Genomic DNA, 115343 nt, shown 5'->3' on the forward strand with positions numbered 1-115343 from the left:
CCGTTTTCTGCGATGGCGAGGCCTTCGGCATCGGTTGCCTTTTTGCCCAATCTGCGACCGTTTTCATCTGTCAGCGGCCGAAAACTCTGAACCTCCACAGTCTCAAGGACACCGCTACGATCTCGCCTCAACAAAGCTTCTAGGAGATGACCGCGATCAGTGATCACCGTCATGCGTGTGCCTTGTCCGGTGACCTCTATCCCAGACCATCCTCCAAACCAAGGTGCCTCAATCTGCCATCGCAGAACTCCGTCAGGACGCAACGACGGTTGAGCCGACGCGAGACCACACAGGCAGATAAATGCCAGCGCGAGGTGGATCAATTTGCGTCAAGCACCGCTTTACACTGTGCGGGAAGGTCGGCAAGCACGAGTTCGCGGCGCGGTTGCGGGTCCTCCGCCGGTTTTTTTTGCGGTTTGGGCGCTACTTTTGGCGGGTTAATAATATTGGCTTGCCACTGGCGCGCATCATCACAGCCGTCGCCCGCTGGTGGCGGCGTCTGGTCTACACATCCTTGCGCCCCTCGGGGGCAGGCGAGGCGAATATGAAAATGGTAATGATGCCCATACCATGGACGAATTTTGTTCAGATAGCTCCGGTTGCCCCGCTCATCATCGCACATTTGGACCTTTGCACCAGGAAAGACAAAGATCCGCGAAACACGTGGATCCTGTGCGGCAGCCTTAATGATTTCGTGATGCGACCGTGTCCACGCGCTGTTGACATAGGCCCCGCTGGCACGGCGTGTAGAGATAGATGATATATTCTCGCGCTGGCTGCGGGTCAGGCTGAGGGAATTTGGTGGCAACATCCAGATATCGGCATCCAGACCGATCTGATGGCTGCGGTGCCCTGTGAGCATCGGGCCGCCACGGGGCTGACTCATATCACCGACATACAAACCATTCCAGCCGGGCTGCTGGGCCGCGAACTGGCTCAACTTGGTGACCATATCAACCAGCTCGGGGTGGCCATAATTGCGGCCGCGCGCCAAGCGCATTGCTTGCCACGTAGGGCCACTTTCTGCCAGTTCTACACCGCCTGCCAGACATCCTTTTGCATAGCTGCCGTAAGCGGCTGAGGATTGTGCCGTGGGCATCGATTTGGTCCCGAACAGCTTCTTGGCTTCGACATTTGCTAGCGGGCCGGCAAGTTCGCCAATGGTAGGCAGATCTGCTTTTTGCGCTTTTGAACCACTGATATCACGGGCACCGCCACAGCTGGCCACCAGCACACCCAACGCGGCAATCGTCAGAAGCTTTTTAACATTCATTTGGAGAAATCCCCTTTTGGTTTCACCCAGATTAGCAGAACCAGCCCTATGATGAACAGCCCCACCACGGGGGTAATCCCCAATCGCTGGCTACCTGTTATCTGGCTGGTCAGAGCGATCAGCGCAGGGGCGAGAAACGAAGTTGCTTTGCCAGACAGGGCATAAAGGCCGAAGGCTTCCGTCATACGCTCAGGGTTGGCCTGCCGCGTCATCATATTTCGCGACGACGCCTGAAGCGCTCCACCCGCTGCACCAATCACGGCGCCGGCGATAAAGAAGGTGATGTCAGGCATGCTAGAACCTTCGGACAGCGGAATTCCAAGGATCGAAGTGGGCGTAATCATGACGATCAACAGCGCCACCAGCGCAAGCGCAATCACACAAAATACGATGACGGGCATCGGGCCTGTTCTGCGGTCGACACGCCCTGCGATCCAGCAAAAGAAGGCCCCCGAGATCAGCGTGAGGATACCGAAAATACCCACTTGGGTTATCGACCATCCCAGCACACCCACGGCATAGACGCCGCCAAACCCGTACATCCCGTTGAGCGCATCGCGGTAAAACATCGAGGAGCCGAGATAGGCCATCAGGGAGGGATGATGTGGCAGATTTTTAAGCGTAGCTAGCAAATCATTAATGCTTTTTCCGATTAAAACACGCGGCACGCCTGGCTTTGGCACATCACGGATATAGAGAAAAAACGGGATCATAAATACAGCATACCAGACCGCAGCAAGCGGCCCGACAATGCGGGTGTCTGCCTTGGTTGTAGGGTCTAGGCCAAATAGCGGCCTCAGCCCGACCAGCGTCTTTCCGCTGTCAGTTGCCTGAAAGAGGATCAGCATGATCATGAGCGCGACCAGACCGCCGACATAGCCGAAGGCCCAGCCGGAGCCTGAAATGCGCCCCAACTCTGCGGGATCACTATCAAGCTCGGGAAGGTACGAGTTTGTAAAGATCGTCGCAAACTCCATTCCGATCAGGCCGATGCCAAAAAAGAGCAAGGCCCAAAGGATCGAAAAGTCCTGCGGTGCGGTCCACCATAAAGCGGCTGAACCTATGAAATACATCAGTGAAAACAGCCAGATCCATGGAAGTTTTCGCCCCGAATTATCCGCGATGGCACCAAGGATTGGCGCAAGCAGTGCGATGAATATTCCTGCAGCGGCCAGCCCCCAACCCCAATAGGCCTGTGCCTGCGCCCGCGCCGCCCCTTCCGCCATGCCCTCTGCAATCAGATTGGCCGATAGAGTGCTGGCGAAATACGGCCCGAACGTAAAGGTGAGGAGGAGGGTATTATAGGGTTGGCTGGCCCAATCGAAGAAATACCAGCCCCATATCCGCTTGCGTTGTGAAACCACTGACATAAAAACCCGCTCCCCGTTTCTGCGATCATAGAACAGGCTGTATGCGATGGCGCAAGAATTGGTTTTGTCAGTCCTGCATCGGGGGCCATGGGCGTGACGCCTCGGCCAGCGTCCAGTTCATGATCCAGTCTGGCATTGCAGGTGAAGGGATATCCTGCCCCAGTGCCGCCAGAACACGCAGCGGCGCAACAATGCCGTTTTTGTCGGTCACGGCAGCGCGGTACAGGACGTGGCTTGCGCATTCTCCATTCCGCTTCCACATGGATTGCTCGATATATATGAATTTTTGATCCCAGCAGACCGCTCTACTTCTGGTCTGGAAGCGTTCAAATGCCCGAATGCGGCGGCGAAAACGAACATGCGATCCCGCCATTGTCAGACCCCACCTTTCTCGCCGGAGAACGTCGATCAACCCCGCGCGCTGCGCCATTGCGATGCGGCCCAGATCATACAAGGTGAGGGCACGGCCATTGTTCAGCTCCAGAAATGCGTCCAGATCATGCGGCCAGCAGATATGCTGCGAAGCATGCTCTTCGGTTAGCGATTTCAACTTGGGCATGCGGCGGGCAAGATAGACATCTTTGGCCATACGAAGAAACGGGAACATTTATGGGACTCCTTTCCTACTGCACATGACCTATCGGCGGCGTGCGTCAACCATGAACCTCGCGGCACTCTTGTCCTTTTTGCGGATCGCGCTTAACTGCAGTTCTATATCTATTGAAAAAGGACTGCTGCCAGTGACCTCGATTTTTATGATCCTGATGCTTTTGCTAAACATTTTGTGGTTCTTCATCATCGCGCATGTCGTGATGTCGTGGCTGATCAATTTTCAGGTACTTAATACGCGCCAGCCACTGGTTGCGCAAATCTGGTACGGTATTAACCGCCTGTTAGAGCCGATTTACGGGCCTATCCGCCGCGTTCTACCAAATATGGGTGGACTTGATCTGGCGCCGCTTGCGGTTTTGATCGCTGTTGCGGTTGCGCGCATTGTGTTGACCAATAACGCAGCACTTTTTTACTGAGATCCATGACGTCACAGGGCTTAATAGGGGTCGTCAGGCCCTTGCTCCCGTGCAAGTGATATGTGACTCTGCAACGGCTGTATTTCCCAAAAACTAGGTCACCCTTATGTCCGGCGCCGCACCGCTGCTAAAAGATGTATTCGGATTTGACGGGTTCCGCCCCGGACAAGAAGAGATTGTGGAGGCGGTGACTGCCGGAGAAAACGTGCTTGCCATCATGCCAACGGGCGGGGGCAAATCCCTTTGCTTCCAGCTTCCAGCTTTGATGCGTGAAGGGGTCACGGTTGTAATCTCGCCATTGATTGCCTTGATGCGCGATCAGGTCCGCGCCTTGCAAGAACTCGGAGTGGGCGCAGGCGCGCTGACTTCAGGTAATACTCCCGAGGAGACAGATGCGGTCTGGGAAGGGCTTGAGGCGGGCACGCTCAAGCTGTTGTATATGGCTCCCGAACGCCTTGCTGCGGGGTCGGTCATAGGCATGCTAAAGCGTGTGGGCGTGCGGATGATCGCGGTGGACGAGGCACATTGTGTAAGCCAGTGGGGCCATGATTTTCGCCCCGATTACCTTCGTATCGGAGAGCTGAAACGGGCTCTTAACGTGCCCCTTGCCGCATTCACAGCCACAGCAGATGCTGAAACGCAGGCAGAGATTGTCCAAAAGCTTTTTGAGGGGGTGCCGCCACGCGCCTTTTTACGAGGATTTGACCGCCCTAATATTCATCTTGCCTTCGCTGCTAAGGACTCCCCGCGCACTCAGATTCTCGAGTTTGCTGCTGCGCGTCGTGGACAATCTGGGATCGTTTATTGCGGCACGCGGGCTAAAACCGAAGGGATCGCGCGCGCTCTCAACGATGCAGGGCAAACTGCCATTCACTATCACGGCGGGATGGAAGCGGAGGACCGCAGGATCGCCGAGCGCAGATTTCAGCAAGAAGACGGGCTGATCGTCGCCGCCACGGTGGCCTTCGGTATGGGCATCGACAAGCCCGACATCCGCTGGGTCGCCCACGCCGATCTGCCAAAAAGCATCGAAAGTTATTATCAGGAGATCGGTCGCTCGGGGCGGGACGGCGCACCCGCCGAGACGCTGACCCTTTTTGGCCCTGAGGATATCCGCCTGCGCCGTACCCAGATTGATGAAGGGCTGGCGCCGCCTGAACGACGCAGTGCCGATCATGGCCGCCTCAACGCGCTTCTCGGCTTGGCCGAAGCTCTCGATTGTCGTCGCAAAACACTGTTGGGGTATTTCGACGAAGGGGACGTGACCTGTGGAAACTGCGATCTTTGTGACAGTCCTGTAGATACCTTCGACGGAACAACAGCGGTGCGCAAGGCGCTCTCAGCCATGCTACGCACCGAGGAGTGGTTCGGAGCGGGACATCTGATCGACATTCTGCTCGGCAACGAGACGGCCAAGGTCAAACAGCGCGGGCACCAGTCTCTCCCGACTTATGGCGTTGGCACCGAATACTCCAAACCCGAATGGCAAGCGGTGTTCCGCCAGATGATGGGCCGCGATCTGGTGCGTCCCGATCCTGCGCGCCACGGTGCACTGCGTATGACTGATGCGGCCCTGCCTATCCTGCGCGACGAGCAGTCTATCACCCTGCGTCGCGACAGCATCAAAGCGGCGGGTAGTGCGCGCAGGCCCGCTGTCAAAGCGATGGTTAACGATGAGGACGCGCCGTTGCTTAGTGCACTCAAGGCAAAACGGCGCGGGCTGGCCGAAACTGCAAAAGTACCAGCCTACATTATTTTTACCGACCGAACCCTGATCGAGATGGCCGAGACGCGGCCAAAGAACCTCGACCAGATGGCGGGGATCAGCGGGATTGGCGCAAAAAAACTTGAGAGCTATGGCCGCGCTTTCCTTGAGGTGATCAATGGTGAGGCCGAGATGATGCATCCTCAACGGCGCAAGTTGGCAGGGCGGGGTGCGGGCGATCTTTATGACCAACTTCTTGAGGTGCAGGCGGATCTGTCGCGTGGTGCGCTGGGCACAGAAAAGCCGCTGAGTTGTTCAGCATCCCTGCTGGCGAAGGTAGCGCAGCTGCACAATCCCGATGCGGGCGCGATCGAGCGCATTTTAGGTGACAAACGCGCGGAGCGTTTTGGTGCCGCATTTCTGGACGTGCTACGTAGCGCGGACTAGATGGTTCATTGGACATAAAAGGAGCGGATATGCTTGTTGTGATTTCACCGGCCAAGAAATTGGATTGGAGCGAGCGGGATGCGGTTACCACTACTCCCGATTTTCTCGATCATGCGGCACAGCTTGTGGCCGCAGCGCGCAAGTTGAACGTGGAAGAATTGAAATCGCTTATGTCGCTGAGTGATGCCCTTGCAACGCTCAACCGTGACCGCTTTACTAATTTCGCCGAGACACCCGACGCAGATCTGACCCGTCCTGCCGCACTGGCTTTTGCCGGAGACACGTATCAGGGCCTTGAGGCATCTAGTCTGGACACAGAAGAGATGAATTTTGCGCAGGATCACTTGCGCATCCTGTCGGGTCTGTATGGTATTTTACGCCCGCTGGACGCGATCCAGCCCTACCGCCTTGAAATGGGTAGCAGGCTTAAAACCGAAAGGGGCAAGAACCTTTATGACTACTGGGGTAGCGAGATATCGCAGGCGATCAATGCACAAGCACAGGCCACCGGAAGTGACATTCTGGTCAATTGCGCCAGTCAGGAATATTTCGGGGCAGTTGACCGCAAAGCGCTCAATTTGCAGGTAATCACACCGCAGTTCATGGAAGATAAGGGCGACGGGAAGGGCCCGAAAATCGTGAGCTTTTACGCCAAAAAGGCACGCGGTGCGATGGCGCGATTTGTCATGCAGAACCGGATAAAAGTGGCGAAAGGTATTCTGGATTTCGACGCCGGCGGTTATGCTTATACCGCTGCGCTGTCAAAGCCGGATGCGCCTGTGTTTTTGCGCCCCTATCCCGAATCCTGAGCATTTTCCTTTTGGGGAAGGCCTGCCAGTGCTTCGGTTGGAAATACTGGTTCGGTGTCCGAGGGCTGCGCAAGTTTTACATGATCCTCGATCAGGGCGCGGCGCAGGGGTTTGGTAAGGTAATGATCCAGACCCGCCTCGAGGATTGATTTGTCATCGTCCAGCAATGCGTGCGCTGTCATCGCAACCACAGGAATATGCCGACCTGTACGGGATTCGATCTCGCGGATATGTCGGGTCGCCTGCTTGCCATCCATACGCGGCATAGAGATGTCCATAAACACAAGGTCAGGTTTGAAGCTTTGGTATTTTTCCAGCGCTTCCTCACCATTCGCGGCAAATTCGAGCGTGATGTTGAGAAATTTAACCATTTTGCTGAATACCAGTTGATTGGTGCGGTTATCCTCAGCGGCCAGCACGCGCATCTTCCGCAGTTTCGCGGGTGGCATTGTCAAAGGTAAATCCGAACCTTCCGGGGGTGTAATCGTTTCCAGCATGGTGAACAGGGCACGCCGTGGCAGCGGCTTTTGCAACATTCCCACAAAGGGCGTAGCAAGCGGATCGTGTTTGAGCGCGGCGAGATTTGAGCTCAATAGAAGTATCGGGATCAAGCGCTTGCGCTTCGAAACCTCCTCCGCAAGGGCAAGCGCATTTATGTGGGGTAGTTTGTGGTCAGTTATAATCAGATCGATTGACTCATCAAGTTGGGCCAAAGCGGCTGCGGTATTTGCCACTCCGATGGTTTTTAGCTGTAGCTGTGAAAGTTGCCGTTCAAGAATGATGCGGTTGGCCGGTACGTCGTCGATTACCATCACCCGCCGTATCTCCTTGGCTATTGTGGGATAGGCTTTATCAATCGGTCCGTTCGCCACCATTTTAATCTTGAAGCCAAAGCACGACCCGATACCCTCTTCGGAGGTGACCCAAATTTCGCCGTTCATCAATTCAACCAGTCGCTTGGTAATAGCCAAGCCCAGGCCTGTCCCGTCAAACTGTCGATTGCGCTCGTTCTCGACCTGATTAAATTCCCCAAAAATATGTTTGGTCATATGGGCAGGGATACCGATGCCAGTATCCTCGACGGTAAGATGAAGTGTTACCGAACCGCTTTTTTCATTTGCGATGCCGGTGACACGGATAAGGACGTGGCCCTGTGTTGTGAATTTGACAGCGTTGCCAATCAGGTTGGTCAGTACCTGCCGGACACGACCTGCATCGCCTAACAAATCCGTGGGAAGAAAAAGGTCGTAATCAAGCAGCAATTCGACCCCTTTTTCACGCGCCATCGGCTGTAAGAGCATGATCACTTCCTGACAGGCGCGTTCGAGATCAAATGGGGCGCTGTGCAGCTCAAGGCGGTTCGCCTCGATTTTCGAGTAATCAAGGACATCATTGATGATGATAAGCAGTGCCTCGCCGGAGTTTTTGATGGTCTGTACATACAGCCGCTGTTCTTCAGTCAGCAATGTATCATCAAGCAGTTCGGCCATGCCGACGACCCCGTTCATGGGCGTCCGGATCTCATGGCTCATGTTGGCTAGGAAGGCCGATTTCGCCCGGTTCGCAGCTTCTGCAAGCTTGCGCGCCGCATCCAATTCCCGCTCGTACCGGACACTTTCAGTAATATCGAGCCCCAGCGATACGACATCACCCCCCGGCCCGCGTTGGTCGATCATTTTGATATATGTGCCGTTCCAGAGCTGTATGATCTCTGGCTCGGGGTGGCGCATCTGGAAGCGGGTCAGCATCCGCTGGCGCCATGCCGTGGGCTCCACCCCGTTCAGATTTACGATACCCTCATCGGTGAGCGCCTGTAGGATCGTTACAAAATTGACGCCCGTCTGAATTACCTCGAGACCTTCAAAGACCGCGAGATATGACTGATTTGCCATAATGAGGCGATTTTCACCGTCAAAAAACGCAAACCCGTCCTTGATGGTTTCAATGGAGTGCCACAGCCGCCGCTCGACCACGGCAATTTTCTCGTGGGCGGCGGTTAGGTCCGATTTGACCTTCCGGTTCTCCTCGCCCATGCTTTCCATCATGGCGCGGGTATCGACGATTTCGTCGCTTAGTTCGCGGGCATTTCGCCCTAATTTACGATTGGCAGCAAAAAGCTCTGCTTTTTTGAGTTCCAGCATTCTTTCTGCCGCTAAGCGACCACGCCGCTCTTCGGTGAGTTTTTGCTGTAGGCTCATCCATTCCTCACAGATCGCGGGGTGAAGACTCCTTGTGCAATAGTATCTGTAAACATGGTCTTAAAACTATCGTCCTTGCTTGTGAGTGGAGCTGCGTGTCACCATCGTGCCATTGAACAAATGGGGATTCTGTAATGCGTATTTGGGTCACAGCCGCCGCTGCCGCACTAGGCCTGTTGGGGGGCATTTCAAATGTTGCAGCACAGCAGGCAATGCCGGAACAGCGCTATATTTACACGCAGGACGCCGATTTCTACGGGGCTGATCTGGGGCCGCTCTTCGAAACAACACAATCTGCCTGCGCACGTGCATGCAGCGCACAAACAGAGTGTACGGCGTTCACCTTCAATACCCGCTCAAACGCGTGTTTTCCCAAGTCGGCAGTCACCGAAGAACAATTTTTTCAGGGTGCCCTGTCAGCGCGCAAAATTATGCAGTCGCCGGATAAGACGGCACTTGCCGCGCAGCGCTTGCGCGAGATCGAATTTTTGAGCGCACCTGATCTCGATGCTGCCATCGCGCTGGTTCAAACCAACGCCGATCGCCACCCGCTATCCGCTGCGCTGCCGGAGGATATGATCAATGCTATGAATGTAGCAATCGAACAGGGAGATGTCGCGACTGCCGCGCTCTGGGCGGGGCATGCCGTGGCGTTGACGGACCGAGGCGATTTGTGGGCCCGTCTTTCAGAACTGGGGTTGATGCCCCGTAAGGGGACGCCACGCGATTTGGCGCGCCGGTTGGAAGAGGAGGCTGTCGCCACCGCGACAAATGCTTATCTGCGCGCGACGACCCCGGATGAGCAGGTCACCGCACTCGACTTACTTGCCCGAGCTTATGAGGCAAATAATCGGGGCCGCGATATGATTGCGCCCTTGCGCCTTGCCGCTACGGTTGAACCAGAGGCTGGTTTTGAGTCCGCTATGGAAGCTGCGATCGGCAAATACGGGTTCCGCATTACGGATACACGCGTAGACAATAACACAGCCCGCCCGCGCATTTGCGCCGAGTTCTCGGAAAAGCTGGTGGCAGGTGGAATTGATTACGCCCCTTTTGTCCGGCTGGAGGACCCCAAACTGGTTGTCGAAGCAGACGGTCAGACGCTGTGTATCGACGGCGTCCGCTTTGGCAGCCGCACAACGGCAACCTTCCGTGCAGGATTGCCCGCAGCCAGTGGCGAGGTTCTGCATAAGGACGTGACCATCACTCAATATGTCCGTGACCGCGATCCTTCTGTACGCTTTTCCGGCCGCGCTTACGTACTGCCGCGCGGGTCCGATGCTGCGCTGCCAATCGAGACTGTGAACACAGACGCCGTCACCCTCAAGCTGCGCCGCGTGAGCGACCGCAATCTGCTGCGCACCATTCAGGACAGCTACTTCGGCAAGCCGCTCAGCCAGTACGAGGAGGAAAGGTTCGCCGATAACATTGCGCAGGATATCTGGGAGGGGAACGGCGTAGTACAAAATAGCCTGAACGATGCGATGACAACCCGATTGCCGCTGGCAGAGGCGCTGGCGGGGCAGCCTGCAGGAATTTACGCGCTCACTGCGGGGATTAAGGGTGCTGATCCATACGAAACGCCCTCAGCGACGCAGTGGTTCATCCTCACTGATATGGGGCTGAGTACAATCTCGGGCACCGACGGTCTGCATGCCACCGTGCTGGGGCTTGGTGATGCGGCGCCGCGCAGCGATGTGACACTCACGCTGATCTCGCGTGCCAATGCGGTATTGGGGGAGGTTGCGACCGATGCCCATGGTCGCGCCCATTTACCGAATGGTTTGACGCGCGGCAGCGGTGCGTCCGCGCCCGCGTTGCTGATGGCGCGGGGCAGTGATGGCGATACGGCGTTTCTATCACTGACCGATCCCGAGTTTGATTTGTCAGATCGGGGTGTCGAAGGACGCCCGTCTGCGCCCCTCGTTGATACTTTTCTGACAACAAATCGCGGCGCTTACCGCGTTGGTGAAACAATATTTGTGACCGTCCTTACCCGTGACGGTCAGGGCCGCGCGCTGGAAGGTGTGCCGCTGGTGGCTGTGCTAAAGCGGCCTGATGGCGCAGAATATAGCCGCACCCTCACGAGTGGTGCTATGGCCGGAGGGCATGTTTTTGCACTGCCGCTCGGCATGCAGGTGCCACGGGGCGCATGGCGGCTCGATTTGGTGGCTGACCCTGCTGACGGGCCGCTGGCTTCGCAGACTGTGCTTGTCGAAGATTTTTTGCCTGACCGTATCGAATTTGACATTGCTCTGCCTGAAACGCCTGTTGCGTTGGGGGACCGTCCAGCGCTCTCCATTGCGGCGCGCTATTTGTTCGGTGCGCCTGCGGCCGGACTGGAGGCGGAAGGCGAGATCCGTTTGCGGACTACCCGCACGTTAGAGGAATATAAGGGATATGTATTTGGCCGCCATGATGCGCGGTTCGATACGCGCACGACCTATTTCGAGCCCACCGGAACTGATGCGCAGGGTAATGCCGTCTTGAACGTCGTCATGCCACAGATCGACGAAGCGCCAAGCCAGCCGTTCGAGCTGGCGGTTGTGGTACGGATCGCCGAAGGATCGGGCCGTCCGGTTGAGCGGCGACTAACCCGCGCGTTAAAGTCGCAAGGGCCGATGATCGGAATAAAGCCGAACTTTATCGACGTCCTCGCCGAGGGAAGTGATGCAGAGTTTGACCTAATTACCACCAGCGGCGAGATGCCTGTGCGCTGGACCTTCAACCGGATTGATACACAGTACCAATGGTACCAGCAGGGCGGCAACTGGGCGTGGGAGCCGGTTACGCGACGCATCCGTATCGGCACGGGGGAGCTAACGCTCGCGGAGGGGCCTACCGGCATCGCTCAACCGACCGCGTGGGGAGAATATGAACTGGTGGTCGAGCAACTCGAAGCGCCATTTGCCGTGACCTCGGCCACGCTCTCGTCAGGCTGGTATGGCGGTGGCGATGCGTCAGCCACGCCCGATTTTCTGGCGGTCTCCTTGAACGACGAAAGCTTTGACGTCGGCGATGAGGCGGAGCTGCGGCTGGTGGCGCCGACAGCTGGTATTGCCTTGATTTCGGTTCTGTCCAACCGCGTGATCGACCAGATGAGTCTCGCCGTCGAAAAGGGCGAAAATCTAATCCCGATGACTGTGACGCAGGACTGGGGCAACAGCGCCTATGTCACCGCTTCGCTTGTTCGTCCAATGGATTTGACCGCAGGCCTGAACCCTGCGCGCAGTATTGGCCTTGCACATGCGGCCGTGCGGCCTGAGGGCAAGCAGCTTACCGTCAGCTTGAACGCGCCTGGACAGGTCGACGGACAGGCAGGGATGATGGCCGTTCCGCTGAAGGTCGAAGGCATAAAGGCGGGCGAAAAGGCTTATGTTACACTCGCGGCTGTCGACCTAGGCATCCTTAACCTCACCGATTTCCAAGTGCCCGATCCCACGGATCACTACTTTGGCCAACGGCGTCTGGGTGTGGGGTTGCGCGATATGTACGGTCGGCTGATAGACGGATTGAGCGGGGCAATGGGAGCTGTTCGCTCCGGCGGTGACGCAGCGGCATCGGCACAGTTGCAATCGCCCCCGCCGACCGAAGCGTTGATGGCGTTTTTCAGCGGTCCGGTCACAGTAGATGCAAGCGGGCACACGGTCATCGAGGTAGCCCGCCCTGCCTTCAACGGCACCGTGCGCCTTATGGCTGTCGCGTGGTCGGAGTCGGGTATTGGCAATGCGACGCAGGATGTGATCGCTCGCGATCCGGTTGTGATCACGGCCAGCCTCCCACGTTTGCTTGCACCTGACGACAGCAGCCGCTTGCTGCTCGAAATGATCCCCACTGGCGATCAATCGGGCGATATGAAATTGGAGATTTTTGCTGACGCAGGGGTGGCATTGGGACCTGTACCCGCTCAGGTTAACCTAACAAGTGGGAATACGCTGCGTCTGCCGCTGGAGATTATTGCACGTGAAATCGGGGATCATGATATTATCGTTCAACTTACGATGCCGAATGGTGAGGCACTGCGCCGTGTTCTGCACATGCCGGTTCGTATCAATGATCCGGAGGTCGCAACGACCCGCCAGTTCTCGCTTGGCCCTGATGAGACATTCACCTTCGACACGGCAGTTCTGACAGGTCTGCGTGCAGGAACCGCGAGTGCCTCGCTGAGTGTGGGCGCGCTGGCGCGATTTGACGTGCCGGGATTGCTGCGCCTGCTAGATCGTTACCCCTATGGCTGCACGGAGCAGGTGACCTCCGGCGCACTGCCGCTTCTTTATTTGAGCGATCTAGCGCAGGATGCCGGTTTGGGCACTCCGCCCGAAATCGATGCGAAGATTGCTAATAGCATTTCAAAGGTTCTTGCGCGGCAGTCAGCGAATGGTGCTTTTGGAATGTGGCGCGCAGATACGGGCGCTTTTTGGCTGGATGCCTATGTCACTGATTTTCTGTGGCGTGCGGATGCACAGGGCCATGCTGTACCTGCGCGTGCCATGGCTTTGGCGCTGGACAATCTGCGCAACCGGATCAATTTCGCGCCGGATTTTGACAAGGGAGGCGAAGATATCGCCTATGCCATGTTGGTACTTGCCCGCGCCGGTGCGGCCCAGATGGGTGATTTGCGATATTATGCGGATACCAAAGCTGGTGCATTCGCCACACCGATGGCCGCGGCACAACTCGGGGCTGCACTTGCGGCTTATGGCGATCCGGCGCGCGCCGATGTGATGTTTGCACGCGCCGGCGCCCTCATGCTGCGTCCTGCGGATCAGACTGTTTGGCGTGATGATTTCGGCAGTGATCTGCGAGACCGCGCTGCTGTTGTCACGCTTGCTGCCGAGGCGGGAAGCACCGCGCTCAGTCTCGCCGACATCACGCGATCGCTACAGCCCCAAGGGCGGGGTTTGTCAACACAGGAGGCGGCTCAGGTTGTGTTGGCTGCCCATGCGTTAGGAGTCGCGCAAACCGACACTGGTATCGAGGTAAATGGTCAACCGGCGACGGGAAACGTGGTGCGGCGCATCAGTGACCGCGATCCGGTCGTGACCACCCTGCGCAACACCTCACGCGACAACATCGACCTGACGCTTACAACATTCGGGGTGCCAGAGATCTCGCCCGACGCTGGGGGCTATGGCTACGCGCTCACGCGGCAGTATTTCACGATGGAGGGAGTTGAGGTTACCGGTCCTTTTGCTTCTGGCACGCGACTGGTCGCGGTTCTGAACGTCCAACCCTTCGAGCAATTCGGCGCACGCTTGATGATCGACGATCCGCTTCCGGGTGGTTTCGAGATCGACAATCCAAGCCTGCTTCGCAGTGGCGCGGTACAAGCGCTCGACTGGCTAAGGGTGGTGGAACCGCAAAACGTCGAATTCCGCGCTGACAGATTTCTGGCGGCGGTCGATCATGACGGGTCAGAAGCCTTCCAGCTCGCTTATGTCGTGCGGGCAGTATCGCCGGGGGAGTACCATCATCCTGCCGCGTTGGTCACTGATATGTACCGTCCTGAATATCGCGGTAATACCGCTGCTGGCCGCTTGACCGTCACCCCGTGAGGAGGGGCGCACTCTGTCTGGTGGCGCTTGTTGTATCGCTTGGCCTTGCTGCTCATTGCCGCGACAGGATTGATCGTTGGATCGCGCAGACAGTACTACCGCCGGTCTTGTCAGACGTGAGCGTGGAGGTGCGCGGGATGGATGGCACCCTACTGCGCGCCTTTGCGGTGGAGAATGGTCGCATGCGTCTGGCGCTTCGACTGGAGGAGGTCGATCCGAAGTTCGTTGAAATGCTCATTGCCTATGAAGACCGCCGGTTTTTCCGTCATCACGGCGTCGATTATCGCGCCATGCTGCGGGCCGGCGTACAGGCGCTCTGGTACGGTGAGGTCGTCTCGGGGGCGTCTACAATAACCATGCAGGTTGCCCGTCTACTGGAAAACTCCGGCACCGGCAGCAGCGCGGGAAAGCTTCGGCAAATAAGGGTTGCATTGGCGCTGGAGCGGCACCTGTCGAAGGCGGAAATTCTGACGCTCTACCTACATCACGCGCCTTATGGCGGTGCGGTAGAAGGGTTACGCGCTGCCAGCTTTGCATGGTTCGGCAAAGAGCCTGTGCGCCTGACCGAGGCCGAGGCTGCGCTTCTGGTGGCTCTGCCGCAATCGCCAGAGAAGCGCAGGCCTGACCGGCATCCACAAGCCGCACTTGAAGCCCGCGCACGGGTGCTTGCACGCTTGCAATTCGCCCCTGAGGCGCGCCAGCCTGAAGTGCCGCGCCAGATGCACGCCTTTCCGCAGGACGCGCCCCATCTAGCCGCCCGTTTGCACCGTCAGTCAGCAGCGACACGTCGTCATGATACAACGATCGACCCGCATATGCAGCGACAGATGCAAGCGCTGGCACTGCGGGCTGTCGCAGGGCAGGCAAAGGGCGTTTCTGCTGCGATCATGGTCGCAGACCACAGCACAGGTGCAATTATTGCGCATGTTGGCTCCCCTGCATTCAGCGGTGACAATGGCGCGCTCGGGTTCGTGGATATGACGGACGCCTTGCGCTCCCCGGGGTCGACGCTCAAACCGCTGGTTTACGGTCTGGCGTTCGACGAGGGGCTGGCCCATCCCGATACGTTGATCAATGATGCGCCTGTGGCCTTTGGCAGTTATGCACCTCAGAATTTCGATGGGCAGTTTCGTGGCATGCTGACGGTACGCGACGCCCTCACGTTGTCACTGAATATTCCACCAGTTCTGCTTACGCATGAATTGGGTGCAGCGCGGTTGATGTCGGGTCTAAGGCGCGCAGGAACGCGGCCCGAGTTGCCTGCGGGGCAAGCAGGCCTTGCTGTGGCTCTCGGCGGTGTGGGTATGCGGCTGACGGATCTGGTGCAGCTTTATGCAGGGATAGCCCAAGGAGGGCGGGCCGTCCCGCTGCGCGTAGAGCGGGAGCATGCTGCGAAGACAGGTCGCTTTTTATCGCCTGTCGGGGCTTGGCAGGTATCGCATATTCTGGCTGGGATCGCGCCGCCGTCCGGCTTCTCTGCCGCCACGGGACAAGTCGCTTATAAAACCGGAACGTCATACGGGCACCGCGATGCTTGGGCGATCGGTTTTGACGGACAACATGTGGTTGGTGTCTGGCTGGGGCGTCCTGATGGCACGCCCGTGCCGGGGGCATTTGGCGGTGATCTGGCGGCGCCTGTCCTGTTTGAGGCGTTCGGCCGCATCGGGAGTATTCGCATGCCGCTGCCGCTGCCTCCCGCAGACACACTTATCCTTGGTACCGCGCATTTGCCCGCTCCTTTGCGTGTTTTTCAAAGCCGTGAAGCGGTGTTCTCCGACATCCCCAACCGCCCCGTTGTGATTTTTCCACCCGATGGCACCGTCCTGCGGCGCAGCGGTTTTGGCGTCCCGCTCAAACTGCGGGCGGGCGTGCTGCCGCTGACGGTACTGGTGGACGGCCTGCCCACAGTGACAAACTTGCGGGTTCGTGATGTAGTGCTACCATTGTCGGCGGCTGGTTTCACAAGAATTTCGGTTGTTGATGCGCAGGGACGCAGCGACAGTGTGGAAATCCGGCTGGACTAATCCGCGCACCAGTGCGAGTGATCGGCCATGTCCCTTGCCCTGTCCGTCCTTCCCCTTTTACTGATTTTGGTCGCGGGTTATGCGCTGGCAAAATCTGACATTATTCCGCGCACACAATGGGACGCAATCGAGACGCTGTCTTTTCGTGGACTGATCCCAGCCACTCTGATTTTAGCGATTGCGCAATCGGATCTCTCGCTGGAGCGTTTTGGTGGATTCGGCCTTGCGCTTGTGGGTACACTTGCAGTGATCACAGGGCTTGCCTTGTCGTTGCGCCTGTTGCCGAATGCAAGGCTGGGCAATCCGGCTTTTACCTCCTTGTTTCAAGGCAGTATCCGTTGGAACGCCTTTGTCGCACTTGCTGCAGCTGAGCAGTTCCTGTCGGGTGGTCTGGCCCTGATGGCAGTTGCCATTGCCGTGTTGATCCCACTCATCAATGTGACCTGTATCGTCGTATTGGCCGCTTTTGGCCCTTCCAAAGCCAGCGTTTCCAAGGTGCTGAGCACTTTGTCGCGTAATCCGCTTGTGCAGGCCTGTGTCATTGGCCTCACCCTAAATCTAGGGGGGATATCGTTGCCCGTGCCATTGGCCGAAGCGTTTGACATGATCGGGCGTGGCGCATTGGGGGTCGGTCTACTGGCGGTCGGTGCCGGAATCAGCTTACGGCGGCTGACCCGTCTGGACTGGCGTGTGTGTCTTGGCGCGTTTATGCGACCGGTCGTTGCCTCATGCGTTTTTGTAGCAATGGGGCTGCTATTAGGTCTGTCAGGTGTGCAGATATTTGCAGGCGTGCTGGTGTTCGCCGCGCCTGCCGCGTCTAACGGATATATTGTAGCCAAGCAGATGGGTGGCGATGCGAACCTCTATGCCGACATTATGACGTGGCAGGTGGTTTTGTCGCTTTTGGTCCTTCCGATGTGGGCGCATATCTTGCTCTAAGGGATGGATCAGCGCCGCCCTTCGCGCAGCCAGGCCGCAGTGATCAAACCGGCACTTAGCAAAAGAACAAGCCATGCAGGCAAGATTGGCGTCTGGCGTACGTCACGCGTCTCGTAGGCATCGCGCGGCGTCAACCCGATCCAGCCGCGACCTGCCGCAGGTCTGCCCACACGCACATTGCGCACATTCGGCAACCCCTCTTCGAGCCGTGAAACACCACCGCGCAGGGCAGCGACAACAGGCTCAAGCACTGATGGATCTGCAATCGTCTCTACAAATTCGCGTGGCGCTGCGGGGCCAAGGCCGATCACGCTAAGCTGGTCACCGTTTTCAAGACGGTAGAGACCAATCTCGGGTCCGGAAAAAATTGCTTCGAACCGGCCCGGCGCAGCAGGTGAAAGGGGCATCTCGGTTACGGCTCCATCCGGCCCGGTGATCGAGAGGGGGGGCACATCCTCACTCAGGGTACGCCGCTCGATCCGCATCGTCTGGCCGATGGCCGTCGCGGTCAGGGCCTCTTCCTCTAACTCGGGCTCGCCCATCATCCAGTGCGCAAGACGGCGCAGTAGTTCCAATTGCGGGCCGCCGCCCTCATAGCCACGGTTCCACAACCACGCGTGGTCCGAGGCAAGCAGCGCCACACGACCTTCCTCTACACGGTCAAGGATAAGCAATGGCTTATCCTCAACACCTGTCATCACCACATCGCCCGAGGTTGCATCAACTTCGATCTGGCGCAGCCAACGGCCCCACTCACCGTTCTGCGGTAGACCTGCTGTGACGGGATGCCGGTTGCCCAGATCACTGACCACCGGCAGATATGGCTCTTCCATCACCCGCGCGGTTGGAGTGGCCGGTAAAACAGCACCCAAAGGTGAACGAAACAGGCTATCTGCGCTGGCGAAGTCAGGCCCGGCAGAAACCAGCACTGCCCCCCCTTTGCGTACGTAATTCGCTATATTCTCGAAGTAGAGGGAGGGTAGGATGCCTCGCCGTTTGTAGCGGTCAAAAATGATCAGATCAAAGTCTTCTATCTTTTCCATGAACAGTTCGCGCGTGGGAAAGGCAATCAGGGACAATTCGTTCACCGGCACGCCGTCTTGTTTTTCCGGCGGGCGCAGAATGGTGAAATGCACCAGATCGACGGAGCTGTCGGATTTAAGCAGGTTGCGCCACGTGCGCCCGCCCGCATGTGGTTCTCCGCTAACCAACAGAACGCGCAAGCGGTCACGCACACCGTTTATCTGGATTATCGCCGAGTTATTGCGGTCTGTCAGTTCGCCGTCAGCCTGAGGCAACGAAAAGCGGATCACGTTGCGCCCGCCATGAGGCAGGGTTACCGGCAGTTCGAGATCTTCTCCGATTGGCACACGAAACCGCTGTGGATCTTCTGCGTCGATGGAAATATCCAGCTCGGTAACGCCATCTGTGGTGGGAGCTGCGCCCAAATCATCAACCCGCAGAGTAAGGACAACGGGTTCCCCGATAATGGCAAAGGCAGGCGCGCCGATCACGCTTAAACGGCGGTCCCAATCTGTGGCCTCGCCGCTGAGTAAAACATGAAAGGGCGCGGGAAGGTCGATCGGCAAATCGGCATCATGCACACGGCCATCGGTGACGGCGACGATACCAGCAACACGCGCACGCGGCTCCTCTGCGAGGGCCTCGGTCAAGGCGCTCATCATCTCGGTTCCGGCATCGCCTTCGCCATCGCGAATGGCAATGCGGCGTAATTCGGTATTCGGGCGCGCCTCGATCTGGGCTGCGAGGCTATCTGCGGCGTCGGACGTCTGCGCGGTGCGATCCCCCAGACGCTGGCTGGCGCTTTCATCTTCCAGCATGAGGACGATATCAATCAGTGGTGCGCGGTCTTCCTGCTGTACCGATGGCCCCGAAAGTGCCGCAAGCACGACCAGTCCCGCCATGGCGCGCAAGGGCCAGCCATGCAGGCCACGCACCATCGCCAAGAGAACGCCCAAAAACGCAATGACACACACCATCACCAACAATGCCCACGGGATTAACGGGTCGAATACAATCGTCGTTGTCATTGGCCCAACCGATCCAGAAGCGCAGGCACATGGACCTGATCCGATTTATAATTTCCCGTCAGCACATGCATAACCAGATTGATCCCAAAGCGGTAGGCGATCTCGCGCTGACGGTCACCGCTGAATCCGCGTCCGACAGGTAGCAAAGGTCCGCCGCCGGAATTCACAGCCCATGCCGAAGCCCAGTCATTGCCACCGATTACCACGGGCGTCACACCGTCGTTTAAGTCACGAAAGGGCATTCCCTCTACCTGCTCGACATTCGGGTCAGAAGCCTCGACCCAGACGTCGCGGCTATTGTGACGGCCTGGAAAATCCTGAAGCAAATAGAAAGTGCGCGTGATCACGTGATCTTCAGGAAGCGGCTCTAACGCAGGGATATCAAGCGATGCTGCCAGTTCCTGAAGCTTGCGGCCGTTCGGGCTTGAGGCTCCGAAACTCGCAGTGTCGGCGTCGCGCGTATCAAACAGGATCATCCCGCCAGAGCGCAGATAGTTATTAAGCTTTACATATGCATCGGCGGACGGCATCGGCTGCTGCGCGGTGATCGGCCAGTAGAGTATTGGAAAAAACGCAAGCTCGTCTGTCTCGAGGTTCACGCGCATCGGGGCTGATGGCTCGACCGAGGTGCGGAAAAACAATGTATCGCTTAGACCGGTTAGACCCGCGAGCGCAATCTCGTCGACGCGGGCATCGCCGGTGATGATGTGGCCAAGTGTGAGTTCCGATACGGCAGCAAGGGCAAATTCGTCTGCGGTAATCTGGGGGCTGGAATTCTGGGCATCGACAGGGGCCCCTGTGATCAACAGCGCGCCAAGAACTGCAGCCGCTGCATTGCTCCTGCCTAGCAAGCGGCCAGACAACGACAAGGACACGACAACGTCGGCTAAAAGCAGCAGGATCGCAAAGCTTAGCAGCAAACCGGCAACAGGCTGTTCAGGTGTCACGGCCAATCCGCGTACCGATACATCGGATGGCCAAGTAGCAGGGGAAAGCGTGCTGTCGGGGGTAAGAACATTGCGCGCCAGTGTCCGGTCGCCAGACGCATAAAGACCGGGCGGCAAAAGCGGGCCTGTCGGCTCCTCCACCAGCGCGGGACCGTCTACACCGGGCAGGGTACCAGCGTCCGACAAAGTCCCGAACCCGTCGAGGATGCGGCGCGGTATCCATGTGGTACCTTCAAGTGCGGCAGTAGTAGCACTCGCAGCAGAGGAAGATACTGCCAGCCGCTCCATCATTCCGACGAACAATCCCGACAGGGGCAGGGTGGACCACTCCGCCGTTGCAGTAACGTGGAACAGGACAATCTGCCCTTGTCCCACATTTTTGCGGGTTACCAGAGGGGTGCCATCGCTCAATGCTGCAATAACACGTTCCGACAACGTCGGGTCGGGCTGCGCCATGACCTGCGCACTGACGGTAACGTCAGCGGGGACATCCAGACCAAAAAAGGGTGAGCCATTAGCGAAGGGCGACAACGCTTTCGGCTCTCCCCAACTCATCGCGCCACCAACACTGCGACCACCCGCACGCAGGCGCACAGGCATCAAGGGGTCTTCGTCGATCCGGCTGATATCGCTTGCCGCAATACGCGGCCCAGCAAAACGGACCAGCATGCCGCCATTCTCAATCCACTCGGTCAGGGGCGCTGCCTCTGCCTCGCCCAGGGTCGCAATATCGGCGAGCACGATTACGTCGGGATTGGCGGGCAAGACGTCGCTCAGCGAGCCGTCGAGCAAATCGGCAGTAGGGGCCAGGGCCTGTTCAATATAGTGCAATGGCGACAGCAGTTCCAAACCTTCGCGACTTTCACGGGCAGAAATCAGCGCAACCTCACGACGGCGCAGGCCGTCATCACTTAGCGTGCTGGCACCGGCGGAACGTTGGCCTGCAATGTCAAACCGTGTGATACGCGCGCGCAATTCCGAAGGCAGCACGATAGCTGTCTGTGCCTCTGTCTCGTCGGATGCGAATGTTGCCGTCGCCGTAGCAAGTATGCGCCCGTTACCTGCCGGATCGCGTCCCTGTGCCTGAATAACGACCTCGCGCTCTTCTCCTGCGATCGCACGCAGAACACGTAATTGCACCGCTCCATCCTCGTAGGCAGGCGGCAGGATTGCCAGCACATTCGCGGCAGTTTGGTACGCTTCGACCGTTCCGCGCTGTTGCAGCATTTCAATCAGCGCGTCGCGCCCTGCATACTCTATTGTATCGCTGAACCATACCGTGTCGAAATCGCCCACTCCAGCGAGGGCTTGTTCCGCGCGGCTCAGCATGTCCATGCTTGGCTGCCAAGGCGCGGGGGACAGACCTGCGAGACGGGTGCGCCACACGTCTGCTGATTGAAATACAGGCGCTTCTGGCCGAGTCAGGGTTAAAAATCCGACAGTCCGGCCAAGACGGCTGGCGCGGGTCAGCTGTGCCTCGATTGCTTCTTGTTGCTGTGGCCAACGTGTCGCTCCGGCCCAAGAGCCATCCAAGACGAACAGCAAAGGTCCATCGCCTTCGGCCTGCTCTGCTTCGGGATTTAGCACCGGACCGGCTAGGCCGATGATGATTGATGCTACCGCAAGCATGCGCAGCAGCAGTAACCACCAAGGCGTGCGGTCCGAAACCGTCTCGGCGTCTTTCAGGCCCAGCAGAAGAGCCACGCCCGGAAAACGTCGCTTGATCGGGGCAGGAGGTACTGCACGTAGTAAAAGCCACAAAACCGGCAATGCCCCCAGCGCCAGCAAAAGCCACGGGGCCGTGAACCCAATAGCACCAAAAACCATCATGCCGCCGCCCCCCGCGCATCCAGCGCCCCATAAAGCCATAGCAAACCGGCTTGTGCCGTGCTGTCTGTGTGATGGATGCCATAGCGCCATCCTGTCAGTGAGCAGAGTGATTGTAGTTCGGCTTTGCGCTCCGCAAGTCGTGCAAGATAGCGGTCGCGCAGATCATTTGCCTTCAAGGTTTCGTGGCTCATGGTGCCACCCATTGACTGAAAAATAGTGCGGCCAGTAAAGGGAAACGCTTCTTCTGATGGGTCCAGCACGTGACAAATCACCCCACGCACGCCGCGATCAGCGGCTTTGGTCAGGGCTGTGCGTACACCCGCAATGTCGCCCATAAAATCGGATATAAATACAGCACGGGCATGCGGGATCATGGCGCGGTGCTCTGGCGGGGCATATTCGGTTTGGTCATCGCGACACAGCAGTTGGGCAAGCGCCATGATCTGTGGACGCCCCGCACGTGGTGGCAGCTCTGTACCTGTCAGGCCCACACGCTCTCCCCCGCGGTTCAGCAGGACAGCAACAGCCAGTCCCAATATCCGCGCTCGCTCGATCTTTTGCGGAACGGTATCGGACGATGTGAAGCGCATCGAGGCCCCTTGATCGACCCAGAGCATTACAGATTGCGCAATCTGCCACTCGCGCTCACGCACAAACTCGGTATCTCCCATGGCAGAGCGTCGGTAATCGATTGCGCGGCGGCTATCACCCACTTGCGCCGGCCGGTATTGCCAGAAATCGTCCCCCGCGCCTGCGCGCCGTCTGCCATGCTCGCCCAGCAGGACAGCACCAGCCAGATGCTCCGCCCGCGCCAGAAGCGCGGGAAATGCTGCGGCCTCACTTTCGGACGTTGCGCGCAGGGCGAGGGGATCACTCATGCAACGGCAACTTTGGGTGTCGCAAGTGCAGCGGCAGTTTCGTCAATCAATGCGGTTAGGCTGTCGCCGCGCGCACGTGCCGCAAAGTTGAGTGCCATGCGATGGGTTAACACAGGGCGTGCCATATCAATCACATCCTCGGCAGAGGGTGCCAGCCGCCCCTGCAAAAGCGCACGAGCCCGAACTGCCAGCATCAGCGCCTGCGCGGCACGCGGGCCCGGGCCCCATGCAACTGTTTCTTTAACTCGCTTACTTACGCCGTCTTCATCGGGACGAAAGGCGCGTACCAGATCAAGGATCATCTCGACTACGGAATCGCCCACTGGCATCCGCCGTAGCAGTTTTTGCGCAGCCAATAATTCGCCGGAAGTGAACACCTCAATTGATTGCCCTTCTGCCTCACCAGTGGTGGCGATCAGAATGTCACGCTCGGTCGCGCGATCGGGGTATTCGATGTCGATTTGCACAAGAAAACGGTCAAGCTGCGCCTCGGGAAGTGGGTAGGTGCCTTCCTGCTCGATCGGGTTCTGGGTCGCAAGGACATGAAACGGCTTGCCCAGCGGGCGGCTTTGCCCTGCGACGGTCACCGTTTTTTCCTGCATCGCCTGCAAAAGCGCGGATTGTGTGCGCGGGCTGGCGCGGTTGATCTCGTCGGCCATCAAAAGCTGACAAAATACCGGCCCCTCGATAAAGCGGAAACTGCGTGCACCCGTGGCGTCGGTGTCCAGCACTTCGGATCCAAGAATATCGGCGGGCATGAGGTCGGGAGTGAACTGCACGCGTTTTCCATCCATGCCCATCACGGTGCTCAAGGTTTCGACAAGACGGGTCTTGCCCAAACCGGGAAGGCCGACCAAAAGGCCGTGCCCGCCACACAGCAGCGCGGTCAGCGTGAGCTCGACCACGCGGTCCTGCCCGATGAACTGTGCAGTGATGGATTTGCGCGCTTCCCCCAGCTTTTCGCCCAATGCTTCGATCTGTTCGATCATGTCGTTGGTGGCCTGTGTGTCCGCTTGGGTCATGACTTCTCCGCTTTGCAGGTTATATCGGTATCATGTAAGTGTATCTTGATAAGAGGGAATGGCAAAAGCAATGAGCGGACAAAAAACTGTTACCCCGTCAGCAGAAGGCCTCGCAGCCTCTATAAAAGCGTCAAAAACACGCGGTTTACCGCCGGTGGAAAAGTGGAACCCCCCGTTTTGCGGTGACATTGACATGGAGATCCGTCGCGACGGAACGTGGTTCTACGAGGGAACGCCAATCGGAAGGCCCGGTCTCGTCAAATTATTTGCTTCGATTCTGATACGCGAGGGCGAAAAGTATTTTCTTGTGACGCCGGTCGAAAAAGTCGGCATCCGGGTTCTTGATGCACCGTTTATCGCCGTGGACTTTGAGGTATCGGGCGAAGATCGTGACCAACGTCTCACATTTACCACCAATCTTGATGATATTACTGTAGCGGGCGAAGATATGCCGCTTCGATTTGTACGGGATGCGGAAACAGGCGAGCCATCGCCTTATGTGTCTGTACGTCGCAATCTGGAAGCGCTGATTGATCGAAAAAGCTTTTACCGGCTCGTTGATCTTGGGGTGCATCATAAAGGCATGTTCGGCGTCTGGTCGGGCGGTGTGTTTTTCGGAATCATACCATCGGATGAACTGCCAGCAGAGGCGTAACGTTTGTGAGTGATGGATCCGCAACCTTATGAAAGCCGCCGCCAACCTGAGCCACCTTTGGCCCGAACTTCCCTTTCTTGACCGTTTCGATGCAGCTGCGGCGGCAGGATTTACTGGCGTAGAGGTGTTATTTCCCTATGACATTCCGGCAAAGGATACCCAGCGTGCGTTGATGCGCGGGGGATTGCAAATGGTGCTAATCAACGCTCCGCCACCTAACTATACGGGTGGGCAGCGCGGATTTGCTGCGGTGGCAGGGGGTGAGGCGCGGTTTGCCCATGATATGCGTCGGGCAGGTCGCTATGCGCAGGAACTTCGTGTGCCGATGATCCACGTGATGTCCGGTGTGGCGCAAGGTGACGGTGCAAAGGATACTATGATTTCCAACCTCACTGCTGCGACAATGGCAGCGCATGAGGGACTGATGCTAACGTTAGAGCCGCTTTGCCCACAGTCCCAGCCTGATTATTTTTTGAACGACTATGCGCTAGCAGCAGACATAATTGCCTCGGTCGGTGCGCCAAACTTAAGACTACAATTCGACAGCTATCACGCCCAGATGATCCATGGCGATGCTGTGGCTGTATTCGAAAAATATCGCGACCTCATCGTGCATGTGCAGATCGGAGATACACCGGCCCGCGGTGCGCCGGGGACCGGTGATGTGGATTTTCCCGCTCTATTCACTGCGATGCGAGGCGCGGAATATGATGGATGGGTAAGCGGTGAATACACCCCCGGACATGCGACCAAAGATACGTTGCACTGGATGGAAATGCTGTAGGTCAAAGCATTGGGTCAGGAAAGAAAACGGGACCGTCGAGTGGGCGCCATTGGGGATATTTCTGCATACTTGCTGAAAAAGTCGGCCCGTTCAGTAAGTTGGAAAGCCACTCGTGGACATTCGGCCAAGGCTGCGCATCAAACCAAGGCTTGTCGATGAAGGCAAACTGACGGACGAAAGGTACAATCGCAAAATCCGCCAGACTGGGTTTATCAAAAAGCCACAAATCGAGCTTTCGATCAAGATCGCCTAGGAAGGTGCAAGCATTGGCGTGGTGCTGTGTTGTGTCATCATTGGGATAGCGGCTCGTGTATTTAGTGCGGTCCAGCGCATACTTGAACGGTCCGTCTGTCCGGCTGATCCAATCTATAGCGTCGGGCGGCATGTCCAGCCATCCGTGCGGATCGTTTTGCTTCAAGGCCCAGCGCATGATGTCAATGCTCTCGTCAATCACCCCGTTCGCATGCACAAGGCAGGGCACGGTGGCCGAAGGGGAAACGTCCAGAAACGCCTGAGGCTTGTCCCGTAGAACAACCTCCCGCAACTCGACTTTGCATTGCGCTGCATGCAATGCCATCCGCGCCCGCATTGCATATGGACAGCGCCGGAAAGAGTAGAGGATGGGCGTCATGTCTTTAACGCTCTTAATGCGCCTGTGCCCAGTTTGCCCCGGTGCCCGCATCTACGCTTAGTTTCACATCCAGCTTTACCACAGGATCAGAAGCGTTTTCCATAATGTCACGGGCCACCTTGATCAGCGCATCCTCGGCGCCTTTGTCCACTTCGAACAAAAGTTCGTCATGTACCTGCAGCAACATTTTTGCGGGCAGTCCGTCAATCGCGGCGGGCATGCGGATCATGGCCCGGCGGATTACATCGGCAGCGGTGCCCTGAATGGGAGCGTTGATTGCGGCACGGGCTGCAAAACCGGCGCGCGGGCCTTTTGACGCAATTTCGGGCGTGTGGATTTTACGACCAAACAGTGTCTGGACATATCCATGCTCTTTAGCGAACGCTTTTGTGTCATCCATATAGGTCCGGATGCCGGGAAAACGCTCGAAATAACGGTCGATAAAGCCCTGCGCCTCTGCACGTGGAATGCGCAAATTGCGGGCGAGGCCAAAGCCGGAAATTCCGTAAATCACACCAAAATTGATCGCCTTGGCCTGACGGCGAATCTCTGGCGTCATTTCTTCCATTGGCACATTGAACATCTCGCTTGCAGTCATCGCGTGAATATCGAGACCGTCTGCAAACGCTTGCTTCAATGCAGGCAGGTCGGCGATGTGGGCAAGCAGACGCAGTTCGATCTGGCTGTAGTCGAGGGCGACCAGAACCTTGCCTTCTTCCGCTACAAACGCTTCGCGGATGCGGCGTCCTTCCTCGCTCCGGATGGGGATGTTTTGAAGGTTCGGATCAGTTGAGGATAAACGGCCTGTCGAGGCGCCGGTAATCGAATAGGACGTGTGCACACGGCCAGTATCGCGGTTTATATGGGTCTGCAGCGCGTCTGTGTACGTCGATTTCAGCTTTGAAAGTTGGCGCCAGTCGAGTACGCGACCGGGCAGTTCATGCTCTGTTGCCAGATCCTCAAGCACGTCGACACCTGTAGCATAAGCGCCTGTCTTGCCCTTTTTGCCGCCCTCAAGTCCCATTTCGTCGAACAGGATTTCACCCAACTGCTTGGGTGATCCTACATTGAATTTCCGACCCGCCAGTGCATAGATCTCATCTTCCAGCCCTGCCATTTTCTGTGAAAAGGCATTCGACATGCGACTTAGCGTATCACGGTCAACTTTGACGCCGTACCGTTCCATCTGTGCCAAAACAGGGACCAGCGGACGTTCCAACGTTTCGTAAACCCGTGTGGTCTGAACGCGGTGCAGCATTGGTTTGAACATCTGCCACAGTCGCAGTGTAATGTCAGCATCTTCGGCGGCATAGGGTACGGCCTGTTCCAGCGGAACCTTATCAAAAGTTACGGCAGATTTTCCCGAACCCAAAAGCGGCTTTATCGGGATAGGCGTGTGGCCAAGATATCGCTCCGATAGGGTGTCCATACCATGACCGTGGAGGCCCGCGTGCATCGCATAGGACATCAACATCGTGTCATCGAACGGAGCTACTGTGATTCCGAGTTGCGCAAAAATCTTGGCGTCATATTTCATATTTTGCCCGATCTTTAGGATCGCAGGATCCTCCAGCATCGGCGTAAGCAGGGTTAGCGCCTCTTCGACTTTCATCTGCCCCTCGGCCAGGTCATCAGAGCCGAACAGATCGTCAGAGCGGCTCGTTTTGTGAATAAGCGGGATGTAGCACGCTTCGCCCGCCTCGACGCACAGCGATATCCCCACAAGCTCGGCAATCATCTCGTCCAGTCCGGTGGTCTCTGTATCAACCGCAACATATCCACGTGCGTAGATACGCTCTATCCAGCCTTCTAGAGCCGTTTTGTCGCCGACCATGGTATACTTGGCCTCATTAAAGGGCACGACTTTGATCTCGGGTGCGCCCTCAACAGCTGCGGGCGCCGGAATGGCGGGTGCTTCGACTTTGAGCGTGTTTGCGATCCGCTGTGTGAGCGTGCGGAATTCCATTTCAGTCAGAAATTTGAGCAGCTTGTCAGGGTCCGGATCGCGAACCTCGAGATCGTCAAGCGTGAAGTCCAGCGGGGTATTGTCGTCCAGCAGGACCAGCTTCCGCGACAGGCGGATCTGGTCGGCATGGTCGATGAGGGTCTGGCGGCGCTTCGGTTGTTTGATCTCGCCTGCGCGCTCCAGCAGGGTGTCGAGATCGCCGTATTCGTTGATGAGAAGGGCAGCGGTTTTGATGCCAATGCCGGGCGCGCCGGGCACGTTGTCGACGCTGTCGCCAGCCAATGCCTGTACGTCTACGACCCTCTCGGGATAGACGCCGAATTTTGCATGCACGCCATCACGGTCAATAGTATTGTTCTTCATGGCATCGTGCATTTCGACACCGTCGCCGACCAGCTGCATCATATCCTTATCAGAGCTGATGATAGTGCATCGACCGCCCGCTTCGCGGGCCTGCCGTGCCAATGTGGCGATAATGTCATCGGCCTCAAACCCTTCTTTTTCCTCGCAGGCGATGTTGAAGGCAATTGTCGCTTCGCGGGTCAGAGGAATTTGCGGCCTTAGGTCTTCGGGCATTGCCTCGCGATTGGCTTTGTACTGATCGTACATCTCGTTACGGAAGGTGTGGCTGCCTTTGTCAAAGATAACGGCAACATGCGTGACATCCCCGCCAGCGTTCCCTTCGACATAGCGTTGGAGCATATTACAAAAGCCCGACACGGCCCCGATGGGTAGGCCATCGGATTTACGGGTGAGAGGCGGCAGCGCGTGGTAGGCGCGAAAGATAAACGCAGAGCCGTCTATCAGATGAAGGTGGTGCCCTTTGCCAAATGCCATGTGCCTGTGCTCCCTTTGTGCGGTGAGCATCCTTTTGCCACGCGTGCGGCGGGATCAAAAGAGGCGATAGCGCGCAGGCTCAGACTTTGCCTTCGAAATCCTCATGGACAAATTTGCAATCGCAATAGCCGCATTCGACAAATCCCTTGTCGACAGGGATTTGCAGCCAGACGCGGGGGTGGCCCAATGCGCCCTCCGCACCATCACAGGCGACGCGGTATGTCGTAACAATACGGGTTTCAGGTGCGTCGATTGTCATGGCAAGCCCTTCGGATATGGCAAAATTGATTGCGAGTGTTATGGCTAAAGCGGGCGGCACGGGCAAGGGGGTTGCGCCTTGCCTTCCGTGCAGGGACGGTAAATCTACGCGAACTCCGCCCATAGTGTCCTGTATGTGGATAAAGTGGTTCACGTCCTCGAGCGGTATGGCTACAAGGCGCTAAACCGAATGTGAGCCGGAGCCTGTGCCCTATGCCGATCCCGAAACCAGTTGTATTGTGTATTCTTGATGGCTGGGGCATTGGCGCTGTGCGCGAAGGGAATGCACCTCTGTTGGCGCATACCCCGAATATGGACCGCCTTATCGCGCAGGCCCCTGCTGCGACCTTGACGACCTTCGGCCCTGATGTCGGTCTGCCAAGGGGTCAAATGGGCAATTCCGAGGTTGGCCATACCAATATCGGTGCAGGCCGTGTGGTGGCGATGGATCTGGGTCAGATTGATCTGGCCATTGAGGAGGGCAGTTTTGCCGCCCATCCCCCGCTACAGGATTTTATCGATGCGATGCAGGCCTCGGGCGGGGTTGCGCATCTTATGGGATTGGTTTCCGGCGGCGGGGTCCATGGCCACATCTCCCATATGATCGCAGCGGTGAAAGCGATTACAGAAGCGGGTATCCGCGTTGTGATCCATGCACTGACAGACGGACGCGACGTGGCTCCGCAATCCGCACTTGCCGATCTGGCCAATCTCGAGGCGTCCTTGCCCGCAAAGGCGCGTATCGTCACCCTGACAGGGCGGTATTATGCCCTTGACCGCGACAACAGATGGGACCGTGTGGCACTGGCGTTCGGCGCTATTGCGCGTGGTCAGGGTGCGGTTATCGCCAGTGCGCAGGCAGCGGTGCACGCTTCCTATGATGCAGGCATTACCGATGAATTTATCAAGCCCTGCGTGATGGGTGGCTACGCTGGCGCGCAGGACGGTGACGGACTGTTTTGCCTGAATTTTCGTGCCGACCGTGCGCGTGAGATCATGTCTGCACTCGCTGCTCCCGATTTTAACAGTTTTGATCGCGGCGCACCTTTGAATTGGGGCGCTGTGATGGGAATGGCCGCCTACTCTACGGTACATGGCGCTTTTATGACCACAATGTATCACAAACCCGAGATCATCAATACGCTGGGCAGCTGGGTCGCGTCCAAGGGGCTGCGCCAGTTCCGGCTGGCCGAGACCGAGAAATATCCTCACGTAACTTTCTTTCTCAACGGCGGCGCGGAGGTGCCCGAGATTGGCGAGGACAGATTTATGCCGCTGTCGCCCAAAGTGGCGACCTATGACTTGCAGCCGGAAATGTCCTCCGTCCAAGTCACCGATCAGCTGGTAAAGGCCATCGAGGCTCAATACGATTTGATCGTCGTGAATTATGCCAATCCTGACATGGTGGGTCACACGGGTGATCTAGCGGCGGCGATCGCGGCCTGTGAAGCTGTGGATAAGGGCCTTGGGCACGCGCTGGAGGCGGTGGAAAAAGTGGGTGGCGCAATGATCGTGACTGCGGATCATGGCAATTGCGAGATGATGATAGATCCTGCAACTGGCGGGCCCCACACGGCTCACACGCTCAACCCTGTACCAGTCGTACTTGTGGGGGGACCGCAGGGTAGTCGCCTGCGCACCGGCCGTCTGGCCGATCTGGCGCCGACTGTGCTTGCGCTGATGGGCCTTGATCAACCTGAAGAGATGACAGGGGAGAGCCTTCTGACATGATCCTGCGCGCCACCTTCTTTGCTTTGGCATTTGCGACAGCCGCCAGTGCGCAGAGCGATGCATCCGCGGAGGCACGGGCGGCGGTGGTGATGTTGGAAGAGGCCGTTGTTCAGTTAGAAGCGGCAGACGGGGCGCGGGACCGTGTGCAGGCGTTGACCCAGACAATTCAGGCGTTTGAGACAGGTCTGGCCGCGATGCGTACGGGATTGCGGCAGGCAGCGATCCGCGAGGCACAGCTCAGTGCAAAGCTGGAGGCGCGCGATGGCGAGGTGGGCCAGTTGCTCGCTGTCTTGCAGCGGATCGGCACCAATAATCCTACCGCGCTGCTGCACCCTGATGGACCGACGGGCACCGCGCGCGCTGGGCTGCTTTTGGCGGAGCTTACGCCAGCCCTCAACCAGCGCGCCGATCAATTGCGCCGTGATTTGCAAGATGTGCAGACCCTGCGTGCTCTGCAAACCAATGCCGAAGAGCGCCTGCGCACCAGTCTGACAGCCGTGCAGACGGCACGGACCGAGCTAAATCAGGCGATGGCAGAACGTACCGATCTGCCTAAACGCTTTACCGAAGATCCGATATCAACGGCCATCCTCATCGCCTCTACCGAGACTTTGGGCGGATTTGCATCTGGGTTGTCGCAGATTGTGACTGACGAAGATATCAATGTGGCGCTTCCCGTCGGCATTGACGGTCAGATAGGTGATTTGCCCCTTCCCGTGCGCAGTATCGTACTGCGCGCCATGAATGAGGCCGACGCCGCAGGTGTCGTCAGGCCAGGTGTTTTGCTGGCGACGCGTCCGCGTGCCATTGTCACATCGCCAACGGCGGCTACAATAAGGTATCAAGGGCCGCTAATGAATTTTGGCAACGTCATGATCCTAGAGCCGCGTTCTGATACATTGTTTGTGCTTGCTGGACTCGAGACAGTATACGGTGAAATAGGACAGGTTATTGCGGCAGGAACGCCCGTTGGATTGATGGGAGGCGCGGAAGCGGGTGCCGAATTGTCAACAGATGGTGATGGCACTGGTGCAGCTCGCTCAGAAACGCTCTATGTAGAAGTAAGGCAGGATAATGTACCCCAAGATCCCGCATCTTGGTTCAGGATCGACAAGGATGGATGAGTAAATGAAGAAGTTTTTGATGGCCGCGGCCGGCGGTACGGTTGCAGGCATAATCGCCACAACGCAGATCGCCGCACCGCTTCTGGCACAGGAAGCCGCCAAAACCGAGAATGTTTACGAGCAGCTTGACCTGTTTGGCGATATTTTTGAGCGGATTCGCGCGCAATATGTCGAGGAAGTAGATTCCGGCGAACTGATCGAGGCGGCGATTAACGGTATGCTTACCTCGCTTGATCCGCACTCAAGTTATCTTTCTCCGAAAGACGCCGTGAAAATGCGCGAGCAGACCCGCGGCGAGTTCGGCGGACTCGGCATCGAAGTCACGCAAGAAGACGGTTTTGTAAAAGTCGTCTCGCCCATCGATGGAACACCGGCGGATGAGGCAGGGATCGAGGCAGGCGATTTCATTACCCATGTGGACGGCGAAAGCCTGCTTGGGCTGGTACTGGACGAAGCGGTCGAACTAATGCGGGGGCCTGTCGGCTCCGATATTGTGATCACCGTTGTGCGCGAGGGCGAAAGCGAGCCCTTTGACGTGACCATCACCCGCGACACCATCGAGTTGACTGTTGTGCGCTCGCGCACTGAAGGCGACAGCGTCGTTCTGCGCCTGAGTACTTTCAACGACCAGACCTACCCGAAGATGGCCGAGCAATTGGCAGAAAAGGTCGAGGCGGCGGGTGGTATCGACAATATAAACGGTTTTGTCATTGATCTGCGCAACAATCCCGGTGGTCTGCTGACGCAGGCGATCAAAGTTTCTGATGCTTTCCTGAACGAGGGCGAGATCGTGAGCACACGTGGCCGTGAGGCCGCAGACGGTGACCGCTTTAATGCGACAGTGGGCGATCTGGCCGAGGGCAAGCCGATTGTCGTGCTGATCAACGGTGGCTCCGCATCTGCCTCCGAGATCGTTGCAGGTGCCTTGCAGGATCATCGCCGTGCCATCGTGGTTGGCACAAAAAGCTTTGGCAAAGGGTCAGTGCAGACGGTTATGCCGCTACGTTCCGAGGGGGCCATGCGCCTGACGACGGCGCGGTATTACACACCGTCGGGCCGCTCGATCCAGTCATTGGGCGTTTCTCCTGACATCATAGTAGCACAGCCCCGCGCGTCCAGCAGTGAAGAAGAGGAAGAGACAACAGTAGGTCGCTCCCGCTCCGAGGCTGATCTACGTGGCAGTTTGAACAACGACAGCCTGAGCGAGGACGAGATCAAGCAGATTCAGGCTGACCGCGAGAAGGCTGAAAAAGCTGCTGAATTGCGTATCGAGGATTATCAGTTGGCTTATGCTATCGATATCCTAAAAGGCTTGTCGGCACTGGGGCCACGGGACTAATTCAAGCGCACATTATGCGATGGTAAAAGGCCGCCCCCTGAACGGGGCGGCCTTTTGCATGGGAGGTAAAAGTAATATCGAAGCCGGTTTGCTACAAACGCACACGGCATCGCGAATGCATTGATGTATGATCTATGCGCTGCTGAGGTTGTGCCAGACGGAGGTGGTCAAGCCGGCGGAACCATTAGCACCATTAGGACCCTTGTCTTTGAGAAGTCCGGATGATCACGGCAGGGTCTTGTAAGATTATGTTGGTATTGTCCGTCTCAACTGGTCTCGAGGCAGTGTCGGCGGAATGCACGTTTGAGCATATCCAGCTCTGCGCGCAACAAATCAACCTCGACGCGCATATCATCGCCCAATGCTTCGCCCGCCATTAAGGTGATCGAGGCAAGAGTTTCGTTTGTAGCTGCATCTGCCACCACGATGGTCTGCATGCCATCAGAAATCACTTCGCTCGGAATAGGAATGCGGACAGAAAATCCATCACCGGCCTCTGTAGGGCTGACATTCACATCCGGCACTTTTACGCCCTGATGGGTCACGTCAAGCTTTGGATCAGTATCCTTTGCCGCGCCAGTGAGCAGGCCTTCCCAAAGGCCTTGGCGCATTTTTGTTTTGGTCAGCACAAGGTTTGTCATAATAGTCTCCGTCGCCGTCTGCGGCGCTCACTCTTGTTTGCAAGTCTCAGATCTGGGCGCGGGGGCGGCGTGAAAACGTCAGATCGCGCAAGGTCACCTGATTCATCTCAGGGCCCTCGAATATCAGGTCGAGCCACGCGCCTTCGATCCGCCGCTCGTTCAGGGTGGAGTAGGCCAGATCAAATTCGACAACTGTCTGTTCTTGCGTCAGGTCCAACTCGCGCACGATTTGTTCGGTGTTGGGGCCGTTCTTGATGTTGAGGCGGGCAAAAATTTCGATCGGCTTCTCCAGCTCGACGATCACATCCATGCGGATAAGATGGGTACGCTTCATACCCTCAACGCCTTCGGGCGGCAGATCAAGGACGAGCGACAGAAATGATCCGTCAAAGCGAAACACGTCCATACGCAACCCATAAGGCGCAAGATCCTCCTCGCGCAGATTACGCACTTGGCGCAAAGATAGCTCCGACAGCTCGCAGTCGTGAAACAACGTGACCTCGTTGCCCAGCATCGAACGGGTTTGAACACCGGACATGCCAGGATTGGGCAGCGGGCCACGCCACAGTTCGGGCCGCCAAGCCCAATCGGCATTGTGCGGCTTGGGGAACGTCGTCGAGCCTATAAGGGGAAGTGCCAGCCGCTCGTCCGCGATGTGGATCAGCTGGTCAAGATGTGCTTTGAGCTGGCGTGCCCTGATCCGCTGGCGTCGTAAGGATGCCAGATCAGCTCCCCGCGCCAACCGTGCATTTCGCGCCCACTTGGATAGGGTCCTGCTGAAAAACGCTTTGTCAAAGAGGTGTTCGCCGATTTTGGCCATGTCTTTTGCCCTGCTACCTACTGCGTTCTGATCCTGCCCGATGTCGGACCATATCTCCGGAACTGTGCGTGTTGCCTGCACGATGCCACGCATGCGCACCGGCACGCAAGCGTGGTAATCTGTTAGCCTGCTTTGGTCTTGTCCGATGTGCGGCTGATCATTTCTTCCAGCACGGTAGCGCCTTCTTCGGATACGGCGCGCTTGTCGATGGGGCCAAAAAGGCTTGCTGACATTATAAAGTTGCCGACCTGCGCAACAGAGCGCCAGTGATGCGGAGACAAGCCCCCTGCGGGAGCGGGACCAGTTGTTTTGAATATAATGCTAGAATTACTTTGCCGCGTTTCACGGGGCGTTGCGACACCTGCCGCTTTTGCAAGGTCTTGCGCGGTCGGAAGAGGGGTGTCCGCACTGCTGCGCGCGAGACTTACGGAAAGCACACCTGCGGGCGCCCCCTCCCCTCCGGTCGCTGCTCCGAGATTATCACAGCGCGCCATCAGCGCGAAACTCTGGCTGAGGCTGTCAGGGTCGATGCAATAGCCCGCCGGCGGTACCAGAGTTACATTGCCACGCATCATGACTGCTTGGGTAAGGGGTACTGCGGGAAGCGCGGCATCTTCGGGTGGCACAAGGTTAGCTAGTATGGTGCCGCTCGTATTGGAAGCGTCGCAAGCGCTCAGCATTGAAATAATGCCGAGCGCTCCGAGGGGCCTAGAGGTCCATGTAATCATGACGCTCTTTCTTGGCGCCTGGATGCGTGACGGCCCCGAGATAAGTCGGGCCGACCAGTTGTGCGTATTTCCAAAGTGCGCCGGAGGCATAGATCGTCTCTCGTGGGCCGGACCACGCCGCCTTGCGGGCTGCCAACTCTTCGTCCGACAGATCAACAGAGATCGAGCCGGTAATCGCATTGAGGGTAATCATATCGCCGTTTTTGAGCAATGCGATCGGACCACCAAGCGCAGCCTCGGGGCCTACATGGCCCACACAAAACCCGCGTGTCGCGCCTGAAAAACGGCCATCGGTGATCAGTGCTACCTTCTTGCCCATGCCTTGTCCCGACAGTGCTGCCGTCGTTGCAAGCATTTCGCGCATGCCTGGACCGCCGCGCGCGCCCTCGTTACGGATCACGAATACGTCGCCCTCGGAATAGGTGCGGTTCTGCACGGCCTCGAACGCATCCTGTTCGCATTCGAATACCAGCGCGGGGCCGGTGAACACGATATCTTCATCCGACATGCCGGCAATTTTCACGATGGCACCTTCGGGTGCGAGGTTACCTTTAAGGCCCACAACGCCGCCGGTTTTGCTAATCGGATTGGTGATCGCGTGAATCACCTTACCGTCTGCATCGCGGGCAACCTTGTCCAGCTCTTCACCCATGGAATAGCCGGTGACGGTCATGCAGTCTTCATGGATGAGGCCTGCCTTGCGCAATTCGCGCATCACGACAGGCACGCCGCCCGCTTCGTACAGATCCTTCGCCACATAGGCGCCACCCGGTTTCATATCAACGAAATGCGGCGTGTCGCGGAAAATGTCGCAGACGTCCTCGAGGAAGAAATCAATCCCTGCTTCATGGGCCATGGCAGGCAGGTGGAGACCCGCGTTGGTGGAACCGCCTGTGCAGGCCACAATGCGCGCCGCGTTCTCGAATGCCTGCCGCGTGCAGATGTCACGGGCGCGGATGTTCTTCTCAATGAGGTTCATCACGGCCTTACCGGATGCAATCGCATATTCATCGCGGCTCTCGTAGGGGGCAGGCGCGCCGGAGGAATTGGGCAGCGCAAGGCCGATGGCCTCGGCCACACAGGCCATTGTGTTGGCCGTGAATTGACCACCGCACGCGCCGGCAGACGGGCACGCAACCCGTTCAAGCACTTCAAGCGCTGCCTCGGACAATGTGCCGTTCTGCCAGTTGCCGACAGCCTCGAACATGTCCTGAACCGTCAGGTCACGGTCTGCGAAGTTTGCAGGCACGTCGGAGCCTTTTGGCGCGCGACCCGGCAGGATAGACCCGCCGTACATAAACACAGACGGTACGTTGAGGCGGATCATCGCCATCATCATACCCGGCAGGGATTTGTCACAGCCGGCGAGGCCAACAATTGCATCATAGCAGTGGCCGCGCATTGTAAGCTCAACAGTGTCGGCAATCGCTTCACGGGAGGCGAGGGAGGAGCGCATCCCCTCGTGGCCCATGGCGATACCGTCGGTGACGGTGATGGTGGTGAATTCGCGCGGGGTGCCCTGCTCGGCTTTTACGCCGATCTTGACCGATTGCGCCTGACGGTTGAGCGCGATGTTACACGGTGCCGCCTCGTTCCAGCAGGTGGCCACGCCCACCAGCGGCTGATGGATCTCCTCTTCCGTCATGCCCATCGCGTAGTAGTAAGAGCGATGCGGCGCCCGCGCAGGGCCTTCGGTGACATGGCGACTGGGCAGTTTGGATTTGTCGAAACGGGGATTGGTGGACATGAAACGGCGCTCCTGCATAGAATTCTTTTGAAACGGCATAATGGTGCAGAGGGGTTGCTGCAAGCTTTTGCAGTGCGGAGCAGCTGCAATCGCGTTGCAAGTCCTGACGAGGTGACCCGAATTTGGAGCGACATATCGGGGGTGACACCCGGCGCGGCGTGGAAACTCGATGTGGTAAAGCCGGCGCGCAGTTCATTAACATGTGAAAGCCGCGGACACGGGCTATGTTTTCTAAGCGTTGTAATACGGCGGCGCGCAGCATAGTTTGCGCGAACCGCCCTCGAAGAAAGCCCACCCATGGACCGTAGTCTGTTCGCCTTTATCTGGAAATACTCCAAGCGCGAGCAGCTGGTTTTATTAGTGGTGACAATTCTCACCTTCCCGCTTCTTTACGCCACGCTCGAATTGCCAAAGCGGATCATCAACGACGCGATCGGTGCCGAGGGCCCGATGGTAAGCGCCTTTGGCATCGAGCTGAGCCAGATCCAGTTTTTAACCGCACTCTGCCTTGGCTATCTTGGGGCTGTTTTGGTGCATGGCCTGCTGAAGATGCGGTTGAACACGATGAAGGGCGTCACGGCAGAGCGCTTGTTGCGCCGCTTCCGTTTCGGTCTGATTTCGCGGATGATGCGGTTCCCAAAACGGTATTTCCAGAACACCTCGCAGGGGGAACTGGTAAGCATGGTTACCTCCGAAGCCGAACCAATGGGCGGGCTGATGGGAGATTTCATCGCACAGCCCGTTTTTCAGGCAGGCCAGATGATCATTATTGTGGTGTTTCTCTTCCTGCAATCCTTCTGGTTCGGTCTGGCGGGTGTCGCCCTTATCCCGCTTCAAGCGTACGTGATTCCGATTTTGCAGCGCCAGATTAACCTGCTTAACAAGGACCGTATCAAGGAGGTGCGCATGCTGGCGGCCGAGATTGGCGAGACGGCGGCAGGTATTGACGATCTACGAAACAACGGCGGTTGGCGTTTCAGGCTGGCAGGTTTCACCGACCGTTTGGGGCGGCTTTTCGACATCCGCTTCAAGATCTTCCAAAAGAAATTTTTTATGAAGTTCCTCAATAACTTCATCACCCAGTTGACGCCGTTCTTTTTCTATCTGGTGGGTGGCATTCTGGCCATTCGCGGCGAAATCACCGTGGGTGCGCTGGTGGCGGCTCTGGCCGCGTATAAAGACCTCAGCGCACCTTGGAAAGAATTGCTCGATTATTACAACCAGACACAGGATATGGCCCTGCGCTGGGAGATCGTGACAGAGCGGTTTGATCCCGCAGGCATGATCGACGAAAGCCTTTTTGAAGGGACGCCACAAGACATTCCGCATCTTGTCGGGGATATCAAGTTGCAGCACGTATTCGTCCGCAGCTCAGAGGGCAGCGTGGTTCTGGAAGACATTACTCTGGAGATACCGAAAGGTGCGCAAGTCGCGATTAAGACGTCATCGGTCTCCGAGCGGCGCGCATTTTCGGAGCTGCTCACCCGCGAGGTGATGCCGACGCGGGGAACCGTCACCATGGGCGGTCTGGACATTGCCACACTGCATCAAGCGGTGATCGCGGCGCGCATCGGATATGTGCGCGCGCAGCCTTATCTGTTTCACGGCACGATAGGTGACAACCTTCTGATGTCGCTGAGGACCTCGCCCAGCACCGTGTTATGGGACCCCGACAAGCGCGACCGCGCAGGTATCGAGGCGCGTAAGTCTGGAAACAGTCCGGATAGTTTTCACGCCGAATGGATCGATCCGTCGCTCGCTGGCCTGAACTCAATGGAGGATGTCTACGGGTGGTGGTTCGAGTTGAGCCGCATTCTCAATACCGACGAACCGATCATCCGTGGCATGCTGGGCACCCGCATCGATGCAGAAACGCATCAAGAGCTAACCCGCTCTCTCGTTGCGCTGCGGCCAAAGGTCTACGAGACCCTCAAAGAGCGCAATCTCGACCGTGCGGTGTATCGTTTTGATCCTGACAAGTTTAACCCGTCCATTCCATTGGGGGGCAACCTTCTGTTTGCCTCGCCGCGCTATGACATCAGCCAGCAGGGGCTAGCGTCGGAAAAAGCGTTCATCGGAATGATTGCGGAAAACGGTTTGGCAGAGCAGGGCATCGCCATCTCGCAAACCCTCATCGAGACGTTGCACCAGACATTCGGCATGGACGGTACCAACCATCCGCTTTTCACCTCTCTCAACATCGAGGAAGGCCTCTACGAGCAGTTGGTCGATATCGCGACACGCCGGCGCAAACAGGGCGATGGCGCGCTCAGCGAGGCAGAATTTGCCTTGTTGCTCACAGTGCCATTTGCCTTCACGGCAGAACAGATTGGTCCTGCTTTCCCCGAAAGCTTCAAGGATGAAATTCTAAATATCCGCCGCAATCGCGGCTCTGCGCTGCGCGAGCTGTCGCGGGAAATGTTTGTTCCAATGGCGCCCGAGAATTATTTCCCCCGCCTGACCTTGCTGGAGAACCTCATCTATGGCCGCATTTCAGCGATGGCGGGGATGCAGTCAGATCTGGTGGTCGATGCCGTGTCGGATGTGCTGCGCGATCACGACCTGCGTGCGCAGGTTGCAACCCTCGTTTTTGATGTTCCGACAGCCATCGGTGGAAGCAATCTGACCCAGTCCATTCAAGAGCGCGCCGCTTTCACTCGTGCCGCGATCAAGCGGCCCGACATCATTGTCTTTGATCAGGCGTTGGGTGGCAGTGATCTGAGCAGCACGCGTGAACGCCTTCGTGATTTGATGCCCGACACCACGCAAATCTTTCTGGATGACCAGTTCGATGCGCCCGAAACCTATGATATGTTCGTCGAGATCAGCCACGGCCGCATTGATGGCGTGGACAGCACCGACCAGCATGACAGTTCCGATAATATCTCCGATGACCTGCGGCGTAAGCTCAATCTGATCCAGCGGAATTCTTTGTTCTCAACGCTGGCGCCACGTGCGCAACGACTGCTGGCATTCGCTGCGCAGTGGTATGACGCGCCTGCAGGAGCCGCGATTTTTGACACCGGGCAAACTGCGGATGCTGTGTACTTGTGTCTCTCTGGCAAGGCCGAGATACGCATGCTCGACAAACAGGGTGCAGAGCATCATATCTCGACGGTCGAAGCAGGGCGGGTGATCGGAGATCTTGCTGTAATTCTGCGAGAGCCGCGACAGGCCAACCTCAAAGCAGTCGAGGATACCCGATTTTTGCGCATCGGCGCCGATCAGTTCCGATCGGTGATCGAGTCGGATACAAATGTTCTGATGAGCCTGCTAAAAACCGTGGCGGGCCACCTCAATGGTGCTGCAGAAGTTATTCGCGACGCGCAAATTGACATACCCCGAAGTGCTCCCGGAGATAAGAAATGAGCGGTCTGATGCCAGATTACAGGGCGCACCTGCTCCATACCAAAGTGGCTGAACCTCAGGCGAAGCTATGGTGGACCTTGCTGGGTCTGGTTGCAATGGTTGGTGTCTACATACCACTCGCACTTTTCTTTAATCAGGCCATCTCCGAGCTTACCCGCTACCGCCCTGGATTTCAGGGCGAGTTAATGGCGGGGGACACGCCGCTGGCGATGTATGTGCTGCTGGCAAGCTTTGGACTGATCAGCGCCAGTGTCTTTATCGTAGTTAAATTTGTTCATAAGCGCAGTGCGCTGACAGTTTTCGGCCCAATGATCCTCGCAGTGCCACAGTTCTTCTCGGTTTTGCGGGCGATGGTTGTTCTGGGTCTGTTGATCTTAGTGCTGCCGCCCTATGGATTTGGCAGTGATCTGGTGCCTAACCTTGCTTTGGGGCTTTGGGCGCTTCTTCTGCCAATCTCGCTTGTGGCTGTATTCGTCCAGATCAGCGCGGAAGAGATATTCTTTCGCGGCTACCTTCAGCAGCAACTTGGTGCGCGTTTTCGCTCCCCGCTTGTCTGGATGGTTTTGCCTTCTGTCTTGTTCGCTGTAGGCCATTACCAGCCCGCAGAAGCGGGCGAGAACGCTGTTATGATCGTGGTATGGGCAGGTTTGTTCGGCATGTTGATGGCGGATCTGACAGCGCGTTCGGGCAGCATTGGTCCTGCGATTGCGGTCCATTTTGTGAATAACGTGACCGCACTCCTCATCACTGCGCTCCCCGACAGCCTTGGAGGGTTGTCATTGTTTCATACGCCATTCGGGATGACAGACACACAAGCGCTGCGCGAATGGTTGCCTGTTGATTTTGCAATGATGATTGTGAGCTGGCTTGCAGCTCGGCTGGCCCTTCGCCGCTGATTGCAATTCCCGCGCGCGCCCCTTATTTGATGGCAAGGCGTAACGTAAAGAGGTCGCGATATGAACTGGATCAACAACTATGTCCGTCCGCGGATCAATTCGATCTTCTCGCGCCGCGAAACACCCGAGAACCTTTGGACGAAGTGCGAAGAATGCGGCACAATGCTGTTTCACCGTGAGGTCAGCGACAATCTGAACGTCTGCACCAATTGCGGCCACCATATGTACATCACTGCCCGTGAGCGTTTTACGGCGCTGTTTGATGGTGGCATATTCGCCGAGGTGAAGGTGCCCGCGCCTACCGTCGATCCGCTCCAGTTTCGTGATCAAAAGAAATATCCGGAGCGCCTGCGCGCTGCGCAGAAAGCCACCGAAGAAAACGAAGCGATGCTTGTGGTATCGGGCGAAATCGGGCGCACTCCGATCGTGGCCTGTGCACAGGACTTCAGCTTCATGGCCGGCTCCATGGGGATGTACGTTGGCAATGCGATAATTGCCGCCGCCGAAGAGGCCGTCAAACTGAAACGTCCCCTGATCCTGTTTTCTGCTGCTGGTGGCGCACGCATGCAGGAGGGTATTTTGAGCTTGATGCAGATGCCGCGCACGACCGTTGCGGTGCAGATGCTCAAGGAAGCGGACCTGCCGTATATTGTTGTGTTGACCCACCCGACAACTGGTGGTGTCACTGCCAGCTATGCGATGTTGGGCGATGTACATATTGCAGAACCGAACGCCCTGATTTGTTTTGCCGGTCCGCGTGTGATCGAGCAGACGATACGCGAGAAGCTGCCTGAAGGGTTCCAGCGCGCCGAATATCTGCTCGAGCACGGGATGCTGGACCGCGTCACCCCGCGCACCGAGATGCGCAACGAATTGATCACCATCACCCGTATGCTGATGGGTCTGCCACCTGCGGTACGGGGCGATTTGCCGCCACCCGCCGAGATACCCCACGAAATGACAGAGGCCGAGACCGCGGATATGCCTATCCCCGAGGCCCCCAAATAGACTGCATCAGCACGTCCACCCCACCAGTACAAAGCGATCCCGCCATGAGCACTCAAACTTCTGACCTCATCCTCGAGCGGATGATGGCGCTGCACCCCAAGATTATCGACCTGACGCTTGACCGAATGCTCCGACTACTCGAGGCGCTGGGCAATCCGCAGAACAGCCTGCCGCCTGTAATCCATATTGCCGGCACCAATGGCAAAGGCTCGACGCAGGCGATGATCCGTGCGGGGCTGGAGGCAGCAGGGAAGACCGTCCACGCCTACACGTCGCCGCACCTCGCACGGTTTCATGAGCGGATACGGCTGGCAGGAGAACTCATTTCCGAAGAGGCGCTGACGCAGGTGCTGGACGAATGTTATGCAGCCAATGGCTCCAACAGCATTACCTATTTTGAGATTACGACCTGCGCCGCGCTTTTGGCTTTTTCGCGAACTCCTGCGGATTACACGTTGCTGGAAGTTGGTCTGGGAGGGCGGCTCGACGCGACGAACGTTATAGAAAATCCCGTGGTAACGGTGATAACGCCTGTTGATCTGGACCATCAGCAATATCTAGGTGAGACACTTCCCGAAATTGCAGGCGAGAAGGCAGGCATTATCAAACGCCGTGTGCCTTGTATCGTTGGTCCGCAGCAGGAGGCAGGGCTTGCCGTGATCGAAGCAACTGCCGCGCGCCATATGGCCCCGGTGAGTGTTTATGGCCAGCACTGGCATGCAAATGTCGAAGGCGGTCGCATGATCTATCAAGACGAACAGGGATTGCTTGATCTGCCGATGCCCAATTTGCCCGGCTTGCATCAGGTACAGAACGCTGGCGGGGCCATCGCTGTTCTGCGTACCTTGGGGTTCGATGCAACCGCCTGTGAAGGCGCGGTCACGCAGGCCTATTGGCCTGCCCGCATGCAGCGGCTCAAGAAGGGTCCGCTGGTAGATGCCGCGGAAACAGCCGAGCTATGGCTCGACGGCGGTCATAACCCTGCTGCGGGGCACGCGCTGGCTGCTGTGCTGGAACAGATGCCAAAAGTCCCGACTTATCTTATCTGCGGGATGCTCAATACCAAGGACATCAAAGGGTATCTGCGCCCTCTCGCGCAGCATGTAACAGCTTTGCATGCTGTATCCATTCCGGGTGAGGCGGCAACACTGCCCGCCGCGACAACGGCGCAAGCCGCTCAATCTGTTGGGATTACAGCTTTTGAAGCGCCCGATGCCGCAACCGCGCTTCGCGATATTGTAGGGCAGGCACCCCATGGGCGCATCCTTATCTGCGGGTCTCTGTATCTTGCAGGCAACATATTGCGGCACAACGGTTGAACAGCACACAATACAGATGACGCTGATTGACGAAAGGTCATGTGCCGGAATAGGAAGATGGGAATACCGGCGGGTGTAAATCAGTGCACTCAAACGGAAAAACCCGAGGACCGAGCATGCAGCCCAAGTCGACCAAACCGCATCTTATGACGCCTGCGCCTCGACCATCCGCGCTCCGTCAATTGATTGTTTGCGGAATTGCATTGGTGATTATGGGTCTGGGCGCGTGGACCTTGTTAGGCCAGTCGGCTCCCTATCATCCCGAAACTGGCGACAGCGAGGTGTCCCGTCGCGCCTCAGGTTTGACGGGAACGTTCAAAGGCAACTAGGCTTTTGACCAGTCATCGCTTTGCATTTCACGAAGGCGCGACGCGGTGCGCTCGAATTCGAATGTGCCTTCGCCCTCGAGATAAAGCATTTCTGGTTCCGCAGCCGCCGAACAGATCAACTGGACCTGTGCCTCATACAAAGCGTCGATCAGTGTCACAAAACGCTTTGCCTCGTTAAAATTGGTCCTGCCAAGGGACGGAATATCGTCGAGCATCAGCACTTTTACCGCCTCGGCAATCGCGAGATAATCCGCAGCGCCCAAGGGCTGTCCGCAAAGGGCATGAAACCTCGCACGGCCTACGCCATTGCGGAACATCGGCAGTATCACATCGCGGCCCTTCACACGCAGGGTCAGCGGCCCTGCTTCACCTCCGGCCAGATCCTTCCAGACCGCATTCATCGCTTCACGGCTCTCTGCATTGACTGGCGTAAAGTAGGAAGGGCTGCCCGACAGTCGGTCCTGACGGTAATCGGTCGGGCTTGCCAGTTCGTGCACCACCATCTTTTGTTTGATCATCTCAATGAACGGGACAAAAAGATCGCGGTTCAATCCGTGTTTGTACAAGTCGTCGGGAATACGATTTGAGGTGGTGATTACCACAACACCGTCCGCAAACAGCGCTTCGAACAGACGACCAACGATCATGGCATCCGTGATGTCCGTGATTTGCATTTCATCGAACGCCAGAAGGCGGACGGAACTGCTCACTGCTTTGGCAACGGGTGCGATTGCATCATCGACACCGGTTTTGCGGGCCTCATGCATCGCAGCATGAATTTCTTGCATAAAGGCATGAAAATGCACGCGCCGTGCCGGAATGCCGTCGAGGTTGTTAACAAACATATCCATAAGCATGGATTTGCCCCGCCCTACACCGCCCCAAAGGTATAGCCCCTTTGGCGGTTCTGGAGCCTTGCGGAAAAGGCCCTTCTTCACGGGCTGCAAAAGGGCGTCGCGGATGCGGTCAAACTCCGGCATCAGCGCTTCTTGCGCTGCGTCGGGACGCAGTGTGCCTTCGGCAATCATCCGGTCGTATTGTGTGCGCAGATTTGTCATGGCGCTTTTCCTACGCTCAAGCGGCGCGGTTGGAAAGTGTGTGCACACAATCATCCGGTTGACGCGCACATATCTGCCGGCACATTACTTTTTGGATATGCCGGAGCCGGACCATGCAAAAATCACCTCTCTTTTCACCAGTACTTATCGTCGGTTGTGCGATCATTATGGTCAGTTTTGCAATCCGCGCGTCCTTCGGGGTATTCCAGATCCCGATTGCGGAGGAGTATGGTTGGCTGCGCGCCGAATTCTCGCTGGCAATTGCGATACAAAATCTTGCGTGGGGCATCGGTCAGCCCATTTTTGGCGCGATGGCAGAGAAAATCGGCGACCGTAAGGCGATCATCTTTGGCGCAGTTATTTATGCGCTGGGCCTTATCCTGTCCGCAGGGTCCGAGACACCGATCGCCCATCAGACCTATGCGTGGCTTGTGGGATTCGGAATCGCAGGCACAGGATTTGGCGTAATTCTGGCGGTGGTCGGGCGTGCGGCCTCCGATGACAACCGGTCGATGGCGCTGGCTGTGGTTACCGCGGCGGGAAGCGCGGGCCAAATCTTTGGCGCGCCCTTGGCGGAGTACCTTTTAGGTATCATGAGCTGGCAGACGGTGTTTTGTGTCTTTGCTGCTGCGATCTTGTCAATGATCCTAACGCTGCCTTTCATGCGAGCGCCGGTACAGGCCAACCGCAACGAGCTGGGAGAAGCGATGGGCACCATCCTGCTGCGCGCCTTTAAAGACCCCAGTTACACGCTTATCTTCCTCGGATTTTTCTCTTGTGGCTATCAGCTTGCTTTCATCACTGCGCATTTCCCCGCCTTCGTGACAGAGTTGTGTGGGCCCATTCTGGCAGGTAGTGCGCTGCATAACATGGGCATCACTACGACGTCTGCATTGGGTGCTGTTGCCATCTCCCTCATCGGGGCGGCGAACGTGGGGGGCACACTGCTGGCTGGTTGGGCGGGCAAGCGGTACTCGAAAAAATATCTGCTGGCGGGGATCTATACTGCGCGGACTGCTGTTGCTGCAGTATTTATCCTGATGCCGATTACACCGCTAAGCGTGATTATCTTTTCGGTCGCAATGGGGTCTTTGTGGTTGGCGACCGTGCCGCTCACTTCTGGTCTCATCGCGCATATTTACGGGCTGCGCTATATGGGCACCCTTTACGGGATCATCTTCTTTAGCCACCAGTTGGGCAGTTTTGCGGGCGTTTGGTTGGGCGGGCGGATGTATGACGCTTATGGCACCTATACCACTGTGTGGTGGATCGGCGTTGCGGTCGGGGCGTTCAGCGCGATTGTGCATCTGCCGGTGCGGGAAAGGCCTGTCCGCTTTCAGCCGGCTTGATCAGGTGTCATGCCCCCAATCATCGCCTTCGGGCACGGGTAGAAATGCGGTGATGTGTGACAGGATTTGATCGGTATGCGTATAGGGAAGACCATGCCCTGCGTCATCAATCACTTCATGGATGACATCGCGGTTCCACGCGGCAAGGTACCCGATAGCGCTGGAGGGTATAACTGCATCCTCGGCCCCCCAGATCGCCAGCACAGGCAGCCCATTGTGGCGCAGCGCCATGTGCTCGCCCTCCATCGGGCTGCGTAAAATGCCCCGTAGGCTGGACAGGATAGCAGGGACAAAGCCCTTGAACAAAAGCTGAGCCTCTTGACCTTCGGATACTTCGCACGGGACAGAACCCTGCTTTTGCTCTTTGCGTATGCCACGGCGAAGCTGTTGCGGATAGATTGCCAGCATGAGCCACAGACCGGCAATTCCGCGGTCACGGATAAAATTGATCAAGGGGCTGTCTGCCCGAGCCATACCCGCAGGCGCCAGTAGCACCAGCCGCCGTACCCGTTCGGGGCAGGCGGCTGCGAACCCCGCTGCAATGGCTCCGCCCATCGAATATCCAATGAGGTGAAACGGGTGTTCGATTTCCAGATATGCCAGCAGATCAACAAGCTGTTGATTGAAAAAACCCTTGTCATGCAAGGCATCCGGCCTGTCCGAATAGCCGCGCCCGTAAAGGTCATAGGTCAGAACTCGATACCCTTTGGCCGTCAGCCCTTTTGCCAATAGCGCCCAGACAAAACTGGGTGTTGTGAGACCATGCACACAGACGATCAACGGCCCCTCTGCTTTTCCACGAAGGTGAAAGTGGGTAACCCCCTGCGACAGCTCCGCAAACTGGCCGGGTGCAGAGCCACGGCGCCCGTCACTCATAGGCGCTCGGTAATGTTCGATTAAAAACGGGGTAACAGCGATGCTGCCGACCAGAAGAAAGAGCCAGATCACGCGCCCGATTTACGCCATTGGTCGAGAATATAGCGGCTGGTCATCAGGTCCAGATGCGCACCGCCGCCGTTCTTGCAAATCGTAATCTCGTCATCTGAGCGGCGGGTAAACGCATCCAGATCGTAATAGTCTGCAATAACGTGATCGCGGGTAATCGCACCGGCCTCCAACGGAATTTTAATTTCGCCTATATGACCCAAAGTAGTGTCAAAACTGTCAACAAACAGTCGCGCGCGTTGAAGCGCTTCGTCGTCGACCTCCCGCATGTCGGGGCGGTAGGCACCGATCAGGTCAAGGTGCTGACCCGCCTGCAACCACGCGCCTTTGATCAGCGGCGCGGTTGTCATTGTCGCACTTCCAATAATTTCGGCCCCCCGCACGGCGGTTTCCAGATCACTCTCAACGCTGACATCGGGCAAGGTGGCGACAAAGGCTTCTGCACTCGCCCTGGTGCGGCTCCAGACGGTGAATGTCGCGTCAGGGAATGCAGCGGAGTAGGCCGCATGAAGGGAGTGCGCCACAGTACCTGCACCGACCAGCAGGATACGTTTTGCATCCTTGCGGGCCAGACGCCGCGCCGCAAGAAGGCTATCGCCAGCCGTCTTCCATTTAGTCACCAGATGGAAGTCGATGATTGCCTCCAGCGTGCCATCGGTATCCGAATACAGGCTCACACCGCCGTTGATGTTGGGTTTGCCCTGTGCGGTATTGCGCGGAAACACAGTGGCAGATTTTACGGCCATGCCCATACCGTCAATCCACGCGGCGCGGCTGAGAAGCGTATCGGGGTCACGGTAAAGGAATGTATCGCCAATCTCGGCCTTGGGCTTCAAATGACCCTCTGCCAAAGCATCGGTAAGTGCGATCCAGTCGAGCAGTTTTTCACCGTCAACAAAGGGGATGAAAGGGATGTTGGTCATTGCGCCTCTTCCTTGTTGAGTAAGCCTGCTGCGACCAACCTGTCGGCCCAGCCCTGCGGGGTCTCGAATAGATGGGTCTGCCAGCCGCGCATGGACGCCGCTGCGATATTTTCGGGACGGTCATCGGCAAAGAGCAATGCGTCACCGGACAGGCCAGAACCAGCTTCCAGCATCTGGTAAATCTGCGGGTCAGGTTTTACCACGCCCATGTGACCAGAAATAAAATCACGGTCAAACCCGTGCAGAAAATGGTATTTGGTTGCGGCTATTGCGTAAGTTTCAATCCCGAAATTGGTCAGGGAGAAGACAGGCACTCCTTTTCCTTGTAACGCTGCCATTAACCGTACGGAATGTTCAATCACAGGGGAGGCAATTGCGAGCCAGTTGTCGTGCCAGTGGTTGACCTCGTGACTCCACAGAGGGAAGGAGGCCGCGGTTTCCAACAGGACGCTCGTGAAATTTTCTCCACTGTCAACGCGGTCGTTCATGGTGTGCAGATCAACGTCAGTAAACAATGCGCGTCGCTGCACCTCACCGATAAGGCTGTCGAAATACCGCTCCGGTTGCCATTCGATGAGCACATTGCCAATGTCAAAGACCACTGCCTTCGGGGTCATGTTCTACCTTTCAACGCGCTGCGGAATTATTGTTTTATTCCGTCTATTTCAGTCTTGATGCTGCCCTGATTTCACGCTCCAGCGCCTCCAGAAAGCGCGACCTGTCGGCCTTTGTAAAGCCTTTCCCACCGCCCTGCCGGAAGGGATCTGCAGCACGCAAATCGGTCATCAGATCACGGGTGGCCAACACGTTACCGATATTGGCTTGTGTCAACGCCTCTCCGTTGTGTTTGATAACCCGCGCACCGGCTTCCACGCATCTGGCGGCCAGTGGAATATCCCCCGTTACAACGACATCGCCCACACCTGCGCGCTCTGCGATCCACATGTCAGCCACATCGGGCCCGTCCGGGACGATGATATTCTCTACATAAGGGTTCTGGGAGGGGCGTAAGCCGCCGTTGCACACCATATACATCTTGATCTTGTGGCGTGTGATCACACGCTCTGCCTCATCCTTGACGGGGCAGGCATCTGCATCAATGTAGACGGCTGTCATAGGGACCACAGGGCATCAGCATGGAAGGTCACATGATCCTCCATGAATGTAGCGATGAAGAAATAGCTATGGTCATAGCCAGGTTGCATGCGAAATATACCGTTCTGGCGGCGCTTTGCCATTGCGGCGCTCAGCGCTTCGGGCTGCAACAGATCGAGGAACTGGTCCTCGGTGCCTTGATCAATCAGTACTGGTCCATCAAATCCTTTTGCCTGCATCAACAGCGTTGCGTCATGTGCGCTCCACGTACTCTCGTCCGCGCCCAGATAGGCCGTGAGCTGTTTACGGCCCCAATCACTGGCCGTGGGATGCGCAATGGGTGCAAACGCAGAGACAGAAGTGAAGCGGTCAGGGTATGTCATTGCCAGTGTAAGCGCGCCATGCCCTCCCATAGAGTGACCGGTGATGGCCTGACGGGTCATATCGAGTGGGAAATGTTCAGCCAGAAGCGCAGGCAGTTCATCCGCGATATAAGTCCACATTTGAAAATGCGGCTGCCACGGATTTTGAGTCGCGTTTACGTAAAAGCCCGCTCCTTGGCCCAGATCATAGGCTTCGTCATTTGCCACGCCGGCGCCGCGCGGCGATGTATCTGGGAATACCAGCGCGATACCTTGCTCTGCGGCCCAGCTTTGTGCGCCTGCTTTTACCATTGCGTTCTCATGTGTGCAGGTGAGACCGGACAAAAACCACAGCACCGGTACAGGGCCGTCTTTTGCCTCCGCAGGCAAGAACAGCGCGAAGGTCATATCGCAGGCACAGCTGTCTGAGGAATGCGTGATCACATGTTGCGTGCCGCCAAAGCAGGCATTGGACGAGAGGGTTTCCATGAGAGGCTCCTTTTAGAGATTGATTATGGCTACCGAGGGCAGGGCGGCGGGGCAAGGGTCGAGTTTGTCTTTAGCCGCCTGTTAGCCACGCGATCCATAAACTCACTGAAACGATGCTGAGCGTGGTCGAGACAAGGATCGCTGCCGATACGCGCTGGGGTGCGACGCCGTAATGCTGCGCAAGAATATAAACGTTCCCTGCCACCGGTAGGGCCGCAGCCGAGATAATCACCGTGGCCTGATATGGCTCTACCTTGAAGAGGACAAAGCACCCAAAGGCGACAAAGACGGGGTGCAGCGCCAGTTTGCAAAAGCTGAGCCAACCGGCAACCGAGATGCGCTCAGCGGATTTGGAAGCCAACGAAGCGCCGATGGCGAACAGCGCACCGGGGGTTGCAGCAGCTCCTAGCAGGGCCAGAAATTCATTCATGGGGGCGGGAATCGGGATTTGCAGACCTGACCACAAAAGGCCCAGCGTGATCGATACGATCATCGGATTTTTAATTAGTCCAAGGCCAACTGTCCGCAAGATCGCCAGACTCATTCTGCCATCGCGGGATCCGGTAATCAGGATCACAATAAGCGAGGAAAACACAATAAGATCAACGGCTAGCGCCAGCATGACAGGGCCGATCGCCTCCGCGCCCAGAAGCAGGGTCAACATCGGGACACCCAAAAAACCGACATTCCCGATCACCGCGCATTGTGCTTCTATCGCCGTGACTTCGACATTGATGCCGCGAAAATAGCAGACCAGTGTTGCGATGCCATAGACGAAGGCGGTGCCCCACAGATAAGCGGCTACAAGGCGGGCGTCCCAGACCTCTGCCAGTGACAGGTTTGCGGAAAAGTTGAAAAGCATCGCAGAGAGGGCAAAGTAGAATACAAACTTTGTCAGATACGCCGTTGCCTCGGCTGTGAAAAAGCGCGTGCGCCCCGCCCAGTACCCCAGACCGATAAGCGCGAAAAATGGAAGTGTTTTGAGGAAGATCGCCAACATGCGGCCACAGATAGCGGTGTAGGTGAAAATCCGCTAGGAAAAATTGGAGTTGGTCGTTTGCGCTTGGAAGTGAACCGATCAGTTTATAGGTTGTCGCTCTGTCCAAGTGGAGCTGACATGCCAAAACCTATCGCCCAACGAAAGGATTCCATTCACCGCGGCCGCAAGTATGATCAGGTATTGGCGGGTGCGCGAAAGGTGTTCATGACAGAGGGGTTTGAGGGGGCGAGCGTGGATGATATCGCCCGTACGGCCCAAGTTTCCAAGGCGACGCTATATAAATACTTCTCCGATAAGCAGCTGCTTTTCATCGAAGTTGCGAACATCGAGTGCCAGCGTCAAGCAAGTGCTGCGTTGGACACGATTGACCGCACAGCGCCGCCCCGCAAGGTTTTGAGTGATACCGGCAGGCATTTTCTTGGCTTTGTGACGAGTAAGTTCGGGCTGCAGATGTTTCGCGTTTGTGTGGCGGAAACTGACCGCTTTCCTGAATTGGGCCGCCGCTTTTACGAGTCTGGTCCAGCGGTTTTGCGCCGCGAATTGGCCGCCTATTTTGAGCAGGCCTGTGCGCGCAACGAATTGGCGATCGAGGACTATATCATGGCAGCTGACCAGTTCGGCGAGTTGTGCAAGGCAGGGCTGTGGATGGAGTTGCTGTTTGGCGTTATAAAGGAAGCAACACCTGCGGAGATAGACCGTGTAGTGGACAATGCAGTAGATACATTTTTAGCGAGGTATGGCAGATGAGAGTGATGATTTTTGCAGGACTGCTTTTAGCAGGATGTGGCGCAGTGAAAGGTTCAGGCCCTGTCACCGCGCCTGCGACGGCAGCAGGGCCTGACACGTGCAATGCTGCCGCCCATCAGGGGCTGGTCGGGCGTGATGCGGCGTCCGCGCTGGTTCTGCCTGAGCCAAAGCGCCTTGTAGGGCCGAACGATGCCGTCACCACTGATTTCATTCCGACACGCCTGAATGTAGCGCTCGATGCGACGGATAATATCGTGGCGATTACCTGCGGTTAGGTTTTTGGCCGTTTGTCCAGAATTCGGACGGCTTTCCCCTCCGAACGGGGGACCGCGCCGATGTCGCCCACGTCGATCTTCACGCTTATGCCGACGGACTGCTTGACCAGTGCTGAGAGATGCGACGCGGCATCACTGCGGGCGCTGAGCTGCACACCTGCATCTGCGATCTCCGTCAGAATGCGCATCTGGTCCATGCGGTCAGGGCGCGTTAGCTCGATCTGGAAGTGAGGAGAAAGTGCATCGATCTGCATGAGTAGTTCTTCAATCTGGGTTGGAAATACGTTGACGCCGCGCAGGATGATCATGTCATCGCTCCGACCTGTCACCTTTTCCATCCGCCGCATACTGCGGGCCGTACCGCAAAGTAGCCGCGTCAGATCGCGGGTGCGGTAGCGGATGATCGGGAACGCTTCTTTGGTCAAGGAAGTAAACACCAGTTCCCCCTGCTCGCCATCGGCCACCACCTGACCCGTCTCAGGATTGATGATCTCGGGATAGAAATGATCCTCCCAGATGTGTAGGCCGTCTTTACTTTCGACACACTCCATCGAGACACCGGGGCCCATTACTTCGGACAGGCCGTAAATGTCCACGGCATGCATGTCGAACGCCTGCTCGATCTCCAGTCGCATGGCGTTGGTCCAAGGCTCTGCCCCGAAGATGCCGACCTGAAGCGAGCAATCGCGCGGATCAAGGCCTTGGGCGTTGAACTCGTCCAGAATGGACAACGCGTAGGAGGGAGTCACGGTAATGCCCTTCGGCTTGAAATCCTCGATCAGGCGAACCTGTCGCGGAGTCATGCCCCCGGAAATCGGTACGGTAGAAAGGCCCAGCGCATCTGCACCCAGATGGATGCCCATACCGCCGGTAAACAGGCCGTAGCCATAGGCATTGTGCAGCATATCCCCGGGGCACATTCCCGCCGCCCTCAGGGACCGTGCGACTACATTCCCCCAGTTCTCAAGATCATTGGCAGTATAGCCGACAACCGTCGGCTGCCCCGTTGTGCCCGACGAGGCATGGATACGCTTGACCTGGTCTTGTGGGACGGCGAACATTCCGAAAGGATAATTGTCGCGCAAGTCTGTTTTCACAGTGAACGGAAACTTTGCCAGATCGCTTAGATCGTGCAGATCATCAGGATGTACGCCAGCGGAATCAAAGCTGTTCTTGTAGAATGGTACATTGTCATATGCATGGCGCAGCGACCACTTTAGGCGCTTCAGTTGTAGCGCACTGATCTCGTCGCGGCTTGCTATTTCGATGGGGTCCAGTGTGCTGCGGGCGGGTGTCAGGTCTTTCATGCCAGCTCTCCGTCTTCGATAAATAGCTGCCCCTTGATCGTGCGGGACAGGCCGCGCATCGTGGCGACCGTCCGACCGTCCTCGCCGGTGACCATGACATCATAGACGCCCGAACGACCGCTGAGTGCTGTCTGCGATGCTGTCGCGGTGAGCATTTCGCCGTCTTTACCTGGCGAGATGTAAGTGATCTGGTTCTGCTGTGCGAGGGTCAGGCGGTTGTAACTGTTACAGGCAAAAGCAAAAGCGCTGTCTGCGAGCGTGAAAATATAACCACCATGGCAGATCCCATGACCGTTAAGCATCTTATCACTCACCCGCATTGTCAGCGTTGCCGCACCTGGCGCAATTTGAGTGATTTGCATCCCAAGGCTGCGGGAGGCGATATCCGCTGCCAGCATCGCTTCGGCAGCTTTTGTAGCACGCGCCTGTGGAGTCATGGATGCACCTATATGTGTTTCATAATTTTAAATTTATACGTTCATCTGTAACGCAATCAAGCAATTTGATGCTTGGGGCTTGATTTGCGCGGCTGTGGTGGCACATCCTGAAGTATGAATATTCCAACTCTCCCAAAACAGTCCGGCGCTGGGATGGCGCAGCGCCCCGCCGAGCAGGTCGCGTTCCACCGCACCGAGTTGTCGATAATCCTGTCGCTCTACGGCAGAATGGTAGCAGCGGGTGAATGGCGTGACTATGGCATTTCGCTCCTGCGCGAAGTTGCGGTATTTTCGGTATTCCGGCGCACGGCGGAAATGCCGTTATACCGGATCGAAAAACGGCCCAAGCTGCGGACAAAGCAGGGCGAATATGCGGTCCTCGGTCCGAACGGTCAGGTGCTAAAGCGCGGGCACGAACTTAAATCCGTGCTGCGCGTGCTTGAGCGGAAACTGATACGGGTGGTCGAGTAGCCCCCTTTTCCATCCATTCTGGCCAAGATGTAGCTTAATCATCCGCGGCTTGGCAGTCTGCGGTGTGAGGTTATTGCGCCATCACTCTGCGCGATGCGGTCGATCGCCTCTTGAATAGGCTCGAACACGACGGCCATAGCGTGCGCATTGGCATGGATAAGCGTCTCCTCATCCCATACCAGTGCTACATGCCCTTTCCAAAATAGCAAATCATTGCGCTGTGGATGTGATTCGTCCTCGATCAATGTGCCGAGTGCAGCTTCCTGCATATCACTGTCCCCGCTGCAGGGGATGCCGCAGGCCGCACAGGCCGCCTGAACCAAACCCGAACAGTCAATGCCCCACCTGCTGTTTCCGCCCCACAAATACGGCGTTCCCGCGAAGAGCGATGCAATGTCGGCTGGATCATCGGCAAAGTCGTCAATTGCGGTGATATGCTGGAGCGGAACGAAACCGTGCGTGGTCTGGATAAATCCATCTTTCTCGTCGAGTGCTGCGAGCAGACTACCGTGGCTCATCGCGCTGCGGTCGATGGATTTGAACGCCGCATTTTGATACCCGTGGCTTGCCGGTGCGCTGACTTTATGGGTCAGCTTTTGCGGCTTGCTCAAGGAGGCGATGCCGACAAATCCGCAATAACCGTCAGCAGCGGATTGAACATATGCCCAGCCTTCATGCCGCCACAAAACTTTCACTTCGGCACCCAGCAGCAGCTGGCGATCACGTGCCCCGTTCGGTTTCCGCAGCAGGTTCACCACCCCGCGCCCGATCTGGGCGTCTTCGTTCAGGCCGGAAAAGTCGGGATCGGGGGTCAGTCGGGGGTGGGTCATTTTGTCAATATCCTGTCGAGTGCGTCCAGTAACGCGCGGGTGCCTTGGCCCACGCCACCCTTGGCACGCGCAGGCGCGGCAACGGGTTGCCAGCCGTATATGTCGAAGTGTGCGTAGTTGCTACCTGTCACAAAGCGGCGCAAAAAAAGAGCCGCAGTAATGCAGCCTGCGAACCCACCAGAGGGGGCATTGTCCAGATCTGCAATGGCTGGTTCGATCATCGCTTCATAAGGATCATGAAAAGGCAGACGCCAAACCGGATCAGCCACGTTTTCCGCCGATGCCTCAAGCGCCGCAACAAATTGCGGATTGTCGCTGAAGTATGGTGCGAGATCGGGGCCGACGGCAACGCGGGCAGCCCCTGTGAGGGTCGCCATCGAGATGATCTGATCCGGCTTTCCTTCATCAGCGAGTGTCAGGGCATCGGCCAACACCAGACGCCCTTCGGCATCTGTATTGTTAATTTCGACCGTCAGACCTTTACGGGAGGTGAGGATATCTTGTGGTCGGAAGGCATTGCCCGCGACCGAATTTTCGACAGCCGGGATCAGCACGCGCAGCTGGATGCGGGCGCCTGTCGCCATGATCATATGGGCAAGTCCCAGAACAGCGGCGGCACCGCCCATATCTTTTTTCATCAGGCCCATTGATGCTCCGGGTTTAAGGTTGAGCCCGCCGGTGTCGAAACAGACACCTTTGCCCACCAACGTGAGCGTAGGACCAGTATCGCCCCACCTCATATCAATCAGGCGGGGAGCACGGTCTGCCGCACGTCCAACAGCGTGGATCATTGGCAGATTGGCAGCGAGCAGATCGTCGCCGACGGTCACTTCTATCCGCGCGTCGTGCTGCGCCGCAAGGTCGCGCGCCGCTTGTTCCAGATCGGGCGGACCCATATCCGATGCAGGAGTATTGATCAGGGTCCGCGTTAATGCCTCACCGTTTGCAATCGCCTCGATACGCGCCACGTCCACGCCATCAGGCGCAACCAGATATGCCTCCATCGGCGCAATGGTTTTGTAGCGGTCAAAGCGGTAGCTCGCGAGCAACCAGCCAAGCGCTTCGATCTCGAGCTGGTCATCGGAAATACCTCCGGCAATCCGGTAGGTTCCTTTGGGTAATTTTACCGCTGCAGCTGCTAGCGCAAAGCGGCCCCGCTTGCGAGTGGCAGCGTTGCCGTATCCCGCAGCCGCAAGCGCCGGCCATTCGGCGGTGGCGGGTAGGGAGAGCGTTTGGCCGATTGCACCGGTAAACCCGCTGGCCTGCGCCCATGCTGCCGTGGCTTCTGGTAGCGTCTTTATCCACGCCGCCGCGTCCTCCTGCGGAATGACATGAAGGGCGACTGCATCAGACGCGGCGGGGGCAAAACGTAAAGACATGGGGCGCGGGACCTCTCAATGGAATTTCCACCGAACCTATCCGATACAGCCCCCGCCGCAAGCCGCCTCAGATGCTGAGATCTTCCATTGCCCATATCGCAGATAATGACCGCTCACCGGTGCGCAACATGCGCGAAAGGGTGGCGGCGATTGCTACCTCGTCCTCGGCATCGATACAGTCGGTCACGTCCCGCGCGACCTGCGCCAAACGGTGCATCCCTATCTGGTCCGAAATTGCAATAAGCGAGCGCGCGTGCTTGCGAAGCTGTATGCGGTTGCTGGCCCGCCAAAGCGTCTCGCATTGCTCGAGTCGCACAGCAAGTTCCTCCATCGCGCGCGAAATGACATGGCCTGCGCCGGTCTCCCCCAGTTGAGCATAAAGCGTTCCCAACCGCACCTGATCGAGCTGAACAGGCTCCGCCAAGCGGATATTTACAATATAACTCATCTCTCACCCCTATGTGTGCCCCCACGGCTGAAATCCTTATGGCGGGCAGGGGTTTTCAAATGGTTGCTGGTATCGGGTGTTTTCGCTCGAATTCGGTTATAATTCAGTCTAACTGTGGGCGAACAATTTTCAGGAGACCTCGTTCCATGAAAGAGGCGAAGCCCCTACCGAACTACCTGTTGCAGCGATATCATGGCTGGAAAGCCACGACATACGCTGAAAACAGGGCGTGGTATCACAAGCTGGCGACAGACGGCCAACATCCCCGCGCAATGGTTATCTCGTGTTGCGACAGCCGTGTGCACGTTACGGCGATTTTTGGTGCGGATCAGGGAGAGTTTTTTATTCACCGAAATATTGCCAACCTCGTGCCGCCGTTCAAGCCGGATGGCGCGCAGCACGGCACCTCTGCTGCTGTTGAATACGCCGTGCAGGTTCTGCATGTGGCGCATGTGATTGTGTTGGGCCATTCCAATTGTGGTGGCGTTCAGGGCTGCCTGAATATGTGCGCTGGTCACGCACCCGAGCTTGATGCAAAAGACAGCTTTGTCGGGCGATGGATGGATATCTTGCGCCCGAAATACGAGTTGGTAAAAGATATTGACGATCAGTCGGAGCAGTTGCGCCAACTGGAAAAGCACTCGGTCATGATTTCGCTCGAAAATCTGATGACGTTCCCGTGGTTGGCAGAGAAAGTGACCTCGGGTGCGCTCACGTTGCATGGCATGTGGACGGACATCGGCGAGGGCAGTCTGGAGTATTACAGCCCTGCCACAGATCTGTTCGAGCCGGTATAGGGTCAAGCAGTTGACCCTAATATTCTACACCGGAGAATTGAATGTCTGAATTCTTAAGCCTCGCAGGGCAAAACCTGCTCTCGCCGATCATTCTCAGCTTTGTGTTGGGCCTACTGGCTTCACTTGCCCGCTCGGATCTGAACATACCCGAAGCGGTGGCAAAGGGTATGTCGATCTACCTGCTGTTTGCTATCGGCTTCAAAGGCGGTGCGAGTGTTGCGTCTTACGGGCTGGATGCACGCCTTGGATTTACGCTCTTGGCAGGAGTGGTCCTGTCAGCGTTGCTGCCGGTTATTGCTTTTGGCCTGTTGCAGGTGATGACAAAGATGAGCCGACTTGATGCCGCAGCTGTTGCCGCACATTATGGCTCGATCTCGATCGTGACATTTGTTGCTGCGACCTCCGTTCTGGAGGGGCGTGGCATACCTTCCGAAGGTTATATGGTTGCGGTCGCGGCGGCGATGGAAGCCCCTGCCATCCTTTCTGCGCTCTGGCTCATTTCACGTGGCGGTGGTGCGGACTCAAAGGGGATGGACAGCACGCTGATGCGGGAAATCATGCTCAACGGATCAATTGTTCTTCTGGTAGGGGCGTTCGCCATCGGTTGGATCACGGGCGAGCAGGGGCTCAAGGAGATCTCGAGTTTTATTGTAAATCCGTTCAAGGGCGTTTTATGCCTGTTCCTGCTCGATATGGGGCTGGTCGCTGGACGAGGGTTGCGCGGCGGAGGCGGTATCCTGACGCGCGGTGTATTGGCCTTCGGGGTTGTGATGCCGCTTGTGGGCTCGCTCTTTGGTCTCGGTGCCGGTTTGATGCTGGGGCTTAGCTCCGGAGGGGTGGCACTTATGATGGTCCTATCTGCTTCGGCGTCCTATATCGCGGTGCCTGCAGCGATGCGTGTGGCCCTACCCGAAGCGAACCCCTCTTTGTACCTGACATTGTCGCTGGGGGTGACATTTCCCTTTAACCTGACCATTGGCATCCCGCTCTATGTGGGTATTGCCATGGCCTTGACCGGAGGCTGATCCATGCAAACACACAAAGCCAAGCGTGTGGAAATAACCATCGAGAACGTAATGGAATCGCGCCTCACCGACGCGCTACGCAAGGCGGGAGTGACCGGGTATTCCGTGCTACCGGTATTGGGCGGATCGGGGCGTTCGGGCGCGTGGGACCGTGCGGGACAGGTGAGCCGTGCACAGGGCATGGTGCAGGTGGTGTGTATCATCAAGCCCGAGCGCCTTGATGCGTTGCTTGATGCGGCCTTCGCAGTGGTCGAGCGGCATATTGGTGTGGTAAGTATCGTAGATTGCGATGTGCTGCGAGCCGAGCGGTTTTAACCACACGTTAACCATATCCATCGCAGATTTGGGTATGGAATTGGAATCAGTTACCCTCAAACTACCCCGTGATCTGTTGTCAGGCGCACAGCGCGTTGCAACCGCGCGTGATGTCACAATCGGCCATATGGTTCGCCAACTGCTCAAGCGCGAGGTGGATCGACAGCTGTCTAGAACTGGTCCCACCCAAACAGATCAGCGCCTCCTCGCTGCCTTACAGGCGCTTCTCGCTCGCGACATGGCTGAGGCGGGTGGCTGGGATGATCTGGCAGAACGCTTGCGCCCCCATGGCTACGAGATGCGTCCATCGGGGGCGGGTTGCGTGTTGTACAAATCGAGCTGCGACACACGCATCTGTAAAGGCTCCGAGCTTGGCTTTCCCTATGCTGCGCTGGTGGAGCGTTTCGGTGGGCCGATGCCGTCCCATGCAGCGTTTAAAACCGCGCTGGGTGTTATGCCTGCAGGCCGGATCGATCCCACGCGGCGGGCAATGATCGCCACTCATATCGAAAGCGCGAGAAGCTGGCCCGACCTGATCAACCGCCTTGCGTGCAGCGGGCTGGAGCTGCGTGCTGTAGGTCAGGCCCTTGCTGTACACGTTGTCAGCACCGGCCGTCATCTGTGCAACTCGGGGGCGGTTGGCGCGGAATACGAACAGCTCATAGAAAGATTTGGCAAACCGCTTCCCAGCCGACCATCTGGAGATCACCAGCATCCCGATGTGCCACCCCTCGGCGGCAGCGCAGAGGTTATTGCCCCATCCTAGATCAACGAAGGACCATCCCTTCTGGCCAGCGAACTGTCTGGGTAATCGTCACTTCCTGGGTTGCATTGGCTGGCAGCGTGAAGTTCCACTGGGTCAGGCCACGGCGGTCCTCCACATCGGTTTCGCTCGCTCTGGGCTCTGCATTCCACTCAATCTGCAGATCGTCCTGCTCACTATAGGGTACGCCCTCAAGCAGTTCGACATTCCATGATTCAGATCCGAGATTTTCAACAGACAGCCGCACGTCCTGAACCTGTGCATTGTTGCGATTGATAAACCCCCGGTCGCCTTCGCTCTTTTCCAGAACTGCACGGGTGAGGCGCAGATCCTCGATTGGCCCGAACGCTTGCGCAAACGTGCCGCCTGCCGGAACCGGCGCGAAATTGCTTTGCCCCACAAGGGCGCCATCCACAAACACCTGTGCGCTATCAGCCGCGAGAAGCGGCTCCCGCGTGGTATTTGTCGCCTCTGCCATCAGAAATGCAGTTGTGTCGCGCGAGGGGACTGCGCGCGCAAAGACGCGGGCATCAAAGTCCAGCGCATCCAACTCAACCCGCGCTCCTTCGGCATCACGCGCCACGCTGATCGTATTGGGCAGCGTGTAGGTCACACCGGGGCCGTCGAAATTCGGCTGTGGGCGCATTGTTTCGTTGATCATCACGGGCGCCGCTAGGGCGTCTGCGGTCAAACCGCTCTGGTTACGTTGCAGCTTGGCACTCTCCTGCGGGTCCCCGTATTGCAGCAGGGGCGGGTAGATTTCGGAGGGCATCACCTGCCCGCTTGGCGCGAGGGTTGAAAGTGTCAGGATCACATCCTGCCAGTTCTCTCCGGTGCTTTGATAGATCAATGCGGCGCGGCGCAGTGTCATATGCGCGTCGTTGCCACGTGTGAGAAGGATATCATATGTCGGCTGCCATGAAGCCTGTGCAGGATAGCTGATGGAGGCAATCACCGGCCCTGCCTGATCTGCCGCAATAGACAGGGCAAGAAGTGTCTTTGGTTCTTCCGGAGGTGTAAGTGCCACCAGTGCGGTACGGGCATCTTCAAGCGCGCTTTCGAGATCAGGGCGGGCATCAGTAATATCGCGTACGCGTCGCAGAGCGGAAATTTGTGCCGCTGTCGCTTCAAGTGTCTGTCCCTCGATCATCTCGCCCAGACCAGCCAATTCCTCGGGAGTGGAGGGCAGCGTGCCGCTTGATGAAAGTCCTTGTAGGAAGGTCAGCCGCGCTTGGGCTGCTTGCACGGCAAGGCCTGCATCCTGCGCACGGTCGTCCAGATATGTCAGGGCGCGCTCTGCGGTCTCGATCCGGTCTTTTGCCGCGGTCACCTCGGCACTGTCTTTATCTTTCTGTGGGGGCAGCGCATCATTGCGCAGCCGCGTCCCGCTCAATATTGCGCCTTCCAGAGACACGCGCAAACTTCCCGCATTCACCCATTGCGGCAAATCCGGCAGGATCAGTTCATGTGCTCCAACACCCACCTCGACAGTTACATCACGGGTCACCAAGGCAAATCCGCCATAAACGGTGACTGCGGTCGGAGCTGAACTTACAGTAAACGTTTCGGCGAGGACGGGCAGGGGAAGGGCGGCGAGGGCAAGAGTTAGTAGACGCATGATGACAAAGTCCTTTTGTTCAGGATTAAGCATGCAGTGCGGCGCGGCAAAGAAAAAGGGGCGCCATTTCCGGCACCCCCTCAGTGTTTCCAAATGGGCGGAAATCAGCCTTTCTTGAGGACTTCGCGACCCAGCAACTCAGCGATCTGAACAGCGTTAAGGGCCGCACCTTTGCGCAGGTTGTCGGAAACGCACCACAGGTTGATTCCGTTGTCGATCGTGCTGTCCTGGCGAATGCGGCTGATGAAAGTTGCATAGTCACCTACGCATTCAATCGGAGAAACGTAACCGCCGTCTTCACGCTTATCGATAACCATGATGCCGGGGGCCTCACGCAGGATGTCGCGCGCTTCGTTTTCGTCGAGGTGATCCTCGAACTCGATGTTGATGGATTCGGAGTGACCGACGAACACCGGCACACGCACACAGGTGGCAGTAACCTTGATCTTCTGGTCGAGAATTTTCTTCGTCTCGACCATCATCTTCCATTCTTCCTTGGTGTCACCGGAATCCATGAACACGTCGATCTGCGGAATGACGTTGAACGCAATCTGCTTCTGGAACTTCTTCGGCGGCACGTCGGTGACCGGATTATAGATGCTTTTGGTTTGATCCCACAGCTCGTCGGCGCCTTCTTTGCCTGCACCGGACACGGATTGATAGGTGCTGACCACCACACGCTTGATCGTGGCGCGGTCGTGGAGGGGCTTGAGTGCGACAACCATTTGCGCGGTGGAGCAGTTCGGGTTGGCGATGATATTTTTCTTGGAATACATATGGATCGCTTCGGGGTTCACCTCCGGCACGATCAAAGGGATATCTGGATCATAGCGGTATAGCGACGAGTTATCGATCACGACGCAACCCTGCTTTGCTGCGGTCGGAGCATATTTTTTTGTCGCGTCAGACCCTACGGCAAACAATGCCATATCCCAGCCGGTAAAATCGAACGTATCAAGGTCTTTTGTCTTCAGGGTTCTGTCGCCAAAGCTTACTTCCGTGCCCAGCGAGCTGCGGCTAGCAAGCACAGCAAGTTCGTCCACAGGGAACTGGCGCTCGGCCAGAATATTCAGCATTTCGCGGCCCACATTGCCTGTGGCACCTACGATCACGACGCGATAACCCATCTCGGTTACTCCACTATTGATGTTTGATGGTCCGCGCCTGTTATACCGCTTTGCCCATGGGGGAAAGGGGCAGTACGTCAGGCGCTGTCGGGTTTGGTATCTTTGGCGAATACATAAATTATCAGACCGGCAGCGAGCGCTGCTGCAAAGAACGTCAGAATGGTAACAAAGGGCTGCGCGCTCCATGCCGCCGGCGTAGAGGCGGTATAGATCCGGCCTGTCACAAACTGCGCAATCCCGACGCCGCCGATGCTGCACAGATTGAGCATCGTCACCCCCCGACCCACCAGATGGCGCGGCAGGAGGCTTCGGCCATGTGCCATGATCGACGGATACGTCGAGCCGAAAAATCCGATTGCGCACATCAGCGCAATCACCCAAAGCACACTGGTGTCGGCCAGCAGGATCATTCCCACCGTGGCCAGCAGCATGCCGCAGCTACCCCCGAAGATAACCCACTTACGGCTTCCGAACACACGGTCCAGCGGGCTGTAGGCCATCGGACCTATCACCATGGCGATTCCCATGGCAAGTGTTGCCTGACCGATCAGGCGTGGCTCTGCGTTGAATACCTCTGTGAGATAGGGCCCAATCCACAGACCGCGCAGCGCGCCTAATTCGGCATAGCTCACCAACATCAGCGGGAAAATGAGCCACAGCGCACGGATGCGCAGGACCTCGGCAAAGCTGCCCTTTAGGGCGGCAGGCTCTTTTTCGGGATCGCGGACAGCTATCCAGATGCCGGCAGCCGTTAGTGCCGAAAGCGCGCTTAGCCCCCAAAGGGCTGCCCGCCATCCCATTGTCTCGGCAGCGAGAGTGGTTGGGTATGAAGCCACAATATTGCCCAGCGTACCTACTCCAACCATCACGGCAGCCAGAAATGCAAACCGCGCAGGCGGATGATCCAGCGCGAAGATATAGTAAGACGCCATTAGGACAGGCGCGCACCCTATTCCGATTAGAGCCATTGCAACCACAACATGGGCAGGTGTTGTCGCCAAGGCAAACAGCGCCGCACCGCCCGCGCCGCCCAACAACAATAATACCGAAGCCGTCCGGCGGGGACCGATTGTATCAAGGGCCCAACCGATCGGTGGTTGCATCGCTGCGAACGTGATGAACCAAAGGCCGGATGCAAATGCCAGATCCTCTGGCGAAGCGCCCAGATCATCCGCCAGAAACGGACTGAGCACAGCAAGGAAAGCGCGGAAAAACTGGCTCAGCACATAGGCAAAGGCGAGCAGCGCGATGCCGGTATTCATTCCTTTGTCGCCTGCCATTTTTGCGCCAAGGCACGCGCCGCCTGACCCAGCAGGAGTACATCGGCGCCGACGGCTACAAACTGCGCGCCAGCAGCGATCGCATCATCTGTCATCGAATCACGTGTTGAGAGGATGCCAGGTGCTTTGCCTGCTGCCCTGATCCGCGAAATGGCGTCCATAATTGCCGTCTGTACGTCCGCGTGATCGGCATTGCCCATATGACCCATGTCCGCGGCCAGATCGGCAGGGCCGATAAATACACCGTCCACGCCATCTACCGCCAGAATATCATCCAAAGCGGCCAGCCCGCGCCGGTTCTCCACCTGCACCAGCAGGCAAATCTGCGCATTCGCCGTCGTGCCGTAGTCGGAAACTGTGCCGAAACGTGCAGCCCGTGTTAGGGCATATCCGACACCGCGATCTCCATGCGGAGGATAGGTCACATCACGGACAAGCTGACGCGCCTGATCCCCACTCTCCACCATCGGGACGAGCACGGTCTGCGCGCCGGCATCCAACACCTGTTTGAGCATATACGTCTCGCCGACAGGCACACGGACAACCGCATGGGCATTGGTAGCTGCCAGTACCTGCAACTGTGCAAGGATCGAGCGTAGATCATTTGGCCCGTGCTCACCGTCGATCACCAGCCAGTCAAACCCCGCCTGTCCCATAATCTCGGCCGAGAATGTATCGGCCAGACCCAGCCAGCAACCAAATTGCATCTCGCCGGCAGCGAGTGCTCGTTTGAAGGGGTTGAGAGGAGCGGGCATTAAGGTGATCCTTATCCAGAGGCATTATCGCACTCTAGTGTCCGATTGCCTGCAATGACCAGTGCCCTAGAGCACCTTGATCACATCCTTGTCTATGGCGAGCATATAGCCGCGGCGCGCAATATTCTTGACCAGCAACTCGCTCACGATCTGGTTGCCTAGCGTGTCGCGCAGGCGCTTTATGCGGGTGGCCCCCGCCGCCTCGTCGCAGTCGGCGGCATTTCGGCCCGATATCACGCCCTCAATCTCGGACCCTGACATGATATCATCATCCATACGAGCTTCGGCGAGCACCGCCAATGTCTCCATTGCGGCCGGGGTGAGGGAAAAACCGAGGTTGTTGAGATAGACCTTGTTCTCCTCGCGGCTGATAAGCAGTGAGGATACCTGAATGCCTGTCCGCTCGATCTGGGCCATGCGGCGGTTAAATGTGATCAGCAGCATCAGCAAAACAACTGCCGCGACCAGCATTGCTGCGGCAAAAATCAGCAATACACCGATCAGCACACGGTAATTGGTAAGCGTGTCGGAAAAGGCCGTGCCCGACTGTGCGAGGATTTCCAGCAGCTTGATCTCGGAGGCAGAGGTAAGCGTGTCGTTCTCCATGAAAATACGTTCTACACGCGCATTGAATGCGTTGGCGTCAGGCAGGGCCCAAAACATTACGATCGCACCGATTGCCAGCAGCGCGGCAACGACACCGATCCCGATGATTACAAAACGGCCACCATTACGGCGCATTTCAGAAGCGGAGGAAATTCGATCCGGCACTATTTTTCCTTTGCGCAAGCCCCTCGGGCCCAAAGACCGAGACGACATTCAGCAGTTTCCAATTCGCCGCGCCCAGACGTTGCGCCAGCTGGGCGTTTGCGGAGGCTTTCGTACAAGGCCCATGTACTTCGGCCACACCGTAATGCAGCCGGAGCGGATTATCCTGCTTTGCCTTGTAGTCGGCGTAACAGTCGGCGGCGAAGGCGGGGCCGGTCAAACCCAGCATCAGCGCTGCAAAGAGGGAAAGGCGTATATGTTTCATACACCGGACGATGCGCTTTTCCATGCTGATATACAATATCCGCCGCAGCAGCGCACGGCTGCTATCGGATAACATCGTCGCGTTATTGCCTGTCCGGCAAGGTCCGTCCCAAGTTGATCCCATACCGCAGCACGTCACCACAACGCGCCGCCTTTATCTTAAAGGATCTCACTCATGAACTTTGCATTCCCCTCTCGCCTTGTCGGCACGCTTAGCGCGATTGCAATCGCCTTGACGACCCTGACCGCCGTGCCAGCCCATGCCGACAACAAGCGCGCAGTGCGCACTGTCGCGACGATCCTTGGTCTTGCCGTTGTGGGCAAGATCATTCACGACAACAATAAGGACCGATCGGACGGACGCGCTGTCGTTGGCACATCGGGTCACGGAAACGGATATGGCAATGGTCATGGAGGGGTGCGCCGCCCGGGCAATGGTAACGGCCATGTAACCACGCATCCACGCCCGCGGCCACTGCCTGCGCGGATTGATCGTTCCCTTCTGCCGGGCAAATGTTTCTACAGCGTTCCCAGCTATCAAGGTCAGGTGCAAATGTTCGGCCGTCGCTGCCTCGAGCAAAACTACCATTATGCAAACCGCCTGCCGCAAAGCTGCTCTGTGCGGGCGCGCAGCAATCGGGGCACCTATGTCGGCTATGACGCGCGCTGCTTGCGCCGCAGCGGTTACAGTCTGGCGCGGCACTGATTTGAAATTCGATGCGCTGTCTTTGACGGCCGCGTATTGAACCCCGCGCTAAAGAGAATACAGCGCGGGTCAGAAGGGAGGGATGTTCGGGCATCTCTCCCTTTTTGCTTGCGCGCTCCGTGCCCATACGGTTTGCGTGGCGCTATGGAGCCTGATTACTCATTTGAAAGTGCTGCCCGCGCCCGCGGCTTTGCCCGCATCGCAGGTATTGACGAGGTCGGGCGCGGCCCGTTGGCGGGGCCGGTGACGGCGGCAGCGGTTGTTCTTGACCCCTCGCGCATCCCGGAGGGACTCAACGACAGCAAGAAGCTGGGAAAGAAAAAGCGCGAGGCGCTCTATGCCCAGATCATGGAAGTTGCCGATGTCTCAATTGCCCATGCCACGGTTGAGGAAATCGAGGAACACAACATCCTGCGTGCCAGTCATATTGCGATGGTCCGTGCGGTCGAAGGCCTCAGGGCACCACCAGATTATTGCCTGATCGACGGGAACATGGTGCCGCGTGGATTAACGTTTCCCTCCGAGACGATCATCAAGGGCGATGCCCGTTCGGTTTCCATTTCGGCGGCCTCAATTATGGCCAAAATATGTCGAGATTATGTCATGTTGTCCTTGGCGCAACAGCACCCCGGTTATGGTTGGGAAACGAACATGGGTTACGGATCAAAAAGACACATATCTGCACTTCAAGAATTGGGGGTAACCCCACACCATAGACGTTTGTTCAGGCCGGTACACAATATCTTGTGGCAAGAATAATTCGTAAGGGTATGATTCAATAAACAAATTGACCACGAATCCCTCTGTCGTCATCTTGGGTCTCAAGCAACGAGTGCAAAAATGCACCGCGCAATGAGGCAGAGCAATGACAGTAAAAACGAAGGAAGCGCAGGCGCTTCCCCTGAACACGATCCTGGGCGGCGATTGTATCGAGGTGATGAATTCATTGCCCGAAGCGAGTGTCGACCTGATCTTCGCGGATCCCCCCTACAACCTACAGCTGCGCGGTGACTTACACCGCCCCGACAATTCCAAAGTGGATGCGGTCGACGACCATTGGGACCAATTTGACAGCTTTGCGGTGTATGACGCTTTCACCAAAGCATGGCTGAAAGCGGCCCGCCGTTTGCTCAAGCCGAATGGTGCGATCTGGGTTATCGGAAGCTATCATAATATCTTCCGCGTTGGTGCCGCACTGCAGGATCAGGGCTTCTGGATCCTCAACGATGTGGTCTGGCGGAAGTCGAACCCGATGCCTAATTTTCGTGGTAAACGCCTCACGAATGCCCATGAGACAATGATCTGGGCCGGTAAGGACGAAAACAGTAAATACACCTTCAACTATGAGGCGCTCAAAGCGCTGAATGAAGGTATCCAAATGCGTAGCGATTGGGTTTTGCCGATTTGCAACGGTCACGAGCGTCTGAAAAACGAAGATGGCGACAAAGCGCACCCCACCCAGAAACCCGAAAGCTTGCTTCACCGTGTGCTGGTCGGCTCGACCAACCCCGGTGATGTGATCCTCGATCCGTTTTTTGGAACTGGCACTACAGGTGCTGTTGCCAAAATGCTGGGCCGTGATTTCATCGGGATCGAGCGTGAGGAAGAGTACCGCAAGGTTGCAACGAAACGCATTGCTAGCGTTCGTAAGTTCGACAACGAAGCACTACAGACGACAACATCGAAGCGCGCGGAACCTCGTGTTCCCTTCGGCCAATTGGTCGAGCGCGGCATGCTGCGCCCGGGTGAAAACCTGTATTCTATGAACAACCGTCACAAAGCCAAAGTGCGCGCCGATGGCACGCTGATCGGTGCTGACGTAAAAGGCTCCATCCATCAGGTTGGCGCTGCCCTTGAAGGCGCGCCCAGCTGTAATGGATGGACATACTGGTGCTATAAAAAAGAAGGAAAAAGCGTCTCTATTGACGTATTGCGCCAGCAGATCAGAGCGGAAATGCAAGCCTGATCCACCCCCTGAATTCGAACACCGCCAGTGTCACCGCGCCTTTAAAATAGGGGTCGCGAAGATGACACTCACCTTGGCCCCGCCTTTATGGCGGGGCTTTTTTTACAAATTTCATTTTAACGTAGATCGCGATACCCATCGACGCGGTAAGAAATAGCTTGATCAAAGCATTCAGAAGAACGTTCGCGCAAACAAAAGAATTATCGCTCTACACGCCTTAGAAGCATTCAGGCTTGAAAATCTGCGTAACATCTTACCCCTGAGGCTACATAACGTGCTAACTCAGTCGTGCCCGTTTGCGTGACTCGTTGCGCATGGCCTGCTCCACATATCGTACGCCGAATTCGGCCTTGTTGACGACAAAAAGCACCCCGGCTGACGCTGCTTTTTCCCACATGAACGGTGTTGGCCAATCGCTCACCATTATCACCGGAATGCGAGAAAGCTTGGGGTCGAGAGACAGTTCAAGTGCGAACTCCGCCCCGAGACCGTCGGGCATGTTATTATCCAAGAGAATAAGAGAAATTTTCCCCGCCGCCAGCGCCTCTCGGGCAGATTGCAAGGTTGCCGCGACCCGGACCTGCATTTTTCCCTCGGAGCGCCCGATAACGCGGGTCATCATTTCCTGATCAAACTGGCTGTCTTCGACAATCAGACAGGTCGCGTCCTGCGACGATCTGGTGGTTGCGTACTGCTGCATAAGAATCCCCTGAAGGCTAAGATATCTCCAGATATCGCCGCAAGGGATTAAAAAGCGCTTAGCGTGGGTGCGGAGTCTGTGCTTTGTTATAAGCATTCCAGTCGGTCACTTCAGGGTAATACGCTTCGCGCCATTGCCTCACCCGCGGGTTCATCACCCTACGCCAAAGGGGCGGCATCATAGCCAGCATCGTCATCACGGGATAGCCAAAGGGCAATTGCGGCGCCTCGTCGGGCCCGTATGTTTGCAGCACGGGAAAACGGCGATCGGGTTTGTAGTGGTGGTCCGAATGGCGCTGTAGATTTATCAACAGCCAGTTGGAAGCTTTGTGCGCGGCGTTCCAGCTGTGGCGGGGCTGGACATGCTCGTATTTGCCGTCGCCCAGATGTTTGCGTGTCAGGCCATAATGCTCGATATAATTGACCAGCTCCAGCTGCCAGATCGCGACGCCTGCCTGCACAACAAAAAGGCCCACACCTGACCAGCCTCCGAGTGCAAAGGCGATTGCGAAAAAGACGGCCTGCAAGCTCCAATACCGCCAGAATGGATTGCTGCGGTCGGTCCATGGCAACGATTTGCGCGCCAGCATCGCCTTTTCTGCGCCGAATGCACTGAACCAGCACTGGCGCAGCACGCGGGGATAGTAGCGGTGGAACCCTTCGTTATAACGCGCCGTGACGGGATCACGCGGCGTCGCGACATAGCGATGATGCACGAGCATATGTTCGGACCGAAAATGCGAATACAGCACCATCGCCAACAGCAGGTCGGCCAGCCAGCGCTCCATCTTGCTTTTCTGGTGCATCAATTCGTGGGAATAGTTTATGCCGACCGTCCCTGTGATCACCCCCAGCCCGAAAAACACGCCAATTCGTTCTAATGTCTCCAGATGTGCGGCCTTTGGAACGTACCAAAGAAGACTGACCAGCAGCATAAACTGTACGGGTGCCCAGATAATCGTAATCATCTTGTGCCAATAAAGTGCGGCCTCGTCAGTATTCACGTCAGCGTTGTCGGTATTCAGCCCGAGGGCGGCGTCGAGGGCTGAGAACAGGTACCATGTGGCCACTGGTACGATCAGCAAGGTCCAGCCACCATAAAGCGCCGAGATCCACGCCAGCGGAACCAGCCCCAGTGACAGCCAGAACGGCAAGGCACTGCCAAGCTTTGTAAACCGAGATTGAGAAACGGTATTGTTTGTCATGGCTTTAGCCCCACTGTTGTTCACCAACTATAACAGCGAACCGTCTTTTGTCATATGCGGTGTTGCGTCAGTATGCAGAAGGTCGAATGCCTTGCGCATTACCGTGGGAAGATCTGACGGGCGAAAGTCATCACGCGGTTTGAATGTGCCCGCAATAGGCGTCGTATTCTGTGGGAGTTCCGCGGACACAACGCGCAAAATCAGGTGAAAGTGGGTAAAGGTGTGGCGCACATCGCCGGCCATCAGGGTCCAATCCCCCGCTGCTGGCGGGCTGCTGTCGGGATGCGCCAGTGCCACGTCGACCCAATCCGACCCCGGCCAGCCCAGCATGCCCCCCAAAAGCCCCTTTTCCGGCCGCGTTTCCAGAAGCCATGCGCCATCTGTACGCTGCCCCAAGTAAACTGTGCCGTGGCGTACCGGCTTGGCCTTCTTCGGTAGCTTTTTTGGCAATTCGGCCATCGTGCCATTTGCCCGCGCCGTGCAGGCATCTTGCAACGGGCATATACCGCAGGCGGGTGATTTTGGCGTACAGATCGTTGCCCCTAAATCCATTACCGCCTGCGCATAATCACCTGCGCGTAAAGAGGGCGTATGGGTTTGCGCATGGATCATCAACTGTGGCTTGGCATCGGGCAGGGGGGTGTGCAGATCATAAAGGCGCGCCATCACCCGCTCCACATTTCCGTCCAGAACCGCATGGGGCAGATCAAAGGCGATCGAAGATACGGCCGCAGCAGTGTAGGGTCCGATACCCGGCAGCTTGAGCAGGGCGGCATGATCGGCAGGGAAAACTCCGTTATGTTCCGCGACCACGGCCCTTGCACATTTCAGCAGGTTTCGCGCGCGCGCATAATAGCCAAGTCCGGCCCATTCGGCCATTACATCAGCATCCTGCGCCGTTGCAAGATCGCGCACTTCGGGCCAACGCGCGATGAACCGGATGAAGTATTCCTTCACCGTGGCAACAGTAGTCTGCTGCAGCATGATCTCGCTCATCCAGATGGCGTAAGGATCGGGTATCCGGCCCGCACGGCGTGCCTGCGGCGATACACGCCACGGCATTTCACGCGCGTGAACATCGTACCAGTCGAGCAATGTTACACTGATGTTATCTTTCTCACGCACTGTTTATGAACCAACCCCTAATTGACATGGTGGCAGGGCCTCTGCCTTGCGCTATAACGATCAGCAATGACATAGCGCGGCACCGCACAAGGTGCCAGCATCCAGACAAGAAAGCCATTATGCCACCCCGCCGCCAGACCACAAAAGGATTCGCCCGCACAGCAAGTCTGCTCACGGCTAAAATCCGTAAAGCGTCCGAAAGTCGGGGGTTTGCACAATCGCGTCTGCTCACCAACTGGGCAGAGGTTGCAGGCGAGGATGCTGCCGCGATCTCTCGACCTGTCGAAGTTTCGTATGGGCGCGGCGGTATGGGGGCCACGCTCACGCTGCTGACCACGGGGGCCAATGCGCCGGTTCTGGAGATGCAAAAAGAACAGCTGCGCGCGCGGGTCAACGCGGTCTACGGTTATAACGCCATAGCGCGGGTGCGGGTGACGCAAACTGCCGCGACCGGATTTTCTGAAGGGCGCGTTGCGTTCGAACATGCGCCAAAGAAGATTGAGGTCGCGCCCGATCCTGCAATACGTGCGCGCGCCACCCAGACCGCAGCAAACATTGGCGACGAAAGCCTGCGCGATGCCCTTGCACGTCTGGGCGAGAACATATTGAACAAACAAAACCGCTAAGCGCGCACTATGCGCGCTGACTTGTGAACGATCAAAACGTAAGGACATCCGATATGAACCGTAGAAACATCCTCCTTGGTGGCGTTGCCTTTGTTGGTCTCGGCGGCTGGTACCTGACCAGCAACCGCAGCACGACAACCGTTGCTTTCCCTGATGCATCGCTTGCAGATACATCAATGCCCGGAGCGGCAAATGCCCAAACAACAACGGGCGACGTAGATACATCCGCGATTCCCGATATGATTTCAGGCAACCCTGATGCGACAGTCGAAATCATCGAATACGCTTCATTTACCTGCCCGCATTGCGCGACCTTCCACACAGGTGCCTACAAGCAGCTGAAGGCGGATTACATCGATACCGGAAAGATCAAGTTTGTTTACCGCGAGGTCTTCTTTGACCGCTTTGGTTTGTGGGCTTCACTTGTGGCGCGCTGTGGTGGACCCGAGAAATTCTTTGGCATAGCCGACATGATTTACGCTGATCAGGCAGGTTGGACCAGAGCGGGTGAGCCTGCGGCGATCGTTGAGGAACTGCGCAAGATCGGCCGTCTGGCAGGGTTGGACAACGAGACCCTCGAGGCTTGTTTGCAAGACGCCGACCAAGCGCAGGCGATGGTCGCATGGTATCAGCAAAATGCGGAGGCTGATGATATTGACAGCACTCCCAGCTTTTTGATCAACGGCAAAAAATATTCCAACATGTCGTATGATGCTATGAAAGACATCATAGACGAAGCATTGGCAGGCTGATGGCTGCCCCGCTTGCAGGTCTGAAGGTCATTGAGCTGGCCCGTGTTCTAGCTGGCCCATGGGCGGGCCAGACCCTGTCCGATCTGGGTGCGGAGGTTATAAAAATCGAGAGCCCCGAAGGTGATGACACGCGCCAATGGGGCCCTCCTTTTGTGGAGCGTGGCGAAGATCGCTCCTCGTCCTATTTCCATTCGGCGAACCGTGGCAAAGCCTCTGTTGTTGTCGATCTGCGCAGCCCGGAGGGGCAGGCGAAGATGCTGGAGCTTCTGGAAGGCGCTGACATTCTGATCGAGAATTTCAAAACGGGAGGTCTGGCTAAATACGGTCTCGACTATCACAGCCTCAAGGGTCGGTTTCCCGAGCTGATCTACTGCTCGATCACCGGCTTTGGCCAGACCGGTCCCTATGCCCACCGCCCGGGATATGACTTTATCATTCAGGGTATGTCCGGTCTGATGTCCATCACCGGAGAGCCGGACGGCCCGCCGCAAAAGCATGGGATGGCGATCACCGACATCTTCACCGGTATCTATTCAACCACGGCTATCCTTGCCGCAGTCTACCAGCGCGCCAGCACCGGCTTGGGCCAGCACATTGACATGGCGCTGATGGATTGTGCCGTGGCGATTACCGGCAATCAGGCGATGAACTACCTTACCACCGGCACTGCCCCGACACGTCTGGGCAATGCGCACCCGAACCTCACCCCCTACGAAGTATTCGAGACGTCGGATGGGCATATCATCATCGCAACCGGCAATGACGGCCAGTTCCGCCGACTGTGTATGCTGTTGGGTCTGGACGATATGGCCAGCGATCCAGACTACGCGAGCAACGCCCTGCGCGTGGCGAACCGTCCGGCGATGAATTCGCGCATTGCTGCTGCGACACGTATGAAAACTCGCACGGAGTTGTTGCAGGCCTGCGAGGAAAATACTGTTCCCGCAGGGCCGATCAACACGATGGAAGATACGTTCAACGATCCTCAGGTCAAAGCGCGTGGTATGCAGATCGAGCTTGATGGCGTGCCGGGAATAAACTCCCCCTTCAAGTTTTCGGGCGCAGAACTGTCATTACACCGTGCCGCGCCCAAACTGGGCGAAGATGGATAATCACGTCTTTCGGGCCGCCTCGGCAAGCTTCTTGAGGGCAGTGTAAAGCGCATTGCCCTCCTCCAGCTTAAGCCTGACGGGCAGTGTAATCACTTTTGTCCGAAAGGCAGGCGGCAAGCGCACAGCGTCTTTTTCTGTGGTCACCAGTTGCGCACCTTTCGCACGGGCATCCGCTTCAAGCCTTGATAGAAGTGCGCTCGTCAACGGTTGATGATCCTCGAGCGGCTCAGCATGGACGAGCGTAGCTCCAAGGCCGCGTAAAGTGGAAAAAAACTTCTCCGGATGTGCGATACCCGCAAAGGCCAGCAGGGGAGTGTCGGTCCAGTCCATGCCCGTTTGCAAGGGGGCCAGGTGGGCGCGCACGTGCGGCAGACCTGCTGGAACGGCGCTGGTGTCAAACTTATCCTGTGCAGCCATATCGCCGATCGACAGCAGCAGGTCAGCTCGCGCGAGGCCTGTCTGCACCGGCTCACGCAGAGGACCCGCAGGCAGGCACAATCCGTTGCCGAATCCCTTTTGTGCATCCACTACAACGATGCTCAGATCATAGGCCAGCGCAGGATTCTGAAATCCATCATCCAGCACAATCGCCTGCGCTCCTGCCGCCTGCGCAGCTTTGGCTCCCGCGGCGCGGTCCTTGGCAACCCATACTTCGGCAAACGCGGCAAGTAAGAGCGGCTCATCGCCTACTTGGGCGGCGGTATGCTGGGACGGGTTCACTTGAACAGGCCCTTCAAGCGTCCCACCGTACCCTCGGGATACAATATGAGGTTCAAGGTAGAAATCCCGCAGATATTCAGCCACTGCGATCACCGTGGGCGTTTTGCCCGTGCCGCCCGCGTTGATGTTGCCGATACACACAACGGGGATATCCATTTGCATAGGCGTACCATGCGCCAACCGCCGCGCGGTCGCGCGGGCATAAAGGGCGCCGAGCGGTTGAAGCAGCCGCGCCCTAATCCCTGCGCGGGGCCGGTGCCAGAAATCAGGGGCACGCATCAGGACACCCCCTGAAGTGTATCAAGGGTGTCTTGTACCAGATCGGTGATGCGGTCGGTGAGCGCCGCACCTTCGGTCACCACATCCCAACCGGCATGCGCCATCAGCGCCGCCTGATCCGGTGCCACAAGGCGTGAAACGGCCATTCCAAGCGCGGCACTGTCGTTGATAATACGCGCTGCACCGGCGGTTGCGAGGCGTGAATAACTTTGCAAATGGCGGCCTACGCGCGGGCCATAAAGCACTGCAGATCCCAACGCCGCTGCCTCCAGCGGGTCAACGCCGTGCCGTCCTGCCACAAGGGATCCACCCAGAAATGACACAGGTGCCACGCGGTAAAACAGGCCAACATCACGGACGTCATCACTAATCAACACCTGCGTCGTCTCGTCAGGGTAATTGCCGTCATCCCAGCTCAGTACCCTGAATTCTTGCGCACGGGCTTCGGCAAAAGCGTCTTGTGCAGTGAGGTTGCCTGCCGGGCGCAACACCAGCAGCAGACGGTGCGACAGCCGCAGCGCCTGCCGGTGGGCAGCCAGTACGGTTTGCAGCTCTTCTTGCTGGACGCCGTTCGCAAACCAAATGGCGCGGCCCACACAGGTTGAGGCAAGGTCGGCCAGATCGGTCTCGTTGCAAGGCAAAGCCTGACCACCCGCTTGCAGCGCACTCGTAATCTCGATGTCGTCCTTTTCGAGGCCCAATTGCGCCAGACGCCGCGCAGTAGCCGGGGTTCTGACCATCACTGCTGTAAACAGCGGCAACAAATTTCGGGCCACATCAGGCAGCCAGCGGTCGCGACGGCCGTCAAAGCCTGCGGTGTCAGCATCTACTAGGTAGAGAACGCAATTGCGCTGTGATGCCATGAGGATCAGATTTGGCCGCAAACCGCCCCATATCCAGACACAGCAATTCGGGGCCCAATGGTCTAGAAATGCGGCGACACTTTCAGGGTGTTCGTCGCAGACAACGGTTAGGTGCACACCCAAAGGTAGCGTTGCATCGTCCCTGTCGGTGTCACGGGGCAAGGCGGTCATTGATATGAGTACATTCAGGCCCGGCCTGCCAGCTATCTGGCGACTCGCAAGATCCTGCACGGCCAGAAATGCCTCGCCTTCTGCGCAATGTATCCACAGCAGCTCCCCCACTGGACGGAGCTTATCAAAGACCGGCATCCGCGCCTCCCCGCGCCGTACCAACGCACGATAAGCAGTCAGACCAAAGGAGCCGGCCATACTGGTTTAGCCCAGCTCTTCGGTGGAAGAGGCAGGCGTTGCTTCGTCGCGGAGGCGGTGCAGGTGGGCAATGAAATAGCGCATGTGAGCATTATCGACTGTGCGCTGAGCTTCGTTTTTCCATGCGTCATATGCGGCATCATAGTTGGGAAAAATTCCGACAATATGTAGGTCGTCAACATTCTTGAATGTATTTTCGCTGGGCGTTACCAGCTCGCCCCCGAAAACAAGGTGCAGGCGTTGGGTCATGGCGATAGGTCCTTTGACATTACTTTAAATGTGTTTGCACGGCGCAGACCCATGCCGTCAAGCACGCAGGTCTGTTACAGCAGCGCGTCAAGCAGTGCGGCCTGAATGGCCGAACCGCCTGCGACAACACCGTCAAGCCTTGGGTCGGGATTGTTGAACAGCAAGGCTCCACCGCGCTGATTGGTGATTGTGCCACCTGCTTCGGCGACGATGAGGGCCCCTGCGGCAATATCCCATTCCCAGCTGGGCCTGAGGGTGAGCATACCGTCAAATGATCCCTGCGCGACCAGCCCCAGACGGTACGCCAGAGAGGGGCGATACGCGGGTTTGAAGGGCGGACAGGCACCACTACCCCATACCGTGCCCAGAAGTGCAGGTTTGGCCGCAAGGATACACGCCTGTTCAAAACTGGTCACGGGTGAAGCCGCAATTGGTGCGCCATTGAGAAAGGCACCCCCACCCAAAGCAGCTGTATACAGAAGATCGCGCAGCGGCAGGAACACAACAGCAGCGGTCACCTGACCTCTCTCAGCCACCGCAATTGCATGTGCCCAAGTATCGCCACCTTCGGTAAAACTGCGCGTGCCGTCGATAGGATCAACAATGAACACACGGTCATGCATCAGACGCTTTGCACCATCCTCGGTTTCTTCCGATAGCCAGCCGTAGTCCGGGCGCGCCAGCAACAGCTGATGCTTGAGCATGTCATTGACTGCCAGATCGGCCTCGGTCACGGGTCCCGCACCTCCCGGTTTGTCCCACCGCCTGGCCGATTTCCCGACAAAGCTTGTTGCGACACGACCCGCCATGCGTACTACATCAATCAACAGGGGGAGATCAGCTGCCGGCAATGGTCATACCGGGTATGAGAAGGGAGGGGACGACGCGGCTCAGGTGGGTGCGGGCGTCGTTCGCTGGAATCATGGCCAGCAGCATGTCGCGCAGATTGCCCGCAATCGTACACTCGTTAACCGCATAAGTAATTTCGCCGTTTTCGATCCACAGGCCTGCCGCCCCGCGTGAATAATCACCCGTGTTGGGATTGATGGTCGATCCTATCATGGAGGTCACTAAAAGTCCCGTCCCCATATCGCGGATCAGGTCGGCGCGGCTCGCCTCCCCTTGGGTCAGTTCGATATTCCACGGAGAGGGCGAGGGGCCAGAGCTGGTCCCGCGTGCGGCATTGCCAGTAGAGGGCAGACCGAGTTGGCGCCCTGTGCCAAGGTCCAGCGTCCAACCGTTCAAAACGCCGTCTTCGATCATCGCGCGCTTTGCCGTTGGCAAAAACTCGGCATCGAAGGGACGACTGCCACCAATGCGGGTGCGGTGCGGATCCTCGATCAGCGACAGGCCCTTCGGTAGAACCTGTTCACCCATGGCATGGCGCAGAAACGATGCTCCGCGTGTAATCGCACTGCCATTGATCGCGCCCAAAAGGTGCCCGATTAGCGAACCTGAAATGCGCTCGTCAAACAGAACCGGATAACTTCCGGTGGGCGGCTTGCGCGGATTAATACGCTTGAGCGTTCGTTCCGCTGCAGTGCGCCCGATCTCTGCCGCACTGCGCAGGTCACGTTGGAAAATGCGGCTGTCGCCGTCATAGTCCCGTTCCATCGAATTGCCGGTGCCGGCAATCGCAACACAGCTCAGTCCACGATCACTACGGCGATATCCGCCCGAAAAACCGTTTGTTCCAGCCAGATGCACCTCACGCGCGCCATATCCGGCACTGGCGGACTGAACTTGAGAAATACCATCCACCGCCAAAGCTGCGGCTTCGGCTTGGGCGGCATCTTCTTGCAGCGCGGCTGGATCAGGCTCTGGTGTTGAATCGAATAACTCTAGCGCGTCCGCGTCCCATTCAGTGACGATCTGATCGGCATGGGCAAGTCCCGCATAGGGATTTTCGGGTGCTTCGCGAGCCATAGCAACCGCGCGTTCTGCCATCTCCGACAAAGTGCGCCTCGATGTGTCGGAGGCGGATACGATGGCGCTGCGTTGCCCTACAAAGACCCGCAAACCGATATCGGTTCCTTCTTCGCGCTGAGCTTCTTCAAGCGTGCCGCCGCGTACGTCAACAGACAGCGATGTGCCGCGCACAGCCATGGCATCCGCGCTGTCGGCCCCAGCGGTTTTTGCGGCGTCGAGCATCTGCGCAGTCAGCGCATCAAGGGGTTGGGTCATCATACTCTCCTGATCAGGGCATAGAGGTAGCGGCGCAGGCCTATTCCCGCAAGGGCGCACCCAAAAAGAAAGAGCGGCCAGTCAAAGGCCGCCTTTCCTCTGGCACCACAGTACCGCCTTATTTAATGCGTTGCCCGTTGGCGAGAATTTGACCTGTTTCGTCAAACTGGATTCTTGATTTCAGTGTGTCAGGCTCTGCACCGGGCACAGCAAATAGCCCCATCATCATTCGGGCGCCCATGGCTTGGTCAGCCGGTAGAATCCCCATCGCAGTGAGTTTGTCCATTAGGCCGTTCGCACCGGAGATGTCGATATTGATGTCACCCACGGGCTTTGGAAAGCCAGGCAACGTAAGTTTGTCTGTGTTGTCAAAGGTCAGGTCACCCGTTGCCTCAATTTTTGCACCAATGGCATCCGCAGTCAGGCGGTTGATTGTGAGAGCTTCGACTTCGGCAGGCGCAGCACCTGTCGCGGCCATCTGTTGTGCGACCCCTGAAGATAGGCCATCAACCAGTACTCTTGCCTTTCCGCTTAGATCCAGCACTACCGTCGCAGGATCGCGGGGCAATTGACCTGCGGGATCGAATAATGCCCAGATAATATCGGACATCGTGAAATCGGTCATGTTGAAACCGAATTTGAAATCCTGAGGGGTGGCTGCCTTGAGCACAGGGGCGGTTAATTCAAACCCCGCCTCTGCCATTTCGATGAACAGCGGAAAGGGCAATCCAGCCAACTGTCCGCCGACCTGCACTTCCTTTGCAGCGGTACTGTAGCGGATGCCGTTTTGCCCCATGGCCACAGCCAACTCGGAGCGCGCCGAGGCGGTTTTGATCTTCGTATCGCCTTCTTCCGACGTAACCACGACTTCGGTTTGCGTGCCGTTGACCCCGAAAGTGCCGTCAAAGGAAAACCCCGACTCCAGCAATGGCGCGAGATCCTGCGTCTGCGGCATCACATCTGTGGGCAGCACGCTTATCCCTGAAAACGCCAGTGCAGCCAGCGTGCTATTGAGTGCGACTGCCTCCAGACCGTCCGGGTCCTTGAAAAACACATCATATGTCGCACCGCCGATTTGCATGTTCTGGACGTAGGTGCGGCTGTCGCCTGTGGTCACTTCGGTTTTTGAAGTCAGGTCCGTACCGTTTAGCGCGAATCTCGCGCTGTTCTGATCCAACACATCACCGTCAACCGTGAGTGTGGTCAGTGCCAGACCAAAAGCATCGGCAGTGTAGTCGTAAGCAATTGCAGCAGCATCACCGCGGGCCGTCATTTTATGACCTGTTTGGCTGTAGACAATTTCCATGGTTGCGGGAGGCGTCGCTCCTTCGGCAGGAATATCGATTTTTATGGGCATGCTCTCGGGCATTACCACATCGACACTGCCATCGCCGTTTTCGATAAATCGAAGAGTTCCGAGCTGAAGGATAACTGCCGCGTCCCCCGTTTCGCTGCTCCCCTTTACTGTGATGTCGTTAACCGCCAGTGCGCCGTTACCTGCCGCCTCCGTAGCGCTCACGGAATATCCCATTCCTTCGAGATATGCGCGCCAGTCGCCCCAGATTTCTGCGGCGGTTATGTCGGCAAGTGCGGATGTCCCGAAAAGCGATAGACCCAGAGCGGTTGAGGTAAGAAAGATTCGGTCAATAGACATGTCAGGAAATCCTAGGCTACGAAAGCGACGCCAGCGCGTTTTTGATTTAGCTACTAAGGTCCGCCAAAGCAGGCAAAGGGTCAAGGGGTGCCTCGTCGCACGACCATGTTGGTGCAGGCTGGTCCCTCACGCGATGCCGCGTTAGGTTCAGGCCAGAGATCAAAGACATAACCCGTAAATTCAGGGAGATTACCAATGGATATGACCGGAAAAACCGTAATGATCACAGGCGCAAGCCGTGGTATCGGGGCTGAAGCTGCGCGGGTTTTCGCCAACGCAGGGGCCAATGTGGCCCTGCTTGCCCGCTCACAGGATGATATTGCGGCCCTCGCGGGCGAGATCGGGGAGAGGGCCATCGCGATCCCGTGCAACGTGGCGCGCTATGGCGAGATGTCTGCGGCTGTGGCCACGACAGTTCAGGTGTTCGGCGGCCTTGACGTTCTTATTAACAATGCAGGCGTGGTCGATCCTATCAGCCATCTGGGCGACGCCGATCCCGACGCTTGGGGCCAGCTCATCGATATTAATGTGAAGGGGGTCTTCAACGGGATGCATGCGGCGTTGCCTGTAATGAAGGCGGGCGGTGGTGGTTCGATCCTCACGATCAGTTCGGGTGCTGCACACAATGCAATCGAGGCATGGAGCGCCTATTGCGCGTCCAAAGCGGCTGTAAACATGATGGGCCGTTCCTTGCATCTGGAGGAGGGCGCCAACGGCATTCGCGCGATCGGACTGTCACCGGGCACTGTCGCAACCGAAATGCAGCGCAAGATCAAGGCATCAGGCATCAATCCAGTGAGCCAGCTGGACTGGGAGACACATATCCCTGCCGATTGGCCCGCAAAATGCCTGCTGTGGATGTGTAGTGCGGAAGCGGACAAATACTGCGGCGAAGAAATATCCCTGCGGGAAGAAAACATTCGCCGCGCGGTTGGACTGATATGATCGAACTGTCCAAGGCGAGTGGCATCTGGACTGTCACTCTCAACCGGCCCGACAAGGCGAATGCCCTGACCAAGGATATGCTGCTTGAGCTGTGCGACATAATGGAAAGCGCGGGCGAGGCCCGTGCTGTAATCCTGACAGGGCGCGGCACAATTTTTAGTGCCGGTGCCGATCTTGAGGCGGCGCGTGCCGGACTTGCTGTCTCGGACCTTTGGGAGCGGCTCTCGGGCGCTATCGCGATCTTGCCTGGCCTGACGATTGCGGCGCTTAACGGCACGCTGGCGGGGGGGGCGATGGGTATGGCACTGGCCTGCGATATGCGCATCGCAGTGCCGCCTGCCAAATTCTTCTATCCGGTAATGAAGCTTGGCTTTCTACCGCAACCCAGCGATCCTGCCCGCTTGACAGCGTTGATTGGCCCTGCACGAACAAAGATTATTTTGATGGGTGGCCAAAATATTCTGGCTGAAGAGGCGCTTGCATGGGGCCTCATCGACCGTATCGTAGGGGCTGACGTTCTCGCTGAAACGGCTCGGGCACTGTGCGGCGATACGGTCGCGGCACCACTGCATATCGCCCATGGAATCAAGGCGATGTGCCGGTAACGGCAGCCTTTAAATGAGAGGAACGAACGGCACATCGCAAGCTACGAGAAGCAGGAGAGAGCTAAGGACAAATGCGATGCGCATGGTTTTTTCCTGAATTTGGGATGTCGTTTGCAACGGGTAACATAGTTCTACCGCTTGCGCATACCCCCCGGTATTTTCGACAGAAACCCGGGGGGCCGCTTGCGCACCCATGTCGCGAACTTCGCCAGTCTTGGATGCGCACGCAGAGCGTCAACAGTTCTGTAATCGCGCGCCAGTTCAGCCTCAGTCAGACTGGCGTGAATTTCGCGGTGGCAAATATGATGAAGCAGGACCGTTGGCCCGCCCTTTCCACCTTTTAGTTTCGGGATCAAGTGGTGGGCACTTTGGGGGACGCCCTTGGGGATGGGTCTGTCACAGACCGGGCAAACCGGATCGCTGGTAGTAATGTCGAGAGTGCGCGCCACTTGATCCTCCTGCTCCGCTCCTCCATGAGAGTGGGACGCTAGAACGCATAAGCAAGGCCGCTGGTATGAATTTTGACCTGACGCAATATCCCCCCATCGTCCAGCAAATAGCGGGGTATGCCCTTCAGGGCTTTGATCTCGCAAAGAGCTGGCTGCTGAGCCCGGCGGCATGGTCGCAGTTTGCAATTCTTGTAGGTGCCTATCTCTTGGCAGTGTTGATATCACGTCGCCTGCGTCCAGCATTAAAAAACCTGATCGACCCCGCTGGTCTTCAAAATATATTCACCGCGCCGCGCCTGTTCATTCTGCAATTCCTACCGCTGATCCTGCCGCTGCTGGCCTATGCATTAACAGGTATCGGAGAGCAGGTCGTCCGCTCGATGTTCGACAGCGGCGCAGTGATTGCTTTTGGTAAGCGGCTGTTTTTGTTTCTGGCAGTGCGGGCTTTCGTCCGCGATATTCTCAATGACCCGTTTCTCAAGCTGCTTGGACGCTTCATGTTGCTGCCAATCGCGGCGCTTTATGCAGTGGGCCTGCTGGATCTGGTTAGCTTGCAACTGACGGATACGGTAGTCGGTGTTGGCAATATCCGCTTCTCGCTGATGTCGATTGTGCGCGGGCTGATCGCAGGATCATTGCTTTTTTGGCTGGGTCAATGGTCCAACAGCCAAACCTCGGCGCTGATACAGAAACAAGAAATGCGCCCGTCTATCCGTCAGCTTTTGATTAAAACAGTCGAATTTATGATCTTTGGCGTGGCATTTCTGGTTCTGATGAACGTCATGGGCATCAACCTAGGGGCGCTGGCGGTATTGGGCGGTGCCATCGGTGTGGGTCTCGGTTTTGGTCTGCAAAAAATCGCGTCCAACTTTATTTCGGGTGTTATACTGTTGGTCGAAGGACAGGCCACCGTGGGTGACTACGTCGCGCTGGACGGCGGAGAGCAGGGCAAAATCGTCAAGATGACTGCACGCGCAGCCATTCTTGAGACGTTCGATGGCCGCTGGATCATGGTCCCAAACGAAGATTTTATCACGACACGCGTCGTCAACTATTCTGACTCCGGTTCTGCCAACCGGTACGAGGCCGAATTCTCGGTGAGTTATGACACTGACATCAACTTGGTGCCCGATATTATCAGTACTGCCGTATCCAAGCATCCAGAGGTGCTTCAACTGCCTTATCCACCTGACTGCGAATTACGCGGCTTTGGCGATAGCGGTATTAATTTCGCGGTTGAATTCTGGGTGAATGGTCTTGATGACGGGCCGAACAAATACACCTCAGACGTGCTTTTCATCGTTTGGAATGCGCTAAAAGATAATGGCATCGAAATCCCGTTCCCGCAGCGGATCATTGAAATTAAAGGGGGCCTGCCGATGGCTCCGAAGGAAACGACATGAAACATGCAGTGGTGATCGGCAGCGGTCCTGCGGGATTGATGGCCGCCGAAGTAATGGCACAGGCCGGCATTTCCGTGACATTATGCGATGCAAAGCCATCCGTAGGACGCAAATTCCTGATGGCGGGTAAATCCGGTCTGAACCTGACAAAAGAAGAACCCGAAAGTGCGTTTCACGCGGCTTATACGGATACTACTACATGGCTGGCCCCGATGCTGAAGGCCTTTGGCCCTGATGAAGTGCAAACATGGGCGCAGGGCCTCGGGCAGGAGATGTTCACCGGAACAACGGGGCGCGTGTTTCCGAAAACCATGAAAGCCTCACCACTGCTGCGGGCATGGCTGGCCCGATTGAATGATCTCGGTGTGACGATTAACACGCGCTGGCGCTGGACGGGATGGGCGGGCGCATCCCTTGCTTTTGATACGCCACAGGGTGCACAAACCATCACGCCTGATGCCACGATCCTTGCGCTGGGCGGTGCCAGCTGGAAGCGCCTCGGCTCAGACGGGGCGTGGTATCCTGTATTGCTGGAAAAAGGTTTGCGCCTGCGGCCCTTTGCGCCCGCAAATGCAGGCCTTTCGATTAAATGGACTGATTTTATGGACAAACATCTTGGCACTGCGCTCAAGAGTATTGCGTTGAGCAGTGGTCCATACTCCTCACGCGGCGAGGCTGTCTTGTCTCGTCACGGGCTTGAAGGGGGGGGTATTTATTCGGTGTCACGCGGCGTGCGGGAGGGGCATCCGCTGGTGCTGGATCTGATGCCTGACCTCACTGTGCAGGCGATTGCGCAGAAACTATCCAAACCTCGTGGCAAGGCGACGCTGACCAGTCACATCCGCAAATCGCTCAAGCTGGATGCAGCGAAAATTGCACTCTTGCAGGAAATGGCAATGCCGTTGCCGAGCGCGCCTGCGCACCTTGCGTCGGTGATAAAAGCGCTGCCCGTGCGTCATGGCGGATTGCGTCCGATGGACGAGGCGATCTCGACTGCGGGGGGGATTGCGCAAGCTGCTGTTGATGACGCGCTGATGATCAAAGCCTTGCCGAACACCTATGCTGTAGGGGAAATGCTGGACTGGGAAGCGCCGACTGGCGGCTATCTGATCACGGCATGTCTGGCGACAGGGGCGTGGGCGGGCCGCCACGCAGCGGCGCGATTAAATACCTAGATTAACTTGCGTCGCGTGCACGGGTTGCCTTGAATGCATCGCGCTTTCGCAACTCAGAGGCCCAGCTTGCCAGCCGCTCGTCCACGGGGGCAAAACCCGCACCGATCGACCAGTTGAGACAGTGCACCGCTAAAAGGTCGGGCACGGTAATTTTCTCGCCCATCAGGAAAGGTCCTTTGAGGCGCTCCGACAGGACAGACGCCGAGCGGGCAAATTCCGCCTTCAGGCTGTCCTTGATTGCCGGCACGCGCATATCTTCGGGCCAGACAAAGCTGTGCTTGGCCGCGGCCCATAGCACTGCATCGAATTCATCAATGAGCCAGAACAACATCGCATCCTGCTGCGCGCGTTCGATTGTGCCTGCGGGTGCTGTCAGCATGCCGTGCTTGTCCGCAAGGTATTGCATGATCGCGACTGAATCGGTGAGCAAAGCATCACTATCCATCAAGGCAGGTACCTTACCAGTCGGATTGTATTGCTTGGCCTCGTCCGAGCGCGGGCCTGCAGGAATCAACTCATAGGGCTGGCCCAGCTCCTCCAGCATCCAGATAACGCGAAAGGCACGGGTTTTTACGCCACCGATAACTTTATACATGCTCATTTTCTCCTGGTGGGTTAGCTGGCGCCAAACATGGCCAGTCGGATAAACGTCCGCTCGATGATCGCCATAGACGGGGCGGTCTGCCCTGCCGAGCGTAGCTGTAGATCGGTATCGGTCAGGATACCCAGTGCTGTTTCCAGCTTGTTCACGCCCCAGTCCCGCGATTGACGCTGTACGCGGTCACGGTCACGCACACCCCAGATCGGTGCGCCAGGGGTGCAGGCGGTGCGGTGCAGTGTCCGGAAATGGCGCATGGCCATAATGCTTAGGGTCACGGCGTTGACCCCCTGACTTTGCAAGCGGCTCATAAGCGGGCCGATCTGCGCTGATTTCTTCTCGGCAACGATGTTCAGTATATCATCAACAGCCGCTTCAACAGACGCGGGTGCGCAGGCTGCGATGTCCTGCAGACTTACGGGGGTACCCGCCTCGCTCAGCTTATACAGGGACAGCTTTTCAAGGGTCTGACGAAAATCACCCGGATCAAGGCTTCGCGCGAGATCTTCAAGGGATGCCATGGCTGGCCCATCTGCGCGCAGTTTCGCATCGCTCAGCAAGCGCTCGATTTCGCCGCGGTCCGGGGGATCGTCAAATATGCCCCAGGCATAGGCATTGCGGTGCCCCTCGAATGTTTTGAGTAGTTTGGATGTTTTTTTCAGATCGCCCGCAGTTACTACAATTTGGGCATCACCCGGCTGCCAGTCGCTCAATGTTTCGATTATTATTCCCGAGACCAGCTCGTTCGCGCCCTCGATAAAGGCGGCGCGAGGGCCCGGAAAAAATCCGACCGCCTTTATTGCGTCCATCAGCAGCGCGGGTTCGCGACGCAAATCGCCGGCGGGGATGCGGGTCAGGCGCATCTCCTCTTCAGCGGCGGGGCCCAAGAGTGCTTTGAGATATTCCTGACGCTTGAGCGCCACGCGCATTGCATCGCTGCCATAAATCAAGAGGCCCAGTTTGTCTGGGGGCGGTTTTGCAACAATACCTGCCCCGTCGCGGCGGCCAAGTTTCATACAGGCAGATCCGCAGCGAAGAGACGCGCCGTGATCTGGTCGCCCAGAATGACCATCAGCCGTTCAATCGCGTCGCGTTCGGCCGCGAGGGCGGCAACCGTTGTACCGATGGCGGAATACGCGGTGAAGTTTTCCACCTTGCCCGAGGTCACTACGGTACCGGCAATCATATCGCGCAATGCATAATCCACGCGCCCGATCAGGTTGAAGCGGGTGATGTCACCGGCTGGATTGATAGCAAGGCCTTCCTCGCTGGTGTCGATCGTCAGATCCAACGCATAGCGGGCCGCGTTGTCGCTGCGCCCCAGCCGTGTTTCCAGTTGGCGCGTGAGAAGATAGCCCGCCTGTGTCGACGGCTCAGCGACCAATACCTGATTGCGCAATTTGCTTCCCGTCCCGTCGATTCCGTAGACAGGGGTAAATCCGCAAGCCGCAAGGGCGAGCGGCAGGGCAAGCAAGCTGCGGCGGCTATACAACGACATTTACAATCCGCCCCGGTACCACGATCACCTTCTTGGGTGTTCCGCCCTCAAGGATACGGATGACCGCAGGATGGGCAAGTGCCAGCTTCTCAACTTCTTCCTTGGGCATATCGGCGGGTACATCAATTTCGCCGCGCCGCTTGCCGTTAACCTGAATGGGCAAGGTTACCGTGTCGTCCTTGAGCATGGCCTCGTCCGCCACGGGCCAAGGCGCGGTAGCGATCAGTCCTTCTCCGCCCTGAGTCGCCCAAATATCTTCGGCAAGGTGCGGTGTCATGGGCGACATGAGCTGTGCCAGTGTCAGGACTGCCTCGCGCTGTGCCGCCTTGGATGCGTTGGACTTTTGCAATGTGGCGGTAAAGCCGTAGAGCTTGGCAATGGCTGCGTTGAAGCCAAAGCTCTCGACAGCCATGGTGACATCATGTGTTGCCTTGTGCATCTGCTTCAACAGATCTTGATCGTTCTCGCCATCTGCACCGTCTTGCATCGCGGCGATTCTGGCGCTGATGTTCCATACGCGACCGAGATGCTTATAGGCAGCCTCGGCGCCGGATGCTGTCCATTCCACGTCACGCTCTGGGGGGGAATCGCTTAACACGAACCAGCGGGCAGTATCGGCACCGAAGGAGGAGATGATGCTTAGCGGATCAACCACGTTGTTTTTGGATTTGGACATTTTTGCGGACGGGATGATTTTAACCTCTGCGCCGCCCTGTTTGAGAAACGCCTTATCGCCTTTAACCTCCACCTCTTCCGGGTAATGGAAGACCGGACGGTCATCTGCGCCGACAGAAGTATAAATAGCGTGGGTCACCATCCCTTGTGTAAAAAGGGCGTCAAAGGGCTCAATCGCTGTTTTGGGCAAATGGCCGGTAATCTGCATCGCGCGCGCAAAGAAGCGGGCATAGAGCAGATGCAGGATCGCATGCTCAACCCCGCCAATATATTGGTCGACGTTCATCCAGTATTCGGCGTCCTCCATCACGGTCGGCGTATCGGCATGGGGCGCGGTAAAGCGCGCATAGTACCATGACGAATCGACGAAGGTATCCATCGTATCTGTTTCGCGTTGCGCGGATTTTCCGCAGGCAGGGCAGGGCGTTGTGCGCCACTCGGTGTGCCGGTCGAGCGGATTGCCGGGGATATCGAATGTTACATCTTCGGGCAGTTTGACAGGCAGGTTCTCTTTTTTCTCCGGCACCACACCGCAGTCGTCACAATGAACCACGGGGATCGGGCAGCCCCAGTAGCGTTGCCGCGACAGGCCCCAGTCCCGAAGGCGGAATTTTGTCACGCCTTGGCCCACACCCTGCGATTCGCAGAACGCGATGGCGGCGTCGATGGCTTCAAGGCCGGTCTGCCACTGCTCGCCCGCGAAGCCGCGATTGTAGAATACCTTCTCGGTCTTTGGCGGCACATAGGCTTCGCTTAATTCTTCTGCCGCATCTTCGGACGGCAGATAGGTCGAGATGATGGGAAGGTCGTACTTTGTGGCAAATTCAAAATCGCGCGGATCATGTGCGGGACAGCCAAAAATCGCACCGGTGCCATATTCCATCAGAATAAAGTTTGCGATGTAGACCGGCAGTTCCTTACTGGTATCAAAGGGATGGCGCACACGGATGCCGGTATCCATGCCGAGCTTTTCGCCGGTCTCGATCGCTTCTTCCGTAGTCCCGCCCTTGCGACATTCCGCGACAAAATCCGCGACGTCCTTGTTATCGCGCTCGAGCAGCTTGGCAATCGGGTGGTCGGGCGAGATGCCGACAAAGCTTGCGCCGAGGAGCGTGTCGGGGCGAGTCGTGTAGACTTCGATGCGGTCATGTCCGTCCGGTGCATTTATGGTCGAGAAGGCAAATTGAAGTCCGCGCGACTTCCCGATCCAGTTTTCCTGCATCAGCCGCACTTTGGCGGGCCAGTTCTCGAGGGTGTCCAGAGCGCCCAGCAATTCGTCAGAGTAGTCCGAGATTTTGAAGAACCACTGCGTCAGCTCGCGTCGCTCCACAAGTGCGCCCGAGCGCCAGCCGCGCCCCTGTTCGACCTGCTCGTTCGCCAGAACTGTCATATCGACAGGATCCCAGTTCACGACCGCGTTCTTGCGGTAGATTAATCCAGCCTCGATCATGTCGATAAACATAGCCTGTTGATGCTGATAGTAATCAGGGTGGCAGGTCGCAATTTCGCGGGACCAATCAAGCGAGAAGCCGAGCGGCTTCATCTGGCTCTTCATGTCCTCGATATTCTGGTAGGTCCATGTGCCGGGGTGAATGCCCTTTTGCATGGCAGCGTTTTCAGCTGCCAGACCAAACGAATCCCAGCCCATAGGATGCAAAACATTGAAACCCTTGGCCAGCTTATAGCGGGCAATGACATCCCCAAGGGTATAGTTGCGCACATGACCCATATGGATGCGCCCCGATGGGTAGGGGAACATCTCAAGTACGTAATACTTCGGCTTGTCAGCGGATCGCACAGCCTTGAAAATCTCGCTGCTCTCCCAAACGGCTTGCCAGCGGGATTCGATTTCGGACGGGGTATAGCGGGTCATGAGTGGGCCTTTTTACGCAGGAACGCCGGACGTGTGGTACTCACAAGGTCCGGCGCTGCACTTTAGTATAATGAAAGAAGGAGCGGTTAGAGCTTGTTGTCTGCGATGCGCAATTCGCGGGCCCGTGACAGGATCGCGTCCTCGACGGCACGGCTTGTCGCTTTACTCACGGGTCCACCGCGCGATTGTAGCGCCACGTTGAGGGAGCGGGCATCCAGAGCGGGATCATCAATCAACACAGTTGCGCGATATTCGCGGCCACCACCGGGTGGGGTGCCATAGCCTGTCACGATGACACCGGTGAACGGATCGACCGACTGGACCGGCAGAAAACTCAACACTTCGAGCGATGCACTCCACAGGTATTTGTTAACCAGAACAACGCTTTCGTTGTTTCTCTTGTTAAACAGTGACCAGATCGTGTTTTCAGGATTGGTCTCTATGTTCGACGGGTTTGTAGGATTTGTATATTGGTCGGGGCGTTCAGTTGCGGGTGAACCGAAGCTTCCGATACCTCCGCATGCAGTCAGAACACCAAGTGCCACCGCCAGTATCGTCAAGTTCCGAACCTGCATCTTCGCCATATCCGCCACCTTTTCACCTGTTTTGCTATGCAATACCCAAGCGGGGGCATCTGGGCAAGGTCTATGTACTCTGGCAGGCCCAAGGGGTGACCTGCGAGCCCCCGACTATATACCTATACGCGTGCGAGGGCTGTTTTGATGACTGTGGCAAAGCTGCACCAACATTCGCCACATTGTTCTTCGGGTGGTCGGTTTGCTTGCTAAAGCATCAGTGTGGGCGCAAAAGAAGCTCATACCTAGATCGGAATTCACCGGTCAGGTCCTTATAGATTTCCAACCGAGGGAAAACTCATGAAAAAAGTTCTCTTCGCAACAACAGCTCTGGTCGCCACAGCTTCAGTTGCAGCAGCAGACGTTACATTCTCCGGCTACGGTCGTTTTGGTATCGCATACATCTCCGACAACGGCACAGGCGATAGCGACACAAACGTAACAAGCCGCTTCCGCCTGCAGATCGACGCGACAGCAGAATCTGATGCCGGCGTTACAATCGGTGCGCGCGCTCGTATCCAGCAGGATGCAGACGACGCAGTATCTGTTGACTCGCTTGGCGCAGACAGCGATGGCGACGGCGTTGCAAACTTCCGCTCCGACCGTCTCGGCTCCGGCATCAACGGCGTACGTTTCTTCGCACGTTCCGGTGGTCTTGAAGTAGGTGTTGGTAACATCTTCGGCGCACTCGAGTTCATGCCTGGTCAGTACCCGATCGACCTTGGTCTGACCGGTCACAACTATGACTACACAGCATTCAACTTCGGCGGCGACGCATACGACTCCGACGAAGAAGGCGCTGCAGGCTCCAACGGTGTAGAACTGATGTACTCCGTAGGCGACTTCTCGGCACACATCTCGGCATCCGATATTGGTGACCGCGTTGCAGCCTATGTTGCTTACACATACAGCGGCATCACATTCGCACTCGGTGGCCAAGACTCCGATTTCGCAGGCGACACAGAGCTGACAGCAACTGTATCCGGTACATTCGGTATCGCAGATGTTGCTCTGGCATATGCTGACAACGGCACAAAAGGCGATCACATCGTTCTGGCAGGCCGCGTAGCAGTAGGCGCAGCGACAGACATCGAAGCGTACATTGTTGACGCCGACCAGTGGTCCGAAACCGGCTTCGGTATCGACTTTAACCACGACATGGGTGGCGGTACATCCTTGCGCGGCGGTGTGTCCACAGGCGGTTCGCTTGGTGATGAGACACTCGTAGACATGGGTGTTCGTTTCAACTTCTAAGTTGAATGAACTTACCTGAATGATTTGGGGCAGACTTCGGTCTGCCCCTTTTCTTTTGTGCATTGCTGTTATCTTTAGGCGGAACACAGGAGGCCCTTATGCCATTGCATGACATCAAAGATAAAATCGCCAAAGCTGAAAAAAACGCGGGCCGAATTGCCGGTTCAGTAACTCTCATTGCCGTGAGTAAGGTACAGCCCAACGCACGGGTAAAAGCGGTCCTTGATGAAGGGCACCGCGTCTTCGGCGAAAACAAGGTGCAGGAAGCTGCGGCTAAATGGCCCGATTTCCGCACGCAGTACGACGGCATCGCGCTGCACCTGATTGGCCCGTTACAAACAAACAAGACGCGACAGGCGATGGAATTGGCAGATAGTATCCACACGCTCGATCGTCCCAAGCTGGCCAATACCCTCGCACGTCTGGCGCAGGAGATCGGGCGCTGTCCTGAATTATTCATTCAGGTGAACACCGGCGAGGAGGAGCAGAAGGCAGGGGTGATGCCCGCAGATGCCGATTCCTTCATCAAGGAATGCCGCTCGCTCGACCTTCCGGTTCAGGGGCTGATGTGTATTCCCCCTGTGGAGGAAGAGGCGTCCCTGCATTTCGCCCTGCTTGCGAAAATCGCTGAACGCAACGGACTGGACGGCCTGTCGATGGGCATGAGCAGTGATTTCGAAAAAGCGATTGCTCTCGGGGCGACCCACATCCGCGTAGGCTCTGCCATTTTTGGGGAGCGTGTTGCGACCTAAGGAACAATCAGGCGCGTGCGATATCTGATCCGCCGCGCGATCTCATGCAGGTGCGGCCGCGAGAAGGCGATGCACCCCTCTGTAGGATAGCCTGGCCTGCGGTATTGGTGCATAAAGATCGCCGAGCCGCGCCCCCGCACCGCATAAGGCCAGTTCCAACCGGTGAGAATCACCAGATCATAAAGCGGATCAGAACGGCGCAGCCGCTCATGACTGTGAGGATAAGGCGCGCGGACCATCATATTATAGTCCTCATCGGCAGGATCATCAGACCAAAGGTCCGGCGGCCCTATAGGTTTTGCCCAGTCAGCCGGTTTTGCGATGCGGTCAGGGCGGTAAAGCATCCCCACGATGGCATGGGTTCCGCGGGGTGTGGCGCCGTCACCCTCGCGCTTGCGGTCCGATATGCCGCCCTTGCCGATCGTGCAGGGCCACAACCGCCCCTGAAACCGTATCCCTTGCGGGGTCAGCACCATGTCGTCTGGTGTCACAGCAGATGCCCTGACTTGGCAGCTTTCGTGGCCAGATAGGCTGCGTTATGCCGATTCTCACCCACGCTCAGTGGCACACGCTCTGCCACCCGCACACCGCATTGCTCCATCATTTCGACTTTGCGAGGGTTATTTGTCAGCAGGCGCACAGCTGAGAACCCCATCGTTTTGAGAATATCGGCGCCGAGCCTGAAATCCCGCTCATCGTCTTCAAATCCAAGGCGGTGATTCGCTTCGACGGTATCAAAGCCTTGATCCTGCAAGGAGTAGGCCCGCATTTTATTGGCAAGACCGATCCCGCGCCCTTCTTGGTTGAGGTATAGCAAAATGCCATGCCCTTCGCTTCCCATCTGGGCTAATGCAGCACGCAATTGCGGTCCACAATCGCACTTCAGGCTGCCCATGAGGTCACCGGTAAAGCAGGCCGAGTGCAAACGGCACAGCACCGGCGCGCTCCGATCAGGACGCCCGATCTCGATTGCGTAATGCTCCTCGCCGCCGTCTTCAGGACGAAAGATGTGCAAACGTCCCGCTTCGGAGACCTCCATCGGTAGGCGTGCATTTACTACGGAATGAAGTGGGCTGCGGATTTGCAGGTGCGCGGTTGCTGCCGCGCCGTCTATCGCCGTCAGGCCGTGCGTCCGCGTGAATGCGACCGAATCGATCAGGTCGATCACCACTGCGGCCGGCAGCAGCCGCGCCGATTTCACAAGGTTCAGTGCCGTATTGTGCAGGGTGGCATCACCGCCGCGCATCGCGCCCAGCGGCCCCTTCATTGGCGCACGAAGGTCATCGGCGGGGTCGGCGATGCTTTGGACCCACTTCAATGTCGCATCCTTCGGCAGTATAACCCGCGCGAGATCTCCGTCATATGCCCTTGCCTTTAGAGTTTGTGCCCGTCGCGCTGTGATTGCCAGAACGGCATCGCCTTGCAAGGTCATCACATCGGCCAGACGCTCTTCCGTCAATGTTTCTGCCGCGAGCACAAGAATATCTCCTAGCACGACAGGCACGCCCATACGTAAATCAGCCCGTGCACGGGCCAGTGTTTCGGTAACATCGGGGGAAAAGGACATGGCTATTGTTACAACTCATCAGTTCAGTTGAGTAATATCTAGGTCATGATCCCGTGAATTGAAACATTTGACAGTGTTGTGACACGTGCCTGTGACAACGTGGGCAGGCCCCTTGCTGATTGACGCCACGTTCATATGTTTAACTCAACACAACGGAGACCGCACAATGGCACAGCTCAAGAAGATTCTGCTTGTAGATGATGATGAGGACTTGCGCGAAGCGTTGAGCGAACAGCTCATCATGACGGAAGATTTTGATGTTTTCGAAGCTGGTAATGGCGCAGAAGCCCTGAGCCGAGCGAACGAGATGATCTATGATCTGCTCATCCTTGATGTAGGCCTGCCTGATACGGACGGTCGCGAGTTGTGTCGTCTGTTGCGTAAGCAGGGGATCAAGAGCCCTATCATGATGCTCACAGGTCATGATGGTGATGCCGATACGATCCTCGGGCTGGATGCAGGCGCGAATGATTACGTATCGAAACCGTTCAAGTTTCCCGTCCTGCTTGCCCGTATCCGGAGCCAGCTGAGAACCCACCAGCAGTCAGAAGATGCAATCTTCCAGCTGGGCCCCTACACATTCAAGCCCTCAATGAAAATGTTGATTACCGAGGACGACAAGAAAATTCGTCTTACGGAGAAAGAAACCAACATTCTCAAATTCCTGCACCGCTCGGCAGAGGGTGTCGTGGCGCGAGACGTGCTTTTACACGAGGTCTGGGGCTATAACGCGGGCGTCACTACCCACACCCTTGAGACACACATTTACCGTCTGCGCCAGAAGATCGAGCCTGACCCTTCGAATGCGCGCCTGCTGGTAACGGAATCAGGCGGTTATCGATTAATGATTTAACGACGGGAACTTTATTTATCTTTCCGTGTTACACTAATACCAAGCGGGCTTTTTTCATGAGTTTCCCCCTAGGTTGACCCAAACGATGAATGGCTGGGACGAGTGCCATTCTACCTCCCTGTTGGACTTGGCCGGGCCTCTGTGCCCGGTCTTTTTTTGCGCTGATTTTGGTGGTTGCCGGCCATACCCCGCGATAGGGTGCAGCGACGTTTACAGCAGGAGCATGCCTATGTCTTTCACCCTCGCCACATGGAACATCAATTCGGTACGCCTGCGCGAGCCGATTGTGTGCAAGCTGCTGGCAGAGGAGGGGCCAGATGTTTTGTGCCTGCAAGAGTGCAAAAGTCCGGTTGATAAGATCCCGCTGGAGCAGTTTGCTGCCCTTGGTTACACCCACATGGTAGCCGAAGGGCAAAAGGGGTATAACGGAGTGGCGATCCTGTCCAAGCTTCCATTGGAAGCTGCCGGAGCGCACGATTTTGCGCAGCTGGGGCACGCTCGTCATGTCGCGGCAAAGTTGTCAAACGGGGTGACCATCCACAACTTTTATGTGCCCGCCGGGGGGGATGTCGCTGACCGGACGGTAAACGAGAAATTCGGACAAAAAATGGATTACCTTGCTCAAATGCGGGATTTTTTCCATGCTGACGCGCCGCAGAAATCGATCCTTGTAGGTGATCTGAACATCGCGCCGCGCACTGATGATGTCTGGGACCACAAAAAGATGCTCAAGGTGGTCAGCCACACCCCTGTCGAGGTTGAAGCCCTGAGCCAGACACAAGATGCAGGCAAATGGGTCGATATTACGCGTCAGGATATTCCAGATGGCCTGCTCTACAGCTGGTGGAGCTATCGGGCCAAGGATTGGGATCTTGCGGATAAGGGGCGCAGGCTAGACCATATATGGGCCACGCCCGACATCTCGAATGCAGGCCATGGTAGTCGCGTGATCCGTGCCGCACGCGGCTGGGAAAAGCCCTCGGACCACGTACCTGTTTTTGCAACTTTCGATCTTTGAGGGTAGTCCTCTTTCAAACAGCACTGGGGGCCACATATAACTCCCAACCGTTCAGCACAGCATAATAGGACCGATGACATGATGGATCTCAACCTTACCGCCGCAACCCCCGCAGCCGATTTGATAAAAGACACCACCGAAGCCACATTTATGGCTGATGTAATCGAGGCTTCGCAGGAGACGCCGATTATTGTGGATTTCTGGGCGCCTTGGTGTGGCCCATGCAAAACGCTGGGTCCGCAACTTGAGGCGGCTGTCGTCGCTGCCAAAGGCGCCGTGAAAATGGTTAAGCTGAACGTGGACGAAGCACAGGCCATTTCAGGCCAGCTTCAGATTCAGTCCCTTCCTACTGTCTATGCTTTTTGGAAGGGCCAACCGGTCGACGGATTTCAGGGCGCGGTACCGCAGTCCGAGATTGCTGATTTTATCGGAAGGGTGATTAAGGCCGCTGGCGGCGAATCTCCTGCGGACACCCTAAACGACGCTGTGGAAGCGGCAGAGGAGATGTTGGGCATGGGCGAAGCAGAAGACGCGGCACAGACATTTGCGGCGATCCTCGGCGAGGACCCGATGCATGCGGGTGCTTACGGTGGAATGGTACGTGCGCATATCGCCATGGGTGATCTGGATCAGGCCGAAGGCTTACTCAACGGAGCACCGATCGAAATCTCCAAAGCGCCCGCACTGGAGGCTGCATTTGCCCAATTGGAACTTGCGCGGCAGGCCGCTAACGCAGGGCCGGTAGCCGAACTGGCTGCAGCGGTCGAGGCGAACGAAGGCGATCTTCAAGCGCGGTTTGATCTGGCGCAGGCACTTTATGCAACTGGCGATGCAGAAGGCGCGGTCAGCCATTTGTTAGAGCTGTTCAAGCTGGATCGTGAATGGAATGACAGCGCGGCCAAAACCCAACTTTTCACCATCTTTGATGCGTTAAAGGCCAATGATCCGGTCGTTCTGAACGGACGCCGTAAATTGAGCTCGATGATATTTGCCTGAACCACTTGGCGCGCTAGATAAAGCTCATGATAAAAAAAGCAGACCTCCCCGACACGATCCCGATTTTCCCGCTCGGCGGGGTGTTGTTGCTTCCGCGATCACGGTTGCCGTTGCACATATTTGAGCCGCGGTATTTGCAGATGATCGAGGATGCGTTGAAAACGTCAACCCGTCTCATCGGGATGGTTCAGCCAAATATCGTTCCGGGTCGTAGTGGTCCGGGGTTGCATACCATAGGGTGCGGGGGGCGCATCAGCCAGTTTTCCGAGACCGAGGATGGCCGGTATATGGTGACGCTCGCAGGTATATCGCGGTTCCGTGTCGTTAGAGAAGTGGAAGGGTTCACTCCCTATCGCCGGTGCGACGTATCTTGGGACGGTTTCGATCTTGATTTGGAGGCGGAAGAAACCGATGCCGCATTCAAACGCAAACCGTTTCTGGATGCATTGGGCCGGTATTTCGAGGTGCGTGGGCTGTCGGCAGATTGGGAAACGCTCAAAGATGCGGATGACGAACTGCTGATCAATTCGTTGTCGATGATGCTGGATTTTGATGCAGAAGATAAGCAGGCGCTTCTTGAGGCACCCTCGCTCAGCACGCGGCGGGAAACCCTTGTGACGCTGATTGAATACGCTTTGCGCGGCGGTGGTGAAGGCGAGATGATGCAATGAGTGACACAGTCGTAGAATTTGACCGCCGCATGCTTGAGGCGCTGATATGTCCGCGAAGCCATCAGACATTGCGATATGACGCGGATCAACAGGAACTCGTCTCGAAGTCGGCGGGTCTGGCCTATCCTATCCGCAATGGCATTCCCGTAATGCTTATCGACGAAGCACGCGTGCTCGATTAAAGCGGCAGACCGCGCATCAGGCGGGGCAGCTCGCCATTCAGGCCAGCCGCTTCGCGGATAAACGTGCGGCGCAAACCAGGCAACGCACCGATAACGCCCATGCCGATATCACGTGCCATCCTTGCAAAAGCATTATCGTTCGAAAACAGCCGGTTAAAACTGTCCGTGGCAAGGGCAAGTGCGGCATTGTCGAATCTCCGCCATTCCTGATAGCGCGCGAGCGCGACAGCGGCACCAAAATCCTCACCGCGACGGTGGGCATCGACGATGACCTCACAAAGCGCCGCAATATCGCGAAAACCTGCGTTCAAGCCCTGACCGGCAATCGGATGCACGCCGTGGGCACTGTCACCAACCAGAGCAATACGCGGCGCGACCATAGTGTGGGCCAGCGACAGGCTGAGCGGGTAGGTATAGCGCGCGCCGGCCAGTGATATTTCACCAAGGAAATCACCAAAACGGGGACGGAGAACATCCAGATAATCTGCGTCTGCCAACGCATGAATAGCTGCAGCGTTCTGGGCGGTTTCTGACCAGACGATCGAACTGCGATTGGCGGTCAGCGGCAGAATAGCCAGCGGTCCGGGGGGCATAAAAAACTGATGGGCAATCCCGTTGTGCGGAAGTTCATGCGAGACAGCACAAACAAGGGCTGTCTGCCCGTAGGCCCATCCCGTACGCTTGATTCCCGCCCTTTCTGCAGTGCCGGATCCGCGCCCGTCCGCCCCCACGCACAGGCGTGCGCGCAGACGTTTTCCCGACGCGAGCACGAGGGTAATGCCGGTCATATCAGCCTCTTGCGCGATTACCTCTTCGCCACTCATCATTTGCACATCTTTGCTGGCGACCACCGCATCCATCAACGCACTGCGCAGGTGACGGTCTTCGACCATATGCCCCATCGGGCCTTCTTCAATTTCAGCATGGTCGAAGTGCATGAAAAACGGCGACGGGCCTTCTCCTGCGCGCCCGTCTGTTACTTTGATCTCGAGCATGGGTTGGGCGTGGTCTGCAATAGCTTCCCACATGCCTATCGCCTCCAGCATTCGCACCGAGGTAAGTGCCAACGCATAGGAGCGTCCGTCAAACCCAGCGTCGTTGCGTATGGCGAAAGGCAACGCATCAATTATCGTTACACGCAGCCCACTGGCAGCAAGAGCGAGGGCAAGGGCAGGGCCGTTGAGCCCGCCGCCGATAATGGCGATATCTGTATCAAATTTCATGCCACTGAATATGGCGGCTGGCGGGGGATTGTCCATGCGCCCATGCGCCGCTACCGTTGTTTCAAACAGATATTAAGGAGCGCGACATGCAAGATTGGCTCAAGATGACAGCGGCGGACCTTGGCCGCGCGATCAGCGCGGGAGAGATCAATCCCGTCGATCTCTGCGAGGCATATCTTGCAGCAATAGATGCGCACCCGCTGCGGGACCGGATTTATGCCCGCGTGACTCACGCCCGCGCGCGCACCGAGGCCAAGTCCGCGTCCGAGCGTGCCAAATCCGGCCGCCGCCTGTCATTGCTCGATGGCGTGCCGATCAGCTGGAAAGACCTGTATGATACAGCGGGTATTGTGACCGAGGCGGGTACAATGCTGCTGGAAGGGCGGGTGCCGGGCTATGATGCGCTTGTACTGCAAAATGCGACTGCTGCAGGTTTGGTTTGTCTAGGCAAGGTCCATATGAGCGAGCTTGCCTTCTCGGGTTTGGGTTACAACCCGTCCACCGCTACCCCGCCTTGTGTGAATGATGTAGATGCCGTGCCGGGGGGGTCATCGTCCGGCTCCGGAGCTTCTGTCGCATTCGGTCTCGCCGCAGCGAGCATCGGTTCGGATACTGGCGGATCTGTCCGAATCCCTGCAGCATGGAACGATCTGGTCGGGCTTAAAACGACCCATGGCCGCCTCAGTCTTGAGGGGGTTGTGCCGCTGGCCCTTAAATTCGACACGATCGGGCCTTTGTGCCGTTCGGTGGAGGATGCGGCATTGCTCACTGCCGCGCTTGAGGGAAGCAAGCCACCCGATTTGCGCGGTGCATCACTCATAGGCCGCCGCTTTGCGGTTATGCAGACTGTAATGATGGATGGTGTTCGTGATGCGCCCAAGGCTGCTTTTGCACAGGTCGTGGCGAGGCTGGAAGCGGCAGGCGCACAGATTGACACGATTGAAGTGCCCGCAGTGCAGGAGGCGCTAGATATATCTGGGCCTCTAATTACCTCTGAGGCATATGGCCTCTGGGGAGAGGTCATCGAGGCGCATCCCGAAAAAATGTACGATGAAATTCTACAACGGTTTCGTTTAGGGCGTGAGCATTCCGGTCCCGATTACGTCGCCGCTTGGGCCAAATTGGATGCTGCGCGGCATGCCTATGATATGGCGACAGCCGGATACGATGCTATTCTCGCACCGACTGCGCCGATCTTGCCGCCAAATCTCGCGCGTCTGATCGACGATCACAATTATTATGTAAACGAGAACCTGTTAGCCCTGCGCAATACCCGCATCGGAAACCTGTTGGGTTTATGCGCACTGACTTTGCCGACTGGGGTGCCAAGCTGCGGATTCATGCTGATGGCCGCACCTGATTTCGACAATGCTTTGCTGCGTTTGGGCGCAGCGGTAGAGGCGGCGATCGCATAAGGGACCAAAAAGCCACAAGAGCCGCATATAACTTGGAATTTTCCTAGACGTCAGAGGCCTATCTAAGCTACCTTGTAACAAACGGGGCATTAATGATCCCGATCCGAGGCAGTAGTGATGAATTTTCCCGAACGGTTTTCGAACCTTCCCGCTCACGCGTGGCCACGTCTGCGTGCACTTCTTGATGTGCATGAAGGGGGCGGTCCGCTGATCCAGATGACTATAGGCGAGCCGAAACATGCGTTTCCGGCTTGGGTTACTGATGTGATCACGCAGAACGCTGTTGGATTTAACAGCTATCCACCTAATGACGGTTCTCCCGAGCTGCGCAGCGCAATTGCCGCATGGATCATGCGCCGCTACGCTGTGCCGGTAGATCCGGATACGCAGGTGATGGCACTGAATGGAACCCGCGAAGGTCTGTACAACGCCGTAATCGCCCTATGCCCCGAGACGAAGAACGGCAAAAAGCCTGCTATCCTGATGCCGAACCCGTTCTATCAGGTCTATATGATTGGCGCGATTTCTGGGGCGTGTGATCCGGTGATGGTCAACGCAACCGAGGCAACGGGACATTTGCCCGACTTCTACGCAGTAGACGCTGAAACGCTTGACCGGACTGTCGCAGTCTACATTTGTTCGCCCGCCAATCCACAAGGCGCTGTAGCCAGCCGCGACTATTGGGAGGCGCTGATCCATCTTGCTGAGAAGCATGATTTCTTCATCTTTGCAGATGAGTGCTATTCCGAGGTTTATCGCGAGGCGGCACCCGTAGGGGCATTGCAGATCGCGCACGAAATGGGCAGTGATCTCAACCGTGTTGTCATTTTTCATTCGCTGAGCAAACGTTCGAACCTGCCTGGACTGCGCTCGGGGTTTTGTGCTTCGGGCGAGGAGACAATGCGCGAGATCAAGCAGTTGCGCAATTATGCGGGTGCGCCTCTTCCGCTCCCATTGCAGCATGCGGCGGCAGCGGTTTGGAGCGATGAGGCACATGTCATCGAGAGCCGTGCAATGTACGCAGAAAAATTTGAGATTGCCGACCGCATTTTTGGGAATGTAGCTGGCTATGTCAGCCCTGAGGCGGGATTTTTCTTGTGGTTGCCCGTCGAGGACGACGAAGAAGCCGCAGTAAAGCTGTGGCGCGAGACAGGGGTAAAAGTATTGCCCGGAGGCTACCTCGCGCAGGATGTTCCGGGTGTCGAGAACCCTGGCAAGAAATATATAAGAGCGGCGCTCGTCGCTCCAAAAGAAGAGACGGAGCGGGGTCTTATGGCCATACGTGACTGTCTTTATGCGGTATAGAGGGACGGGTTAATGGCATATCAGACACGACAGCGCGAACCGCTACTGGACAGCAATACGGCAGAAGCGATTGAAAAACGCGGCAAGGAATTGTTGGGCATCGGGTTGGTGGTTCTGGGCGTGATGGCTGCCATGATGATCGGCAGTTACACCCCTGATGATCCAAACTGGATGCTGGCGACTGATGCGCCTGCCCAAAACTGGCTTGGGCGGATGGGCGCATCGTTGGCTGCTCCCTTGTTCATGATTGTGGGTTGGGGCGCATGGGGGCTGGCGGTTGTATTGCTGGTCTGGGGTGTACGTTTTGCGCTGCACCGCGGTCAGGAACGGGCGATGGGCCGTTTAATTTTCGCCCCGATTGCTGTAGCTCTTGGTGCTATCTATGCCGCTACTCTGACGCCAGATGCCGAATGGCTGCAAACCCACAGCTTCGGCTTGGGTGGCCTGTTCGGTGATACGATTATGGGTGTGATCCTGACCTTGCTGCCGATCGGATCTACCTTCACGGTCAAGCTCATGTCGCTTGTGATGGGTGTGGGGATCCTTGCCCTTGGCGCCTTTGTCCTGGGTTTCACGAAGTCTGAATTGACGCGGTTTGCACGCTTTTTGCTGGTCGGGACGATCATGGTGTATGCCGCGCTGATGAATGTTTTGGGCCGCAGCGCCACCGGAGCGGTGGCCGCCGCACAAGGATTGCAGGCGAAACAGGCTGTCCGCCGCCAACAGCGCCGCGCAGAGCAAGCCGAAGCAAGTGTCTATGCCGCAGAACATGCCCGCGCAGAGGTGCAAGTGGCTCCTGCGGCTTCCCGCATGCCGCGCCTGATCGCGAGCCGTGCCGCACAAACATCACAAACACCCGAATATGCCGCAGAACCGGAATATGGGGATGAGGATGGCCCGAAAACCAGTTTGCTTGCGCGTATGCCGGGCCTGATCAAACGCCCTGATGCCATGCCCGAGCCGGAGCTGGTAGAGAGGCATCACCAACCCGTATTGGAACAGGCTCCCAGCGAAGAGCGGATAAAGACGAAAATCTCGGACGTGATCAAGAGCCGAGTACGCTCTACCAATGCGGTGCATGTGCCTGCAACATCACCTCTTACCCGTGGACGTGGGCGCGGGCCTGATCCGCTTGTACTCAACACGACCCGGGCAGAACCGCCATTGACAGCGCGTTCCGCACAAGCGCCTGCTGCCGCTCCTTCAGTCGCGCGGCCGGTTTCCGCACCGACACCCGCTCCCATTTCTTCGATACCTGATTATGCCGATGCCTCGCCGAACGAGAACTATGACGCGCTGACGGAGCCGTTTAACGAAGATGATGTGAACATTTTTGTTGATTCACAAATGGTTGAAGAGACATCGCCGCAAGTCGCAGCGCCAAAACCGCTGACATTCACGCCAACGAAAATACCGGTACCGGAGGCAAAGCGCGTTGTAATGCCGATGACGCGCAAGGCAGTACCACAAAGCAAGCAAGCACAAGCCGAAGCGCAGCCTGTTTTGTCATTCGAGGACAGTCACCGTGGGTTCGAGTTGCCACCGCTCAGCCTTTTGGAATCACCCGAAGACAGCCCGCGTCAGCACCTCAGCGATGAGGCGTTGGAAGAGAATGCGCGCATGCTGGAATCCGTACTGGATGATTACGGCGTTAAAGGAGAGATCGTCGCTGTGCGCCCCGGTCCTGTGGTCACCATGTATGAGCTCGAGCCTGCGCCGGGCCTCAAGGCGAGCCGCGTAATCGGCCTTGCTGATGATATTGCACGCTCGATGGCGGCACTCTCGGCACGTGTCTCGACTGTTCCGGGCCGGTCTGTCATCGGGATCGAGTTGCCCAACGAGCACCGCGAGAAAGTTGTGCTGCGCGAAATATTGTCCTCACGTGATTTCGGCGACGGTAACCAGAACCTGCCGCTGGCACTGGGTAAGGATATCGGCGGAGAGCCTGTGGTGGCCAACCTTGCGAAGATGCCACACCTGCTGATTGCGGGGACCACGGGTTCGGGTAAGTCGGTTGCGATCAACACTATGATCCTGTCGCTGCTATACAAGCTTAGCCCCGAAGAATGTCGCATGATCATGATCGATCCCAAGATGCTGGAACTGTCGGTATATGACGGCATCCCGCATCTGCTCTCTCCCGTTGTGACGGATCCTAAAAAGGCTCTTGTGGCGCTTAAGTGGACCGTGGGCGAGATGGAAGACCGCTACCGCAAGATGTCCAAGATGGGCGTGCGCAATATCGAGGGCTATAACGGTCGGGTGAAGGAAGCGCTGGCCAAAGGAGAGATGTTCTCACGCACTGTCCAGACAGGATTTGACGATGACACGGGTGAGCCGATTTTCGAGACCGAAGAGAACACACCTGTCAAGCTGCCCTATATCGTCGTGATTGTTGACGAAATGGCGGACTTGATGATGGTCGCGGGCAAGGAGATCGAGGCCTGCATCCAGCGTCTGGCACAGATGGCGCGGGCCTCTGGTATCCACCTGATCATGGCCACACAACGCCCCTCTGTTGATGTGATCACCGGCACGATCAAAGCGAACTTTCCAACACGGATCTCGTTTCAGGTTACGTCCAAGATCGACAGTCGAACCATTCTGGGCGAAATGGGCGCCGAGCAACTTCTGGGCATGGGTGACATGCTGTATATGGCGGGTGGCTCCAAGGTGATCCGCTGTCACGGTCCATTTGTCAGCGATGAGGAGGTTGAGGAAATCGTCAACCACCTCAAGCAATTCGGCGAACCTGAATATGTCTCGGGCGTTGTCGAAGGGCCGCCAGAGGACACGCAGAGCGATATAGACAGCGTGCTGGGTCTGAACACTGGCGGAAATACCGATAGCGAGGATGCGCTCTACGATACTGCAGTCGCGATTGTAACCAAGGATCGCAAATGCTCGACTTCGTACATTCAACGAAAGCTCGCAATTGGCTATAACAAAGCTGCCCGTCTGGTTGAGCAAATGGAGGATGAAGGACTTGTTTCTCCAGCCAACCATGTGGGCAAACGCGAGATACTTGTGCCGGAGCAGGGCTAACCTCCACCATCGGCACCTTCGGTAAATGGCTCTCTTTCTCAGAAGAGAGCCATTTTTTTGCTTAACGTCTTTGTCGACTGGCACGTCGCCGCCGATCTACGGGGAAATTCGGGAACATCGGCGCAATGCGCGGGGTTGATATCGCATATCAATGGCGCTGTCCCTATGTTGAGGGTAACGCAGACTAACCCAATACAGGATGATCCCATGCGATTTCTGAAAACCGTCACACTGGGCGCAGCATTTGCCCTCGCTGCGAGCGCCGTAATGGCGGATAAGCTGCCGCTCGGCAATATCAGCAGCTATCTTAATGCGATGACCACTGCACAGGGTGCATTCACCCAGATCAACGGGGATGGCACGATTTCTACTGGCACTATCTATATCAAACGGCCTGGTCGTGTGCGGTTCGAGTATAATACACCGGATACGGGCCTTGTGATTGCAGGTTCAAACACGGTTGTTGTCTACGATAAAAAATCAAATCAGGCACCGGAAACCTATCCGCTGTCGCGCACGCCGCTTTCGATTATTCTCGCCCAGAACGTGGACCTTGGACAGGCGCAGATGGTCACCGGCCACACTTATGACGGGACCGCTACGACGGTCACGGCGCAAGATCCCGAAAATCCGCAATTTGGCAATATCCAGATGAAGTTTACTGGCCCCACCCCTGAGTTGCGGCAGTGGATCATCAACGATGGAAATGGCAGCCAGACCACAGTTGTCTTGGGCGAGTTGAAGACAGGCGGCAACCTGGCCAACTCGCTATTTGATGTGGGAAGCCCGGGAACGGTAAACCGCTAAGGCGTCGGGAAGTAAAAGTTCCTTGTCGAAAGCGAAAACGACCCCGCCGAGTGTGCGGGGTCGTTTTGTTTCTGACAGTCCTGATCTAACCCGCCTTAACGCACGCGGCAGGCCGCAATCTGGTTGCGGTACATGTCAGCACGCGCATCGACTTTGCCGGCGACACCGACCAGCCATGGCTTGCCATTATAGCTGGCGTTGCGAAAGCCGTTATGACCCTCGTGATAGGCCAGATACTGGTTACGAGCATCCGACAGTGAAATCCCGTTCCGCTCACGGCTGAGGTTCATATACCAGCCCATGAAGTCGGTCGCGTCTGTGATGTTATCGCGCTTGGCACCATTGCGGCGCTCGGCTGCGCGGTACTCGTCCCATGTTGCATCCAATGCTTGTCCATAGCCGAACGCGCTCGACTGTCGGCCCATCGGGATCACGCCCATCACATAGCGGAACGGGGTGCGCGCATCACCGACAAATTTGCTCTCCTGATGGATCGTGGCCATCTGGACGTGCACAGGGATACCCCATTTGCGCTCTGTCGCTTTGAATGCTCTGTAGTATTCGGGGCGCTGCTGAATGATCGTACAGGCGTTATCGAGATCCCGAGGAGGGGATGTAGGAGAACTGCCACAGCTTGCCAGCAGCAGCACGAAGCACAGTGCGCGAAGGGGTCTATTCATCTGATCTGCTCAATTTAGTTTTTATATATTTGCCACAACTATAGCTGATGGATTTGAGTTTTGCAGCTAAAATCTAAAGTAAAGCGGCTAAAAGAAGCGGCAACGCGCCTACCGACATGAGGGTGGAGACCACCACCAGACCCGCTACAGATTGTGCATCGGCACCATATTTTTCAGCCAACAAATAGGATGTAACAGCTACTGGCGTCGCAACCTGTAAGATCAGAACCCCGAAAGCTGTAGGGTCAAGCGAGAAGGCGAGGCCCGCCACCCATGCAATACCCACACAAAGCATGAGTTTGATTCCCGATAAAACCACCGCGCGACCAATCCCGCCGGGAGTGAGTCGCGCAACTGCTACGCCGAGTGTGATGAGCATCAATGGAATCGCCATTTGCCCGATCAGCTCTAGCGTATTGGTGAGGAACGTCGGTGTTTGCCAGCCTTGCCACAAAAATAAACCGCCCAGCACAGTCGCCCAAACCAGTGGTTCGCGCAGCACTTTCCCAAAGCTACCGGCCCCCGCGACGAGCCAGACCCCGAATGTGAATGCCCAGATCGCCATTATCGCGAATACAATAACGGCGTAGCTTAGGCCTTCTTCGCCAAAGGCAAACAAGGCGAGCGGCAGGCCCAGATTGCCTGTGTTGCCAAAGATCATAGGTGCTACGTAGGTGCGCCGATTTAATCCAGCGACGCGAACCAGTCCCCATGCCACCAGCGTCACCGCCAGATAGGCCACAACAGAGGCAAGCGAGAGCGCAGTCAGAGCGGCGGGGTCAATGTTGGTTTTCATCAACGCAGTGAATATCAGACAAGGAACCGCCAATGTTGTGGCGAGCTGTGTCACAAAGTTAATCCGATACTCGAACCCGAGTTTCACCCATGTGAAGCCAACCCCAGCTAGCAAAAATACCGGTGCCACGATCTCCAACACTGTCAGGGTCAAGTTCACAAACTGTTTCCTTTAATCAAGCTGCTAGTATTGGACAAAATGCACTTGTCTCATGTAGTAACCAAGGGTAGGGAGCGCATTGCAATGATAAGAACCCGCGCCAAATATCATCTGGGACAAGTTGTCCGTCATAAAAAGCACCCGTTTCGCGGGGTGATTTTTGACGTCGATCCCGAATTTGCAAATACTGAAGAATGGTACGAATCGATTCCCGAGGAAAGCCGGCCCATCAAAGGTCAGCCGTTCTACCATCTGCTCGCTGAAAACGACCAAAGCTACTATGTGGCTTATGTTTCAGAGCAAAACTTGGTTGCTGATTACTCGGGTGAACCGGTTGATCATCCAGACATTCCTGACCTTTTTGGTCCGTTCGAGAACGGGACTTACCCGCTTCACTTCCAACTGAACTAAGTAGGGAGGTGCAATCGGCACCCCCCCCCCTAGCATGATTGCGCACTAGTATCCCAGTGCGCAGCCGTCTTTGCGGGCGTCAGAGGCACCTTCCAAGACACCGCTTTCGTGGATCTTGATCGCCTGTGCACCGCCGATTGCTGTCCGTGGAATAGCAACCGTGTGGCCCATCGCGGACAGCTCTGCGCGGATCGCATCAGAATATCCGCGTTCCACATTAAGGGTCCCTTTGTCGGTAAACGCACGGGGCGCATCAATCGCGGCCTGCGGGTCCATTCCAAAATCGGTGATGTTGGAGGCAAAACGCGCATGGCCACAGCACTGGTACGCGCCACCCATAACGCCAAATGGCATTACCACACGACCGCCCTGACGGATCATACCGGGAATGATGGTGTGCATCGGCCGCTTGCCGCCCTTTAGCTCGTTTGGATGACCTTCCTCAAGCGTGAAGCCGGCGCCGCGGTTCTGCATTAACAGACCGAATTTATCCGATGCGATCCCTGAGCCGAATCCATGGAAGATCGAGTAAATCAATGAGACCGACATGCCATCGCCATCAACAACTGTGATATAGATCGTATCCTTGTGCACGGCTTCGGAAATCGCCGTCGCACTTTGCATCGCCTTGGTCGGATCAATGAGTGCCGCCAGCTTTTTCGCGGTGTCCATCTCCAGCATATAATCGGCGCGTGTGGCATAGTCGGCGTCTGCAAGGAAGCGGTTGCGCGCATCATACGCAAGCTTGGTTACCTCTGCCTCAATGTGGATACGTTGTGCGCCCAACGGATCCATGCCGGCCATATCGAACTGGGAAAGCATATTGAGCATGAGCAATGCAGTTGCGCCCTGACCGTTTGGCGGGTGCTCGACCACTTCGAGGTCTTTGTACATGGCTGAAATCGGCGTTGTAGGCGCGCATGACACTGCCGCGAAATCGTCCGCTGTATGAAGACCACCCATAGCATTGAGCGATGCCACCATATCCTCGGCTATCTCGCCGGTGTAAAAGGCGTCGCGTCCGTCTTTAGCAATACGCCGTAGCACTTCGGCCTGACCGGGTGCGCGGAAAATGTCGCCTGCCTTGGGTGCTTTGTCGTTCAGCAAATAGACGTCGCGGGCTTTGCCTTGCAACGTCCCTGCATCATTGCCCCAGTCAAAAGCGACCCGGGGCGCCACAACGACACCCTCTTCGGCATAACGGATCGCTGGTGCCAGCAGTGCGTCGAGGCCAAGCTTCCCAACCGTGTTCGATAGGTGGCAAAAGGCATCAATCGCACCGGGAAGGGTGACTGCGTGTGCTGATGTCAAAGGCACGGTTTTCTCGCCCGTGTCACGCAGATGCGCGGCATCAAGGGCAGCAGGCGCACGGCCAGAGCCATTGAGCGCATGCACCTTGTCACTACCGCCCTCTGACCAAAGTACAAAGCAATCGCCGCCGATACCGGTCATCTGGGGCTCACAAATGCCAAGCAGTACCGCACCGGCGATTGCGGCGTCCATGGCATTGCCACCACGCTCAAGCACATCGATGGCGGCCTTGGCGCCCAAAGGATGTGACGTGGCGCACATGCCACCCGTTGCCAGAACCGGCGACCGGCCGGGGAATTGGAAATCACGCATTGCAAACAGCCTCATTCAATCAATCATTAAGCGGAGCCTAGTGCGTTACTTTGGTCGTGCCAATGCGAATGACGCTAATTTGTGGGGGATGTTAGTGCTCCGGCGCCGCGTACTGGGTGGGGGCAATAAAACGCGACGCCGGAGGAAGCTATATGCAGCTACAAGAAACGTTATGCCGTTCAAGCATGGCAAGAATGTGATGCAGGCGCGGCATGTTTGGGGAGATGTAGTGGCCATTCAGCGCACCGCGTATCTCAGACCCCGACCCGCAACTGCAAGCTAAGATGGTTCGCCCTCCCAATGCGGGAATAGTGGACCTCCGTCGCCAGCGCGTAGATCATGAACCAGCCAAACCCCCCCTCGGGAATATCATTGCGAGGGACATCCAGATCGGGGGCTAATGGAATAGGGGCTGTGCCCATTGGCATCGGCGCCCCGCAGTCAATAAGCGTCAAACGAAGGCCGGTTGCGCTGTGACATCCCTGAATCTCAATTGTGGTCTGTCCATGCATGGCGGCGAGTGCATGCTCGACCACGTTATTAAGCGCTTCCGCAAGGACCAGTTCGACTGTCCCTGTTTCGTCGCTGCTGAGATTTAGTGGCTCAAGGCAGGCCATCGCCTCTGCAAGGCCGTCGCGTACATCACCCTCGGCACCCCCGAGTTTCACGCTAAAGGGAGGGAAGTCAGCCAATAGAGCACCTCCTAACATGTGTCGTCATGCCCGAAGGTCTGCTAGGGCCGCTTCTACAGTTGCAAAGACGCCAAAGACTGAATTCATCCGTGTCAGTCGAAAAACCTTGTCTACCGCAGGCGTAAGCCCAGCGAGAACAAGTTTGCGGTCAGGGGCAAGATTTTTCATCGCGGCAACGATAGCGCCGAGGCCACTTGAGTCGATAAAATGAACATGGTTGAGATCGAGAAGAACGGTATCGGTTCCGCCTTCGGTCGCGTCGCGCATCCGGTCCTTGAACGCCAATGCAACGGCAGCATCAATCCGTGGTTCTTGTACGGTGACAATCTGAAGGCCCGGTTCTGTTGAGCTGGTGAGTTCCATGATATATTCCTGCAAGGATTGCGTGCGACCCCTTGTTAAAGCCAAATAGATAAGAAGGTGTAAGCGCACCAAAAAGAGGAGAAGCGGAAATGCAAAAAGTCGTTATCGCAGGGGCGTCACGCACGCCTATGGGTGGATTTCAGGGCGCGTTTGCCGATATGACGGCAGCCCAGTTGGGTGGCGCCGCGATCCGCGCGGCACTGGAGGGTGCTGGTGCCGTTGTCGTCGAAGAGGTCATAATGGGCTGCGTTTTGCCCGCGGGTCAAGGCCAGGCACCTGCACGCCAGGCAGGATTTGCAGCGGGTCTGGGGGAGGAGGTGCCTGCAACGACACTCAATAAAATGTGCGGCAGCGGCATGAAAGCCGCGATGATAGCCTATGACCAGATCGCGCTTGGGTCTACGGGTGTGATCGTAGCAGGCGGCATGGAAAGTATGACAAACGCGCCATATGTCTTGCCAAAAATGCGCGGTGGTGCACGGCTCGGTCATGCCGCTGTGGTTGACCACATGTTTCTGGACGGACTGGAAGATGCCTATGACAAGGGCCGCCTCATGGGAACATTTGCAGAGGATTGCGCAGAGGAGTTCCAATTTACCCGCGCGGTGCAGGACGAATACGCCCTCACCTCACTGAGCCGTGCGCTGGAGGCTCAAAAAAGCGGTGCTTTTGCAGATGAGATTACTTCCGTGACTGTGAGTTCCCGCAAGGGCACAGTTACAATTGGTAGCGACGAGCAACCGGCCAGTGCACGTCCAGATAAAATACCACTCTTGAAACCGGCCTTCCGCGAAGGCGGTACGGTGACAGCAGCTAACTCGTCCTCGATCTCGGATGGGGCAGCGGCACTTGTCCTTGCGTCCGAAGCAGCGGCTCAGGCACAGGGGCTCACAACTCGCGCTCGTGTTATGGGCCACGCAAGTCACGCACAGGCGCCGGGCCTGTTTACAACCGCTCCGGTGCCCGCAGCGCAAAAGTTGCTTCAACAAATAGGCTGGAAAAAAGAAGATGTAGATCTGTGGGAGGTGAATGAGGCCTTCGCCGTTGTGCCGCTGGCCTTCATGCGCGAAATGGGCATCGACCATGAAAAGGTGAACGTGAATGGCGGCGCTTGTGCACTGGGCCATCCAATTGGCGCGTCGGGGGCACGAATCATCGTTACCCTGCTGAATGCATTGGAAAAGCGCGGGCTGAAGCGCGGGATTGCCGCCATCTGCATCGGCGGAGGCGAGGGCACAGCCATCGCGATCGAGTTGCCCTGACAGCCGCTTTAATCAATTTTCCTAACGCTCACTCCAAAGAAGTACCAAAATCATGACTGCTGATTACACGACCCTCTCTAAAACAATTGCATCGCTAACCGCTGGTGAAGACGATGTTGTATCCCTGATGGCGACCGTGGCCTGTGAGGTGCACCACAGTGATGACCGCTTTGACTGGACCGGTTTCTACCGCGTCACTGCGCCTGAGCTCCTTAAGATCGGACCTTATCAAGGCGGGCACGGATGCCTTGTGATTCCGTTCAGCCGCGGGGTGTGCGGTGCTGCGGCACGGACCGGAGTTGTTCAGCTGGTACCGGATGTCGAAGCTTTTGAGGGGCACATCGCTTGTGCCAGTTCAACGCGGTCAGAGCTGGTTTTGCCGGTTTTCGGCGGGAATGGGCAATTATTGGGGGTTTTCGATATCGACAGCGATCAACCCGACGCCTTCACCCAAGCGGATGCTGACGCGCTGACGGACATCCTTGCCGCCTCTTTCGCTGGCGTGAAATAATCGTATATTTTTTCACGAACTTCTGTCAGGATTTTCCTAGCTGCGTATTCGCCATATGATTCTAGAGCGCGGCAACTCCTGTTTTCCAGAGGTTCAATGCATCACGATTCGCTCCAGACCCCCAAGACGCTCGGCGCTGATCTGCGGGCATTGCGCCGTGCGCGTGGGCTGACTCTGGAAGTGCTGGCGCAGGCAATGGGGCGGTCTGTCGGCTGGCTCAGTCAGGTCGAGCGTGACAAGTCCGAACCTTCTATCACTGATTTGCGGCTTCTTGCGGCGCAATTTGGGGTGCCCGTTTCTATATTGTTTCGACACGCGGCGGCCCCCTCTCACGAGGCGGGGTTCATCGTGCGCAGCAACGCACGTCGACCTATCGGCTTAACAATCGAGGGATTGGTCGAAGAGTTGCTCTCGCCTGATCTCACCGACGATTTCGAGATGGTGCATTCTACATTTGCCCCGCACAGCAGGATCAAGGACGTCGTTCAAAGGCCAACTCAGGAAGTCGGCTATATTCTGTCAGGAACGCTGGAAATCGAGATCAATGGTACACCCCATTCTTTAGTGGCAGGTGATAGTTTTCGTATCCGTGGGGAAGCGTTTCGCTGGGCAAATCGCACATCCGATCCCGTAGTGGCGATCTGGGTTATAGCACCTCCTGTCTATTAGAATGGGATATCGGAATGAGCTTTGAGGCATGGACCATCTTCACTCTGTTCTGGCTGGTGTTTGTCACTACGCCGGGACCGAATGCGGTGAACTGCATAAACAACGGTATGACGCTTGGAATGCGGCGGGCGATGGTCGGGGTATTGGGCATCCTGACACAGGCATCGCTGTTTTTGCTCCTGTCGGCGCTGGGCGTCACCGCACTGATCGCGGCCTCGCCCACAGCGTTCACAGTGGCAAAGCTGCTTGGCGCTGCTTTCCTGATCTATCTGGGTGTGCGCGGTTGGATCACGGCAAGCAAGCCGGTGCCCGTTCAGGGACGGCCAGCAAAATCAGTTTATCTCCGCGCTTTCGCCATCGCCACAATCAATCCCAAAAGTGTGGCGGGATACCTCGCCGCCTTTTCCCAGTTCGTCCAGCCTGATGTGCCAATCGCGGCGCAAATGGGGGCGATCGTGCCCACAGCACTAACCCTGACCGCGCTCAGCTATAGCGGGTTTACTGCGCTGGGTGCAGGCCTAGGTCGTGCGGCATTGGGAGTAGTTTTTAACGTTTGGGTAAGGCGAATTATGGGCGCATGTTTCATTGTCTACGGCGTGCTGCTGGGCAGTGCCGTTGCGCCGGCACGGGGTTAGTTCTGTGGGACAGTGCATATCTGCGAGGGGCCAACTCATTCACGATCAGAGGGTCTTCGCGCATTCCGCGCTCTTTGACGCGAACATCGGCATCGACGGAATCGCTAGTGCCACGCACCTGCATTCGCAGTGGAACATTTTTACCGCCTGCAAAGGCGCTTATTGCGTGATTGCAGGCAGTACCACCCGAAAGGAGAGCCAGACATGAGTGATTTTCCAAATACGGCCCGCGTGGTCATTATCGGTGGCGGGGTCGTCGGCACCTCAACTCTGTACCATCTTGCAAGAGCGGGCTGGAAAGACTGCGTTTTGTTGGAAAAGAACGAGTTGACCGCAGGATCAACGTGGCACGCAGCTGGCAATTGCCCGAACTTCTCAAGCTCGTGGGCAGTGATGAACATGCAGCGCTATGGCTTGGAGATGTACCGTACGCTGGGGAAGGACGTGGATTATCCGATGAACTATCACGTCACGGGCTCGCTTCGCCTTGCGCATAGCAAAGAGCGGATGATGGAGTTTGAGCGCGTCGCCTCGATGGGTGCTTATCAGGGTCTTGAGATGGGAATGCTCACGCCAGCGGAGCTGAAGGAATACAACCCGTTCATGGAAGTGCATGACCTTGAGGGTGGCATGTGGGATCCGCTGGATGGGGACATTGATCCTGCACAGCTGACCCAAGCGTTAGCCAAAGGTGCGCGCGAAGCCGGCGGACGGATCGAGCGCTTCTGCCCTGTTGTAGGCCTTGACCGCCAAGATGACGAGTGGATCGTGAAGACCGAGAAGGGTGAGATCCGCGCGGAGATCATCGTGAACTGTGCGGGATATTATGCGCAGCGCGTGGGTGAAATGTTCAAGCCCTTTGGCGGGCGCACAGTGCCAATGGTGGTGATGTCCCACCAGTATTTCCTCACCGAGCCGATTGCGGAATTGGAGACATGGACAAAGGAGAAGGGCCACAAGATGCCGATGATCCGTGATGTGGATATCTCGTATTACTTGCGGCAGGACAAGCACGGCCTTAACCTTGGCCCATATGAGCGGAACTGTAAGGCCCATTGGGTCACTCCGGATGATCCGATGCCCGAGGATTTTAGCTTCCAGCTTTATCCCGACGATCTGGAGCGGTTAGAATTCTATATCGAGGATGCCATGGCACGGGTACCGATCCTTGGGGCGGCTGGTGTCGGTCGCAATATCAACGGCCCGATTCCATACGCGCCTGATGGTCTGCCCATGATCGGGCCGATGCCAGGGGTCAAAAACGCTTTTGAGGGGCACAGCTTTACTTTTGGAATTGCCCAAGGGGGCGGTGCGGGAAAAGTGCTTTCGGAATGGATTATGCATGGTGAGACAGAGCTCGACATGTGGGCAGTCGATCCGCGCCGTTATACCGATTACACGGATCACGACCATTGTCTGGCTAAGGCGCTGGAGACTTACGGCCATGAGTACGCCATGCATTTCCCGCGCCACGCATGGCCTGCGGGGCGAAACAGAAAGCTGTCGCCGGTTCATGCACGCATAGTGGAGCAGGGCGGCCAGATGGGGGCTTATAATGGGTGGGAGCGTGCCAACTGGTTTGCGAAAGACGGCGATGACACCACCGAGGCTGCGACGCAGACATGGGACCGCGCGGGACCATGGGCGCGCAGGATCAAAGAAGAGGTGGAGGCGGTGCGGGACGGTGTTGGTGTGCTGGACCTTCCCGGGTTTTCGCGTTTCAACCTGTCGGGTGATGGTGCGGCGGAATATTTGCGCGGGCGTGTTTCGGGCGGATTGCCCAAGATCGGGCGCATGAACCTTGGTTATTTCCCTGACAATCGCGGGCGGATTCTAACCGAAATGTCGATTATGCGGCACGGCGAAGATTCATTTACTCTGATAACTGCGGCCACTGCGCAATGGCACGATTTCGACGTTTTGAAAAAGGACTTACCAAAGGGTATGAGCCTGAGCGATCACACGACTGAATACTCTACGCTAATAGTGACCGGCCCGAAATCACGGGCCCTTTTTGAGGCGCTGGACGCACAAGCAGATCTTTTGGCTGCGTGGCTCACGGTC

The 115343-nt window shown here is 57.0% G+C and carries 108 protein-coding genes (2 of these 108 only partly in view); 51 read left to right on the top strand and 57 right to left on the bottom strand.

Going from position 1 to position 115343, the window contains the following annotated elements:
* From C8N30_RS08765 to C8N30_RS08780, 4 genes are all read right to left on the bottom strand, one after another.
* On the bottom strand, positions 1 to 323 hold the start of the coding sequence (locus C8N30_RS08765) for an esterase-like activity of phytase family protein (protein WP_025064129.1). Its footprint begins 544 nt before the window's first position; 323 of the gene's 867 nt are visible here — the first part of the coding sequence; the start codon lies at positions 321 to 323; its stop codon lies off the left edge, out of view.
* Positions 320 to 1273, bottom strand: coding sequence for a penicillin-insensitive murein endopeptidase (gene mepA, locus C8N30_RS08770; RefSeq protein WP_025064130.1), 954 nt, complete (start codon positions 1271 to 1273; stop codon positions 320 to 322). The genes C8N30_RS08765 and mepA overlap by 4 nt, the downstream gene beginning before the upstream one ends.
* Positions 1270 to 2643, bottom strand: coding sequence for an MFS transporter (locus tag C8N30_RS08775; RefSeq protein ID WP_025064131.1), 1374 nt, complete (start codon positions 2641 to 2643; stop codon positions 1270 to 1272). The genes mepA and C8N30_RS08775 overlap by 4 nt, the downstream gene beginning before the upstream one ends.
* Positions 2644 to 2710: 67 nt before the next feature.
* Positions 2711 to 3250: an acyl-CoA thioesterase gene (locus C8N30_RS08780; RefSeq protein WP_025064132.1), complete on the bottom strand. Its 540-nt coding sequence runs from the start codon at positions 3248 to 3250 to the stop codon at positions 2711 to 2713.
* 133 nt (positions 3251 to 3383) lie between these two features.
* Between C8N30_RS08780 and C8N30_RS08785 the strand changes: the two genes are divergently transcribed.
* The 3 genes from C8N30_RS08785 (at position 3384) to yaaA (ending at position 6632) form a co-directional block, all read left to right on the top strand.
* On the top strand, positions 3384 to 3671 hold the full coding sequence (locus C8N30_RS08785) for a YggT family protein (RefSeq protein WP_025064133.1): 288 nt from the start codon (positions 3384 to 3386) through the stop codon (positions 3669 to 3671).
* A gap of 106 nt (positions 3672 to 3777) precedes the next feature.
* Positions 3778 to 5823 (top strand): DNA helicase RecQ, encoded by a 2046-nt coding sequence (recQ, locus tag C8N30_RS08790; RefSeq protein ID WP_025064134.1) that lies wholly within the window; start codon positions 3778 to 3780, stop codon positions 5821 to 5823.
* A gap of 29 nt (positions 5824 to 5852) precedes the next feature.
* Entirely contained in the window at positions 5853 to 6632 is a 780-nt protein-coding gene (gene yaaA, locus C8N30_RS08795; RefSeq protein WP_025064135.1) for a peroxide stress protein YaaA, read from the top strand.
* On the opposite strand, the gene C8N30_RS08800 is transcribed toward yaaA, so the two are convergent.
* The gene (locus tag C8N30_RS08800) at positions 6617 to 8830 is read right to left on the bottom strand and encodes a response regulator (protein ID WP_025064136.1); all 2214 of its coding nucleotides are present in this window, start codon (positions 8828 to 8830) and stop codon (positions 6617 to 6619) included. The genes yaaA and C8N30_RS08800 overlap by 16 nt on opposite strands.
* Before the next feature lie 134 nt (positions 8831 to 8964).
* Here C8N30_RS08800 and C8N30_RS08805 point away from each other — a divergent pair, with 134 nt between their 5' ends.
* Genes C8N30_RS08805 through C8N30_RS08815 form a run of 3 tightly spaced genes read left to right on the top strand, consistent with a single transcriptional unit; the run spans position 8965 to position 17348 of the window.
* The gene (locus tag C8N30_RS08805) at positions 8965 to 14385 is read left to right on the top strand and encodes an alpha-2-macroglobulin family protein (protein WP_025064137.1); all 5421 of its coding nucleotides are present in this window, start codon (positions 8965 to 8967) and stop codon (positions 14383 to 14385) included.
* A 20-nt stretch (positions 14386 to 14405) separates the two neighbouring features.
* A complete protein-coding gene (gene pbpC / locus C8N30_RS08810; RefSeq protein ID WP_232222858.1) occupies positions 14406 to 16409 on the top strand; it encodes a penicillin-binding protein 1C in 2004 nt (667 codons plus the stop codon).
* 27 nt (positions 16410 to 16436) lie between these two features.
* The gene (locus tag C8N30_RS08815; RefSeq protein WP_025064139.1) at positions 16437 to 17348 is read left to right on the top strand and encodes an AEC family transporter; all 912 of its coding nucleotides are present in this window, start codon (positions 16437 to 16439) and stop codon (positions 17346 to 17348) included.
* An 8-nt stretch (positions 17349 to 17356) separates the two neighbouring features.
* On the opposite strand, the gene C8N30_RS08820 is transcribed toward C8N30_RS08815, so the two are convergent.
* From C8N30_RS08820 to C8N30_RS08835, 4 genes are read right to left on the bottom strand one after another with little or no spacing between them, the layout of a single operon-like run.
* The gene (locus C8N30_RS08820) at positions 17357 to 19399 is read right to left on the bottom strand and encodes a membrane protein (protein ID WP_025064140.1); all 2043 of its coding nucleotides are present in this window, start codon (positions 19397 to 19399) and stop codon (positions 17357 to 17359) included.
* Complete coding sequence (locus C8N30_RS08825; RefSeq protein ID WP_025064141.1) at positions 19396 to 22176, bottom strand: DUF4159 domain-containing protein; 2781 nt, start codon at positions 22174 to 22176, stop codon at positions 19396 to 19398. Before C8N30_RS08825 ends, C8N30_RS08820 begins: the two co-directional genes overlap by 4 nt.
* Entirely contained in the window at positions 22173 to 23054 is an 882-nt protein-coding gene (locus tag C8N30_RS08830) for a DUF58 domain-containing protein (protein WP_025064142.1), read from the bottom strand. The genes C8N30_RS08825 and C8N30_RS08830 overlap by 4 nt, the downstream gene beginning before the upstream one ends.
* A complete protein-coding gene (locus C8N30_RS08835) occupies positions 23051 to 24076 on the bottom strand; it encodes an AAA family ATPase (RefSeq protein ID WP_025064143.1) in 1026 nt (341 codons plus the stop codon). The genes C8N30_RS08830 and C8N30_RS08835 overlap by 4 nt, the downstream gene beginning before the upstream one ends.
* A 70-nt stretch (positions 24077 to 24146) precedes the next feature.
* Here C8N30_RS08835 and C8N30_RS08840 point away from each other — a divergent pair, with 70 nt between their 5' ends.
* Positions 24147 to 24731, top strand: coding sequence for a DUF1285 domain-containing protein (locus C8N30_RS08840; protein WP_025064144.1), 585 nt, complete (start codon positions 24147 to 24149; stop codon positions 24729 to 24731).
* 28 nt (positions 24732 to 24759) lie between these two features.
* Positions 24760 to 25515 (top strand): hydroxypyruvate isomerase family protein, encoded by a 756-nt coding sequence (locus tag C8N30_RS08845; RefSeq protein WP_025064145.1) that lies wholly within the window; start codon positions 24760 to 24762, stop codon positions 25513 to 25515.
* A gap of 1 nt (position 25516) precedes the next feature.
* On the opposite strand, the gene C8N30_RS08850 is transcribed toward C8N30_RS08845, so the two are convergent.
* The 3 genes from C8N30_RS08850 to C8N30_RS08860 form a co-directional block, all read right to left on the bottom strand.
* Positions 25517 to 26146, bottom strand: a complete 630-nt coding sequence (locus C8N30_RS08850; protein ID WP_025064146.1) for a glutathione S-transferase — start codon at positions 26144 to 26146, stop codon at positions 25517 to 25519.
* A gap of 13 nt (positions 26147 to 26159) precedes the next feature.
* On the bottom strand, positions 26160 to 28949 hold the full coding sequence (gene polA / locus C8N30_RS08855) for a DNA polymerase I (protein WP_037968040.1): 2790 nt from the start codon (positions 28947 to 28949) through the stop codon (positions 26160 to 26162).
* 79 nt (positions 28950 to 29028) lie between these two features.
* The gene (locus C8N30_RS08860) at positions 29029 to 29208 is read right to left on the bottom strand and encodes a zinc-finger domain-containing protein (protein ID WP_025064147.1); all 180 of its coding nucleotides are present in this window, start codon (positions 29206 to 29208) and stop codon (positions 29029 to 29031) included.
* A 212-nt stretch (positions 29209 to 29420) separates the two neighbouring features.
* Between C8N30_RS08860 and gpmI the strand changes: the two genes are divergently transcribed.
* Genes gpmI through C8N30_RS08875 form a run of 3 tightly spaced genes read left to right on the top strand, consistent with a single transcriptional unit; the run spans position 29421 to position 33401 of the window.
* Positions 29421 to 30938, top strand: a complete 1518-nt coding sequence (gene gpmI, locus C8N30_RS08865; RefSeq protein ID WP_025064148.1) for a 2,3-bisphosphoglycerate-independent phosphoglycerate mutase — start codon at positions 29421 to 29423, stop codon at positions 30936 to 30938.
* Positions 30935 to 32062, top strand: coding sequence for a murein hydrolase activator EnvC family protein (locus C8N30_RS08870; protein ID WP_025064149.1), 1128 nt, complete (start codon positions 30935 to 30937; stop codon positions 32060 to 32062). The genes gpmI and C8N30_RS08870 overlap by 4 nt, the downstream gene beginning before the upstream one ends.
* 4 nt (positions 32063 to 32066) lie before the next feature.
* Positions 32067 to 33401 carry a S41 family peptidase gene (locus tag C8N30_RS08875; protein ID WP_025064150.1) on the top strand — a complete coding sequence of 445 codons (1335 nt, stop codon included), beginning with the start codon at positions 32067 to 32069 and terminating at the stop codon, positions 33399 to 33401.
* Between the two features lie 266 nt (positions 33402 to 33667).
* On the opposite strand, the gene C8N30_RS08880 is transcribed toward C8N30_RS08875, so the two are convergent.
* From C8N30_RS08880 to ilvD, 4 genes are all read right to left on the bottom strand, one after another.
* Positions 33668 to 34042, bottom strand: a complete 375-nt coding sequence (locus C8N30_RS08880) for a hypothetical protein (RefSeq protein WP_025064151.1) — start codon at positions 34040 to 34042, stop codon at positions 33668 to 33670.
* 46 nt (positions 34043 to 34088) lie between these two features.
* Complete coding sequence (locus C8N30_RS08885; protein ID WP_025064152.1) at positions 34089 to 34862, bottom strand: DUF6478 family protein; 774 nt, start codon at positions 34860 to 34862, stop codon at positions 34089 to 34091.
* 122 nt (positions 34863 to 34984) lie between these two features.
* Positions 34985 to 35590 (bottom strand): hypothetical protein, encoded by a 606-nt coding sequence (locus C8N30_RS08890; RefSeq protein ID WP_147419686.1) that lies wholly within the window; start codon positions 35588 to 35590, stop codon positions 34985 to 34987.
* Complete coding sequence (gene ilvD, locus C8N30_RS08895; RefSeq protein WP_025064154.1) at positions 35571 to 37337, bottom strand: dihydroxy-acid dehydratase; 1767 nt, start codon at positions 37335 to 37337, stop codon at positions 35571 to 35573. The genes C8N30_RS08890 and ilvD overlap by 20 nt, the downstream gene beginning before the upstream one ends.
* A 297-nt stretch (positions 37338 to 37634) precedes the next feature.
* Here ilvD and C8N30_RS08900 point away from each other — a divergent pair, with 297 nt between their 5' ends.
* From C8N30_RS08900 to C8N30_RS08920, 5 genes are all read left to right on the top strand, one after another.
* The gene (locus tag C8N30_RS08900) at positions 37635 to 40706 is read left to right on the top strand and encodes an ABC transporter transmembrane domain-containing protein (protein ID WP_025064155.1); all 3072 of its coding nucleotides are present in this window, start codon (positions 37635 to 37637) and stop codon (positions 40704 to 40706) included.
* Positions 40703 to 41602 (top strand): CPBP family intramembrane glutamic endopeptidase, encoded by a 900-nt coding sequence (locus C8N30_RS08905; protein WP_025064156.1) that lies wholly within the window; start codon positions 40703 to 40705, stop codon positions 41600 to 41602. The genes C8N30_RS08900 and C8N30_RS08905 overlap by 4 nt, the downstream gene beginning before the upstream one ends.
* 60 nt (positions 41603 to 41662) lie before the next feature.
* The gene (gene accD, locus C8N30_RS08910) at positions 41663 to 42610 is read left to right on the top strand and encodes an acetyl-CoA carboxylase, carboxyltransferase subunit beta (protein ID WP_025064157.1); all 948 of its coding nucleotides are present in this window, start codon (positions 41663 to 41665) and stop codon (positions 42608 to 42610) included.
* 44 nt (positions 42611 to 42654) lie between these two features.
* On the top strand, positions 42655 to 43929 hold the full coding sequence (locus C8N30_RS08915; RefSeq protein WP_025064158.1) for a bifunctional folylpolyglutamate synthase/dihydrofolate synthase: 1275 nt from the start codon (positions 42655 to 42657) through the stop codon (positions 43927 to 43929).
* 116 nt (positions 43930 to 44045) lie between these two features.
* Positions 44046 to 44258, top strand: coding sequence for a hypothetical protein (locus tag C8N30_RS08920; protein WP_025064159.1), 213 nt, complete (start codon positions 44046 to 44048; stop codon positions 44256 to 44258).
* On the opposite strand, the gene zapE is transcribed toward C8N30_RS08920, so the two are convergent.
* Positions 44255 to 45316, bottom strand: a complete 1062-nt coding sequence (zapE, locus tag C8N30_RS08925) for a cell division protein ZapE (protein ID WP_025064160.1) — start codon at positions 45314 to 45316, stop codon at positions 44255 to 44257. The genes C8N30_RS08920 and zapE overlap by 4 nt on opposite strands.
* Before the next feature lie 113 nt (positions 45317 to 45429).
* Here zapE and C8N30_RS08930 point away from each other — a divergent pair, with 113 nt between their 5' ends.
* Positions 45430 to 46665: an MFS transporter gene (locus tag C8N30_RS08930; protein WP_025064161.1), complete on the top strand. Its 1236-nt coding sequence runs from the start codon at positions 45430 to 45432 to the stop codon at positions 46663 to 46665.
* Here the strand turns inward: C8N30_RS08930 and C8N30_RS08935 are convergent, their stop codons facing one another.
* The 6 genes from C8N30_RS08935 to C8N30_RS08960 all read right to left on the bottom strand — a co-directional run bounded on the left by C8N30_RS08935 (position 46666) and on the right by C8N30_RS08960 (position 51479).
* A complete protein-coding gene (locus C8N30_RS08935) occupies positions 46666 to 47613 on the bottom strand; it encodes an alpha/beta fold hydrolase (RefSeq protein WP_025064162.1) in 948 nt (315 codons plus the stop codon).
* Positions 47610 to 48533, bottom strand: a complete 924-nt coding sequence (locus tag C8N30_RS08940; protein ID WP_025064163.1) for an ornithine cyclodeaminase family protein — start codon at positions 48531 to 48533, stop codon at positions 47610 to 47612. Before C8N30_RS08940 ends, C8N30_RS08935 begins: the two co-directional genes overlap by 4 nt.
* Positions 48530 to 49150 (bottom strand): HAD family hydrolase, encoded by a 621-nt coding sequence (locus C8N30_RS08945; protein WP_025064164.1) that lies wholly within the window; start codon positions 49148 to 49150, stop codon positions 48530 to 48532. Before C8N30_RS08945 ends, C8N30_RS08940 begins: the two co-directional genes overlap by 4 nt.
* 43 nt (positions 49151 to 49193) lie before the next feature.
* A complete protein-coding gene (locus C8N30_RS08950) occupies positions 49194 to 49649 on the bottom strand; it encodes a YaiI/YqxD family protein (RefSeq protein ID WP_025064165.1) in 456 nt (151 codons plus the stop codon).
* The gene (fghA, locus tag C8N30_RS08955) at positions 49646 to 50479 is read right to left on the bottom strand and encodes an S-formylglutathione hydrolase (RefSeq protein ID WP_025064166.1); all 834 of its coding nucleotides are present in this window, start codon (positions 50477 to 50479) and stop codon (positions 49646 to 49648) included. The genes C8N30_RS08950 and fghA overlap by 4 nt, the downstream gene beginning before the upstream one ends.
* A 70-nt stretch (positions 50480 to 50549) precedes the next feature.
* Positions 50550 to 51479 (bottom strand): AEC family transporter, encoded by a 930-nt coding sequence (locus C8N30_RS08960; protein ID WP_025064167.1) that lies wholly within the window; start codon positions 51477 to 51479, stop codon positions 50550 to 50552.
* Positions 51480 to 51596: 117 nt separating this feature from the next.
* Here C8N30_RS08960 and C8N30_RS08965 point away from each other — a divergent pair, with 117 nt between their 5' ends.
* The gene (locus C8N30_RS08965) at positions 51597 to 52226 is read left to right on the top strand and encodes a TetR/AcrR family transcriptional regulator (RefSeq protein WP_025064168.1); all 630 of its coding nucleotides are present in this window, start codon (positions 51597 to 51599) and stop codon (positions 52224 to 52226) included.
* Positions 52223 to 52501, top strand: a complete 279-nt coding sequence (locus C8N30_RS08970) for an I78 family peptidase inhibitor (protein WP_025064169.1) — start codon at positions 52223 to 52225, stop codon at positions 52499 to 52501. Before C8N30_RS08965 ends, C8N30_RS08970 begins: the two co-directional genes overlap by 4 nt.
* On the opposite strand, the gene paaK is transcribed toward C8N30_RS08970, so the two are convergent.
* Entirely contained in the window at positions 52498 to 53808 is a 1311-nt protein-coding gene (gene paaK / locus C8N30_RS08975; RefSeq protein ID WP_025064170.1) for a phenylacetate--CoA ligase PaaK, read from the bottom strand. The two genes, C8N30_RS08970 and paaK, sit on opposite strands and share 4 nt — an antisense overlap.
* Positions 53805 to 54245 carry a hydroxyphenylacetyl-CoA thioesterase PaaI gene (paaI, locus tag C8N30_RS08980; RefSeq protein ID WP_025064171.1) on the bottom strand — a complete coding sequence of 147 codons (441 nt, stop codon included), beginning with the start codon at positions 54243 to 54245 and terminating at the stop codon, positions 53805 to 53807. Before paaI ends, paaK begins: the two co-directional genes overlap by 4 nt.
* A 153-nt stretch (positions 54246 to 54398) precedes the next feature.
* On the opposite strand from paaI, the gene C8N30_RS08985 reads away from it, so the two are divergent.
* Positions 54399 to 54716: a DUF2794 domain-containing protein gene (locus tag C8N30_RS08985; protein ID WP_120222846.1), complete on the top strand. Its 318-nt coding sequence runs from the start codon at positions 54399 to 54401 to the stop codon at positions 54714 to 54716.
* Between the two features lie 38 nt (positions 54717 to 54754).
* Here the strand turns inward: C8N30_RS08985 and C8N30_RS08990 are convergent, their stop codons facing one another.
* The 3 genes from C8N30_RS08990 to C8N30_RS09000 form a co-directional block, all read right to left on the bottom strand.
* The gene (locus C8N30_RS08990; RefSeq protein WP_025064173.1) at positions 54755 to 55546 is read right to left on the bottom strand and encodes a C40 family peptidase; all 792 of its coding nucleotides are present in this window, start codon (positions 55544 to 55546) and stop codon (positions 54755 to 54757) included.
* Positions 55543 to 56925 carry a leucyl aminopeptidase family protein gene (locus C8N30_RS08995; protein ID WP_025064174.1) on the bottom strand — a complete coding sequence of 461 codons (1383 nt, stop codon included), beginning with the start codon at positions 56923 to 56925 and terminating at the stop codon, positions 55543 to 55545. The genes C8N30_RS08990 and C8N30_RS08995 overlap by 4 nt, the downstream gene beginning before the upstream one ends.
* A 67-nt stretch (positions 56926 to 56992) precedes the next feature.
* Positions 56993 to 57373 (bottom strand): hypothetical protein, encoded by a 381-nt coding sequence (locus tag C8N30_RS09000; protein ID WP_025064175.1) that lies wholly within the window; start codon positions 57371 to 57373, stop codon positions 56993 to 56995.
* Positions 57374 to 57519: 146 nt separating this feature from the next.
* Between C8N30_RS09000 and C8N30_RS09005 the strand changes: the two genes are divergently transcribed.
* Genes C8N30_RS09005 through C8N30_RS09020 form a run of 4 tightly spaced genes read left to right on the top strand, consistent with a single transcriptional unit; the run spans position 57520 to position 60276 of the window.
* Entirely contained in the window at positions 57520 to 58170 is a 651-nt protein-coding gene (locus C8N30_RS09005) for a carbonic anhydrase (protein WP_025064176.1), read from the top strand.
* Positions 58171 to 58211: 41 nt separating this feature from the next.
* The gene (locus C8N30_RS09010) at positions 58212 to 59195 is read left to right on the top strand and encodes a sodium-dependent bicarbonate transport family permease (RefSeq protein WP_025064177.1); all 984 of its coding nucleotides are present in this window, start codon (positions 58212 to 58214) and stop codon (positions 59193 to 59195) included.
* Positions 59196 to 59198: 3 nt separating this feature from the next.
* Positions 59199 to 59510 carry a P-II family nitrogen regulator gene (locus C8N30_RS09015; protein WP_025064178.1) on the top strand — a complete coding sequence of 104 codons (312 nt, stop codon included), beginning with the start codon at positions 59199 to 59201 and terminating at the stop codon, positions 59508 to 59510.
* 34 nt (positions 59511 to 59544) lie between these two features.
* Positions 59545 to 60276 carry a hypothetical protein gene (locus C8N30_RS09020; protein ID WP_025064179.1) on the top strand — a complete coding sequence of 244 codons (732 nt, stop codon included), beginning with the start codon at positions 59545 to 59547 and terminating at the stop codon, positions 60274 to 60276.
* A 1-nt stretch (position 60277) separates the two neighbouring features.
* Here the strand turns inward: C8N30_RS09020 and C8N30_RS09025 are convergent, their stop codons facing one another.
* From C8N30_RS09025 to C8N30_RS09050, 6 genes are all read right to left on the bottom strand, one after another.
* Entirely contained in the window at positions 60278 to 61891 is a 1614-nt protein-coding gene (locus tag C8N30_RS09025; protein ID WP_025064180.1) for a DUF4139 domain-containing protein, read from the bottom strand.
* Positions 61892 to 61995: 104 nt separating this feature from the next.
* Positions 61996 to 63018 (bottom strand): aspartate-semialdehyde dehydrogenase, encoded by a 1023-nt coding sequence (locus C8N30_RS09030; protein ID WP_025064181.1) that lies wholly within the window; start codon positions 63016 to 63018, stop codon positions 61996 to 61998.
* Positions 63019 to 63095: 77 nt separating this feature from the next.
* Positions 63096 to 64280 (bottom strand): MFS transporter, encoded by a 1185-nt coding sequence (locus tag C8N30_RS09035; protein ID WP_025064182.1) that lies wholly within the window; start codon positions 64278 to 64280, stop codon positions 63096 to 63098.
* Positions 64277 to 65053, bottom strand: a complete 777-nt coding sequence (locus C8N30_RS09040) for an HpcH/HpaI aldolase family protein (protein ID WP_025064183.1) — start codon at positions 65051 to 65053, stop codon at positions 64277 to 64279. The genes C8N30_RS09035 and C8N30_RS09040 overlap by 4 nt, the downstream gene beginning before the upstream one ends.
* A 66-nt stretch (positions 65054 to 65119) precedes the next feature.
* Entirely contained in the window at positions 65120 to 65794 is a 675-nt protein-coding gene (locus C8N30_RS09045; RefSeq protein WP_037968043.1) for a winged helix-turn-helix domain-containing protein, read from the bottom strand.
* 1 nt (position 65795) lies between these two features.
* Positions 65796 to 66086 carry a hypothetical protein gene (locus C8N30_RS09050; RefSeq protein ID WP_025064185.1) on the bottom strand — a complete coding sequence of 97 codons (291 nt, stop codon included), beginning with the start codon at positions 66084 to 66086 and terminating at the stop codon, positions 65796 to 65798.
* Between the two features lie 174 nt (positions 66087 to 66260).
* Here C8N30_RS09050 and C8N30_RS09055 point away from each other — a divergent pair, with 174 nt between their 5' ends.
* From C8N30_RS09055 to C8N30_RS09065, 3 genes are all read left to right on the top strand, one after another.
* Entirely contained in the window at positions 66261 to 66791 is a 531-nt protein-coding gene (locus tag C8N30_RS09055) for a hypothetical protein (protein ID WP_025064186.1), read from the top strand.
* 144 nt (positions 66792 to 66935) lie between these two features.
* Positions 66936 to 67550, top strand: a complete 615-nt coding sequence (locus C8N30_RS09060) for a ribonuclease HII (protein ID WP_025064187.1) — start codon at positions 66936 to 66938, stop codon at positions 67548 to 67550.
* 106 nt (positions 67551 to 67656) lie between these two features.
* Positions 67657 to 68757, top strand: a complete 1101-nt coding sequence (locus tag C8N30_RS09065; protein ID WP_025064188.1) for a site-specific DNA-methyltransferase — start codon at positions 67657 to 67659, stop codon at positions 68755 to 68757.
* A 277-nt stretch (positions 68758 to 69034) separates the two neighbouring features.
* Here the strand turns inward: C8N30_RS09065 and C8N30_RS09070 are convergent, their stop codons facing one another.
* Genes C8N30_RS09070 through mutY form a run of 3 tightly spaced genes read right to left on the bottom strand, consistent with a single transcriptional unit; the run spans position 69035 to position 71786 of the window.
* Entirely contained in the window at positions 69035 to 69457 is a 423-nt protein-coding gene (locus C8N30_RS09070) for a response regulator (RefSeq protein WP_025064189.1), read from the bottom strand.
* 58 nt (positions 69458 to 69515) lie between these two features.
* Complete coding sequence (locus C8N30_RS09075) at positions 69516 to 70661, bottom strand: alkane 1-monooxygenase (RefSeq protein ID WP_025064190.1); 1146 nt, start codon at positions 70659 to 70661, stop codon at positions 69516 to 69518.
* A 27-nt stretch (positions 70662 to 70688) separates the two neighbouring features.
* Positions 70689 to 71786 carry an A/G-specific adenine glycosylase gene (mutY, locus tag C8N30_RS09080; protein WP_025064191.1) on the bottom strand — a complete coding sequence of 366 codons (1098 nt, stop codon included), beginning with the start codon at positions 71784 to 71786 and terminating at the stop codon, positions 70689 to 70691.
* A 119-nt stretch (positions 71787 to 71905) separates the two neighbouring features.
* On the opposite strand from mutY, the gene C8N30_RS09085 reads away from it, so the two are divergent.
* Genes C8N30_RS09085 through C8N30_RS09095 form a run of 3 tightly spaced genes read left to right on the top strand, consistent with a single transcriptional unit; the run spans position 71906 to position 74276 of the window.
* Positions 71906 to 72412 (top strand): DUF721 domain-containing protein, encoded by a 507-nt coding sequence (locus C8N30_RS09085; RefSeq protein ID WP_025064192.1) that lies wholly within the window; start codon positions 71906 to 71908, stop codon positions 72410 to 72412.
* A gap of 53 nt (positions 72413 to 72465) precedes the next feature.
* Positions 72466 to 73164 carry a DsbA family protein gene (locus C8N30_RS09090; RefSeq protein WP_025064193.1) on the top strand — a complete coding sequence of 233 codons (699 nt, stop codon included), beginning with the start codon at positions 72466 to 72468 and terminating at the stop codon, positions 73162 to 73164.
* On the top strand, positions 73164 to 74276 hold the full coding sequence (locus tag C8N30_RS09095; protein ID WP_025064194.1) for a CaiB/BaiF CoA transferase family protein: 1113 nt from the start codon (positions 73164 to 73166) through the stop codon (positions 74274 to 74276). The genes C8N30_RS09090 and C8N30_RS09095 overlap by 1 nt, the downstream gene beginning before the upstream one ends.
* On the opposite strand, the gene lpxK is transcribed toward C8N30_RS09095, so the two are convergent.
* The 6 genes from lpxK to C8N30_RS09125 all read right to left on the bottom strand — a co-directional run bounded on the left by lpxK (position 74277) and on the right by C8N30_RS09125 (position 80594).
* Entirely contained in the window at positions 74277 to 75275 is a 999-nt protein-coding gene (gene lpxK / locus C8N30_RS09100; RefSeq protein ID WP_025064195.1) for a tetraacyldisaccharide 4'-kinase, read from the bottom strand.
* The gene (locus C8N30_RS09105; RefSeq protein WP_025064196.1) at positions 75275 to 76507 is read right to left on the bottom strand and encodes a 3-deoxy-D-manno-octulosonic acid transferase; all 1233 of its coding nucleotides are present in this window, start codon (positions 76505 to 76507) and stop codon (positions 75275 to 75277) included. The genes lpxK and C8N30_RS09105 overlap by 1 nt, the downstream gene beginning before the upstream one ends.
* Positions 76508 to 76513: 6 nt before the next feature.
* Entirely contained in the window at positions 76514 to 76756 is a 243-nt protein-coding gene (locus tag C8N30_RS09110; RefSeq protein WP_025064197.1) for a DUF4170 domain-containing protein, read from the bottom strand.
* A 74-nt stretch (positions 76757 to 76830) separates the two neighbouring features.
* Positions 76831 to 77607 (bottom strand): 3'(2'),5'-bisphosphate nucleotidase CysQ, encoded by a 777-nt coding sequence (locus C8N30_RS09115; RefSeq protein WP_025064198.1) that lies wholly within the window; start codon positions 77605 to 77607, stop codon positions 76831 to 76833.
* Positions 77594 to 78940, bottom strand: a complete 1347-nt coding sequence (locus C8N30_RS09120; RefSeq protein WP_025064199.1) for a TldD/PmbA family protein — start codon at positions 78938 to 78940, stop codon at positions 77594 to 77596. The genes C8N30_RS09115 and C8N30_RS09120 overlap by 14 nt, the downstream gene beginning before the upstream one ends.
* Before the next feature lie 118 nt (positions 78941 to 79058).
* On the bottom strand, positions 79059 to 80594 hold the full coding sequence (locus C8N30_RS09125; protein ID WP_025064200.1) for a DUF2125 domain-containing protein: 1536 nt from the start codon (positions 80592 to 80594) through the stop codon (positions 79059 to 79061).
* A gap of 195 nt (positions 80595 to 80789) precedes the next feature.
* On the opposite strand from C8N30_RS09125, the gene C8N30_RS09130 reads away from it, so the two are divergent.
* Positions 80790 to 81539 carry an SDR family oxidoreductase gene (locus tag C8N30_RS09130; protein ID WP_025064201.1) on the top strand — a complete coding sequence of 250 codons (750 nt, stop codon included), beginning with the start codon at positions 80790 to 80792 and terminating at the stop codon, positions 81537 to 81539.
* Positions 81536 to 82144, top strand: coding sequence for an enoyl-CoA hydratase/isomerase family protein (locus C8N30_RS09135; RefSeq protein WP_025064202.1), 609 nt, complete (start codon positions 81536 to 81538; stop codon positions 82142 to 82144). The genes C8N30_RS09130 and C8N30_RS09135 overlap by 4 nt, the downstream gene beginning before the upstream one ends.
* Before the next feature lie 131 nt (positions 82145 to 82275).
* Here C8N30_RS09135 and C8N30_RS09140 read toward each other — a convergent pair whose 3' ends face one another.
* The gene (locus C8N30_RS09140) at positions 82276 to 82593 is read right to left on the bottom strand and encodes an HNH endonuclease family protein (protein WP_409373585.1); all 318 of its coding nucleotides are present in this window, start codon (positions 82591 to 82593) and stop codon (positions 82276 to 82278) included.
* Positions 82594 to 82658: 65 nt separating this feature from the next.
* On the opposite strand from C8N30_RS09140, the gene C8N30_RS09145 reads away from it, so the two are divergent.
* Together C8N30_RS09145 and C8N30_RS09150 are read left to right on the top strand one after the other, a co-directional pair.
* Entirely contained in the window at positions 82659 to 83996 is a 1338-nt protein-coding gene (locus tag C8N30_RS09145) for a mechanosensitive ion channel family protein (protein WP_037968047.1), read from the top strand.
* Positions 83993 to 85171, top strand: a complete 1179-nt coding sequence (locus tag C8N30_RS09150; protein WP_025064205.1) for a TIGR03862 family flavoprotein — start codon at positions 83993 to 83995, stop codon at positions 85169 to 85171. Before C8N30_RS09145 ends, C8N30_RS09150 begins: the two co-directional genes overlap by 4 nt.
* 1 nt (position 85172) lies before the next feature.
* On the opposite strand, the gene C8N30_RS09155 is transcribed toward C8N30_RS09150, so the two are convergent.
* The 5 genes from C8N30_RS09155 to C8N30_RS09175 all read right to left on the bottom strand — a co-directional run bounded on the left by C8N30_RS09155 (position 85173) and on the right by C8N30_RS09175 (position 90399).
* Positions 85173 to 85766 carry a glutathione S-transferase family protein gene (locus tag C8N30_RS09155; RefSeq protein ID WP_025064206.1) on the bottom strand — a complete coding sequence of 198 codons (594 nt, stop codon included), beginning with the start codon at positions 85764 to 85766 and terminating at the stop codon, positions 85173 to 85175.
* Positions 85767 to 85786: 20 nt separating this feature from the next.
* Positions 85787 to 86785, bottom strand: a complete 999-nt coding sequence (holA, locus tag C8N30_RS09160) for a DNA polymerase III subunit delta (RefSeq protein ID WP_025064207.1) — start codon at positions 86783 to 86785, stop codon at positions 85787 to 85789.
* Positions 86782 to 87267, bottom strand: a complete 486-nt coding sequence (gene lptE / locus C8N30_RS09165) for an LPS assembly lipoprotein LptE (RefSeq protein WP_025064208.1) — start codon at positions 87265 to 87267, stop codon at positions 86782 to 86784. Before lptE ends, holA begins: the two co-directional genes overlap by 4 nt.
* Positions 87254 to 89815, bottom strand: coding sequence for a leucine--tRNA ligase (gene leuS, locus C8N30_RS09170; RefSeq protein WP_025064209.1), 2562 nt, complete (start codon positions 89813 to 89815; stop codon positions 87254 to 87256). Before leuS ends, lptE begins: the two co-directional genes overlap by 14 nt.
* 86 nt (positions 89816 to 89901) lie before the next feature.
* Positions 89902 to 90399 (bottom strand): DUF3576 domain-containing protein, encoded by a 498-nt coding sequence (locus tag C8N30_RS09175; RefSeq protein ID WP_025064210.1) that lies wholly within the window; start codon positions 90397 to 90399, stop codon positions 89902 to 89904.
* Between the two features lie 291 nt (positions 90400 to 90690).
* On the opposite strand from C8N30_RS09175, the gene C8N30_RS09180 reads away from it, so the two are divergent.
* A complete protein-coding gene (locus C8N30_RS09180) occupies positions 90691 to 91644 on the top strand; it encodes a porin (protein ID WP_025064211.1) in 954 nt (317 codons plus the stop codon).
* Between the two features lie 98 nt (positions 91645 to 91742).
* Entirely contained in the window at positions 91743 to 92396 is a 654-nt protein-coding gene (locus C8N30_RS09185; protein ID WP_025064212.1) for a YggS family pyridoxal phosphate-dependent enzyme, read from the top strand.
* On the opposite strand, the gene C8N30_RS09190 is transcribed toward C8N30_RS09185, so the two are convergent.
* Positions 92393 to 92887: a L,D-transpeptidase family protein gene (locus C8N30_RS09190; protein WP_025064213.1), complete on the bottom strand. Its 495-nt coding sequence runs from the start codon at positions 92885 to 92887 to the stop codon at positions 92393 to 92395. The genes C8N30_RS09185 and C8N30_RS09190 overlap by 4 nt on opposite strands.
* The gene (ribA, locus tag C8N30_RS09195) at positions 92884 to 93963 is read right to left on the bottom strand and encodes a GTP cyclohydrolase II (protein WP_025064214.1); all 1080 of its coding nucleotides are present in this window, start codon (positions 93961 to 93963) and stop codon (positions 92884 to 92886) included. Before ribA ends, C8N30_RS09190 begins: the two co-directional genes overlap by 4 nt.
* 166 nt (positions 93964 to 94129) lie before the next feature.
* On the opposite strand from ribA, the gene C8N30_RS09200 reads away from it, so the two are divergent.
* From C8N30_RS09200 to C8N30_RS09220, 5 genes are all read left to right on the top strand, one after another.
* A complete protein-coding gene (locus C8N30_RS09200) occupies positions 94130 to 94816 on the top strand; it encodes a response regulator transcription factor (protein WP_025064215.1) in 687 nt (228 codons plus the stop codon).
* A gap of 229 nt (positions 94817 to 95045) precedes the next feature.
* Positions 95046 to 95834, top strand: coding sequence for an exodeoxyribonuclease III (locus C8N30_RS09205; RefSeq protein WP_025064216.1), 789 nt, complete (start codon positions 95046 to 95048; stop codon positions 95832 to 95834).
* A gap of 78 nt (positions 95835 to 95912) precedes the next feature.
* Positions 95913 to 96830: a tetratricopeptide repeat protein gene (locus tag C8N30_RS09210; RefSeq protein WP_025064217.1), complete on the top strand. Its 918-nt coding sequence runs from the start codon at positions 95913 to 95915 to the stop codon at positions 96828 to 96830.
* A 26-nt stretch (positions 96831 to 96856) separates the two neighbouring features.
* Positions 96857 to 97501 (top strand): LON peptidase substrate-binding domain-containing protein, encoded by a 645-nt coding sequence (locus C8N30_RS09215; protein WP_025064218.1) that lies wholly within the window; start codon positions 96857 to 96859, stop codon positions 97499 to 97501.
* Positions 97498 to 97683: a Trm112 family protein gene (locus C8N30_RS09220; RefSeq protein WP_025064219.1), complete on the top strand. Its 186-nt coding sequence runs from the start codon at positions 97498 to 97500 to the stop codon at positions 97681 to 97683. Before C8N30_RS09215 ends, C8N30_RS09220 begins: the two co-directional genes overlap by 4 nt.
* Here the strand turns inward: C8N30_RS09220 and C8N30_RS09225 are convergent.
* The gene (locus C8N30_RS09225) at positions 97680 to 98942 is read right to left on the bottom strand and encodes an FAD-dependent monooxygenase (RefSeq protein ID WP_037968049.1); all 1263 of its coding nucleotides are present in this window, start codon (positions 98940 to 98942) and stop codon (positions 97680 to 97682) included. The two genes, C8N30_RS09220 and C8N30_RS09225, sit on opposite strands and share 4 nt — an antisense overlap.
* A gap of 50 nt (positions 98943 to 98992) precedes the next feature.
* Here C8N30_RS09225 and C8N30_RS09230 point away from each other — a divergent pair, with 50 nt between their 5' ends.
* The 4 genes from C8N30_RS09230 (at position 98993) to C8N30_RS09245 (ending at position 105478) form a co-directional block, all read left to right on the top strand.
* Positions 98993 to 100321, top strand: coding sequence for an amidase (locus C8N30_RS09230; protein ID WP_025064221.1), 1329 nt, complete (start codon positions 98993 to 98995; stop codon positions 100319 to 100321).
* Positions 100322 to 100438: 117 nt separating this feature from the next.
* Entirely contained in the window at positions 100439 to 101626 is a 1188-nt protein-coding gene (locus tag C8N30_RS09235; protein WP_025064222.1) for an aminotransferase class I/II-fold pyridoxal phosphate-dependent enzyme, read from the top strand.
* Between the two features lie 12 nt (positions 101627 to 101638).
* Entirely contained in the window at positions 101639 to 104671 is a 3033-nt protein-coding gene (locus C8N30_RS09240; RefSeq protein ID WP_025064223.1) for a DNA translocase FtsK, read from the top strand.
* Between the two features lie 207 nt (positions 104672 to 104878).
* Entirely contained in the window at positions 104879 to 105478 is a 600-nt protein-coding gene (locus C8N30_RS09245) for a LolA family protein (RefSeq protein WP_025064224.1), read from the top strand.
* Between the two features lie 95 nt (positions 105479 to 105573).
* Here C8N30_RS09245 and C8N30_RS09250 read toward each other — a convergent pair whose 3' ends face one another.
* Entirely contained in the window at positions 105574 to 106158 is a 585-nt protein-coding gene (locus C8N30_RS09250) for a transglycosylase SLT domain-containing protein (protein WP_025064225.1), read from the bottom strand.
* Positions 106159 to 106231: 73 nt separating this feature from the next.
* Complete coding sequence (locus C8N30_RS09255; protein WP_025064226.1) at positions 106232 to 107113, bottom strand: AEC family transporter; 882 nt, start codon at positions 107111 to 107113, stop codon at positions 106232 to 106234.
* 84 nt (positions 107114 to 107197) lie between these two features.
* On the opposite strand from C8N30_RS09255, the gene hspQ reads away from it, so the two are divergent.
* The gene (gene hspQ, locus C8N30_RS09260) at positions 107198 to 107524 is read left to right on the top strand and encodes a heat shock protein HspQ (protein WP_025064227.1); all 327 of its coding nucleotides are present in this window, start codon (positions 107198 to 107200) and stop codon (positions 107522 to 107524) included.
* A gap of 45 nt (positions 107525 to 107569) precedes the next feature.
* Here hspQ and C8N30_RS09265 read toward each other — a convergent pair whose 3' ends face one another.
* The 3 genes from C8N30_RS09265 to C8N30_RS09275 all read right to left on the bottom strand — a co-directional run bounded on the left by C8N30_RS09265 (position 107570) and on the right by C8N30_RS09275 (position 110202).
* The gene (locus tag C8N30_RS09265) at positions 107570 to 109147 is read right to left on the bottom strand and encodes a gamma-glutamyltransferase family protein (RefSeq protein ID WP_025064228.1); all 1578 of its coding nucleotides are present in this window, start codon (positions 109145 to 109147) and stop codon (positions 107570 to 107572) included.
* A 254-nt stretch (positions 109148 to 109401) separates the two neighbouring features.
* Positions 109402 to 109839, bottom strand: a complete 438-nt coding sequence (locus C8N30_RS09270) for an ATP-binding protein (protein WP_025064229.1) — start codon at positions 109837 to 109839, stop codon at positions 109402 to 109404.
* 24 nt (positions 109840 to 109863) lie between these two features.
* A complete protein-coding gene (locus C8N30_RS09275; RefSeq protein WP_025064230.1) occupies positions 109864 to 110202 on the bottom strand; it encodes an STAS domain-containing protein in 339 nt (112 codons plus the stop codon).
* An 89-nt stretch (positions 110203 to 110291) separates the two neighbouring features.
* Here C8N30_RS09275 and C8N30_RS09280 point away from each other — a divergent pair, with 89 nt between their 5' ends.
* The 5 genes from C8N30_RS09280 to C8N30_RS09300 form a co-directional block, all read left to right on the top strand.
* Positions 110292 to 111464, top strand: a complete 1173-nt coding sequence (locus tag C8N30_RS09280) for a thiolase family protein (protein ID WP_025064231.1) — start codon at positions 110292 to 110294, stop codon at positions 111462 to 111464.
* 52 nt (positions 111465 to 111516) lie between these two features.
* On the top strand, positions 111517 to 111975 hold the full coding sequence (locus C8N30_RS09285; RefSeq protein ID WP_025064232.1) for a GAF domain-containing protein: 459 nt from the start codon (positions 111517 to 111519) through the stop codon (positions 111973 to 111975).
* Positions 111976 to 112071: 96 nt separating this feature from the next.
* Complete coding sequence (locus tag C8N30_RS09290; RefSeq protein WP_025064233.1) at positions 112072 to 112644, top strand: helix-turn-helix domain-containing protein; 573 nt, start codon at positions 112072 to 112074, stop codon at positions 112642 to 112644.
* Positions 112645 to 112658: 14 nt separating this feature from the next.
* On the top strand, positions 112659 to 113279 hold the full coding sequence (locus C8N30_RS09295; RefSeq protein WP_025064234.1) for a LysE family translocator: 621 nt from the start codon (positions 112659 to 112661) through the stop codon (positions 113277 to 113279).
* Between the two features lie 204 nt (positions 113280 to 113483).
* Positions 113484 to 115343, top strand: partial view of a GcvT family protein gene (locus C8N30_RS09300; RefSeq protein WP_025064236.1) — the 5' portion only. Its footprint extends 588 nt past the window's final position; 1860 of the gene's 2448 nt are visible here — the first part of the coding sequence; its start codon is at positions 113484 to 113486; its stop codon lies off the right edge, out of view.

It is taken from the genome of Sulfitobacter guttiformis (assembly GCF_003610455.1).
GTDB lineage: Bacteria > Pseudomonadota > Alphaproteobacteria > Rhodobacterales > Rhodobacteraceae > Sulfitobacter > Sulfitobacter guttiformis.

Coding starts and splice junctions, on each gene's coding strand:
- C8N30_RS08830 (WP_025064142.1), bottom strand. CDS start 23,054: ATGAGTGATCCCCTCGCCCTGCGCGCAACGTCCGAAAGTGAGGCCGCA.
- C8N30_RS08890 (WP_147419686.1), bottom strand. CDS start 35,590: ATGATTACATGGACCTCTAGGCCCCTCGGAGCGCTCGGCATTATTTCA.
- C8N30_RS08845 (WP_025064145.1), top strand. CDS start 24,760: ATGAAAGCCGCCGCCAACCTGAGCCACCTTTGGCCCGAACTTCCCTTT.
- C8N30_RS09240 (WP_025064223.1), top strand. CDS start 101,639: ATGGCATATCAGACACGACAGCGCGAACCGCTACTGGACAGCAATACG.
- C8N30_RS08965 (WP_025064168.1), top strand. CDS start 51,597: ATGCCAAAACCTATCGCCCAACGAAAGGATTCCATTCACCGCGGCCGC.
- C8N30_RS09130 (WP_025064201.1), top strand. CDS start 80,790: ATGGATATGACCGGAAAAACCGTAATGATCACAGGCGCAAGCCGTGGT.
- hspQ (WP_025064227.1), top strand. CDS start 107,198: ATGATAAGAACCCGCGCCAAATATCATCTGGGACAAGTTGTCCGTCAT.
- C8N30_RS09175 (WP_025064210.1), bottom strand. CDS start 90,399: ATGGCGAAGATGCAGGTTCGGAACTTGACGATACTGGCGGTGGCACTT.
- C8N30_RS09285 (WP_025064232.1), top strand. CDS start 111,517: ATGACTGCTGATTACACGACCCTCTCTAAAACAATTGCATCGCTAACC.
- C8N30_RS09180 (WP_025064211.1), top strand. CDS start 90,691: ATGAAAAAAGTTCTCTTCGCAACAACAGCTCTGGTCGCCACAGCTTCA.
- C8N30_RS09060 (WP_025064187.1), top strand. CDS start 66,936: ATGGAGCCTGATTACTCATTTGAAAGTGCTGCCCGCGCCCGCGGCTTT.
- lpxK (WP_025064195.1), bottom strand. CDS start 75,275: ATGCGTGCCCCTGATTTCTGGCACCGGCCCCGCGCAGGGATTAGGGCG.
- C8N30_RS08840 (WP_025064144.1), top strand. CDS start 24,147: ATGAGCGGACAAAAAACTGTTACCCCGTCAGCAGAAGGCCTCGCAGCC.
- C8N30_RS09020 (WP_025064179.1), top strand. CDS start 59,545: ATGGAATTGGAATCAGTTACCCTCAAACTACCCCGTGATCTGTTGTCA.
- C8N30_RS08915 (WP_025064158.1), top strand. CDS start 42,655: ATGAGCACTCAAACTTCTGACCTCATCCTCGAGCGGATGATGGCGCTG.
- C8N30_RS09000 (WP_025064175.1), bottom strand. CDS start 57,373: ATGAGTTATATTGTAAATATCCGCTTGGCGGAGCCTGTTCAGCTCGAT.
- paaI (WP_025064171.1), bottom strand. CDS start 54,245: ATGACTCCACAGGCGCGTGCTACAAAAGCTGCCGAAGCGATGCTGGCA.
- C8N30_RS08945 (WP_025064164.1), bottom strand. CDS start 49,150: ATGACCCCGAAGGCAGTGGTCTTTGACATTGGCAATGTGCTCATCGAA.
- C8N30_RS09120 (WP_025064199.1), bottom strand. CDS start 78,940: ATGACCCAACCCCTTGATGCGCTGACTGCGCAGATGCTCGACGCCGCA.
- polA (WP_037968040.1), bottom strand. CDS start 28,949: ATGGCATTTGGCAAAGGGCACCACCTTCATCTGATAGACGGCTCTGCG.
- C8N30_RS09065 (WP_025064188.1), top strand. CDS start 67,657: ATGACAGTAAAAACGAAGGAAGCGCAGGCGCTTCCCCTGAACACGATC.
- C8N30_RS09145 (WP_037968047.1), top strand. CDS start 82,659: ATGAATTTTGACCTGACGCAATATCCCCCCATCGTCCAGCAAATAGCG.
- C8N30_RS09200 (WP_025064215.1), top strand. CDS start 94,130: ATGGCACAGCTCAAGAAGATTCTGCTTGTAGATGATGATGAGGACTTG.
- C8N30_RS09210 (WP_025064217.1), top strand. CDS start 95,913: ATGATGGATCTCAACCTTACCGCCGCAACCCCCGCAGCCGATTTGATA.
- C8N30_RS09290 (WP_025064233.1), top strand. CDS start 112,072: ATGCATCACGATTCGCTCCAGACCCCCAAGACGCTCGGCGCTGATCTG.
- C8N30_RS08990 (WP_025064173.1), bottom strand. CDS start 55,546: ATGACCCACCCCCGACTGACCCCCGATCCCGACTTTTCCGGCCTGAAC.
- C8N30_RS08905 (WP_025064156.1), top strand. CDS start 40,703: ATGAGCGGTCTGATGCCAGATTACAGGGCGCACCTGCTCCATACCAAA.
- C8N30_RS09265 (WP_025064228.1), bottom strand. CDS start 109,147: ATGCGTGATTTCCAATTCCCCGGCCGGTCGCCGGTTCTGGCAACGGGT.
- C8N30_RS08920 (WP_025064159.1), top strand. CDS start 44,046: ATGCAGCCCAAGTCGACCAAACCGCATCTTATGACGCCTGCGCCTCGA.
- C8N30_RS08970 (WP_025064169.1), top strand. CDS start 52,223: ATGAGAGTGATGATTTTTGCAGGACTGCTTTTAGCAGGATGTGGCGCA.
- C8N30_RS08780 (WP_025064132.1), bottom strand. CDS start 3,250: ATGTTCCCGTTTCTTCGTATGGCCAAAGATGTCTATCTTGCCCGCCGC.
- C8N30_RS09085 (WP_025064192.1), top strand. CDS start 71,906: ATGCCACCCCGCCGCCAGACCACAAAAGGATTCGCCCGCACAGCAAGT.
- C8N30_RS08940 (WP_025064163.1), bottom strand. CDS start 48,533: ATGACCAACATCCCTTTCATCCCCTTTGTTGACGGTGAAAAACTGCTC.
- C8N30_RS09075 (WP_025064190.1), bottom strand. CDS start 70,661: ATGACAAACAATACCGTTTCTCAATCTCGGTTTACAAAGCTTGGCAGT.
- C8N30_RS09040 (WP_025064183.1), bottom strand. CDS start 65,053: ATGCCCGCTCCTCTCAACCCCTTCAAACGAGCACTCGCTGCCGGCGAG.
- C8N30_RS09205 (WP_025064216.1), top strand. CDS start 95,046: ATGTCTTTCACCCTCGCCACATGGAACATCAATTCGGTACGCCTGCGC.
- accD (WP_025064157.1), top strand. CDS start 41,663: ATGAACTGGATCAACAACTATGTCCGTCCGCGGATCAATTCGATCTTC.
- C8N30_RS09185 (WP_025064212.1), top strand. CDS start 91,743: ATGCCATTGCATGACATCAAAGATAAAATCGCCAAAGCTGAAAAAAAC.
- C8N30_RS09220 (WP_025064219.1), top strand. CDS start 97,498: ATGAGTGACACAGTCGTAGAATTTGACCGCCGCATGCTTGAGGCGCTG.
- C8N30_RS09155 (WP_025064206.1), bottom strand. CDS start 85,766: ATGTATAAAGTTATCGGTGGCGTAAAAACCCGTGCCTTTCGCGTTATC.
- C8N30_RS09070 (WP_025064189.1), bottom strand. CDS start 69,457: ATGCAGCAGTACGCAACCACCAGATCGTCGCAGGACGCGACCTGTCTG.
- C8N30_RS09055 (WP_025064186.1), top strand. CDS start 66,261: ATGAACTTTGCATTCCCCTCTCGCCTTGTCGGCACGCTTAGCGCGATT.
- C8N30_RS09110 (WP_025064197.1), bottom strand. CDS start 76,756: ATGACCCAACGCCTGCACCTTGTTTTCGGGGGCGAGCTGGTAACGCCC.
- lptE (WP_025064208.1), bottom strand. CDS start 87,267: ATGTCGTTGTATAGCCGCCGCAGCTTGCTTGCCCTGCCGCTCGCCCTT.
- C8N30_RS09245 (WP_025064224.1), top strand. CDS start 104,879: ATGCGATTTCTGAAAACCGTCACACTGGGCGCAGCATTTGCCCTCGCT.
- C8N30_RS08985 (WP_120222846.1), top strand. CDS start 54,399: ATGGCGCAGCGCCCCGCCGAGCAGGTCGCGTTCCACCGCACCGAGTTG.
- C8N30_RS08930 (WP_025064161.1), top strand. CDS start 45,430: ATGCAAAAATCACCTCTCTTTTCACCAGTACTTATCGTCGGTTGTGCG.
- C8N30_RS08815 (WP_025064139.1), top strand. CDS start 16,437: ATGTCCCTTGCCCTGTCCGTCCTTCCCCTTTTACTGATTTTGGTCGCG.
- C8N30_RS08775 (WP_025064131.1), bottom strand. CDS start 2,643: ATGTCAGTGGTTTCACAACGCAAGCGGATATGGGGCTGGTATTTCTTC.
- C8N30_RS08870 (WP_025064149.1), top strand. CDS start 30,935: ATGATCCTGCGCGCCACCTTCTTTGCTTTGGCATTTGCGACAGCCGCC.
- fghA (WP_025064166.1), bottom strand. CDS start 50,479: ATGGAAACCCTCTCGTCCAATGCCTGCTTTGGCGGCACGCAACATGTG.
- C8N30_RS08800 (WP_025064136.1), bottom strand. CDS start 8,830: ATGAGCCTACAGCAAAAACTCACCGAAGAGCGGCGTGGTCGCTTAGCG.
- recQ (WP_025064134.1), top strand. CDS start 3,778: ATGTCCGGCGCCGCACCGCTGCTAAAAGATGTATTCGGATTTGACGGG.
- C8N30_RS09235 (WP_025064222.1), top strand. CDS start 100,439: ATGAATTTTCCCGAACGGTTTTCGAACCTTCCCGCTCACGCGTGGCCA.
- holA (WP_025064207.1), bottom strand. CDS start 86,785: ATGAAACTTGGCCGCCGCGACGGGGCAGGTATTGTTGCAAAACCGCCC.
- C8N30_RS09225 (WP_037968049.1), bottom strand. CDS start 98,942: ATGGACAATCCCCCGCCAGCCGCCATATTCAGTGGCATGAAATTTGAT.
- C8N30_RS09045 (WP_037968043.1), bottom strand. CDS start 65,794: ATGCGCCGTAATGGTGGCCGTTTTGTAATCATCGGGATCGGTGTCGTT.
- yaaA (WP_025064135.1), top strand. CDS start 5,853: ATGCTTGTTGTGATTTCACCGGCCAAGAAATTGGATTGGAGCGAGCGG.
- C8N30_RS08950 (WP_025064165.1), bottom strand. CDS start 49,649: ATGACAGCCGTCTACATTGATGCAGATGCCTGCCCCGTCAAGGATGAG.
- C8N30_RS09105 (WP_025064196.1), bottom strand. CDS start 76,507: ATGGCCGGCTCCTTTGGTCTGACTGCTTATCGTGCGTTGGTACGGCGC.
- gpmI (WP_025064148.1), top strand. CDS start 29,421: ATGCCGATCCCGAAACCAGTTGTATTGTGTATTCTTGATGGCTGGGGC.
- C8N30_RS09250 (WP_025064225.1), bottom strand. CDS start 106,158: ATGAATAGACCCCTTCGCGCACTGTGCTTCGTGCTGCTGCTGGCAAGC.
- C8N30_RS09050 (WP_025064185.1), bottom strand. CDS start 66,086: ATGAAACATATACGCCTTTCCCTCTTTGCAGCGCTGATGCTGGGTTTG.
- C8N30_RS08835 (WP_025064143.1), bottom strand. CDS start 24,076: ATGACCCAAGCGGACACACAGGCCACCAACGACATGATCGAACAGATC.
- C8N30_RS09275 (WP_025064230.1), bottom strand. CDS start 110,202: ATGGAACTCACCAGCTCAACAGAACCGGGCCTTCAGATTGTCACCGTA.
- C8N30_RS09015 (WP_025064178.1), top strand. CDS start 59,199: ATGCAAACACACAAAGCCAAGCGTGTGGAAATAACCATCGAGAACGTA.
- C8N30_RS08875 (WP_025064150.1), top strand. CDS start 32,067: ATGAAGAAGTTTTTGATGGCCGCGGCCGGCGGTACGGTTGCAGGCATA.
- C8N30_RS09230 (WP_025064221.1), top strand. CDS start 98,993: ATGCAAGATTGGCTCAAGATGACAGCGGCGGACCTTGGCCGCGCGATC.
- C8N30_RS09215 (WP_025064218.1), top strand. CDS start 96,857: ATGATAAAAAAAGCAGACCTCCCCGACACGATCCCGATTTTCCCGCTC.
- C8N30_RS09035 (WP_025064182.1), bottom strand. CDS start 64,280: ATGAATACCGGCATCGCGCTGCTCGCCTTTGCCTATGTGCTGAGCCAG.
- C8N30_RS09280 (WP_025064231.1), top strand. CDS start 110,292: ATGCAAAAAGTCGTTATCGCAGGGGCGTCACGCACGCCTATGGGTGGA.
- C8N30_RS08860 (WP_025064147.1), bottom strand. CDS start 29,208: ATGACAATCGACGCACCTGAAACCCGTATTGTTACGACATACCGCGTC.
- C8N30_RS09005 (WP_025064176.1), top strand. CDS start 57,520: ATGAAAGAGGCGAAGCCCCTACCGAACTACCTGTTGCAGCGATATCAT.
- C8N30_RS09025 (WP_025064180.1), bottom strand. CDS start 61,891: ATGCGTCTACTAACTCTTGCCCTCGCCGCCCTTCCCCTGCCCGTCCTC.
- C8N30_RS09090 (WP_025064193.1), top strand. CDS start 72,466: ATGAACCGTAGAAACATCCTCCTTGGTGGCGTTGCCTTTGTTGGTCTC.
- C8N30_RS08885 (WP_025064152.1), bottom strand. CDS start 34,862: ATGGCCAAAATCGGCGAACACCTCTTTGACAAAGCGTTTTTCAGCAGG.
- C8N30_RS09135 (WP_025064202.1), top strand. CDS start 81,536: ATGATCGAACTGTCCAAGGCGAGTGGCATCTGGACTGTCACTCTCAAC.
- paaK (WP_025064170.1), bottom strand. CDS start 53,808: ATGAAAGACCTGACACCCGCCCGCAGCACACTGGACCCCATCGAAATA.
- C8N30_RS09125 (WP_025064200.1), bottom strand. CDS start 80,594: ATGTCTATTGACCGAATCTTTCTTACCTCAACCGCTCTGGGTCTATCG.
- C8N30_RS08825 (WP_025064141.1), bottom strand. CDS start 22,176: ATGATGGTTTTTGGTGCTATTGGGTTCACGGCCCCGTGGCTTTTGCTG.
- C8N30_RS09030 (WP_025064181.1), bottom strand. CDS start 63,018: ATGGGTTATCGCGTCGTGATCGTAGGTGCCACAGGCAATGTGGGCCGC.
- mepA (WP_025064130.1), bottom strand. CDS start 1,273: ATGAATGTTAAAAAGCTTCTGACGATTGCCGCGTTGGGTGTGCTGGTG.
- leuS (WP_025064209.1), bottom strand. CDS start 89,815: ATGACCCGCTATACCCCGTCCGAAATCGAATCCCGCTGGCAAGCCGTT.
- ribA (WP_025064214.1), bottom strand. CDS start 93,963: ATGTCCTTTTCCCCCGATGTTACCGAAACACTGGCCCGTGCACGGGCT.
- C8N30_RS08820 (WP_025064140.1), bottom strand. CDS start 19,399: ATGACAACGACGATTGTATTCGACCCGTTAATCCCGTGGGCATTGTTG.
- C8N30_RS08850 (WP_025064146.1), bottom strand. CDS start 26,146: ATGACGCCCATCCTCTACTCTTTCCGGCGCTGTCCATATGCAATGCGG.
- zapE (WP_025064160.1), bottom strand. CDS start 45,316: ATGACAAATCTGCGCACACAATACGACCGGATGATTGCCGAAGGCACA.
- C8N30_RS08805 (WP_025064137.1), top strand. CDS start 8,965: ATGCGTATTTGGGTCACAGCCGCCGCTGCCGCACTAGGCCTGTTGGGG.
- C8N30_RS08995 (WP_025064174.1), bottom strand. CDS start 56,925: ATGTCTTTACGTTTTGCCCCCGCCGCGTCTGATGCAGTCGCCCTTCAT.
- ilvD (WP_025064154.1), bottom strand. CDS start 37,337: ATGTCCACCAATCCCCGTTTCGACAAATCCAAACTGCCCAGTCGCCAT.
- C8N30_RS09150 (WP_025064205.1), top strand. CDS start 83,993: ATGAAACATGCAGTGGTGATCGGCAGCGGTCCTGCGGGATTGATGGCC.
- C8N30_RS09010 (WP_025064177.1), top strand. CDS start 58,212: ATGTCTGAATTCTTAAGCCTCGCAGGGCAAAACCTGCTCTCGCCGATC.
- C8N30_RS09095 (WP_025064194.1), top strand. CDS start 73,164: ATGGCTGCCCCGCTTGCAGGTCTGAAGGTCATTGAGCTGGCCCGTGTT.
- C8N30_RS08900 (WP_025064155.1), top strand. CDS start 37,635: ATGGACCGTAGTCTGTTCGCCTTTATCTGGAAATACTCCAAGCGCGAG.
- C8N30_RS09295 (WP_025064234.1), top strand. CDS start 112,659: ATGAGCTTTGAGGCATGGACCATCTTCACTCTGTTCTGGCTGGTGTTT.
- C8N30_RS08960 (WP_025064167.1), bottom strand. CDS start 51,479: ATGTTGGCGATCTTCCTCAAAACACTTCCATTTTTCGCGCTTATCGGT.
- C8N30_RS08880 (WP_025064151.1), bottom strand. CDS start 34,042: ATGACAAACCTTGTGCTGACCAAAACAAAAATGCGCCAAGGCCTTTGG.